Raw genomic sequence first — 110892 nt, 5'->3', positions numbered from 1 at the left:
AGGACCCTCTGCAGGCCCGTCGATTGGCGTGGATTGAAACGTTTCGGTGTCGCAGTCGCCTGGATCTCCTGTCTGGGTGGCACCGCTGCGGTGACCATGAGCAACGGTCTGTGCTGGCGGAAGCCTGGGGTGCAATCCACCGACCTGACTGGGCTGAGCGGGGGTTGCTGATCTGGCCCAGAGGTGGCGTGTGGCTGGAGATTGAGCAGGTGATTCGCTGGCCGTCGCACTGGCTTCGAAGTGAAGACAGCCAGGAACGGCTGGTGCTCAGTTGGTGGGCGGATGAGGTCCGGGTCTGGGTTGATGACGAGTTGGTCCACAGTGGTGATCTTTTCGAGACCCGCTGCCGCTGGGTGCTGCCAAAGCGATGGCGTAGTGGTTCAGGATTGCGGGTTCGGCTTGAGCTCCGCAGCCCATGCCATGACGATGGCGCTTTGATCAGCAGCACCTTGATCAAGGAGCCTCGCAACCCTCAGGTGGACCCTGACGGTTGCCTCCTGCCGGAAGCGCTGGATCTTCTGCAGCTCAGTCATCAGCAATTCCCTGAGTCATGGCTCGATTGCGAGCCCAGCTCAGACGAGGCGGCTCTACTCGTGCTCACCCATCTGGCCGACCAGCCCCCCGCGAACGGTGTCTTGCACTGGGTTGGCCATGCTCACCTTGATCTGGCCTGGCTCTGGCCTGTGGCCGACACCTGGCAGGCGGCCGAGCGGACGTTCCGCTCGGCCTTGGCGTTGATGGAGCGCTGGCCGGATCTGCATTTTGCCCATTCCACTCCGGCTCTCTATGCCTGGATGGCTCAGCATCGGCCTGCGCTGTTCGCCCGGATTCAAGAGGCCAGTCGCAAGGGGCGCTGGGAGCCCATCAATGGTCCCTGGGTCGAAACCGACTGTGTTCTGATCAGTACAGCCTCCCTGTGGAGACAGTTCGATTGCGGTCAGCAGTTCAGTCGCCAGCATTTCCCTGAATGGAGGCATGACCTGGCCTGGCTGCCTGACAGCTTCGGCTTTGGTGCAGGGCTTCCAGCGGTCGCCAACGCCACCGGCGTGCAGTGGTTCTGCACCCACAAACTGGCTTGGAACGCCACCAATCCATTCCCCCACAGGTTGTTCCGCTGGCGAGGCCGCGGCTCCGCCGAAGTGCTGGCCTTGATGCTTCCTGGGATTGGCACCGATGCCGACCCCGTGGCGATGGGGGCTGAGCAGCGCAAGTTTCAACAGAGCACTGGCATCGATCGGGCGTTGTGGCTTCCCGGTGTGGGAGACCACGGTGGTGGCCCAACGGCCGAGATGCTGGAGCAGCTGCAGCTCTGGCAAGACCATCCACAGTCTCCGGCCCGTGAAGGCGGCACCGTGCGTGGCTTTCTGCAGCACCTGGAGCCTCTGCGCACGGAGTTACCGGTCTGGCGTGATGAGCTTTATCTCGAGCTGCATCGGGGTTGTGCAACCTCGCGCCCCGATCAGAAACGCCACAACCGAACCCTGGAGCGACTGCTGCGGGAAGCCGATTTGGTGGCAGCACTGCTAGGCCAGGAGGGGCAGGACTGGGCCTGGTCGGTCCTGCTCTTTCATCAGTTCCACGACATTCTTCCCGGCACGGCCATCCCAGAGGTGTTTGATCAAGCCGAACCGCAGTGGCGCGCCGCCCGTCGCGCAGCTGCGGCTGCCCGTGATGCAGGCCTGAAGCATCTCCTTTCTGGCAACGGTCCAGGTCCTGGAGGTGAAAGCTTCGCTTCAGGCCGCTGGGCCTGGTGTGCGCTGCAGCCCTTGCCGCGCTGGTCGCCGCTGGTACGGCTTCCGCGAGGGCAATGGTCCAGTGCCGGTCGGCGTCTGCCGGTGCAGGCGGCAGCTGCCGGCGGCGTCTGGGTGCAGCTGCCCATGGTCGATGGCGTGAGTGCGCTGCCGCTCGAGCGCTCTGACCATCGTTCCGAGCCTTGCCAGAGCGACGAAACTGTGCGCGACCCCGTCCGGGTGACAGCCCTTGAAAGCGGAGGTTGGAGGCTGTCCAACGCACGACTCTCAATCGACGTTGGGCCCCAGGGGCTGATCGGTCTGCGGGATGCTGGGGGGGCCGACTGTCTGGCGGCCCCGCTGCGCCTGAACCGCTACCGCGATCACGGTGAATTCTGGGATGCCTGGGATCTTGCCGCTGAGTACCGGAAGCATCCGTTGCCCATGCCAGAGCGTTGGCAGGTGGAGCTGCAGGACTCTGGCCCCTTGATGGCCCGCGTGACACTTCGCGGCCAGTTCGGTGTCAGTGCACTTCGAATGGATGTGCTTCTCTGTGCTGACTCTCCACATGTGGAGCTGCGCCTCAGTGTTCAGTGGCGCCAGTCCCATGAGGTGTTGCGCCTTGAGTGTCCTTTGGAAAGGCCTGCGGTGCGCTGGGCTTCCGACACCAGCGGTGGTGTGATCGAGCGACCTGCTGTGCCGCGCACGCCCATGGAGAAAGCTCGATGGGAGGTGCCTGTGATCTCCTGGCTGGCTAGCGCCTCTGCCGCTCCAGGAGGTGGGCTGGCGATCTTGCTCGATGGACCTCAGGGCGTTGATGCAGGGCCAGATCACCTCGGGGTATCCCTGCTCAGAGGTCCCACCTGGCCGGACCCCTCCGCCGATGCCGGTTGGCATCGGCAGCGTGTCGCATTGATGCCGTTGGCGGAGGGATGGATGCGCAACGGTGTGCCTCAAGCGGCCATTCGATTCCGAGAACCGGGGTGGCTTGGTCCTGTGGACCTAGAGGCCGTCTGGGAGGGGCTTCCCGCTGTCCCCGATGGACTGATCCCCTTGGCCATCAAGCCCTTGATGGCAGCTGACGGAACGACGTGTTCAGCAGCCTCGGCGTTGATGATTCAGCTGCTGAACCCCGGGGCCCAGCGATTGCGTTGGCTCCTCGATGGTGGCTGGGCGATGCCAACGGGAGAGACCAGCATCCAAATGATGCCCGGTGAACTCAGGGAGGTTCGGTTGGTCCGTCAGTCCTCGTGATCGTCAAAGGGGTCGTCGAGGCGTTTCGAGGGCGGACCAAAGGCTGTATAGACCCCGAAACCAGTGAGACCAAGCAAGGCAGCCAGAACGGCAATCGCGACGGACAGGGCCGGCGAAGAACTTTCCATCACATCTCTCGACAGGATCGGCCTCTTCCGGGCCGGGACCCCTAGAGTATCGGGACTGAACTCCACCCGAGACCCAAGCGCCGTTATGGCTCAACGCACTCGTCTGGGCGATCTGCTCCGTCCCCTTAATTCTGAGTACGGCAAGGTTGTGCCTGGTTGGGGAACCACGCCTGTGATGGGAATTTTCATGGTGCTGTTCCTGGTCTTCCTTCTCGTCATCCTGCAGCTGTACAACCAGTCTCTGATCCTGGAAGGGATCAACGTCAACTGGAACGGGGCCGGCTGACTCTTGCCGGCTCACCCCACTCTCGGGCGAGGCTCATGAACGTGTTTGGAATCGGCCTTCCTGAGATGGCCGTCATTGGTGCCGTCGCATTGCTTGTCTTCGGTCCGAAGCGTCTTCCTGAGTTCGGCCGCACTTTGGGGAAGACTTTGAAGGGGTTTCAATCCGCTTCTAAGGAATTTGAGCGGGAAATCAACAAAGCCATGGCTGAGCCTGAAGTTCTTCCTGAGGTTTCAGAGCCAACGACGGACACCACTCCGTCGAAAGGCGCTAGCGCTGACTGATCGTGATCAACTCCGGCGACCTCCGATTGGTGGTAGGTCTTGGCAATCCGGGTGACCGTTATGCCTCGACCCGTCACAACGTGGGGTTCAGGGTTTTAGAGCAGCTTGCTGCTCAGGAACATGCTCGGTTCCGAGCCATGGCCAAGCTCCAAGGTGATCTTGCGAATATCGGCGCTGGACCCGATCGTTTGCGCTTGTTGATGCCCAAGACCTTCATGAATGAGAGCGGCCGATCGATCCGTGCCACCCTCGACTGGTTTGGTTTGAGCCTGGGACAAGTCATCGTTCTGGTCGATGACATGGATCTCCCCCTCGGACGCCTGCGCTTGCGAGCCCGGGGCAGTGCCGGCGGTCACAACGGATTAAAAAGCACGATTCAGCATCTCGGCACCCAGGATTTTGCACGTCTTCGCATCGGGATTGGTGCTCCGGGGCGTTCGCCTGAGGAACGAAGGGCTCGCACCGTGTCGCATGTGTTGGGGGCGTTCAGCCGTGAGGAGGAGCCTCTGCTGAACGAGGTGTTGAAAGAAGTTCTCTCCGGGCTGGAACGCATCCAACGTCAGGGATTGGAACGGGCTGGTAACCACATCAATGCTTTGAATCTCGCCCCTTCTCAGAGTGAGTCGGTTTGATGGCACGTCTGCCATCCACCACAGCTCATCTGAGGGTTCATCACCAGAGTTTTAGTGATCAGTGTCTTCAGGGTGAAGTTCAGGCCGGTGGATTTATCTGGGAGTTTCAGTGGTTCTTCAAGCGCGGTGAGCTCAGCGTTGAGCCTTCGCTCGGACGCGCCCTGATCCAGGATGCGTTGCAACGCTTTTTGGTGAGATCCGATTATCGGCTCGAGGCTGGAGGGGATTACAGCTTCACCGTGAGAGCCAAGTTCTGACGGGCTCCGGTGTAGGCCAGTTGAAACGGCAGTTGAGCGCAGTCTCGAGAATTACCAGAGCGGCAACAGCATCGAGATCACAGGGGGGGATGCGTAGTCCCTCAGGCAGCAGTCGCCGCCATCCTTTCGGAGGCCAGAGCTCCCAGTATCGACTCCTGGCCTGCAGGGTGGTGCCGCGTTCGTCGACAACGGTGAGCTGCAGATCCGCCGGTAGCTGGTCGCGCCAGTGCCTACTGGCTGTGCCGTTGCCCATCACCACGCGATCAAGAGGTTCCTTGGATCGCCATTGCTCCAGGGTCTCCAGGACAGAGCATCCCTCAAGGACATGTCCTTCGAGGACGATTCCCAAGTCTGTGTCAACGAGCAGGAGCCCGCACTTGCTTCGGCCCGGATCCAGGGCGGCGATGCGAGTCACGGTGTGTCATCCGCAGTGGTGGGTTTGAAGCTGCGTTGAAGTCGAAGCTGAATCGCAATGGGGTCGGCTGTCTCGCTGTTCCTGAGTGCCACCGCCTCAAGCTCAACCCGTCCGGTGCTGCGATCAATCAGCATCTTTCCGAGCTCGTTTAGTGCCTGGGAGTCGAATTGCAGTCCCTTGCTGATGGAGCCGCGGCGTTGAATTTCTGCCAGGGTTGATGCCAGAAGCAGGTTCAACCTGTTGCGGACATCCTCCGCGGATGTTTCTTCGCTGGCCAGGGCGGTCGTTGCAAGCACCTCTCCATCGCGGGTAATGGTGACGTTGGGCCTGACCTCCGGGAAGGCATACACAACCGTTTCACCCTGAAGCACGTTGGCGGCAGAGCGCAGCAGTACAACCCAGGTTCCTGGTTTGCGGATGGCTTGTTCCAGGCGGTTGATGTCTTGACGAGGCACCAACAGAATCTGTTTGTCGGGAGCCTGTCCTGGCAGGACTTGCTGGTAAGCCTGGAGGTTGGCCTCTCTCAGCACCTGATCGATCACCTGGCGCGCCTGGTCAGGGCGTTCAAGTCTGAGTGTGGCTGTTGCTAAGGGCTGACCACTGCTGATCGCGACGTTTCCGCGGCGCAGGGCTAGAAGATTCTCCTCTAGCAGTTTCAATTCGGCTTCGCCGGAGCGGATGCGATCTCGTACAGCGGCGAGCTCGCGGTCGGTTCTGCGGATTTCGTCGTCGCGTTTACCAACGTCCTGGCTCAGTCGTTGTCGTTCTGCTTCGAGTCGGCGGGTCTGATCCTGCAGGGGTTGAAGGGTTTCTCTCAGCTCATTGGCTTGTTTACGTGCTTCCTCAAGGCGTCTGCGCACCTCGATCTCATCCTTGCGAGCTTTGTCCAGTTCTTGTTTGGATTGCTTCTGAGCTGACCGGCTGGTCTTCAGATCCGCCCGGCTGCTGCGCAGCCTGGCCTGAAGGTCATTCAGTTCGAAGAGGCCGACGCGCAACTGCCGACTGACGAGCAGCATCAGGCCCAGGGAGAGGACGCTGATCAGGCTGCCGGTGAGCACTGTGATCACCACGGCTGTCTGACGGGGGCGCAGGCCGAAGAGGCTCAGACGAGCCTTGCCGACCCTGGAGCCGAGTCGATCACCCAAGGTCGAGAGCACGCCACCGAGGACAAGCAATGACAGCAGAAGCAACCAGCCAGTCACAGAGAACTCATTGCACGCAGTGCAGCTCGAACGCCGCCATCCTCACTCTTCTGTGCGTCAGCTGAACCGTTTGGCGAGGGCGATGGGATCGAGAACGGTAATTTTTTTGCGGTCAATCTCTACCAGACCCGAGTTGCGAAGGTCTCCGAGGAGGCGGGTGATGGTGACCCGGGTTGATCCAATGGCTTCGGCGATGGCTTGATGCGACAGCCGCAGATCGATCGTGATCCCCTGGTTCCCAGGGATGCCGAAGTCGCGGCAGAGCACCAGCAGAAAACTCACCAGGCGTGACGACATGTCGCGGTGGGTCAATGTTTCGATCATCGTCTCCGTCTGAAGAATTCGGCTTGAGAGTCCCTGCAGCAGCAGCAGCCCCACCGAGGTGTCAGCTTCGATGGCCTTACGCACCGAGGTGGCGGGAGCTGTGACCATTTCAACCCTGGTGAAGGCCACTGAGTGGTAGAAACGATCGGAACGATGGCCGGTGAGGAGGGAGAGCACACCGAAAAGACTGTTCTCTCGCAGCAGAGCCACGGTGATCTCCTCCCCTGACTCGTAGACGCGAGAGAGGCGCACGGCACCGCGCCTAATGAGATAGACGCGTTCGGCGGGATCACCCGGGAAGAAAATGGTTTTGCTGCGTTCGATCAGCTCCGTGTTGGCACCCTCGAGGTCCCGAATGACTTCAAGCAGAGTCTTGCTAGTTGGTGCGGGCGCGTTGGCCAGGCTCACTTCCGATGTGCGTCCTTGATGAGAGGCTGTGCGGCTAAAGCCGCGGATCACTTCGGGCATGGCCGGCACATCGGTTTTAGGAAGTTAAGGAGCGATTGACTCTCACCCTGTAGCAACGCACACGATTCCAAAGTGATCACTGCGTTCTCAGAGCCTCGTTCTGGGCGCGCATCAGCTGCTTGAGCCCAGGTTCCGCTCGATCGAGGAGCAGGTTCAGCTGCTGCCGGCTGAAGGTGGCTCCCTCTGCTGTTCCCTGGAGTTCAAGGAGTTCACCGCTGGCGTTCATCACCACATTCAGATCCACATCCGCCTGAGAGTCCTCGCTGTAATCCAGATCAAGTAGGGCTTCGCCCTGGAGTAGTCCCACCGATACGGCTGCCACCTGGGCTCTGACTGGATTGGCCGGGATGAGTCCCTGCGACACCAGTGATGCGCAGGCGTGATGGAGTGCCAGCCAGGCTCCAGTGATGGAGGCGGTGCGAGTGCCTGCATCGGCCTGAATCACATCGCAGTCCACAAGCAGAGTGTTCTCGCCTAACGCCTCCATGGAGAGCGCAGCGCGCAGACTGCGACCGATTAAACGCTGAATCTCCTGGGTGCGTCCGGAGAGCTTCAGCCATTCCCGTCGTTGACGTTCGGGGGTGGAACCAGGGAGCAGCCGGTATTCCGCGCTCAGCCAGCCGAGGCCCTGGTCACGGCGCCAGCGCGGCACGCCTTGCTCGTGGCAGACGCTGCAGAGCACAGCGGTTCGGCCGGTGCGAACGATCACGGAGCTGAGGGCGAAGCCCATGGGATCCCATTCGACGGCGAAGGGCCTCAGTTCGGACGCTTGACGTCCGTCCTTGCGGGAGATGGTGTTCATGCCTGGCGACGATGGCTTCATTGAGCCTGGCAGTTGGACTGAGACACCATGGGTGGTGTCCAAGGGCTTGTGGATCGGATCCGCAGCGCTAGATTCAAATTCTGCTGGGCCGTCTGGACACCAGCCCTGATGCCAGCGACCGAGATGACAACAAGCTTGAGTTCCAGCCATCGATCCCGAGACGTCCGCAGTGCGGATCACCGGACGCTTGAGCAAGCTGGTCTGAGGAGATTGCCGGTTTTTGAGCCGAGGCCACCGCTGCATCTGGTGGCTCAGGAGGGCCAGCTTCAGGTTCACACGGCCCCGTATCGAGGGAGTTTCGGGACGGTGATGAGCCAAGCACTGCGTGCTGCGGGTCTTGGCAGCAGGGTGCTGGTCGCTCAATTTCTTAAAGGTGGTGTGGTGCAGGGGCCTGATGCTGCGGTCACTCTCTGCGACCGTCTCAGCTGGATGCGTCCTGCTGTTCTCGAGTGTTTGTCCCAACCTGCGGCCAATGCTGAGCCGGAGGTGATTGATGCTGTGCAATCGGTCTGGAACGCCTGCGCAAAGCAATTAATCAGCGGGGACCTTGATCAGTTGGTGCTGGATGAGCTTGGCCTGGCAATTGCATTCGGCTACCTCGATGAGCGGGAGGTGTTGTGTCGCCTGGAGCAGCGTCCCGCGTCAATGGATGTGATCATCACGGGTCCATCCATCCCGGACTCGCTGATGGCTTTGGCTGATCAAGTCACGGAATTGCGTAGGGGCCTCTGATGCTGAAAAACGATCGCTGGATCACCGAGCAAGCTGCTGCAGGGATGCTCGATCCATTTCAAGCGGGTCTTGTGCGTCATCTCGAACCGGATCAGAAACTGCGCCCGGTGTTGAGTTTTGGTTGTTCGTCGTATGGCTATGACCTGCGCCTTTCACCGCAGGAGTTTCTGATTTTCAAACACGTGCCTGGCACGGTGATGAACCCCAAGCGATTTAATCCAGCCAACCTGGAGCCCACCGAGCTCCATCATGATGAAGATGGAGACTATTTTATCCTTCCAGCTCACTCCTATGGGCTTGGTGTTGCCCTTGAAAAAATGAAGGTGCCGCCCAATATCACGGTGATCTGCCTGGGCAAGAGCACCTATGCGCGCCTCGGCATCATCGTGAACACCACGCCCGCGGAAGCTAGCTGGGAAGGTCATCTCACTCTTGAATTCAGCAACAGCTCAGGTGCTGATTGCCGTATTTATGCCAATGAAGGCATCTGTCAGTTGTTGTTTTTTGAAGGTGACCCATGCGACACCACCTACAGCGATCGCCAGGGCAAATATCAGCACCAGCCTGAGCGGGTCACCCTCGCCAAGGTTTGAACGCTTGTGGGGGCCTGACCTCAGGGCGCCAGTCTTGCTTTATGAAGCCGGCTTTTTTCATACCAGGCTGCGAATTCAGGCGCCCAATCCTGGAGGTGTGGCCACATGAGGTCGCAGAGCTCGCGGATTTCCTTCTGTGCATCGAGCTTGGCGCGCAAATCCATGAAGTGCAGGAACGCCCGAAGACTGAAGCTCACCACGAAGTGCTGTCGGTAATCAAAGGGAAGAATCCCGCGGGCATGTTCCTCTGCGAAACCGGCTCGCAGTAGATCCCGATAGCGCTCTGAAGCTTGCTTGCAGAGCTGCAGATCCTGCGACCGCAGCGCCTGGCTGTAAGTGTATTTCTTGCCCTGACGATCGCTGTAATCTCCAACTGGTCTGAGGTAAAACACGTCCTCCAGATCCAGCTCACCGTCGGCAGCCCGGGCAATCCGCTCGCCTGTGTAACGCATCGACTGGACATCGAAGCTCACGCCCACTCGGTGGGTGCGAGCTTGCTGCATCACCGAGTGAGGGAACCAGCCCACATTCAGAACGATCTGGGCATGTTCAAGCGGGCCGTAGTGGCCTCGCTCGCCTGAGAGCAAGCGCTTCACACAGATTTCGCCGGCACGGGTTTCATCGGGCCAATCGTCGCGGTCGGCGGCTACGAAACCTTCGCTGTAGTCCTGATGCATGCCGGCATACACGCATTGCTGCGGGTTAGGGGTTGCAGCGATCAGGTCGACCCGAAAGCGGGAATCCATGGTCACGTCAGGTCGGAGAACAAGCGTTGTCAGATCATGACCGGTCTGTCTAGGAATGGCTGCGTGGACCGGCCGCAGTTTCCAGCATGGTCGGCTCTGGTAATGGACTTGCGCTGCCTACCCCGGTCAATGTGGGCAACGAGGTGTTGGTGACAAGCGCAGCAGCCAGCGCGTTCAGCTCGCTTTCACTGCGGCCGCCGAGAGACCGGCCACGCAGTTCTCCATCGGCAGCGAAGAGGTTGAGCTGGGGGATGCCAGTCACGTCATAGCGATCCGTGAGGTCCAGCCAGCGAGGATTGTCGATATTCACCAGCACCACGTCGAGCTCGTCCGAATGAGCTTCTTCCATCGTCATCATGGCGGGAGCCATTTCTTGGCAGACCTCACACCAGTCGGCGTAAAACTCCAGGATCGTGGGACGTCCATTGCTGAGTGCAATTTCCGGGGCCAGAGATCGTCGGGCCAGTTGGTCGAGGGGTGATTCCGCTATCCCGCCATTGCGCACCAAAAACAGACTGACGGCCAATGCAATGGCCGAGACGAGCAGAAGGCCTTTCTGCAGTGATGTAAGGCTTGTGCTGTCGGGTGTGCCGGTCATCCTTGAGAAGGATTCGACATCCATCCTGACAGGACAAACCACCTGCTGTTGCTAGCGTTTCAAGTGGAGTGGTTATCGCACCCGGTGTCTGTCATCCAGGGGAACCCACCACGTTGATGCCTCTTCTTCGCTTCCTGTTGTTGCCCTTGAGAGCACCCCTGCTTTTGGTGCTTTTCGGTGTCTCTCTGTTTCTTGGTCATCACTGGGCCATACAGGAAACCTGGCTTGCGAAGGCCCATCAGATGAGTGTCAATATGTTCTGGACGATTGAACTGATTCAGGCCCTAGTTGTTGTAGTGATCTGCACCATGCCGGATCTGTTGCTGCGTCAGTTGTCCTTGCTCATGGCTTCTAGCCGGGTACTCAGCCTGGTGGTCACCCTCGCGTTGGTGATCACTGTGGGCCTTTATATGTTGAGCCTTAGCCTGCTCTCCGATGTGTTGATCCTTGCATCAGCCACACTTTTGGCTCGGTTGGATCTCACCAGGATCAGAGTGGTACCAGCTCCCCAGATCACAGCTTTCTGGTTGGCAGTGATTGTGATCAGCGGGATTTGGATTGGTCATGACTTGCCCAGTCCGATCTGAGGTAGGCCCAGAGGTTGCCAAGCACTTTTTTTGTGTAAAGCCTGGTTTCCGGATAGGGAATCCGTTCAACCCAAAGTTCCGGATCTTGCGTGAGTTCTTGACTCAACCAAGATCCGGCGGCGCCAGGCCCCGCGTTATAGCTGGCGACGGTGAGCCAGGGGTTTTCCTGCCATTCCTCGAGTAGCCAGGCCAGGTAGCGCGCTCCCAGGGTTGCGTTGCGTGCGGGTTGCCTGAGTTCAGCATCACTGATGGGGGCTCCCTCCATCTCCGCTGCGGTGGCCGGCATCAGCTGCAACAGGCCCACGGCTCCCACTGGCGATTGCACGCCTGGGGAAAAGCGAGATTCCTGACGGGCGATCGCCAGGAGCAGTTCCAGGCGTACCGCTTCCTGCTGCGCTGCTGCGCTGAACTCAGGCAGAAGCGGGCGGGGATGCTGGCTCTGATGCAGCTGCAGCCGTGTGTCCTGATCGGGAGAGACAAGCCGAAGGTTGGCCCTCCACAACCGATTCAGGCCCGTCCAGTAATCCTGCACCCCCAGGCGCAGCCGACCTTCGATGAGTTGGCTCTGCGGGGATGGCTTGGCCGTGGCGTGGCTGCTGCGCCAGGTGTCCCAGGCTTCCTGACGCAATCCCAGCCGCCAGAGTTGATCCACCAGGCGATCACCGCTGTTCAGAGGGCTCCAGCCTTGGCGCTCCCAGGCGTCGTTGTTGGCATTGATGGTCTGGGTTGCCGTGGCGGCCGCATCCCCCTTCAGTGCGGGAAGTTCGCCGCCTCCAAGCCGGGCTTCGGCACGCCAGGTGTAGTACCCCGGCGGATAGGCCTTGATCAGGGCTTCCCAGACGCGCTGTGCCTGCTCTTGCTTCCCGAGCTTGGCCAAACTGAAGCCGATCCAGAACTGCTGCCTTGTGGCCAGGGGATCCGGCAGTTTGTTCCCGGGGATGGTCTTCAGAACGCTGAGGGCCTGGTCCCACTGGCCCCCCAGGAACGCGTCACGGGCCAGATCCCATTGCAGCTGCCAGATCGCGGGGTGATCCGGCCATCGTTTCAAGACTTCCAGTCCGTTTTGGTCTCCGTTCAGGCGTACGCGGGCTGCGGCCACATCCGCTGAACGCTCTTGCAGCGGTAGCGGCAAGGCATCCAACAGCGCCTGCTTCGGCTTCAGCGGCTCACTCAGTAGAGCCGCTGCCTTCAAGGCTTCCTCGGATTGAGGATGGGCGTTGGCCAGCTGCAAAAGCATCGCTTCCCCGCGACGTTTCTGGGCTGGGGTTCCGCGCAGGAGGGTGCGGCCGATGATCAGCGCCTGGGGCGGTTGAAGCGGGGTGCCCTGAAGGCAGAGCTCCGAGGCTGTGCCATCCCCGAGCTCTGCCAGGGCAGAGGCCAGGTTGAGCCGTTGCTCTTGAGACAGTCCCGTGCCGGTGATATCCCCACAGGTGCGGCGAATGAGCTTGGCGGCTCCAGGCCAGAGGGGGCCCCAGCGTGCCAGGTGCACGGCGCTGGCCTGAAGGGTGTCCTGGTTGGCATCATCGGGGAGTTCTGCCGCCGCCGCGAGAGTGGCGGGATGGCCAGGCTGTTGAGACAGCAACTGTTGTTTCAGTTGCGCGTTGTTGCCCTTGAGGTAGTAGCGGGCATCGGCGCTGGCGGCGCTGGTTGGGAAGCGCCCGAGCAGGCTTTGCCAGCGCTGCTCTGCTTCGAGGGGCCGGCCGACCCGCTGAGCTGCCAGGGCCTGCTGCTTGAGCGCCACGGCTGCCAAGGGCGCCGGTCCCCATCCCTGGCCAGCGAGCAAACGTCGCTGGCGCTCTGGTGAGTCCCGACTGCGACTGGCCAGGAGAAGGGCCGCTTCCCTGCGCTGCAGCGGGTCAATCGACCAGCGATAGCGCGCCCACACCTGCGGGCTCTCCATCCGAGCGGTCACAGGGACTTGACGCTGACGTAGCAGCCGCTGGCCTCCCACGATCGCCATCACCGTGAGAATCGACGTGCCTCCGAGGAGCAGAAGTCCGCGGGTCGGTCCAGCGCTCACACACGGTCTCTGAACTGCTGCCATTCTGTTCCCAGTAGCAGGCAATGGATGGGTGCGGATCAGCGCAAGCCCCGCCCCGGGCGGCGGCAGCGACTGCGTTGCGCGATTGTCTGCGGGGTGGCCCTTGTGTTGTGGGGGATGCGCTGGCTCTGGCCGTTGCAGTGGCTGCCTGGATGGATGGTGCTTCTGGTGGGCGCCTGGGCGTTGCTTGAACTGGCGGCCATCCTCTTGATCCCGCAGCGCTGGCGTTGAACGCTTGGCGTGCAGCTATTGGCCTGTCCTTGCGCTGAAGTTCTGATGCTGTCGGGCCTTTTAAGGTTCATTCCATCAATGAGACTCCATGGCCTCACCTGCATTCCATCCCCTGGATTGTCCTGATCCTGCCCAGGTGAGTTTCGGCACCGATGGCCTGCGTGGTCATGTCGGTACGGCGATCACCTCCACCCTTGCTCTGCAGGTGGGGTTCTGGTGTGGACGGGTGCTCCCCTCTGATGGGCCTGTGCTGATCGGGATGGATTCCCGCACGAGCGGATCCATGCTCGTGTCCGCGCTTGCGGCCGGCCTGACCGCAGCGGGGCGAGAGGTTTGGACCCTTGGGCTGTGCCCCACCCCGGCAGTTCCGGGCCTGATCCGCCGGTTTGGGGCGGCCGGTGGCTTGATGGTGTCCGCCAGCCATAACCCACCGGAGGACAACGGCATCAAGGTATTCGGTGCCGATGGCAGCAAGCTCGGCTCTGCGCTTCAGTCGCGAATTGAGGCCGGTTTGCGCGGTGAGGAGCCGACGTCACCGCAAGCGCCTGCGTTCGGGGTGTCACGCCAGCGTTCTGAACTTCTCGATCTCTACAAACAGGATCTTCTCAGCAGCGTGCACCATCAGCGGCTGGATGGTGTGCCGATTGTTCTGGATCTCTGCTGGGGCTCGGCCACAGCCTGCGGGGCCGTGGTGTTCTCCGAGCTCGGTGCCGATGTCACGGTGCTCCATGGCGAAGCCGATGGGGAGCGGATCAATGTGGGGTGCGGCTCCACCCATCTCGAGCCCCTGCGACGTGCCGTGTTGGATCGTGGAGCTGCCATGGGCTTCGCTTTTGACGGCGATGCCGACAGGATGTTGGCTGTCGATGGCAAGGGTCGCGTCGTCGATGGCGACCATGTGCTCTTCCTCTGGGGCTCAGCGTTGCAGGACAGCGGTGCGCTTCCTGATCAGAGACTTGTGGCCACAGTGATGTCCAACCTGGGATTTGAGCGAGCCTGGCAGGCCCGAGGTGGACTGCTTGATCGCACCCCCGTTGGTGATCAGCATGTGCATGCCGCCATGGTCCGCAGTGGTGCGGCTCTCGGTGGTGAGCAATCCGGTCACATCCTTTCTTCAGCTCACGGCCTCTCCGGTGATGGGGTGCTCACGGCTTTGCAACTGGCCACTCTCTGCCATGCCCAAGGGATGACGCTGGCCGATTGGCTTGATCACAGCTTTAAGGCCTATCCCCAGAAATTGGTGAATGTGCGGGTGCCTGATCGGGCTCGCCGCAAAGGTTGGGCGGATTGCCAACCTCTCTCTGACTTAGTGCAACAGGCCGAGCGCAGCATGGCGGACGACGGGCGGGTGCTGGTGCGGGCCAGTGGCACCGAGCCCCTTCTGCGTGTGATGGTGGAAGCGGCTGATTCCAGTGCCGTGGAGCATTGGACCCAGCGCCTGGCTGAGGCGGCTGACCTCTACCTCAATGCCGCTTGAGCTGCCAGCAATCGCGGGCCAAGGCCAGGGCTCCATCACAGGCATCCCCCTGGGGAATGATCCAGCAAGCACCTGGTAAGTGTTGCTGGATCGCCTGATTCACGGCGCTGTTGAATTTCGTCAGATTCTGGATTGCGCCTCCGTGGGCGCAGAGGTTCGGTTGATGCAGGCGCAGCTGCTTGGCTACTGCGCTGGCGGCTTCGGCGAGAGCGAATGCTGATTGATCAAGGATTTTCAGGGCTTGGCGATCCCCCTGGGCGGCGGCTTCATCCACCAGGGGTGCCAGACGTGCCAGATCTGCGGGCTGATGATCAGGCTGCACCACCAGGGTTTTGAGGTCGTAGGCGGTATCGCAGCCAAGGCTCTGCCAAAGCATTTGGCGCAGTGGCCCATCCGCGAGTCGCCCATCGGCCATGCGCAGGCTGACCTGTAGGGCCTGGTGTCCGAGATCGAACGCCGAGCCTGCGCCATCGAGTCGCCAACCCCAGCCACCGCAGCGATGTTCCTCACCCTTGGTGTTGCGCCCCACCACGATCATTCCCGTTCCACTGATCAGCACGATGCCGGGTTGATCGCCGAAGGCGCCTCGAAGGGCGGTGCGTTCATCGCCAGTCGCGTAGCAGCGTTCCAAGGGGAGATTCAACACCTCATGCAGCAATGAGGTCGCACGGGGCTGCAGGCTTGTTCCGGCTTCAACGCCACTGGCTCCCACGGCCGCCGCTCCGAGGGGAGCCTGGCAGCCATTGGGCCAAGCAGCCTGCAAGCTAGAGCGGATGGCTTCACGGAAGCGCTCCTCTCCGCCTGAGGCATCCAGGTGGCTGACACCGGTGCCCGTGCCCTCTCCCAAAACATGCCAGCCCTCCTGCGTCCAGCGACTGAGCCGGCAGCGGCAATGGGTCTGACCAGCATCGAATCCGGCCAGGACTTGTGATGTATTCGCGTAGGTTTCAGTCATGCCCTTGGACGGCATTGGCTCAGAGTGGCCAGGCAGAACCATCCACTGATCTGCACTTCAGGGCGGAAGAAGATCGTGTCGGCGGCTCCATGCACGAGCAGCCCGGTGATCGCTGCCAGGCAGCCGATGCAGGGAAGGGCCAGATCAGCATCGGACGCCAGCGCTTTCAAGCCTCTGCGCACGCTGGCAAACGCAAGCCCTATGCAGGCGATCAGGCCCGGAAGGCCTGTCTCCACAAGCAGTTCCAGAGGTACGGAGTAGGCGCTCAGGGCATTGAATTTCGGTTGCTGATACAAGGGATAGACGCTGTTGAACGCAGCGTTTCCTGGGCCGATTCCTAACCAGGGGCGGTCTTGGATCATGTCGATCGCAGCCAGCCACACATTGATCCTGAAGTTGTTGGAGCTGTCGCCGCGCCCGGCAAGCAGACTCATCACCCGCGTGCGGATCGGGTCCACCTGGGTGACGGCTAGCGCCAGCAGCACCCCCCCGGCTGCCAGCAGGGCCAGGGGCACCAATCGCTTCCAGAGTGGGGGCCAGTGGCGAATGGCGCGAAGCACCAGAAGCAGCACCAAGCTGCCGAGGGCTGCCACAAGAGCAAGCCACCCCCCCCGGCTGTAGCTGAAGAGCACCGACGCACATCCGAGGATGAAGGCACTTGCGGCAAACATCCGGCTCCCCCATCCGCGCCAGCGGACGCAGGCCACCAGTGCTAGCGGCAGGATCGGCACTAGGTAGCCCGCCAGCAGATTGGGGTTGCCCAGCGGCCCATAGATCCGGATCGTTCCTTCGGCGACTGAATTCGGATCGGCCCAGCGGGCCAGCTCTTCGGTGGGGGCATAGAGCTGGCGCAGGGCCAGCACATCGGTCAGAAGCGATCCTCCGAGGAGAGCCGCCATCAGACGATCCCACCATTCAGGTCGGACGGCGAGAAGCTGGCGCATCAAGGCGTAGACCCCCAGGTAGCTCAGCAGTTTCACCAGCCCCTTGAGGGCCGCGGCGGGGACTGGCGAGAAGCCTGTGGCCAGCACGGCGACACCCAGAAACAGCAGCAACCAGCCGCTGATTCCACCCAGTCGCTCGGGAGGCTTGGTGAGCGACCACAGCAGCCAGAGAGCACCACAGGCCAGCACGATCAATCCCAGCCCCGTGCGCGTGACCAGGGGAAGTCCTGCGAGCAGCAGGATCAGAAGGATGCCGGCCAGATCACCGAGGCGCTTCTGCTGCGCTGCCGAACCGGGGAGACATCCCTGCCAGCGGAGCAACCACGGCGACGGTTCTGAAGCCTCAGCCATCCGGGGAGAATGCATCGTTGGCGGGATTATCGACCCGTTGCCAAGCAATCTCTAGATCTTGACGATCTGGCAATGGCTGCCGATTGCGCCGGTAGAGAACCCGATAGGCCGGGAGACCCAGGTCCTGCACATAGCGTTCACGTTCCGTTGGCACCTGCAGAGGGTTGTCGGCTCTCCAGGGGCGGTCGTCCTCGGCGGGGCGATCGAAGCATCCGCTCAGCTCAACCAGCGCCACCATCGGTTCGATCACGGCCAGTACGTCACTCTGAACAAACAGCTCCCGACCCGGTTGCAATGTTGCTGCAATGGCCAGCAACAGGGACGGTTGCAGCACGCGCCTCTTACGGTGACGCCGCTTAAACCACGGATCCGGAAACTGAATGCTCACCAGCTGCAGGTGATCGTGTGGAAGGGCGGCCATCCATCCCTCCAGGCTCACATTGGCGTTGCAGAACAGATAGTGCAGGTTGAGGCGTTCAAGCCGGTCCCGGTCCCGTTGGGCGGAACGCACCAGGGGCCGTCTGATTTCCACACCCAGGTGATTGCGATCCGGCCTCAGGGCGGCCAGCTCCAGTAGGCACAGGCCCCGGGCGCAGCCGATGTCCAGATGAATGGGACGGCTGGGGTCATCAAACAAGCAATCCGGCGCAGGCAGCTCCAGGGGCAGTTGAAAGAACCGGCTGAGGGGATTGACGTGCTGACGCATCAGGACGGCGAGGAATCGAGCGGTGCATGGCGGAGAAGGCCCCAGCAAGCGGTGTAACCATGGAGGTGCGTCGCCCCGCCAAGAGGGCCGATCTCGCCGTTGCAGAAGCTTCCGGCAATGGGGAGACTCGGCATTACCTCACGGGCGATGGTCACGTCGCCATTAGCTGTTCCGAACAGGCCGCTGCCTCGGCCCAGGCAGGCGAACAGCAGTCCACAGAGCGGATCCTTTGCGGCTGAGGTTGTGCGGCTGGTTTGCAGCAGTTGGCGTGCTTCCTGGCGGGAGGCCTGAGCTTCTCGCAGCTGAAATTGAACGTTCTGCCCCGCACGAACCCTCTCAGCGACGGCGACGGCTCCGTTGCGGGGATCCACCCCGATCAGGTTGCGAACTAGAAAAGTTCGCTCCTTCTCGTTGTTGGGTTGTGGATCGGACTGTCCGCTGTCGGATGCGAAGCGTTGCAGCTTGGCCATTGCAGCTCCTGCAGACAGTTCCTGTCGCTCAACACCCAGAAACAGCGAGTGCTGCACCAATTCACGATCTTCAGCGCTCAGTCCTGCAAGCACCCGCTGCAGGCAAGCCACGGGGCTGTCGCGCCGGTCTCCATCACTGAGTTCCAAGAGCACGTTGCGCTGGGCCTGCTCGATCGCGAACACCGGACCGATCGGCCTGCACCCCTGCGCCACTACAGGATCGAGAGTCCAATCTCCACCAATACTGAGCCCTACGGCTCCGGCTACGACGCCATCGCCGCAGAGCAGGGAGCCATGAGCGGCGTTGTGGGGGATGGCGATTCCACCGATCTTGTCCACCGAGGGGTAGGCGTAATCCAGACCGCTGATCAGATCATTGATTCCGCTACACGTGGGATCGATCAAAAGCAGCAGAGATCGACTGGATCCCGGCTTCAGGCCCACCCACTCGTGCCAGTGCTGCGCAGCACCGTCAAGGTCTGGAAGGTCGTTGCCGTTGAGTTGTACGCTCTGCAGTTCGACTCCGGGGAGGTTGAGCAACATGACGCTCAACGCCGGGCTCTGCTCCACTTCATGGGCATCACCGGCCGCCGTCGTGCCCACGACACCTCCACCGAGACATCCCAACCAGTGGCTGGAGTGCAGACGCTGCTGAAGCAGGGGCAGCAAGCGAGGGAGATCACTGGCGAAGTGACTGGACACGAACACCAGGGCGATGTCAGCGCCGTTGGCCCCAAGGGTGGTGGACACATCCCGAACGGCCTCCTCCATGGATGGCTGATGGGAGAGGGCATGGCGGCAACGCGCTTGGGAACCCGAACTCCGGAACCAGTCGAGAGGATTAAACGGAACCATGAATTGGACCTTACCAATCCTGTGGTCTTGATGGATGGCACTGATAATGAAGCGCTGATGTGCCTGGCTGGTGCCTGATCTCACGACCCGAACCCTGGTGTGGCTGACCTACCGCCTCGGCGCCACGATTGCTCTCGGTCTGCCATTGATCCTGTTGATCTGGGCTGGAGTTCGCCGTGATCCTGCCCTCGTGCGCCTGCTGAGCATTTACTGGAAGGTTGCCAGCCTGCTTGCCATCAGCGTGTTGCTACTCACCGATCAACGGCCGATCGGCTACGTCACGGCCCTTCTGGCTCCCCTGCTCATGGCTGGATCGGTGTGGTTCTGGGTGGATCTCAATGAGGAACTGGCCGACAGTCCCCCGGGCCGGGCTCTGCCGATGACCGTTCGCATCTGGCGTTGGTCTCTGACGGTGTTTGCGGTTTTCGCCGTCGGGATGTCGGGGTCGGCACTGGGCTGTGCACGCGCTCTTGAGGCAGCCGAGTGCAAGGTCTGGCTGGAAGCTCCCCAGGGACTGCACCGGGTTGCGGAACGCTTATTTGATTTCGTGTTCGGCGGCCAGTGGACGGAAGCTGTTGCCGCCTTCATCGGCTACGTGGCGCTTGTGGCTTATGCCGTGGGCCTGTTGCAGTGGCTCTTGGTGCGCTTCCCGCGCCAGGGTCGGGTGGCTGGTGAATTTTGATGCCGGTGGATGCTGATTTGGTGCAAGCGTTTGAGGAACGCACCCGCCAACACCCCGACCGTGTTGTGCGATTGCGGGGACGGGTCGATGAAGAGCCCTTCGAATTGCTGATTTTTCGTGGCTTCAGCAGCAGCACCACCCATCCCACGTCGTTTGATCCGGATGCCTCCGTTCTGCCTAACGGCACGCTGTTGAGTCAGGTTGACCTGTTGAAAGGCCCCTTATCGCCAGCAGAGGAGATCGTGCTGGCAGGGCCAATGGAGCCCGTTGCTCTTCTGAATGAAGCGCACTGGGTCAAAGCCTCTCCAGCACGCTGACGCAACGCCCGCAGAGATGAGGATGGTCGGCATGTTGGCCCACATCACTTTCGTAATGCCAGCAGCGCTCGCATTTGGTGCCGCGGGCACGGGCAACCTCGATAAGCGCGACGCTGTCGTCATGGTTGGCGAGCAGTTCCGCCCAGGGTTCACCGCCAATTTGCAATTGCGACACCAGAAGCCAATCGCGTAGGCCATCCACCTCGGGCTGGCCGTTCTCGTTGAGCCAGTGCAGAGCAGATTGCAAGCTGGGACTGTGGGCCTCAAGGCGAACCGATGCCTCTAGAGAGGCGCCCAGCTCCTGACGGCTGCGGCAGTCCTCCAGCACTTTGTTCACGGATGCCCGCAGCTCGCGCAGTTGCTGCATCGGTTCCTGCACGGAAGCGTCGCGCCAACTGTCCGGAGCGGTTGGCCAACCGCGTTGGAAGACCGAGGTTTCCTCCACTGGGTAGGGAAGGTTTTGCCAGATGTCTTCGGCCATGTGGCAGAGCACAGGCGCAATCAAGCCGGCCAAGCGTTCGATGATCAAGGCCATTACGGTCTGACAGCTACGCCGGCGCTGGTCGGATGGGGCGCTCACGTAAAGACGGTCTTTGGCGATGTCGAGGTAGAAGTTCGAGAGGTCGGTGACGCAGAAGTTCTGCAGTAGTTGGAAGAAACGGAAAAATTCGTAGTTTTCGAAGGACTCTGTGATTTCATCCATTACTTCAGCCGTTCGCTGCAGCATCCAGCGGTCCAGCAGCGGCAGGTCCGCCACGGCAATGGCGTCTCTTTCCGGGGAGAAGTCGTGCAGGTTGCCGAGCAGGTATCGGCTGGTGTTGCGCACCTTTCGGTACACGTCCGCGATTTGACGCAGGATTCCAGCGCCGATGGGTACATCGGCTGAATAGTCCACTGAGCTCACCCAAAGCCGCAGCACATCAGCGCCGAAGGGAGGCTCCTGCTTCTGGTTCTTGCCCCCCTCGATGATCACCATCGGGTCGACCACATTGCCGAGGGATTTGCTCATTTTGCGGCCTTTCTCATCGAGCGCGAACCCATGGGTGAGCACCCGCTTGTAAGGCGCCTTGCCGTTCACGGCGACGGAGGTGAGCAGAGAACTCTGGAACCAGCCCCGATGCTGGTCGGATCCCTCGAGGTAGAGGTCTGCTGGATAGCTGAGTGCCTCACGCTGGCTTGAAACCGCCGCCCAACTGGACCCGGAGTCGAACCACACGTCCATCGTGTCGGTGCCTTTGCGCCATTGATCGGCCTGGTCGGCATAGGCCGGTGGCAGCAGATCAACCTCGGCCTTTTCCCACCAAACATCGCCGCCGTGGGCGGCGATCAGCGTTTCGATGTGGGCCAGGGTGTCGGCATTGAGCAACACCTCGCCGTTGCTGCGGTGGTAAAAAACGGGGATCGGCACTCCCCAGGTGCGCTGGCGGGAGATGCACCAATCCCCCCGCTCTTTCACCATCGCTTCGATCCGGTTGCGGCCCGAGGCGGGGGTCCATTGCACATGATCGATGGCTTCCAAAGCCTGCTGGCGAAAGCCCTCCACCGAGGCGAACCATTGTTCAGTGGCGCGGAAGATCGTGGGTTTCTTGGTGCGCCAGTCGTAGGGGTAGCGGTGGCCGTAGGCCTCCTGCTTGAGCAGTGCTCCGGCTTGCTCGAGGGCTTCGATGATCACTGGGTTGGCGTCCTTGAGGACGTTCAGACCCTTGAAGGGGCCTGCCTCTGCGGTGAGGGTGCCGGCTTCATCCACCGGACAGAGCACGGGCAGGCCGTACTTCTGGCCGGTGTGGAAGTCGTCGACGCCGTGGCCTGGGGCGGTGTGCACAAGGCCTGTGCCGGATTCGGTGGTGATGTACTCGCCGCCGATTACCACTGCGCTGGTGCGATCCAGCAGCGGATGCCGGTAGGTGAGTCCGGCAAGCTGAGCCCCTTTCACTGTGGCGCGACGCTTGAGGGGGCGCTCCAGGGTTTTGGAGAGCGACTCGATCAGATCGGCTGCCACCACAAGCATCCGGCCCTCGCCATCGTCGACCAGGGCGTAGTCGAGACGTTCATTCACCGATACCGCCAGGTTGGCCGGAAGCGTCCAAGGAGTGGTGGTCCAGATCGCCACCTGCAAGGCGTCGCCTAGGGGAGCAGCCTCAGTGGGAAGGTCAATCCCATCGCCCTTGAGGGTGTCCCGCAGGGCTTTGGGGAGCTCCTCCACTGGAAAAGCCACATACACGCTGGGGCTGGTGTGGCCGTCGGGATATTCCAGTTCGGCTTCGGCCAGGGCAGTGCGGGAACTGGGGCTCCAGTGCACCGGCTTCAAGCCCCTGTAGATGTGCCCCTTGAGCACCATCTCGCCGAAGACCTTGATCTGGGCGGCTTCGTACTCCTTTTGCAGCGTGAGATAAGGCTGTTCCCAGTCGGCCCAAATGCCCCAGCGTTGGAAGCCCTTCATCTGGCCATCCACCTGCTTGCGGGCGTAGGCAGCGGCTTTCTTGCGGAGCTTGATCGGCGTTAGCGCCTGGCGCTGTTCCGGGTCCATCGACTGCAGCACCTTGAGTTCGATCGGCAGGCCGTGGCAGTCCCATCCCGGCACATAGCGCACCCTGCGGCCTTGCAGCACTTGGTATTTGTTGATCACATCCTTGAGCACCTTGTTCAGGGCATGGCCCATGTGCAGGGCACCGTTGGCATAGGGCGGCCCGTCGTGGAGGGTGAATGGGGGGCCGCTGTTTTTGAGACCCAGCTGTCCATCGATGCCGTTCTCATTCCAGAAGGCCTGCAGTTCCGGTTCCCGCTTCACGGCATTGGCGCGCATGCCAAAGCCTGTTTGCAGCAGGTTGAGCGTGTCCTTGTAGGAGGGACGTCCCTCGGCGGCGTCGCGGGTCTCCTTGCTCACGTTGGGGCAGCTGCAACCGGAATTATCCGTCTTCGCTGGTTGGGGGTGTGGCTTTTGGATCAGGCTCTGTCGGTTCAGGTGCTTTGGCTTTGTCGGCTTCAGTCTCCGGTTCGGGTCTGACCCAGCGCTTGCCGGTGCGGCTGCTGCCTTCAGGGCGTTCAGCGGCAGGGGCTTTGGGCTTGAGGCTGCCCAGGGCCTGGCCGGCGTTGCTCAGCAATGTGCTGAATGTTGTACTGAGCTGCTGCAGGCTGGTGGACCAGCGCTCACTGGATTTCAATCGCTGCTGCTCCTCAGGGTTCAGCTGATTCCAGCGGGACTGAGCCACTTCGCTTCCAAGGCGACTGATCAGCAGCCCTGCGCAAGCCACCGCCAGCATCGGTGCTCCCCGGAGGCGGTCGCTGCTGGTCACCAGCACCAGTCCGAGCAGCAGAACCACGGCACCCCAGAGTCCATCGCGAGGACGGCTCAGTTCCGTCACCAGAAGCGGAAGCAGCAGAACCGCCAGCCCCACCACCAGACAGAGATCTCCTGCAAGGGTGGCCAGCATCGCGGGATCCACAGATGAACCCATTCTGGGTGGCTGCCTAAAATTGCAACCTTGCCCATCTGGCGGAATTGGTAGACGCGCTGGTTTTAGGTACCAGTGGCTTCGGTCGTGGGGGTTCAAGTCCCCCGGTGGGCATCCCTTTCCCTAATTTGGTGGCTCGTAGCAGTCGGCTGTCGCACCTTCGCTGAATGACCCAGGCTTTCGTCCAACCTGAAATGCCGGCCGCGGAGGTTCGTTTGCGTTCTGTTCCGAAACAGTTCGTTGATCCACCCGCAGCCTGGAATCCCACGGTGGGCTTGTTTTTGGGCGGTTATGCCCTGGCTGCTCTCACGATCTGGGGCTGGTTTTCAGCCGGTTGGCCGTTGCCTGTGATGTTGATCACGGGGTTTCTGGCGCTGCACCTTGAGGGAACCGTCGTACATGACGCTTGCCACAAATCGGCTCATCCCGTGCCGTGGGTGAACCAATTGATGGGCCATGGGTCGGCTCTCTTGCTGGGTTTCAGTTTTCCGGTTTTCACGCGGGTGCACCTCGAACACCACGCCCACGTCAACGATCCGAAGAACGATCCGGACCATATTGTGAGCACCTTCGGCCCGCTCTGGCTGATCGCCCCACGATTTTTTTATCACGAGGTCTTTTTCTTTCAGCGCAAACTCTGGAAGCGCTGGGAGCTGATGCAGTGGGGATTCGAGCGTGCCGTGTTCTTCACGATCGTTGCCGCTGCGGTCACCTTTGATTTTCTGCCGTTCATCTTCAACTGCTGGTTTGCACCGGCCCTGATGGTGGGCGTCACCCTCGGGCTCTTCTTTGACTACCTGCCCCATCGTCCATTCACGTCCAGGAATCGCTGGACGAATGCTCGGATCTACCCAGGCAGGCTGATGAACTGGCTGATCATGGGACAGAACTATCACCTTGTGCACCATCTCTGGCCATCGGTGCCTTGGTTTGAGTACAAGCCTGCCTATGAGGCCACCAAACCCCTTCTGGACGCCAAAGGTTCACCGCAACGTCTCGGGATTTTTGAGACCCGTGCTGATGGTGCCAATTTCCTCTACGACATTCTTGTGGGCGTGCGCAGTCACAATCACCGCAGAGGCAAAATGCGCAGAGCTGCCCGCTTTATTCCCGGCCGCGCTTTGCAGCGCAGCTGGCTGGGTTTTGTGGACCGCATCGCCATCAAAACCCAGCCACGCCGGCCGCACTCACACTGACTAATCGGCCAGGATCTTCGGGACTCGGAAGAAGTCCCCTTCCCGAAGTGGGGCTTGATCCAGCAGTGCTTCTCTCACTTCGGTCGCTTCGACGGTGTCTTCACGAGTGACGTTGACAACTTCCACGGCGCGGGTGGTTGCCGGCACTCCTTCCGTATCAACGGCCTGCAGCTGGTCGACGTAATCAAGGATTCTCTCCAGCTGACCGGTGTAGGTGGCGATGGTCTCCTCAGGGAGATCGAGACGGGCCAGATGGGCCACCTTGCGCACGTCGTCGGCCGTGATGTCGCTCATTCGGCAGTGAGGAAAGTACTGAGATCCTCGCGCAACGTCTCCGCGGCTGTATTCAGCAGCTCCTGGCCATGCTCAGGCTTGGCCAGATAGGGGTCGGATCCCATGCGGCCATCGGGGTGGCGGCGGCGGAAGTCCTGCGGACCATGAATGGCCCCGCAGGCTGCGGCTTCGGGCAGGGGGCGTTGCTTCTCCTGCAGGCAGCGGTGCAGATGCAAGGTGACGGCGATTTCGCTGGGGGTGGCGTGTTGCCCTTCACGCTCTCCGTAGAGCTCCCTGGCGCGGCGCATCACAGGCCCGGCCATGAACCAGTTGGAAAGCTTGCAGCGGAGCCTGGGGGCCACCTCGAGGCCACGGCTGGCAGCCGTGCCGTAGGCCTGGGCAAAGGCGGCCCTTGTGGTGGCGATGTTGCCTCCGTGCCCATTCACCACCAGGATCCGCTCGAATCCATGGGTGGCCAGAGAGAGCACCAGATCGTGGAGCACCGCCAGGAGCGTGGCGGGTTGAAGGCTCATGGTGCCGGCAAAGCCGAGGTGGTGCTCAGCCATGCCGAAGGCTTGAACCGGCGTGACCAACACACCGCTGCGTCGTCCCAGTTCGAGAGCCACTGCTTCAGCGGTGAGAGCATCGGTGCCGATGGCGCCGGTGGGCCCATGCTGCTCTGTGGAACCCAGGGGGATGATCACGCCCTTGCAGGTCTGTAGGTAGCGATCCACGTCCGGCCAGCTCTGCAGAGCCAGGCGAATGGCATCGGTACTGTCCGCCGGGCCGGGGAGCGATGGGTTCATGCCTTCCTAACGACTGAGGTTGATCTTGGCGCTCAGTGGGCGGTGCCGTTGCCGTCGTATTGATCGGTGTTGTAGTAGCCACCTCTCGTTCCGAAGAAGAGCGTGGCCAGCACGAACAAACCACTGCCAAAAAGCAGAACCGTGCCCAGGTTGAATCCGGAGAGGGCGGCGTCCATCTGATCACATTTATTTCTGTAAGCCTGCCAGGGATGAGCGAGGTGTCATGCCCTGCATGGTGGGATCGTGATCTCCGCCGATCTCACTGCCCGTGCGAGGCACGGCCAACCACTGGCGCAGCCAGCCGGTGAGCCAGATGAAAGGCATGGTGTCGATCAGTGCGGCCATGGCCTTAAAGAGGTACCCACTGGCGATGAACGACACCAGCTGCGGAGCCACGGGTTCACCGGGGCGAACGGGCAGAACGCCGGAGGCGTAGTGGCTGATCAGCACCACAGCGCTGGTATCCACCAGCTGACTCACCAGTGTTGAGCCGTTGTTGCGCAGCCAGAGCGCCCGTCCACCGCTGAACTGTTTCCAGAAGTGGAAGAGGCGCACGTCCACGAACTGTGCAGTGAGATATGCCGCCATGGAGGCGAACACCGAGCCAAAGGCCAGCCTCTGGATTTCAAAGAATGTGGAATCCGGGGCTCCTTCAACACCGGGGAGCAAGCCGCCCAGCCAGAGGATCAGCACGACCCAGCCGTTGAGAAGCAGACCAACCCACACCACCTGGCCGGCTCTCTTCTCACCCCACAACTCACTGATCAGATCCGTGCACAGAAATGTGATCGGATAGGGCAAGGCGCCAACGGCCACCACGATCGGCCACGACCCGATGTGTCCCAGTTCGAGGAAGCGAGTGAGCCCGAGGATGTTGAGCATCCCCAAGGTGCCGAGAAACAGCCCCGCCAGAACCAGAAAGACAAAGTCGCGGCGTGCCTGGATTGAGGCGTCCATCGCTGCGAGCATTGGGATTGATTGCAGCCTGGCGGCAGTTTGCTCTCCTGTCACCACTCCAGAAGACTGGAAACGATCCGATGGAGGGATGGTCATCGCCTTGTTTGACTTCTCTCCTCTGCCCCCATCCTTTTTCTCCCGCTCTGCCGAGGAGGTGGGCCCCCACCTGATTGGCTGCAGGTTGGTGAAACGCCAAGAGGACGGCAGCCTGCTTTGGGGCGTGATTGTGGAAACGGAGGCGTATTCCCAGGAGGAGCCTGCCTGTCATGGCTATCGGCGCAGGAGCCCTCAAAACGAAACGCTCTTTGGTGAGCCAGGTCGCTTCTATGTGTATGTGAGCTACGGCATTCACCACTGCGTGAATGTGGTTACCGATCGGGCGGACTGGGCCAATGGTGTGTTGCTCAGGGCCGTGGCGCTGCCTGGTGAGCCAGAGCGTGTGGCAGCGGGACCCGGGCTGCTGGCCCGTCGCTTCGGGATTGATCGGCAGATGGATGGTTGTGCAGCCTGCACTGGGAAGGATCTCTGGATCGCCCCGCGTCCTTCAAATCTGCGGGAGCCAGCGCTGTTCACGACCACCCGCATTGGAATTGCCAGAGGCCAGGAGCTGCCGTGGCGCTGGTATCTCCAGGCGAGTCGCAGCGTGAGCAAAAGGGCCAAGGGAGACCGAAAGCCGCAGCTGGAGGATGCCTACAAACCCAGTGCATCCTGTGCGAATGGATCACCTCCCTTTAAAGTTAAAGAGAGTGAGCGGACGCCCAGTTGAGCGCGTGGACCCACCGCCACATCCTCGATCTCTCCACCTTCTCCAGGGAGGATTACGCGGCTGTTCTGGAGCTGGCTCATCGGTTCAGCGCAATGCCGGTCACTGGCGCGCGGAGGCTGCCGGCGCTTCAGGGGCGGCTGGTGGCCACACTCTTCTTCGAACCAAGCACCCGCACCCGCAGCAGCTTTGAGCTGGCGGCTAAGCGGTTGTCTGCCGACGTCTCCAGCTTCTCGCCTTCCAGCAGCTCGCTCAGCAAGGGAGAGTCCCTGCTCGACACAGCACGCACGTATGTGGCCATGGGCGCGGATGTGCTGGTGGTGCGACACCGCTGCACAGGCGTGCCCAGGCAGTTGGCCGAAGCCCTCGAACGCACGGGTGAGCGCACCGTGGTGCTCAATGGCGGCGATGGCCTGCACAGCCATCCAAGCCAGGGGCTGCTCGATCTCTACACCCTGGCGCAGCATTTCAACCCCAGTCACCCGTTGCCGGAGGCTCTGCGCGGACGCCGCATTGTGATCGTGGGCGATGTTCTCCACTCCCGGGTGGCGCGCTCCAATCTCTGGGCCCTCACCGCCTGTGGCGCGGATGTGATTCTCTGCGGTCCGCCAAGCCTGGTGCCTGAGGCCTTTGCGCAGTTCGTGGCCCAGCCGCCGCCGGGACAAGCCACAGACCCCGTTGCCGATCGGGGCTCGTTGACCGTGGTGCGCAACCTTGATGATGCGCTGGCCGGAGCCGATGCGGTGATGACCTTGCGTTTGCAGAAGGAGCGCATGCGTCAGCACATGCTCACCAGTCTGGATCGCTATCACCGCGACTTCGGGCTCAGCCATGAGCGGCTACAGGCCTGCCAGGTTGCGATTCCCGTGCTTCACCCTGGCCCGGTGAACCGGGGTGTGGAGATGAGCGGTGCCCTTCTCGATGATCTGAGCGCCAATCGCGTGGAGGATCAGGTGCGCAACGGCATCCCGATCCGCATGGCGCTGCTTTATTTGATGGCGGCTGCTGAGTCTCCGCTTCCGCTCTGAGTGGGCAGCCCAGACACCTGATTGGAGTAGTAATCCATTGCGGCCCTTAGTGCAGCACCGGGTTCGGCGATCGAGGGGCCGGAGCCAGACTGCATTGGAAATGCAGCATCTGGGGCATCCAGTCCCATGTGCTGACTGGGCATCCCCGTGAGCAGCATCGATGCTCTCGACTGCGACACCACTGCAAAGATCCATTTGATCAGCAAGGTGTAGCGGTTTTCCCGATCGGGCATGAAGGCGAGGTGGGCGGCAGCCCAGAGCAGCCAACCGATGCCCCCTTTGAACTTGAAACCGCGCAGATCGGCGACAGCGTCCACCCGGTCGAGCACGGCCATGCTGCCGAAGTCAAACCAGCTGAACGTTGGACGTGATCGTCCACTCACCACGGCGGCAATGTCTTTGCCCACGAAGCCGCCGGCCTGGGTGGCGGGTCCCGCCATTCCAGGCAGAGGATTGCCGTCCCGGGTGTGCTTGTAGGAGCAGAGGTCCCCGACCACGCGGATTTCCGGGTGGCCTGGCACCGAGAAGTCCGGTGCCACGATCACGCGTCCGCTCCTGTCGGTTTCGCAGCCGATGGCGTCAGCCAGTTTCTTCCCGAGATGGGAAGGGCGGACACCGGCTGTCCAGATCACAGTGGCGGCCTGAAGGCGTCGGTCTCCATCGGGAGTGCCCACGGTCACCTCGCCGGGCTGCATTGTCTGCACCCGCCCCTTGAAGAGCATTTCCACGCCAAGGGCCTCAAGGGTTTCCTGGGCAGCTTGAGATAGCGACTCCGGCATGGCCCTCAAAACACGATCGCCCGGATCCACCAGAACGATGCGGGTATCTGATGGGTTGAGCTGGCGGAACTCACGGCGCATGGCATTGCGCATCAATTCAGAAGTGGCGCCCGCCATTTCGCAGCCTGTGGGTCCGCCGCCCACAATCACGACCGTTTGAAGGAATCGACGCGCTTCTGGGTCAGGGGTCTGCTCTGCTTGCTCCATCGCCATCAGCAGGCGGCGGCGGATCTCTTCAGCGTGTTCGAGGATCTTCATCGGTGGCGCAAAGGTGCGCCAGTTTTCATGCCCGAAGAATGTGCTGCCTGAACCGGTGGCAAGAACGAGATAGTCGTAGCCATAAGCCTTGCCGTTGAAAACGATCTGCTGGCCTTCAGGGTTGATCTGGGTTACTTCACCCAGCAGCACCTGCACATTGCGCTGGCGTCCAACCATTTGTCGCAGAGGCGTTGCTACATCGCCGCGGGAGACCAGACCAGTGGCCACCTGGTACAGAAGTGGCTGAAACAAGTTGAAATTTCGTTTGTCGATCAGGCTGATGCGAACGTCGGCATTGGCCAAGGCTTTGCAGGCTCTGACACCAGCGAATCCACCGCCAACGATCACCACGTGGGGGGCATGACGAAGGCGTTCCTCTGGGGGCTCAAGCTCGAGGTAGAAACGCTCACCAGCCATGGCCAGAACTTCAGCAGGTCTGTCCGTAGGGTATGAATCGACAGAAGTTTTGTCCGTGCTCTGCAGTGCAGTCAGGAGCGTCAGAGAAGCTTGAAACCCTCCAGCAGGAGCCCATACAACAGACCGATACGGATCATGTCCAGAAGCTGACGGCCCAGATGATTGTTGTGATCCCTGGCCCAGTGACGCCTCACGCGCACCATCACCTCTAGAACCCCAACGCTCAACATGGATGCCAGCGGATCCATCAGATTGAGGGAACCGGAAATGGCAGGAATACCGTTTCCGAGCATGAAGCTTCCCGTCAGGGCGATCAGGAGGAGGGAGGCACGACGCCAGGGATTCTTCGCCCAACGGTCGAGCCGAGTCGAGGCTTCTCCAAGGCTTTGTTGAAGCTGGGTTGACTGAAGACGGGCGGTCATGAGGGAAGCCGCTCAGAGAAGAGGCAGGGAGGTGCACTGGTGATCCCCATCACCCGACCCAGACCCTGCCGAACGATGTTTACACCATTCCTAGTGCTTTTGCCTTTATCAAGCGCTACATCTTGGACTGAAAATAAAAAACCCAGGCACGGCCTGGGTCGGATGATGGGGACTGGCGAAGGAAAGCTTGTTCCTCGCAATTTGGCAAGAGGGCCGTCGAAATCAGTCGGATTCAGCTTTGGCCTTGCGAGAGCTCTTGCCTTCGAGCAGTTCAAGCAGGGCTTCCATCTGCGCCATCACACCACGCACTTCGCCGGCTTCTGGTAGGAGGCCGTCTTCCATGACGCCTTGGTGCATTTCGCGCAATTCCTGACGGATATAACGCAGATGACTCACCACCTGTTCGCGTTTTGACTGAGACATTTACCGAGATCTTCTCAACGTCTCTTTTACCGCATGACCCCGCAGCACTGCATTCTTGGGGTGTCTTCAGCGGCGGGCCAGGCCGCCGGCCATGAGAATCAGCAGGTAAGTCAGCAGTGCGGACGGGCGCACCGGAATTGAAGCGAACACGGCACATCCCAGAACGGTCATGAGAAGCGGTCGAAAGCTTCGGCGTGTGACCATCCGAAGATTCATCACGAACGGCGGGCGAACTGGGATCTCGCCTCTCCGTAGAACGTGCTGTCGATCAGATCACGCTTCTGCTCAATTGCTATTGATTCGATCCTGCGACGGACCGCTGGACGAACAAAGAAGGGAACTTCGCGAAGCGCTTCTTCGGCGTCGGACGTCCAATTCATAACGTCCATTCTAGAATGACTCATGGAGGATAGGGGATTCGAACCCCTGACCTCTGCGGTGCGATCGCAGCGCTCTACCAGCTGAGCTAACCCCCCTTAACCGAAACCTAGCGTCTGTCTTTCGTTGAAGACGCCAGGCACAATGAAGGAAGCGTCCACGCTCTGCATGACGATCACGCCGGAGCGTCTGGCTTCCTTCGATGAAGCCTCGGTGGCCTCCCTGGCCCGTCGTCTTGAAGACGACGACTACCCAACCCCGTTTGAGGGCCTTAGCGACTGGCACCTGCTTCGTGCTCTGGCGATTCATCGCCCTGAGCTCACGCGTCCCTATGTGCACCTGATCGATCAGGAACCCTTCGACGAGGACTGACCGATGGACGGGCTGCTGCAGGGACGGCGAGTGGTTGTTGCGGCCTGCGGAAGCATCGCCGCTGTGAAGACACCACTGCTGGTGAGTGCTCTTGTTAAGGAGGGTGCGCAGGTCCGTTGCTTAGTGACCAGCAGTGGTGCCCAGCTTGTCAGTCCTGTCGCTCTGGCTTGTCTCAGTCGTCATTCCTGTCTTCAGGACGCTGATCAATGGGATCCGTCCCGCTCGCGACCTCTGCACATCGAGCTCGCGGAATGGGCCGATTTGGTGATCGTGGCACCGCTGAGCGCCAGTAGCCTCTCTCGATGGGTGCACGGTGAGGGCGAAGGACTGCTTGCCAGTCTTCTGTTGGCCTGTGAGTGCCCGGTTCTGGCTGCAGGAGCCATGAACACCGCCATGTGGCAACACCCGGCGGTTCAGCGCAACTGGCTCACGCTCCATGGAGATCCTCGGGTGCTGCCCCTGGCTCCGGAGGCCGGATTGCTGGCGTGTGACCGCGTCGGGACCGGACGGATGGCTGCTCCGGAGTGCGTCGTGCTGGCTGCCGCCAGCATGTTTTTGCAGGCTGACAAGCAGGGGAGGCTGCGTTGCGATTGGCGCGGCAAGCGTGTGCTGATCAGTGCTGGGCCCACGCAGGAACCGCTGGATTCTGTGCGCCTGATGAGTAACCGCAGCAGCGGCCGCATGGGCGTTCTGCTCGCGCAAGCGGCACGCTTCCGTGGTGCTTACGTTGATTTGGTGCATGGTCCGCTGAAGGTTCCAGAGGCCTGGCTGGAGGGTCTGAACTGTCTGCCGGCTTTCAGCAGCGCCGCAATGGAGCTCTGCCTGTTGGAGCATCAACCACGCGCCGATGCCGTGTTGATGTGCGCAGCCGTTGCGGATTTGCGGCGCAAGTGCTTGGAGGATTCATCCAAACTTCCCAAAGGCGAGCTCATGAAGACGATTGCTGAGGGCTGGGAGCAGGTGCCGGACCTGCTTCAGTTGCTGCGGTCAAGACGTCCTTCCCGGCAGCGCCTGCTGGGTTTTGCTGCATTAGCTGGAGACGATAAAACCTTGCTCCAGCGCGGTTATGAGAAGTATCAGGCCAAAGGGTGTGACCTGTTGATGGTCAATCCGATCGATCGCCCGAATCAGGGTCTTGACTGCGACCTGAACGGTGGCTGGCTCATCGGCCCCGGTGAACGCCAGGAGGAAATGCCTGCCATGCACAAGTTCGCTCTGGCACACGATCTGCTGGATCGGCTCAGCCAGCTTGGCGATTAGGCCGCCATATCAGCAGGTCCCTGATCGAGCAGTGCGATGAAGGTTTTGAGTTGCAGCCGAGGGATATAGGGCCAGCCACCGCTGCGCTCAAGGGTCTGAAGAAAGCTAAAGAGCTGCTGGCGATCTTCCGGAAGGCTGTTGCGAAACGCTCCCTCTTGAACGTCGCGGTGAAGGGCTTCAAGCTCTCTAAGGAAGAGGAGAAGTGCCTCAGGCTTATCGCGTTGGTCGTCGGCAAGCGCCCGAAGCTGCTCAAGCATTGGCTGAAGCTGAGCCTGGATCATGGATTCATCGTTGCGCTGCACGCCGATCGCTTCACGTTGTTGAGAGGTTGCGAACCTAGCGGGAGTGGCCGATCAGCTTCTGTAGGATCCGCCTCATCGGTGGACATTGTCACCACCCGGCCATTCGGCAACTCTCCCATGCGCTTCCGTCCTCTGCTGGCCCTGGTGCTGGCCTTCTGTCTCACGGTTGTCACCGCCTGCAGCGGCGGTGCACAGGCCGTTGAACGTTCCAATGTCACTTACGACGACATCCGCAATACGGGTAAGGCCAACGACTGCCCAACCCTTTCAGACTCGGCTCGCGGTTCCATTGCGCTGACCCCTGGTGCTGATTACGAGCTCAGAGGGATCTGCATGCACCCCACGCAAGTCTTCGTTAAGGGTGAGCCTGCCAACAAACGACAAGAAGCACAATTTGTCGAAGGCAAAATCCTCACGCGCTACACCTCCAGTCTCGATGAGGTTTACGGCACACTTGAAGTCGGAGAAGACAGCCTGACCTTCACGGAAGAAGGTGGCATTGATTTTCAGCCGATCACTGTGCTGATTCCCGGAGGTGAAGAGTTTCCCTTCACGTTCTCCAGTAAGAGTCTGAGTGCCTCGGCCAACGGTGCCGCGATTACAACCAGCACTGATTTCGACGGAACATATCGGACCCCCAGCTACCGCACGAGCAACTTCATTGATCCCAAGGGCCGCGCTCTCACAACTGGTGTGGACTACCCACAAGGACTGATTGGCCTGGGTGGCGACTACAAGGAGCTGGAGACCGAGAACGTCAAGCGTTACATCGATGGTCAAGGTGTCATGAGTATGTCCATCACCAAAGTTGATCCTGAAACCGGAGAATTCGCCGGAGTCTTCTCAGCCATTCAGCCTTCAGACTCCGATATGGGTGGCCGTGAAATCGTTGATGTGAAGATCAATGGTGAGCTCTACGGTCGACTCGAGGAAGCCTGAGCTTCGTCGCTTCTTCCTCGCCAACCCGACCGAAGGGGGAGCATGCGCTCCCCTTTTTTTGTGCAATCTGGGACAATTCTCGAGCTTCCCGTTTCGATGAAGGCCTGTCATGACTGCCAGCACCACCTCAACACAGTCCTCAGGCGTGATTGCCCCCTATGGAGGGACCCTGGTTGATCTGATGGTGCCTGAGTCCGATCGGGCTTCTGTGAAAGCTTCAGCAACCACAAGTGTCGAATGCTCCGACCGCAACGCCTGCGACGTGGAGCTCCTCATCGTCGGTGGCTTCTCTCCTGAGCGCGGATTCATGCATCAGGCGGACTATGCCGCTGTTGTGGAAGGTCATCGCACGACCTCAGGTCATCTGTTCGGCCTGCCAATCGTCATGGACACCGATCGAGACGATGTGACGGTCGGAGACAAGGTGCTGCTCACCTACAAGGGTCAGGATCTTGCCGTTCTCACGGTTGAGGACAAGTGGGAGCCCGACAAGGTTGTGGAGGCAAAAGGCTGCTATGGCACCACATCCCTCGAGCATCCCGCAGTTCGGATGATTGCTACGGAACGCCGCCGCTTCTATCTCGGAGGGGTGATTCAGGGGCTTGAGCTCCCGAAGCGGGTGTTTCCCTGCAAGACCCCTGCGGAAGTGCGTGCCGGGTTGCCTGCTGGTGAAGACGTGGTCGCCTTCCAGTGCCGCAATCCCATCCACCGTGCTCACTACGAACTGTTCACGCGAGCTTTGGATGCCAGCAATGTGAGTGAGAAGGCCGTGGTGCTGGTTCATCCCACATGCGGTCCCACCCAGCAGGACGACATCCCCGGTGCGGTTCGGTTCCAGACCTATGAACGTCTTGCTGCTGAGGTGGACAATCCGCGCATTCGTTGGGCCTATCTCCCCTATGCCATGCACATGGCAGGACCTCGTGAAGCCCTGCAGCACATGATTATCCGCCGCAACTACGGCTGCACTCACTTCATCATTGGGCGCGATATGGCTGGTTGCAAGTCATCACTGACCGGAGATGACTTCTATGGCGCGTATGACGCACAGAACTTCGCTAAGGAATGTGCGCCGGAACTCACGATGGAGACGGTTCCATCCCTCAACTTGGTCTACACAGAGGAAGAGGGTTACGTGACGGCCGAACACGCCGAAGCCCGTGGTCTGCACGTGAGGAAACTCAGCGGCACGCAGTTCCGCAAGATGCTTCGCAGTGGTGAGGAGATTCCGGAATGGTTCGCGTTCCGTAGCGTGGTCGAGGTTCTGCGAGCCTCCTGACCCCTCAGGATCCCATTAACATTCCTTCATCTCAGGCGAGAAAACCTTGAACAAGCGATGGCGCAACGTAGGGCTTTATGTCCTGTTAGTAGTCGTGGTGATCGTGGTCGGAACGGCTTTCCTTGACCGTCCAGATCCCGCGGCGACGGCTCAAAACCTCCGTTACAGCGATTTCGTTGAGCAGGTTCAGGAGGATCAGGTCAGTCGAGTTCTGCTCTCTCCCGATCGCGGAACAGCACAGGTTGTGGCAACTGATGGCCGTCGATCTGAAGTGAATCTGGCTCCAGACAAGGATCTGCTCAAGATGCTCACGGATCACAACGTGGACATCGCTGTTCAGCCGTCCAGGCAACCGGGAGCCTGGCAACAGGCTGCTTCGAGCTTGATCTTTCCGGTTCTTCTGCTTGGAGGTCTTTTCTTTCTCTTCCGCCGCGCTCAATCCGGTGGTGGCGGTGGGAACCCGGCCATGAATTTCGGCAAAAGCAAGGCCCGAGTTCAAATGGAACCCTCCACTCAGATCACGTTTGGAGATGTGGCTGGAATCGAGGGAGCCAAGCTTGAATTGACTGAGGTGGTGGATTTCCTCAAGAACCCTGATCGCTTTACTGCGGTTGGCGCCAAGATTCCGAAGGGTGTCCTGCTCGTTGGCCCTCCCGGAACTGGCAAAACGCTGCTCGCCAAGGCTGTGGCTGGTGAAGCTGGCGTTCCGTTCTTCTCCATCTCCGGTTCGGAGTTTGTGGAAATGTTTGTGGGTGTCGGTGCCAGCCGCGTTCGTGATCTGTTCGAGCAGGCCAAGAAAAATGCCCCTTGCATCGTCTTCATTGATGAAATCGATGCGGTTGGCCGCCAGCGTGGCGCTGGTCTCGGTGGAGGTAACGATGAGCGCGAACAGACGCTGAATCAGCTGCTCACCGAAATGGATGGTTTCGAGGGCAACACGGGGATCATCATCGTCGCTGCCACGAACCGTCCCGATGTGCTGGACGCAGCACTGATGCGTCCAGGCCGTTTCGACCGGCAGGTTGTCGTGGACCGTCCTGACTACGCCGGTCGTCTGCAGATTCTCAACGTGCATGCCCGAGGTAAGACCCTCTCGAAGGACGTCGATCTCGACAAAGTGGCGCGCCGCACCCCTGGCTACACCGGTGCTGATCTTTCCAATCTTCTGAATGAGGCTGCAATTCTTGCGGCCCGCCGCGATCTCAGTGAGGTGAGTAACGATGAAATCAGCGATGCCATTGAACGGGTGATGGCCGGTCCTGAGAAAAAAGACCGTGTAATGAGCGAACGTCGCAAGCGTCTGGTGGCTTACCACGAAGCTGGTCACGCCCTGGTTGGAGCGCTGATGCCCGATTACGACCCTGTTCAGAAGATTTCGATCATTCCCCGAGGCAATGCTGGTGGACTGACGTTCTTCACCCCCAGCGAGGAAAGGATGGAGTCAGGTCTGTATTCACGCACCTACCTCCAAAATCAGATGGCCGTGGCACTCGGTGGTCGGGTGGCCGAGGAAATCGTCTATGGGGAGGACGAGGTCACAACTGGAGCCTCCAACGACCTCCAGCAGGTGGCTCAGGTTGCCCGCCAAATGGTGACCCGTTTCGGCATGAGTGACAAACTCGGTCCGGTCGCTCTGGGCCGATCCCAGGGTGGGATGTTCCTGGGTCGGGACATCGCCGCTGAGCGTGATTTTTCTGAGGACACTGCTGCCACGATCGATGAAGAGGTGTCTGATCTGGTCGATGTCGCTTACAAGCGCGCGACCAAGGTGCTCGTCAGCAATCGGAGTGTTCTCGACGAGATCGCAGAGATGCTTGTGGAGCAGGAAACTGTTGATGCAGAAGAATTGCAAGAGCTTCTGATCCGCAGTGACGTCCGGGTTGCCGAATACGTCTGATCCTTCGGAGTGGCTGATCAGCTCATTAACCGATCAGCCCCTGCTAGTCGTTCTGCGACCAGGATCCAACGACTACCAAAACACCTTTGAGAGCACCCGCCTCTGCCATCAGTTGGATCAGCTGGTAGGGGCGGGTGTTTTGCATGTTGAGCTGGCCTGGGCGGTTCATCCCCGTTGGCCCACGCTCGTTGACGCGATCAGGGCGCGTTACCCAGAAGTCAGGCTGGGTGCGGCATCCGTGTCCACACTGCCGGCTCTGCAACAGGTCGCCAACCTGGGTCTTGGTTATGCCATGTCTCCACTTCTGGATCCCGAGTTGCAGTCCAAGGCGAGAGATTTGTGCTGTGTTCTGGTTCCTGGAGTCATGACGCCCTCTGAGATTCGATCAGCCCAAGCGCTTGGCTGCAGCTTGGTGAAGCTCTTCCCGGCTTCGGTACTCGGCGTCGACTATCGGCGTCAGATCTCGGCTCCCATGGGTGATCTCCCGTTCATGATTGCTGCCGGTGGACTGCGATGCACCGATCTGATTCCTTGGTTGGCTGCCGGCTACAACGCCGTCGCTCTGGGCCGGACCGTGTTCGTCGACGATGCCCTGGATCCTGGGATGAAGCCGTGGCTCGGTGGATGAGTTGAGACTCATCTGCTACAGATGAGAGAGATGTTTCTGTGCCGATGTCTCAGTTATCCATCAAGCTGAGCGACAAAGCCGATGCTCTCGTCGCTCAGCTTCAGAAAGAGATCTTCAACCGTCGCCGTAAGAAGGTCACGGCCGCAGGGGTTGTGGAAACGCTGGTTGAAAGCGGTGCCCGTTCGCAGTCCGACAAGCGATTCGCGACCTCTTGGGTGAATCTGATTAAAGACATCGAAAAAGCGGCCAAGCTTGCCAACGCCCATGGCAGCAAGCCTGCATCTTTGACGGACGAGGAGTGGGTGATGGTGCTGAGCCATCGCAACCGAGCTGCGTCGACAAGACCAGCCCGCAAGAAACCTGCGACTGCATCCAAGAAAGCCACGTCCGCTAGGCCTTTTAAAGCAGCGTCGAAATCAACGGCCAAACCCTCGTCAGCCAAGCCATCAGCTGTCAAAAAGCAGGCTGTTCCGAAGCCTGCTGCCAAAGCGTCTACAGGGACCGCTGCCAAACCCCGACCTGCCAAGAGGGCTCGCAAGCGCACTCAATCGTCGGCCGCTTCCGGCACTGTGGCGGGGCGGATGGCGAAAGCAGCAGCGCAGCTGGTCAGCGTCAATGGAATCGATTCGCCTGCCCGCAGCTAATCGCGGCTGGACTCCTTCACCACAAACTGCATTGGCCCTGCTGTCTCAGTAGATGATCGGCCAGAACGAGATTCACCATCGCTTCCACCATCGGAACGGCCCTCGGCAGGACGCAAGGGTCGTGCCTCCCTTTGGCGGCAAGGGTGGTGGCTTCGCCACGGTCGTTGATGGTCTGCTGTTCCTTGCGAATCGTTGCAGTTGGTTTGAAGGCCACGCGGATCACGATCGGCTCACCGTTGCTGATGCCTCCTTGGATTCCCCCGGAATTGTTGGAGGCCGTGCGCAGCCTTCCGTCGTCACTGGGAAGAAAAGCGTCATTGTGCTGGCTTCCTTTAAGCAGGGTGCCGGCGAAGCCTGAGCCGATTTCGAAGCCTTTGGTGGCGGGCAGGGACATCACGGCTTTGGCCAGATCCGCTTCCAGCTTGTCGAACACTGGCATTCCGAGGCCAACGGGCGGCCTTCTCACGACACATTCGATCAAGCCACCGCAGGAGTCACCTTCCTGTCCGATCGCTTCGATCCGTTCGATCATCCGTTCAGCCATCGTCGCGTCCGGGCAACGCACGATGTTGGCCTCCACGGCTTCACGCGTCACGGCACTGGCGTCCACCTCGGCCTCCAGATCGTGGATGCGTTTCACCCAGGCCACAACCTCTGTGCCATGGGATCGCTGCAGTATCTGCCGGGCAATGGCTCCAGCCGCCACTCGTCCGATGGTTTCCCGGGCCGAGGCTCTCCCTCCACCGCTGCGGGCCTGAATCCCATACTTCGCCTGATAAGTGGCGTCGGCATGGGAGGGGCGGAAGGCGACCTCCACTTCCTTGTAATCCTGCGGACGTTGATCTTTGTTGCGCACCACCATGGCGATCGGTGTGCCAAGGGTGATCCCATCCATCACACCGCTGAGGATCTCCACCTGGTCGGCTTCCTTTCGGGGTGTGGTGATCTTGCTTTGCCCAGGGCGTCTCCGATCGAGTTCAGCCTGAATGGCCACCAGGTCCAGTTCCAGTCTTGGCGGGCATCCTTCAAGGATCACCCCCACGCCGCCGCCATGGGACTCGCCGAAGGTGCTGATGCGGAACAGGGTGCCGAAACTGCTGCCCATGGAATGCCATCGATCGCCAAAGCGTAGATGTCAGAGCAGGTCAGGCAGCGCCCCCGGTGGATGCTGCTCAGCGGGTCGAGATCTCAGCATCTCGAAATCCTCGAACTGAAACCCTGGGCCGACGCAGCAGCTCACCAGGCTGTACTGCCCTTCCGTGCGGGCTGCCTGCCAGTGACCTGCCCGAACGGCGTGCAGAGGCTGGTGAAGTGACAGAACGTGTTGGAAAGCTTCGCTGCCATTCGGCTCCAGCGTCCAGAGGCTCAGAGGTGAGCCCTGCAGATGGATCCAGATTTCGTCGGCACCGTGCACGGCATGCCAGCAACTTTTGGATTCGGCATCCAGGAGAAAGAGGATGGCGGTGATGCTGCTGCGCTGCGCACCGTCGCTGCGGGTGACCTGTTCCGGGCTGCGGTGCATTTCCCTGTACCAGCCACCCTCGGGATGGGGATGCAGATTCCAGTCTTGGATGAGCTGCTCAACCACTTCGCGGGGGGTGTGGTCGGAAGATTGCGCTTGGTTGTCAGGTGTGTCCATCAGTGCAGTGGTTTGCGGAAGCGCATCAGGCCCCAACACAGTCGGCCGGCTTCACCTCCTTCCACCCAGTGGCCGAGGCCAGCATCCATGCGCTCGAGGTAGTCGGTACTGATGGTGCGGGTCAGCAGCTCACGGCGCTGCTTGAGCTCTTCACGCACGCGGCTGTAGTGCTTGACCAGCATGGGAGTTCGATCGTCCCAATGTGTTCGTTCAAGCCCAGCCACGTCAGCCCAGGTTCTGTAGCGCTCCGGGGAGCCGAGGTCTTGGAGGTGGATCCGCTCCAGGATCGCTGAGAGCGACTCGGCTGGAACGCCATCGGCGGCCATGGGGTCGGTCATTACCATCACACCGCCAGGCTTCAGTAGGCGCGACGCCTCATGCATCACTTTCTGACGGTCACCTGAGTGCAAGATTGCGTCTTGGCTCCAGATCACATCAGCACAGCCATCGTCCAGAGGAACCGACTCAAAGGAAGCGTTGTGAACGGTGATGGTCTGGTCGACACCGGCTTCGCGGTTGAGAAGCCGATGACGATCATTCTCAACGGCGGAAATATTGATGGCTTCGACCCGCACGTTGGGCCGTTGGCAGAGACGGCGAGCGGCACCCCCGTAGCCAGAGCCAAAATCCACCACAAGGCGCTCAGCTTGTCCATCGCCTAGCCCCTCACTGCCAATCAAGTCGATCAGGGTGTCGACTGTGCGCCGGCTGGCCGCGGCGATGGCTTCATCGGGTTCGGCATACAAGCCGATGTGAATGTCCTCGCCTCCCCAGATGTCGGCATAGAAGTGGTCGGCATCGGTGCTGTCGTAGTAGCTGGCAGCCGTGGCCGCGGCATCGGAGTAGGTGCTTTGCGTCATGGGGTTTAGATCGCGGTCACATCGGTGTCGAAGAGGTATTCCTTTTCGGCAACGTGCACGTAGAAATCAGGGTCGTCGTGGCCGCGTTGGTAGTCGCCGTAGGTGGTGATGCGCTGGAAGCCCACCTCGCGCATCAACCTCCTCACGTAGCCATGACGCAAGGGGAACATGTTGAGGTGGTAAGTGCTCCCATCGCTGAAGGCGTAGCGGAACCGCGCGAGTCCGTCGTCCACATGCTCAGGACCAACCTCCACATCCTTGCCGCAATAGACATTGCTTTTGCCGCTGGTTGAGGTTCCTTCGAGGAGTCTGTCGTAGTTGCGATGGTCGAGAATGAGGATGCCGTTGTGCTTAAGAACGGCGTAGTACTCCGCTAGGGCCTTGCGCCGATCCCGTTCCCGGAACAAATGGGTGAAGGAGTTGCCCAGGCAGATCACGGCGTCGTATTCGCCATGGATGTCGCGGTTCAGAAAACGCCAGTCGGCGTGAACCGTCCGCATCAGCAGGTCACGACTGCGAGCATTCTTGAAAGCCCGGGCCAGCATGTTCGGGCTCCCATCCACGCTCACCACTTCGAAGCCTTCGCGAAGTAGCCGCACGGAATGAAATCCGGTCCCCGTGGCCACATCCAGAATGGACTTGGCTCCGTGCTCTCGAAGCAGCTTCACGAAGAAATCCCCCTCCGCTTCTTCCCGTGCTTGCCAATCGATGAGACGATCCCACCGGTCAGCGAATTGCTCGATGTACTCCTGCTGGTAGTGGTCCGTTTCCCTCACGCTTTCGGGGGTCTCGCCGAACCGCTGAGCATCACCGGACTCCGCTGAAGGGTGGCTCTTGGTTGAGGTCATGCCGAATTCGCTCTTGACTGCACTGGAAATGGCAGCGATGCCGCAGACCCTTTGACTGCAGTGCACGCAACACCATTGATGTGAACGATGAACAAGATTCACGCTCCCTCTGCAAGCTAACCATGAACTGGATAGCTGTCAGCTTTCCGGTGAAATTAATCGCTTTAGATTTATACGCATATTCGCGAGAAGCCTTGTGCTGCAGTTGGTCTCATGAATTTAAATCTGTGCTCATTCAAGGTCTTTGGGTTGATATTCCTCATGCCTCTTCTTGTTTTTGCTATAAGCCTTAAAGGTTCTCGGAGGGCTCTGAAGTGCAGTCAGAGATCTCCATAAGGTCGGCGTGGAAAGTATTCGGTGGCTCTTCCTCTGAGGTGGTTCATCAATTGCGCAACGGCGCAGACCCCGATCAGCTCCATCAGCAACTGGGTGCTCGCGCTGCTGTGCAAGATGTCTGCCTCGATATCTGCGCTGGCGAGATCTTTGTTGTGATGGGCCTGTCCGGCTCGGGTAAGTCCACATTGCTGCGACTGCTCAACGGACTGATTCGACCCTCTGCTGGTGATGTCTTGGTGCAGGGGCGTTCGCTCGCTGCGTTGACGCCCTCCGAGCTGGCTGACTTGCGCCGGCATCAGATGGCGATGGTTTTTCAATCGTTTGCGCTGTTCCCTCATCGGAGCGTTCTAGACAACGCGGCCTTCGGCCTTGAGGTGGCTGGCGTTCCACGCAGAGTTCGGCAATCCCGAGCCATCGAGGCGTTGGAGCGGGTGGGACTGGGACAGGAGTTGCGCAAGCGACCCGCGCAACTCTCAGGAGGGATGCAACAGCGCGTGGGCCTGGCGCGAGCGCTGGCGCTCGATCCCCCGATCCTGCTCATGGATGAGGCCTTTTCAGCCCTCGACCCTCTGATTCGTGTCGATATGCAGGATCTGCTTCTCGATCTCCAGGCGGAGCAGCGCCGCACGGTTGTTTTCATCACCCATGACCTTGATGAAGCCATTCGGATCGGTGACCGGATCGCTCTGATGCAGGGAGGGCGACTGCTCCAGTGCGATACGGCCCAAACCCTCCTGCATCAACCCGCTAGCGAGGAGGTCCGGCGTTTCTTCAGGGATGTGGATGTGGCATCGGTGCTGACCGTCGACCGTGTGGCGATGCCTACCAACCGTGAGCTTGTGCTTCAGGACGGCGACCCCCGTCCTGAGCGATCTCAGGACACGCTTTATGTCATGGACTCACAGCGTCGGTTCTTGGGGATGGTCACCGCGCAAAGGGGTTGGCTTGACGCTTCAGAAACCACCGTCTTGCGGTCGGGAACTCGCGTCAAGGATGCAATCCAATCGGTGGCTCTGTGCTCTGATCCAGTGCCTGTGCTGGATTCTGGGCAGCAATTCATTGGTGTGATCAGCGCCCATCAACTGCTCAGATCGATGGAGGGATTGGGTTCATGACTCTCCTCGCAGCGGCACATCAGGCTGGATGGCTGGGTCAAGGTGTCGACGTCATCGTTGCCTGGCTGCTCGCCAATGCTCAGGGTGCTTTTGATGTGATCAAGGTCTCGGTTCTCGCCGTGGTTTCCTTCACCGAGATGCTTCTAGACAGTCCTCCGGCTTGGTTGCTCGCCTGGAGCGTGGCCGCGATCGGTCTCTGGAGAGTGAGTGGAGGCTTCGCGCTCTTCGTGCTTCTCGGCCTCAACCTTGTGCTTTCCCTCCAGCTCTGGAACGAGATGATCGCCACTCTGGCTCTGGTGATCACGGCCTCGCTATTGGCCCTCGTGATCGGCTTGCCCTTGGGAATCCTCTCGGCCCGATACCGCTCGGTTTGGCGTCTGGTGAGGCCCTGCCTCGACTTGATGCAGACCATGCCGGCCTTTGTTTATCTGATTCCTGCTGTGATGCTGTTCAGCACCGGTGCGGTGCCTTCGATCCTGGCCACCCTGATCTTTTCCATGCCTCCTGTCGTCCGATTGACGCAGCTCGGATTGTCACAGGTCCCTGCTGATCTGATCGAAGCAGGACGCTCCTTCGGATGCAGTGAACGCCAGCTTCTCTGGAAAGTTCAGATGCCGAGTGCACTACCCACGGTGATGACGGGCGTCAATCAGACGATCATGCTGGCTCTGTCCATGGTGGTGATCGCTTCCATGATTGGCGGAGGCGGTTTAGGCGATGTGGTGTTGCGTGGCATTCAGCAGCTCGACGTGGGTCTGGGTTTCGAGGGTGGAATTGCTGTAGTGATCCTTGCCGTGATCCTTGACCGTCTCAGTCAGAGCTTCACAGCCCGCGAAGTGCAACCCCTTCGTCAGCGCTGGCGCGCGTGGATGTCTCCCTGGAGGTCGTCATGAGTGATAACAACCGCATCCGTCGACGCGCGGTGTTGCTTGGAGGCCTGGGGCTTGCTGGGGCTTCGATGGCCAGCTTGGTCAATCTCAGTCAACCTTCTGCTCGGACGTCCCAGGTGGCAGGTCCGGAGACTGGACGTACACCGCAACCCACCTCGGCATTAACTGGATCTCCTCTACGACTGGGTTGGTCTCCCTGGGCTGATGCCGAGGTCATCAGCCTGATCGCTCAGAAGGTGATTCAGCAGGCCTACAACATCGAGGTGGAGAGAGTTCTCGCCGACATCGGCATTCAATACGCCTCAGTTGCTCGCGGCGATCTCGACATGATGCTGATGGCCTGGTTGCCACTGACCCATCGTGACTACTGGCAACGGGTGCGCGACCGCGTGCTCGATTTCGGGTCGATGTATTCCGGCCGTCTGGGTTGGGTGGTTCCCGACTACATCCCGAAGGCTGAGCTCTCGTCGATCCAGCAGTTGCGGGACCCTGCTCTGGCCGCTCGTTTTCAGAACCGCGTGCAGGGGATCGATCCCGGTTCAGGGTTGAATCAGGCGTCTGCAGAGGCGCTCAAGAGCTACCAACTCAATGACCTGGACTTGGTGGCGTCGAGCAGTGCGGCGATGACGGCGGTGCTTGACCAGGCCATTCGCCGAGAGCAATGGGTGATTGTCACCAGCTGGATGCCGCATTGGATGTTCGCCCGCTACAAGTTGCGCTTTCTCGAAGACCCGAAGCGTGTTTTTGGTGGCATTGAGCGGATTCACGCGCTGGGTCGGCCCAGTCTTGATTTGGATGCTCCCGATCTCGCCGACTTCTTGACCCGTTTCCATCTCCCGGATCAGGAGATGTCAGACCTGCTGCTTAAGGCCAATGACCGGTCAGCTGAGATCGCTGTCGACGAATACCTCGACACCCATCCCGCACGCGTTCGCTACTGGACCACAGGGCAGATCGCCACTGGGTGATATCCAGCCTCAGGGTTGTGTTGTCATGGGCTTGATGCTTCGTCTCCACGCAATGAAGGGAAGAATGGTGACTGTCATCAGAACGCCGTAAACAGCAGACGGAAGGCTGAAGCTGTTGAGCTGGCTTTGCATCAGGTCTGGCCCGAGCAACGATCCCACGACGATGCCCACGGTGCCGTTTTGAAATCCCGCTTCAATGGACAAGCTTGTGGTCTGTTCAGTCGACATCTGCAGCAGTTTGCCGAGGCTCAGTCCAATGGCCAGCATCAACAAATTCAGGGCCAAAAGAGTTGGGCCAATCGACTTCAGGTTGCTCGTAAACACGGACCATTGGCTGATCAGCGTGCCAGCCACGATCAGAACGAACAACAGATTGGCGAGCCGTTCCGCCTTTTGTCTATTGCGTTCGCAGAAGCCAGGTGCCTGCTGAGCGGTCCATACCCCGATCACCACCGGCACGGTGGAGATGGAAAACACCTTGAGACTGAGAGGAAGGATAGACAGCTCGAGTGTTTGGCTCGGAAGCAAAAACGGTGCTGTGAGACTGAGAACCACCGGCAAGGTGAACGCTGTCACCAGACTGGCCAGGGCTGTGTAAGAGATGGACAGTGCCACATCTCCGCGGGAGAGCCTCGTCATCACATTGGAGGTGATTCCTCCCGGACAGCAGCTCAGGATCATGATCCCCAGGGCAAGGTCGCCATCCAGTCCTGACAAGCTCAGTAGACCGAAGGCCACAAGAGGCAGAAGAATGAGCTGAGCTAATGCTCCTCCCATTAGGGCGCGCGGCTGGCCAAGAGCCCTGCTGAAATCCGCCGGTTGAAGGGATAGACCGAGGCTCAGCATGATGAAAGCCAGGCCGACCGAAAGAATGAGTTCGATCAAGGTCGATGGACGCGAAGTGTGAAAGGTGAAGCAGGTTAAGTGAATGGATTTCAGCCCAAAACAAAAAGCCCCCACCGTGAGGTGAGGGCTTTCCGATTCAACTGACGCTGAATCTTTGGGTTAAGAGACTTCAGCCTCAGCCGATGGCGGGAGCTTGCAGAGCCACAGGAGTGGACTCAGCAGCAGCCAGGTCGAGGGGGAAGTTGTGAGCGTTGCGCTCGTGCATCACTTCCATGCCGAGGTTGGCGCGGTTCAGCACATCAGCCCAGGTGTTCAGGACGCGGCCCTGACCATCAAGGATGGACTGGTTGAAGTTGAAACCGTTCAGGTTGAACGCCATGGTGCTGACGCCCAGGGCAGTGAACCAGATGCCGACCACAGGCCAGGCAGCCAGGAAGAAGTGAAGGCTGCGGCTGTTGTTGAAGGAGGCGTATTGGAAGATCAGGCGACCGAAGTAACCGTGGGCAGCCACGATGTTGTAGGTCTCTTCCTCTTGGCCGAACTTGTAGCCGTAGTTCTGGGACTCGCTCTCGGTGGTTTCACGCACCAGGGAGGAGGTCACCAGTGAACCGTGCATGGCGGAGAACAGGGAGCCACCGAACACACCTGCGACGCCCATCATGTGGAAGGGGTGCATCAGGATGTTGTGCTCTGCCTGGAACACCAGCATGAAGTTGAAGGTGCCGGAGATGCCGAGGGGCATGCCGTCAGAGAAGGAACCCTGACCGAAGGGGTACACCAGGAACACGGCGGAGGCAGCAGCCACAGGTGCGCTGTAAGCAACGCAGATCCAGGGGCGCATGCCGAGGCGGTAGGAAAGTTCCCACTCGCGACCCATGTAGCAGAAGATGCCGATCAGGAAGTGGAAGACAACCAGCTGGTAAGGACCGCCGTTGTACAGCCACTCATCGAGAGAAGCAGCTTCCCAGATGGGATAGAAGTGCAGGCCGATGGCGTTCGAGGAAGGAACAACAGCACCAGAGATGATGTTGTTTCCGTAGATCAGGGAGCCGGCGACGGGCTCACGGATGCCGTCGATGTCGACGGGGGGCGCTGCGATGAAGGCAACGATGAAGCAGGTGGTGGCAGCCAGCAGGGTGGGGATCATCAGCACACCGAACCAGCCCACATACAGGCGGTTGTTGGTGGAGGTGACCCACTCGCAGAAGGACTGCCAGCCATTGGCGCCGGAGCGCTGCTGAATGGTGGTGGTCATGAGTACGGAAAAGAAGGCTCCGAAGAGCGGTTACGGAAGGGCAGGAATGCCCTGCCAGCCCGGAGTGTAAAGCAACATTGCGAAAAATATCCATTGCTTTATGAAGTCGTTGTGAAGAAGCGTTGAGCTCCAGCCCGTCCCGCCATCTGGGGAGTGCTTGTTAGCGTCCGATCCATGGACGATTTCTCGCAGCCGTCACCGCTCTCAGCCTCGGGCCTCGCCGCGGGAGAGCGGGTGTTGTTGGTGCGACTTCCTTGCAACCCGATCTTCCCGATCGGTCCGATCTACCTGGCAGACCATCTCCATAAATGTTTTCCAGGATTGCCTCAACGCATTCTCGACCTGGCCGCCTTGCCGGTTTTGGACGTTCATCGTGTTCTTCGGATCACGATTGATCAGTTTCAGCCCACTCTTCTGGTGTTCTCCTGGCGAGACATTCAGATCTACGCGCCGGTGGATGGCCGAGGGGGAAATCCCCTTCAGAACTCCTTCGAGGTGTTCTATTCGCGGAATCCCGTGAAACGCCTCCATGGTGCTCTTGGTGGTCTGCGTTTGATGACCAGTCACTACGGCGAGCTGCGTCGCAATCAGTTGCTTGTGAAACAGGGGCTGCATCGTGCGCGTCGTTATCAGCCTCAAGCCAGAGCCGTCCTTGGCGGTGGAGCCGTGAGTGTGTTTTATGAGCAACTTGGTCGCTCCCTGCCAAAGGGAACCATCGTCTCCATTGGAGAGGGTGAACCCCTGCTTGAGAAACTTCTGAAGGGCCAGAGTCTCGAAGGCGAACGCTGCTTCGTTGTGGGAGCTCCGCCGCGTGCCGGTCTGATTCACGAACAACCGGAAAGCCGCCCGAAAACAGCCTGCGATTACGACTACATCGCCTCGATCTGGCCACAGCTCGACTGGTACCTCGAAGGCGGTGACTTCTACGTCGGGGTTCAAACCAAGCGCGGCTGTCCCCACAACTGCTGCTACTGCGTTTACACGGTGGTGGAGGGCAAGCAGGTGCGCCTCAATCCGGTGGACGAAGTGGTGAAGGAAATGCGCCAGCTTTACGACCGCGGAGTGCGAGGTTTTTGGTTTACCGACGCTCAATTCATTCCGGCACGGCGTTACATCGAAGATGCCAAGGAACTGCTGCGGGCGATCAAGGCCGAAGGTCTCACTGGCATTCGCTGGGCTGCTTACATCCGTGCCGACAACCTTGACCCCGAGTTGGCTCAGCTGATGGTGGACACGGGCATGAGCTATTTCGAAATCGGCATCACATCAGGCTCCCAGGAGCTCGTGCGCAAAATGCGCATGGGCTACAACCTCCGCACTGTTCTCGATAGTTGCAGGATGCTCGCGAAAGCGGGATTCAAGGATCACGTGTCCGTGAACTACTCGTTCAACGTGATCGATGAGCGTCCCGAGACGATCCGTCAGACCGTGGCTTACCACCGTGAGCTCGAGGCCATCTTCGGCCCTGATCGAGTCGAGCCTGCGATCTTCTTCATCGGCTTGCAACCCCACACCCACCTCGAGCAGTACGGATTTGATCAAGGACTGATCAAGCCTGGTTACAACCCGATGAGCATGATGCCCTGGACGGCCAGAAAGCTTCTCTGGAACCCAGAGCCCATGGGCAGCACCTTTGGACGGGTGTGTTTGGAAGCCTTCGACTTAAATCCATCGGATTTCGGACGAACCGTGATGGATCTTCTTGAGCGCGATTACGGCACTTCAAGCCTCAATGAAGCCCTGCGGGCTCCGGTTCAGGGGCGCGGCGCTCTTGCTAAGGCCGTCAGCTGACGACTGAGCAGCACGGTGAGAGCTGCGATTCCCACCAGCCCTCCAATGGGATTGGGATGGGCGCCTCCAGGTCCGATGAGCCACTGCGGTGCGCTTGGTGAGATCTGCAGCAAGCCTCCCTGCAGAGCGAACCATCCGCCAACGAGTCCGCCGTGTAAGCCGATGCATCCCCAGAGAGAGCCTTTATTCAGTCGTCTCTGAATGGCTAGGACCAGGCCGAGCAACGTCAGTCCAATCAGCAGACCGAGCATGGGAAGAACACCCAGATTGAACCGGGTGTGCACCAAACTGAAGATCAGTGCCTGTGACACGACGGCGGTGCGAGGCCCTGTGAATTGAGAGAGTTCACCCAAAAGCCATCCGCGAAATAGCAGTTCTTCTGCGAGTCCGACGCCGAAACACAGTGCCAGGGCATTGAGTGCATCTGCAGCGTTGAGTTCGCCCAGCCAGCGTCCCCAGGATCCGAGCACCAGCGACAGGCTGATCAAGGTGAGAAGTGCAAGCGACTGCAGCAGGCCTGCGATCAGGCATCGACCGGACGAGGGGGCATGCCTGTGACTGCGAAGACCAAGGGTTAGCCAGGGATGAGGCTGTTTCCAGCGATTCCTCACCCAGCTCGGCAGCACCAGCACAAACAGCAACAGACTTGCGAGAGTGCCAATCAGGGACAGTCGCGACGATGTGGGGTCATCAGCGAGCAGAAGACCCAAAGGCTGCACAGCAACCCATCCAAGCCCATAGAGAGCTGGGATTAAAACCATCGTGGCAACCCAACGTGGTCGTGCCCTAAGCAGGGCGTTCCATAGCGCGACGATGGATTTGAAGATCAGGTGTCTGGTTCAAGGGTACTGGTGAGCCCCTTGCCTTTCAGGGTTTCGCAATAGAACTCTGCCGGCTCGAGATCACACACGATTACAAGACCCACGCCGGTGTTGTGCGCTTCGAGCATCACCGCCATCGCGTCCTGCTCACTGAGCTGCGGTACTACCTGCCTGAGCGTGGACACCACGTATTCCATGGAGTTCACAGGATCATTGTGGAGCAGCACTTTGTAGCGAGGCGACTGCTTGCGCACGCGCTCAGGGGCTTTGTCTAGGACTGCTGCTCCTCCGGGGGTGAGGCTGGGGGTCTCCACGGCCATGACCTTCGAGCTCGGCTGTCTCAAATCTAAAGCGAATCCGAACATGCCTGGTCAGAGTGCCTGGATTCTGGCCATAGCAGTGTCGACGTTGTCCCGGCTGTTGAACGCAGAGAGTCGGAAGTAGCCCTCGCCCGCGGCACCGAAGCCACTGCCGGGTGTGCCCACCACATTGGCTTTGTGGAGCAAGTGGTCGAAGAAGCCCCATGAGTCCATGCCATCTGGAGTCTTGATCCACACGTAGGGCGCGTGCTCACCCCCATAAATCGTGAGGCCCGCCGCACTGAGCTCGCGGCGGATGATGGCGGCGTTCTCCATGTAGAAGCTCACGAGAGCCTTCACCTCGGCCTGGCCGGCTTCGGAATACACCGCTTCGGCACCGCGTTGAATGATGTAACTCACGCCGTTGAACTTGGTGCTTTGACGGCGGTTCCACAGGTTCCAGAGCTCCACGGCATCACCGTTGGCTGCCTTGCCCTTCAGCCCCTTTGGCACGACGGTGAAGGCGCAGCGGGTGCCGGTGAATCCGGCATTCTTGGAAAAGGAGCGGAATTCGATCGCGCAATCACGGGCTCCCTCGATTTCAAAGATCGAATGGGGCAGGCTTGGATCCTGAATGAAGGCCTCATAGGCCGCATCGAACAGGATCAGAGCCTCGTTGGCGCGGGCGTAATCCACCCAGGCCTTCAATTGTTCTTTGGTGGCAACGGCCCCGGTGGGATTGTTGGGAAAGCATAAATAGATCAGATCCACTGGATTCGTGGGGATCTGAGCAGCGAAACCGTTGTCGGCGCTGATTGGTAAATAGGTCAGTCCGGCGTAGCGGCCTTCATCGCCGGCTTCACCGGTGCGGCCGGCCATGACGTTGCTGTCGACATACACCGGATACACGGGATCCGTGACGGCTACACGGTTGCCTTCGCCCAGGATGTCGAGGATGTTGCTGCTGTCGCATTTGGAACCGTCAGAAATGAAGATCTCTTCAGCGCTGATGTCGCAGCCGCGGGCCTTGAAATCGTGGGTCGCGATCGCCTCACGCAGCCAGCCGTAGCCCTGTTCAGGTCCATAGCCATGGAAGCCTTCGGTCGTTCCCATCGCATCGATGGCGGTTTTCATCGCTTCTCGGCAGGCCTGGGGCAGGGGTTCTGTCACATCACCAATACCGAGGCGGATCAGGGCGGCATCGGGATGGGCTGCACTGAAGGCCTTCACACGGCGGCCAATTTCTGGGAAAAGATATCCAGCTTTGAGTTTGAGGTAATTGCCGTTGACCTGAACCACAGGGAAACCGATTTCTGGGGGCATCCTGCTACATACGATGCAGTGAGCCGGGTCGGGACGTCTTGACCGTCTCCCTGAATACAACGCTCCAGACGGTCCCGTTCGATGAGCTCGTGGATGCGGGCATCAACCGGCCCGCCCGCTACATCGGCCATGAACTGGGTGTTGTCCCCCGAGACTGGGCTGGAGCGCGGGTCCGCTGGGCACTCACCTACCCCGAGGTCTATGAGGTCGGAGCCAGCAATCTCGGCCACATCATTCTCTATTCGATTCTCAATGCCGTTCCAGGCCAGGTCTGTGACCGGGCCTATTTGCCGGCATCCGATTTGGCGCAACGTTTAAGAGAGAAGGAGCAAGCGTTGTTCGGGGTGGAGAGCCGCTGGCCTCTGAATGCCTTCGACATCCTGGGATTCAGTCTCAGCTACGAGCTCGGTGCCACCAACATCCTGGAGATGCTGGCCTTGTGTCGCGTGCCGATCCGTGCGGGCGACCGCGGGGATCTTCCCCTGGATGCCCCAGGAGCTCCGCCGCTGATTTTCGCGGGAGGCCCAACAGCCACCAGCAATCCTGAGCCCTATGCCCCTTTCTTTGATTTCATCGCCCTTGGTGATGGTGAGGAGTTGCTCCCCGAGATCGGACTGGTGGTGGCTGAGGCGAAGGCCGATGGCCTGACCCGCTCACAGCTGCTTCGGGATCTGGCTCAGGTGCCTGGGATCTATGTGCCGTCCCTGTACGAGGCGGGAGAGGACGGCGTCACCCTGCAGCCGGTTGATCCCGAGCTGCCCCCACGTGTCCTGCGTCGGGTGGCCACACCGATGCCCCATTACGCCATGGGGCTAGTTCCCCACGTGGAGACGGTCCATGACCGCCTCACCGTGGAAATTCGGCGCGGCTGCACCCGCGGCTGCCGTTTCTGTCAACCGGGGATGCTCACGCGCCCTGCCCGGGATGTTGAGCCGGAGGCTGTGATTGAGGCCGTTGAAACCGGCATGGAACGCACCGGATACAGCGATTTTTCGCTGCTGTCTCTCAGCTGCAGCGATTACCTCGCTCTACCGGCGGTGGGGGTGGAGCTGCGCAACCGCTTGGCCGACCGCAACGTCACACTCCAGCTACCCAGCCAGCGGGTGGACCGCTTCGACGAGGACATCGCTCATATCCTCGGCGGTGCAAGGCAGGCCGGTCTCACCTTCGCTCCTGAGGCCGGGACCCAGCGGCTGCGGGACATCGTGAACAAGGGGCTTACGGATGAAGACCTGCTGCAGGGCATCCGCACGGCTATGCAGAACGGTTATCGCAAAGTGAAGCTCTATTTCATGATCGGGCTGCCAGGCGAGACCGATGCGGATGTGCTCGGTATCGCCGAAACCTGTCGGATGCTTCAGGAGCGTTGCCGAGATCTTGGACGCCTCAGTCTCAACATCACGATCAGCAACTTCACGCCCAAACCGCACACGCCATTCCAGTGGCACAGCGTCTCCACGGAGGAGTTCCTGCGTCGTCAGCAGTTGCTTCGGGAGGCAGGGAGAAGGCTGCGCGGGGTGCGTTTCAATTTCACGGATGTCCGCCTTTCGGCCATGGAGGATTTCGTTGGCCGTGGAGACCGTCGCTTGGCACCGGTGATCGAATCGGCCTGGCGTGCAGGGGCAGGGATGGATGCCTGGTTTGAGGCTCTTGATCGCACCTATGAGGCCTGGACCGGGGCCATCGCTGCAGCCGGCCTGGAGGGGCGCTATCGAGCCATGGAACTTGGGAGCTGGAGTGCTGTGGCTGCGCTTGAGCGGCGCGATCTGCAGGCGTTCTGCCGTCAGCCACTCCCCTGGGATCACATCGACAGCGGCATCGAGAAGCAGTGGCTTGCTGATGATCTCCAGCATGCGCTTGCCGCCACAGTCGTTCCTGACTGCTCCTTTGATGGTTGCAGCAGCTGCGGTGTCTGTGGCCCTGACCTGGGTCACAACGTTGTGGTGCGGCCTCCAGCGGTCCCAGAGACCCGGCCTCAACGGTCTCCGGCCAGTGAGCGTGTCTGCAGGCTCCGCTTCCGCTTCAGTAAAACCGGAGCCATGGCACTGCTGAGTCATCTCGACCTTGTGCGTCTGTTTGAGAGAGCACTGCGGCGATCGGGCCTGCCGGTGAGCTTCACAGGAGGATTCCATCCTCTTCCCCGCCTGCAGCTGGCACTGGCGCTTCCTCTCGGTGTCGAGGCCGAGGGCGAGTGGATGGATCTGGAATTCACTGAACCTGTTGATCCACAAGTCGCTCAAGAGTCCTGGCAGGCTTGCTTGCCTCCTGGGTTGAGCCTTCTGTCCGCAGAAGAGGTTCCTGTGTCCTCTCCGAGCCTCTCCCAAAGGATTGTGTTTAGTCGCTGGCGTTTCACCCTGAGTGCTCACTCCGCCAAAGAGCATTCTTCCAAAGCTGATTGGGAGGGCGCGATTGCGGAGATGCTCCGCGAAGATGAACTGATCTGGGAGGACACCGACAAGAAGGGGCGGCCTCGTCGGCGTGATGTCAGGGTCCTGCTGAAGACGCTGCGCTTGGTCTCCATTGATGCTGCTGATTCATCGTCATCAGCTCAATTGGAGTTGATAGCAGCTGTGGATGAACAGGGGCGCAGTCTCAAACCTGCCCAGCTCTGCCACTGGCTGTCTGAGCGACTGGATGATGAGCTGACGCTCTCCCAGGTACGGCGCATGGAGTTGGGACTCCTGCAGTGCTAGGTTTCGTTCAGGACATCACATCAAGGGCTTACGCCACAGATCTGTCCCGGTCTTCTTGTCCAGATTCGTTGGAAAGAAAGGCCCATCGCGTCTTCATCGATCTTCGTTTTTACGTTGATTGTTTTGAAAGGAGTAATTCACTCCAAATCATTTCTGCCTTCGGGCATCTCGATCAATTTCCTTCCGTTCGATGAGCTGTTAAGCCCATCAACCGGCTTCTGTCCTGACGGGCGTCGTCAGTTCTGTTTATGCCCCAGCAAATTGTCATCGCTGAACAGCTGCGCATCGCAGCGGTTCTGACCGATGACCGTGTTGATGAGCTGATTGTGGCCCAAGGCCGCTATCAGATTGGTGATGTTTATCTCGGCACAGTTGAAAATGTGCTTCCGGGAATTGATGCAGCATTCGTCAATATCGGCGAAAGCGAGAAGAACGGGTTTATCCACGTAACTGATCTCGGTCCTCTGCGCCTCAAGAAAGGTTCCGCAGGGATCACCGAATTGCTTGAACCTCGCCAGAAGGTGCTGGTGCAGGTCATGAAAGAGCCAACCGGCACCAAAGGGCCAAGGCTCACAGGAAATCTGGCTCTCCCAGGGCGCTACCTCGTGCTTCAACCCAGTGGCCAGGGGGTGAATATTTCCAAGAGAATCAGCTCCGAAGGTGAGCGCAACCGCCTCCGGGCCCTGGGGGTTCTTGTGAAACCACCGGGCGCGGGTTTGCTGATTCGTACCGAAGCAGACGAGGTGAGCGAAGAACTCCTGATCGATGATCTGGAGTCACTGATGCGGCAGTGGGAAGCGATCCAGAAGGCTGCTGAGACCGCGTCACCGCCGGTGCTTCTCAACCGTGATGAGGATTTCATTCACCGCATCCTCCGAGATCACATCGCTCCAGAGCTCAGTCGTGTGGTTGTCGATGATCCGGCAGCTGTTGAGAGAGTGACCGGATTTCTCGGTGAAGAGGCGACCCATTTCAGTGTGGAAGCTCACGGCGAGCCTGACGAGCTTCTGGAGCATTTCAAGGTCAATGCGGCGATCCGCGATGCCCTGAAGCCCAGAGTGGATCTACCTTCTGGCGGGTACGTGATCATCGAACCCACCGAGGCGCTCACGGTCATCGATGTGAACTCGGGGTCCTTCACCCGCTCCGCGAATGCCAGGGAAACGGTGCTCTGGACTAACTGTGAGGCGGCAGTTGAGATCGCAAGGCAACTGAAACTGCGCAATATCGGCGGCGTGATCATCATCGATTTCATCGACATGGATTCGCGTCGCGATCAGCTTCAGCTTCTGGAGCATTTCACGACGGCGATTCGTGACGATTCGGCTCGTCCTCAGATTGCTCAGCTCACCGAGCTAGGCCTGGTGGAGCTGACTCGTAAGCGTCAAGGTCAGAACATCTATGAATTGTTTGGTCGAGCTTGTGCCAGCTGTGGCGGTCTCGGCCATGTTGCTGTTCTGCCCGGTAAGGATCTTCTCCAGCCGTTAGCCACTGCCACGGGGCTCGTCCGTTCGGCCTCATCGGCTCGAGCGGAGGTGTCTTTGTCCTCAGAGTCCACCAACGGCAGGCGGCGACGCAGTGGTCGTGGGCGCTCTCAGACCACGACGGATGCTTCAGTCCTGGATGACAGTTTGGCGCCCGCCGCATCAGGTGAGTCTTCGAGTGAAGCCACAGAGCCCGCACCGGCGACACGGCGTCAAGATCCTGAACTGGTGGCTGTTCCCATGGACGAAGAACAGGAAAGGGTCTACGGCTGGCTTGGGCTGAATCCTGTGTTGCTTCTTGATCCTCCGCCCGACCAGGAGAATCTCCTCGTGCGTGTGGTTCGTCCGGGGCAGGACGCTGAAGCTGTTTTGGACGAAGCCCGCGAGCAGCTGGCCGCTTCATCTGGTCGTCGCCGTCGCCGTGGTGTCCGTGGGGGGAGAGGCGGTGGCAGGAGCACGGGTGGATCCACAATGGCCCCTCAGACGTCTGAGCAGCAGGTGCAGGACTCGTTGACGCCGGAACCTGAACCTCCGCTCCTAGTGGAGATCACTCCCCTTGAGATGGCTCCAGTGCCAGAAGCGGCTGTTTCCATCTCCCTTCCCAATGTTGAGACCTCGGAGGATGAAGCACCACAGGACACCAACAGCAATGGGGAGGAGACCCGGCTTGGTCGCCGTCGTCGACGCTCCTCCGCAACCGACGGGTGATCGTCGGTGTCGATGAGGTCGGCCGCGGTTGTCTGTTCGGGCCTGTTTTTGCTGCTGCGGTGAGTCTTACTGAATCGGCCGCTGCGGAGCTCACGGCGCTGGGGCTTACTGATAGCAAGGCTCTGTCCGCCAGACGGCGGGTAGACCTGGTTCCCCAGATCCAAGCCAAGGCTTCGGCCTGGGCTCTTGGTCAGGGATCAGCAAGGGAAATCGATGCGCATGGCATCAGGGTGGCCACGGAATTGGCCATGCTCAGGGCCCTGCAGAAGCTTCCGAAACACCCTGAGCTTGTGCTTGTCGATGGCGTGCTTCCCTTGCGCCTCTGGGCCGGTGATCAGCGCTCAATAGTGCGCGGTGACAGCAAAGAGGCCTCGATTGCTGCAGCCAGTGTTCTGGCGAAAGTGACTCGTGATGGGTTGATGCAACGGCTTGCAGAACGGTTCCCTGGTTATGGCCTGGAACGCCATGCCGGCTATGGCACGGTTCTGCACCGGCAGTCCTTGCTCGCTGCAGGTCCGACGTCCATGCATCGGCGTTCATTTTTAACCCGGTTGTTTCCCAGTGATGGAGCCCAAAGCTGACGGAGTGTTTTGGGCTCCATCACTGGAACGCACGCACCAGTCTTGAAAATCGTTGACCAGCTGGCGGCCGACCCTGCCTTTGATCGTGATCAGGATGCCGTTGAGGATGGATTCTCCGGTGCTTTCCAGAACACGCTTCGGAATCAATCGAAGCAGCGGGGGTTGGCTGACGTTGACAGCGAGGTTTGCTTCACCTTGCAGGCCACGATCTGTGGCTTCCAACAGGGCCTCGAGGCTGAGTTGGAAATCATCAACGAGGCCCAGTCCGTCGAGGGTCGCCTCCGTCGCCTGGATGCAGAGGACACCTTCACTGAGGCTGACGGCCAGGGAAACGACGGGTCGCACCTGCAGTTGAAACACCTGGAGTGTGGTGACTGTGTAGGTGTAAGTTCCTTCGCCTGTTTTGGAGAGCTGACGGGGATCGAGTAGGGCTTTGATGACGCGATCCTTTTCCTGCAGGTAAGCCTCTAGGAGCGTGCTTTGGGCCACGACCGGCAGATCGAGCTTTTGACTGGCGTGGAAGGCCAGAGCCATGGACCTTCTGCTGACGCGGCATGATCCTATCGATGCAAGGGACGGTCATTCATGCCGATGCGGTTGGCCTTTCTAGGGCCCAAGGGAACCTACGGAGAACGGGCAGCGAGGGAGATGCTCACGCTTGAAGGCATCCCCGACGGAGAGTTGGTGGCGTGCTCCGGATTGCGCGCGGTTGTGGACCATGTGGCGGATGGCCGCTGCGATGGTGCCGTGGTTCCCGTGGAGAATTCTGTGGAGGGCGGGGTTACCGCAAGCCTGGATGCCCTCTGGTCCCATCGGGATCTCTGCGTTCGGAGAGCCGTGGTGCTCCCGATTCGCCATGCCCTGCTCAGCAGCGGATCAATGGCAGACATCACGGAGGTTCTGTCGCATCCCCAGGCCTTGGCGCAATGCAGCGGATGGCTCTCCACCAATCTTCCCGGGGCCTTGCAGCTTCCCACCAGCTCGACGGCAGAAGCCGCTCGCATGGTGCGAGGCAGTCGCTTCCGTGCGGCGATTGCTGATCGTTCCGTTGGGGAACGCATGGAGTTGCAACAGCTTGCCTTTCCTGTGAATGACGTGGCAGGGAACTGCACCCGTTTTCTTTTCTTGAAACGGGGTGAACGGCTGCGGGAGGGAGATGTTGCCAGCCTGGCCTTTTCCTTGAATCGCAATGCACCTGGGGCGCTGATTGAGGCGCTCCAGGCCATCGCTGGGCTGGGACTGAACATGAGTCGGATCGAATCCCGTCCCTCTAAACGGGAGCTCGGCGAATACGTGTTCTTTGTGGATGTGGAGCTCCCGAGCGCGAACGTTGAAGGCGTTCTCGATGCATTGGAGGACCAGCTTCACCCCCTCTGTGAACATCTGGCTCAGTTCGGGGCTTATCCGAGTTCAGATCTCTCCTGATCTCCATTCAGGCGAAACACACCAAACTGCATCATTCCCCGGGCGAAGGCCCAGCGCATCAACAGCAGTGTCGGTGTTTCGCGCAAACCCTGAACGATGGCTGAGGGGCCAAGTCGCAGAACGGCTGAGGGCCGTCTTAATCCTTCAAGGATCGAATCGTTCCAGGAGGGCAATGTCTGCTGATTCCAATTGGCCACTGCAATCGGACCTTTCGAATAAACGCTGGTTTCCAGGTTGTGCTGCAGCCCACGGATGCTGGCGAATTCAGGGTGCGCCCACTGGGTGAGCAGCTGATGCATGACCCAGCGCTCTTGGCGATTTAAAGGTCCATCCAGCGGGTCGCGACGATTCCAATCCGCGATGGCCAGCATTCCACCAGGACGGATCATGCGCAACAATTCATCGGCATAACGCTGCTTGTCCGGCATGTGCGGACCGGCTTCCACACTCCAAACCGCATCAAACTCTCCATCGTTCAGCTCTAGATCGAGGGCATCCATAACGGCGAACCTGCAGGTCATCCCCTCCGGGGTGAGCTCGGTGGCCCGGCGGATCTGGGCTGGGCTGATGCTGACTCCAAGAACGTCAAACCCATAATCCCTGGCCAGAATCCTGGCGCTGCCGCCGATGCCGCAACCCACATCCAGCACTTTCGCTCCAGGTGGCAGCTGGTCTAGGCCACTCCAGCGAACCAATTCATGGACGAAATCGGCTTTGGCACGACGGAAATCCTTGTTGCGGGGGGGAGCTCCGTAGTGACCGAGATGAACATGATCGCCCCAGAGAGTTTCTAGAAGCCTGTCCTCCGTCCAAGCGTCGTATGCCGAAGCAACACTCTCGCTGGAGAGGTAAGCGCGATTGCGCCGAGACCAAAGCACATAGGCACCCGCGGCAGCCGCCACACCGATCGCCGCTGGTCCGAGAAAAGCAGGCAGTGGCATCAGCCGTTGTCCGTATTGGAGGACGACAGGGTGTCACGCAGCACGGTGCGAGCTGCCAGTTGACGGCGGGTCTCGTCGAGCATGCTGAACTCTTGTTCCAGTCTGCTGCGGGTGCTAGTGAGCTCTAGAAGTTCCTGTTGCTGATCGGCAACGGGGCCTCCCAGGTGAGCACCGATCCAGAAGGAGAGTTCTCTGGGGAGATCAGGCAAATCTTCGGGGAGCGCAGTCGGTGAGTCGGTGAGTTTGCCGGTGAGTTCGACAACGTCTTTTAAAGCCGATGCAACAGACTCGGTCAGGGAGTGGAGCGAATTCATGTCCTCAACTGGATCGTCTTCGATCCAACTGACCATGGCTGTGCGGAAGGGCGTCTCACGGGTCACGTTCAGAACCCGGAAGCGTTGCTGCCCAAGCGTGACGATATTGCTTCGACCATCTTCACCGGTTTGATGCTGGATCACTTCGGCACAGCAGCCGATCGAGGCCATGCTCTGGGTGTGTGGGTCCCACCGGACGACGCCGAAACGCCTGTCGGTCTCTAAGACGCTCTGCAGCATCATCCGATAGCGGGACTCGAAGATGTGTAAGGGGAGAACATCGCTCGGGAAGAGCACGATGTCCGGCAGAGGGAAAAGAGGAAGTTCTCTGACGGACAGGTCAGCCACGCATGCATCAATCGGGTTTTTGATCCTAGGAAGCTGACCGGTTCAACGAGCTGTCTTCAGAGCTTCACTTCAATATCAACGCCACTGGGAAGATCCAGCTTCATCAACGCGTCAATGGTCTTTGCCGAAGGGCTATAAATATCGATGATGCGTCGATGCGTGCGGGTCTCGAAGTGTTCACGGGAATCCTTGTCCACGTGAGGGGAACGCAGCACGCAGTAAATCTTGCGTTTGGTGGGCAGGGGGATTGGGCCGATGGCAGTCGCTGCCGTGTTGTCGGCCGTTTCAATAATTTTGTCGCAAGAGAGATCCAACATGCGGCGATCAAACGCCTTGAGACGGATGCGGATCTTCTGCTGAGCAATGGCAGTTGACATGAAGCAGTTTGGAATCTCCTAAGGAGATCACGAAAGGTGGATTGTCGAGGTGCGGTTCAGCTGATTAGGAACACAGCTGACTCCTTTTAAAAGATTAGGGGATGACCCGACCTCAGTCGGTTCATCCCCTAACGAGGAGGGGATTAGATCACTCGATGATCTTGGAGACCACGCCTGCACCAATGGTGCGGCCGCCTTCACGGATGGCGAAACGCATTCCCTGCTCGATGGCCACCGGGCAGATCAGCTCGCCGGTCATCTTGATGCGGTCACCAGGCATCACCATTTCCACATCGCTACCGTCATCGGCAGTGAAGGCGGTGATCTGGCCGGTCACATCCGTCGTGCGGATGTAGAACTGCGGGCGATAGCCAGCGAAGAAAGGAGTGTGGCGACCGCCCTCTTCTTTCTTCAGCACGTACACCTCACCCTCAAACTTGGTGTGGGGGGTGATGGAGCCTGGCTTCACAAGCACCATGCCGCGCTCGATGTCCTCCTTCTGGATGCCGCGCAGCAGCAGGCCGACGTTGTCTCCGGCCATGCCCTCATCGAGCAGCTTGCGGAACATCTCAACACCGGTAACGGTGGTTTTGCGGGTGTCTCTAATGCCGACGATCTCGATTTCTTCGCCGACTTTGACGATGCCACGCTCGATACGGCCGGTGGCCACAGTGCCACGACCCGTGATCGAGAAGACATCCTCAATCGCCATCAGGAAGGGCTTGTCAACTTCCCGCTCTGGCTCGGGGATGTTGGCATCCACAGCTGCCATCAGCTCGTCGATCTTGGCTTCCCACTCGGCTTCGCCTTCGATGGCCTTCAGGCCAGAGACCTGAACCACGGGGATGTCGTCGCCGGGGAAGTCATAGCTGGAGAGCAGTTCGCGGATCTCCATCTCCACCAGTTCGATGATCTCTTCGTCATCGACCATGTCGCACTTGTTCAGAGCAACCACCAGAGCCGGAACGCCCACCTGCTTGGCCAGGAGGATGTGCTCCTTGGTCTGGGCCATGGGGCCGTCGGTGGCGGCACACACCAGGATCGCACCGTCCATCTGGGCGGCACCGGTGATCATGTTCTTCACATAGTCCGCGTGACCGGGGCAGTCGACGTGGGCGTAGTGACGGCTGTCAGTTTCGTATTCGACGTGTGCAGTATTGATCGTGATGCCACGCTCCCTTTCCTCAGGGGCGCCATCGATGTCAGCGTAATTCTGAATCTGGGCCTGGCCTTTCTTGGCCAGCACGTTGGTGATCGCGGCGGTGAGTGTGGTTTTGCCGTGGTCAACGTGGCCGATGGTGCCGATGTTGACGTGAGGCTTGTTCCTTTCAAACTTCTCGCGTGCCATTTTTGTAAAGAATCGAGGGAGTGGATTAGGGGAGTTTAGAGATCAGGAATTGCCCTGATTCTTGGAGATGATGGCCTCTGCCACGTTGCGAGGAACATCCTCATAGTGGCTGAATTCCATCGAGAAAATACCCCGACCCTGGGTCATGGATCGGAGCTCGGTGGCGTAGCCGAACATCTCGGCCAGGGGCACCTTGGCCGAGACTTTCGACGTTCCATCGTCAATTGCCTGACCTTCAACCTGTCCTCGACGGGAGGACAGGTCGCCGATGATCGAGCCAAGGAAATCCTCGGGAACCTCGACCTCGACCTTCATCATCGGTTCAAGAAGTACAGGGTTGCACTTCTTGACTGCATCTTTGAAGGCCATGGATCCTGCGATCTTGAAGGCCATTTCGGACGAGTCCACATCGTGATATGAACCGTCGACCATCGTGACTTTCACGTCGATCAGCGGATACCCGGCAATCACGCCTGATTCGCAGGTCTCTTTCATGCCCATTTCGGAGGGCTTGATGTATTCCTTGGGAACAACACCACCGACGATCTTGTTGACGAATTCGAATCCGGATTCCGGCTCACCGGGTTCCATCTCGATCACCACATGACCGTACTGACCTTTACCTCCAGTCTGCCTGGAGAACTTGCCTTCGCCTCGTGAGGACGCGCGGATGGTTTCCCGGTAGGACACCTGAGGTGCACCGATGTTCGCTTCGACCTTGAATTCACGGAGCATCCGGTCCACCAAGATCTCTAGGTGAAGCTCTCCCATGCCGGCAATCACGGTCTGACCGGTTTCTTGGTCAGTGTTTACGCGGAAGGTGGGGTCTTCCTCGGCTAGAGAAACCAGTGCCTTGGAGAGTTTCTCCATGTCGCCCTTGGTCTTGGGCTCCACGGCCACGGAAATCACCGGTTCAGGAACGAACAGGGTCTCAAGGACAATCGGATCTTCAGCAGAGCAAAGGGTGTCTCCAGTGGTGGTGGCCTTGAGGCCAAGCACAGCACCAAGGTCGCCGGCGCGCAGCTCGTCGACCTCTTCACGGTCGTCTGCTTTCAACACCACCAGACGGGAAATTCGCTCCTTGGAATCTTTCGTGGAGTTCATGACGTAGCTGCCCTTTTGCAGCACACCGGAATACATCCGAACGAAGGTGAGCTTGCCGTAAGGGTCAGCCATCACCTTGAAGGCAAGTGCACTAAAGGGTGCCTTGTCATCGGAAGGACGAACCGCTTCTTCTCCGTTGGGAAGTACACCCTGAATCGGCGGTACATCAATCGGAGCCGGAAGGTAGTCGACAACAGCATCGAGCACCAACTGCACACCCTTGTTCTTAAAGGCTGAGCCACACAGAACCGGCACCAAGCCATGCTTGAGCACGCCCTTACGGATGCCAGCTTTGAGTTCCTCGACGCTGAGTTCGCCTGTTTCGAGGAACTTCTCGATCAGCGCTTCGTCGGTCTCGGCGACGGCCTCCATCAGATAGTTGCGCCACTCGGCGACCTGATCCTTCATGTCGTCGGGAACATCCGTGATCTCGATGTTCTGACCCAGATCGTCCTTGTAGATGTGGGCCTTGTTCTCGACTAGGTCGATAATTCCGCTCAGATCACCCTCAGCACCAATAGGGAGTTGGATTGGGGCTGCATTGGCTTTAAGTCGATCCTTGATCTGAGCATGAACCTTGAGGAAGTCCGCACCAGTGCGGTCCATCTTGTTCACGAACACCATCCTGGGAACGGAATAGCGATCGGCTTGGCGCCATACGGTTTCCGATTGAGGCTGGACGCCTCCTACAGCACAGAACACTGCAATCACACCATCCAGCACGCGCATGGAGCGCTCCACTTCAATGGTGAAGTCGACGTGCCCAGGGGTGTCGATGATATTGATGCGGTGATCGTTCCAGCTCGTGGAAATCGCAGCTGCAGTGATCGTGATACCACGTTCCCGTTCTTGGGCCATCCAGTCGGTTACTGCGGCGCCATCGTGCACCTCACCGATCTTGTGGACCACACCTGAATAAAACAGGATCCGTTCGGTGGTAGTGGTTTTGCCAGCATCAATGTGAGCGGCAATACCGATATTTCTGACGCGTTCCAGGGGAAAGGCGCGAGCCACAGGAAACTCCGGGGTGGGGCGTTAAAAGGCGGGTGAGACTCTACAGGTCAGCCCCCGGCCAATGAGGCCGTCAGGGCGACTGCTGATCAGTAGCGGTAGTGGGCGAAGGCCTTGTTGGCTTCGGCCATTTTGTGAGTCTCTTCGCGCTTGCGCACGGCGCTGCCTGCCTCATTGGCCGCATCCATCAATTCACCAGCCAGCTTCTGGGCCATGCTGCGACCGTTGCGCGCACGGGAAAAACTCACCAGCCAGCGAAGGGCCATGGCTGTCCCCCGTTCTTGACGCACCTCCATCGGTACCTGGTACGTGGCACCGCCCACGCGTCGTGCTCTCACCTCCACAAGGGGGGTGGCGTTTTTGACGGCTGTTTCGAACAGTTCAATGGGATCACCACCAGTGCGCTCTCCGATCAGGCCGAAGGCATCGGAAAGAATGCGTTGCGCCGTGGACTTCTTGCCGTGCTTCATGAGCCTGGCCACGAGCATTGTTGCCAGGCGGTTGTTGAACTGGGGATCCGGCAGAACCGGACGCTTGACGGCGGCATTACGGCGTGACATGGACTGTCAGTGGGAGGGAACGATGAAGGGTGGTGGGATGGGGACGTGTGCTGGCGATCCGATGAGTGGATCGCTTGGCATCACTCCTTAGGCGTCTTGGCGCCGTATTTGGACCTGGACTGACGGCGATCCTTCACGCCGGCAGTGTCGAGCGTTCCACGGATGATGTGGTAGCGAACTCCTGGCAGGTCTTTGACGCGGCCTCCGCGGATCAACACAACCGAGTGCTCCTGAAGGTTGTGACCGATGCCTCCGATGTAGGCCGTTACTTCAAAGCCAGATGTGAGGCGAACACGCGCCACTTTGCGAAGTGCAGAATTCGGCTTCTTTGGGGTGGAGGTATACACACGGGTGCAGACTCCGCGACGCTCAGGACAGGATTTGAGCGCGGGTGATTTGGTCTTCGCTTTAGAGCTTTGGCGCTCGGTGCGGATCAGTTGCTGGATGGTTGGCATCGACGGTCGGTATGCGGCCGGGGATCCGACCTGGTTCGACAATCCACCACATTACCGGGTCGACTTCCCGATTAGTCAACTGCGACTGAAAGCGCTTCCACAGGCGCAACACCGCACCTGATCAGTGCTGAGAATCAGGAATCCACCGCCGCTGATGTCACTTCGGTAGTCGAGGGTCAGTCCTTCAAGCAGCTCGATCTGGGGTTCAGGCGCATGGACGGTGACTCCGTCAGCCCTGGCGATCGGTGTTCCTGAGAGGTTCCCCGGTCGCAACCGGATGACGTGCCGTTCGCAATGTCCACTCTGAAGATCGAGGTGCATCAGTCCTGGCGTCCCCGCCACCGCAGCCTGGCGACCGAGTTCGGCAGCGGCAGCTGCGGTGATCTGAAGGATTGCGCCCACCGTCGTGTGTTTAAAAGTGAATTCAGTGTCGCAGCTTCTCAAGTCAGGGTTTGATCCACCCCAAACCGTTCTGAATCCTCGGCGGTACTCCTCGTCCTGTCATCACGGTTCTGTTGGCGATCAGCATGGTGGTGGAGCTTCCACCATCGAGATTGAGAGCGTCGCTCAGGCCCAGTTGCTGCAGGGCCAGCGTGGTTTCGAGCAAGGTTGGATCGCTGCCGCTTAGTCCTTCGAGAGTCAGCATCCAGCGATGCTTGGGGTCTTGCCCCACCACGGTCCGTGGCGCGGCTTGCCCGAGAAACCCGGAGCTGAATCCTTCCTGTCGACCTCTTAACACCACCTGTCCTTCCTTCAGCAGCAGAGGGCCGCCAGCCATGACCTGACGGCGTTCTCCCACTGGGCTCGACACCTTTAGACGAATTGCAACCTCGTCTCCGGGCTTGGCCGGCAGGGGCGCTCTGGCACGGGCCACGACGAGGGATGCACCCTCTGGAAGTGGGACTCCGCGAGCGAGTTCAGTCTTAGAAAACTGATCAGTGACCCGCCCGTCGCGGATCAGGATCGCTAGTTCCTCTCCACTCAAAGAGCGATAGATAGGGCCCCAAGCCCGGGTGTACCGGCTTAAGCCCCGCTGCACGTAGCCGCTGTTCAGAAATCCAAGTCCCCAGCGACGTCCACCGTTCACGCGCATCTCTTGATCGAGGCGAAGCCGGTCAAACAGAAGCGGGCCTGGTCCATCCCAGCCCACGGCTCCACGGTTGAGAATCGGACCTGAAAGCCAGACCCCATCGAGGCGTACAGCTCCTAAAGGCAGTTGACGCACTCTGTTGAAGAAGCCGCCGTTGATGGCGGCGAGTGAGTTCACTGGCTGGGCGAGTTGGTTGAGGAATCGAAGCCCGGTCTGAGCCTTGAGTGGGGCCAGTGGACGCAGCAGGAGGCTTTCGTTGCCCAGAGGCAATCCTGCGCGATAGATCCGCAGGGGCTTGACCCCGACCTGCACGACCCGCATGTCCAGGATCAGACCCTTGCGGATTGCGGTCTGGATCTCGGGGGTGAAACGCGCTGCCACAAAAGGCGAGGCGCGCGTTCCCCCCTTGGAAACCGATCGGCGCTGGGTCCCGTCCATGACGATGCGCCAGGGGGCTTTGAGCGTGAAAAAGTCGAGATCTCCATCCCGGTGCTTCAGTCGTAGGGCCTCTTGAAACCTCTGCGGGGACAGGCCCAGCTGGCGTAAAAGATTGGTTTGGGATCGGTTGCTCTTCACACTCACAACCAGTCCCTGCTCATCGCGCTGGATCAGTGCCGGAGCTGAAAGGTCAAGTACCACGCGGCCAGCTGTACTTCCACGGCCTTGACGGATCGCCATGATCCTCGGTGATTCCAGAGAGAGGTCGAGGGTGGTGTCCCGTCGTTGCACTGAGACGCCGATGGCGCGGAACCAGGGCCAAGCATCCACCGCCACCTCGTCCTCGAGGGTGCGGGTCTCGAGATCATTCAGGAGTTGATCACGTCCGAACCATTCGAGTTGCTCGCCTGAAGCCGTTGTTGTTCTGCGGAATCCAAGGCGGCCGGTCAGGACGTCTAAGGGCAGCCAGAGTTGTTTGGGAGACATTCCGTCTCTCCCAATCCACAACCAGGCGCTTTTCTGGGAAATCTCTCCAATCTTGATTCTGCTGCCGATGCTCTGATCCACTTGTCGCACTTCGGCGACAGGAGGTGGCGGAGGAAACGGTATGGGCATGAACCGGACGCTAGCCGGGGTGATCAATCCTTAGGATCTGAGATTATCCCGCCTTGGATGCCGATTCCACGGGGGTGATTGTCCGAATTCAAGAAGGTCATGTCTCATCCCACCGGATCCCTCTGGCCCTACAGCGACAGTGCTGCGCCTGAGGCGGTGGCCGGTGAGAAGGATGCCTGCGGCGTTGGTTTCCTGGCGCAGCTGTCAGGTGAGACCAGCCACTGGGTACTGCAGCAGGCCCTGCGCGGTCTCGGTTGTATGGAGCACCGCGGTGGCTGTGGGGGAGACGGTGATTCAGGCGATGGTGCCGGCGTGCTCTGCCAGATCCCGTGGACGTATCTGAAAGCGGTTTGGCCCGAGGCGACGTCGGCCCGTGGGCTCGGAATGATGTTCATGCCCCAGGACCCCGAGAGGCGGGAACTGGCGCGCCGGTTCTGCAATGAGGAAGCCGAGGCCCTCGGACTGATATCCGCCGGCTGGCGGGCTGTACCGGTAGATCCATCCGTGCTGGGCCCCATGGCAAGGGACACCGCCCCGGTGATCGAGCAGTGGAGCCTCGCGGGCGGTCCCGACGGTGATGCTTTTGAGGCGTTGTTATTGCGACTGCGTCGTCGGATCGGCGCCCGCTCCCGCAAGGCCTGGGGGTTTGAGGGATCCCGTGACTTGTATGTGGCGTCCCTGAGCAGCCGCACCGTTGTGTACAAGGGGATGGTGCGTTCCGAAGTGCTGGCGCAGTACTACGCCGATCTGCGCGATCCCCGCTTTGAAGTGAGCTTTGCGGTGTATCACCGCCGCTTCAGCACCAACACCCTGCCCCGCTGGCCCCTGGCTCAGCCGATGAGGCTGCTGGGCCACAACGGTGAAATCAATACGCTGTTGGGGAATCTCAACTGGGCGAAGGCCTCAGAGGCCAGCCTTGCAGACGTATGGGGTGAAGCCGCGGATGATCTGAATCCCGTGGTTAACCCTGCGTTCAGTGATTCGGCCAACCTCGACGCCACCCTGGAACTCATGGTGCGCAGTGGTCGCTCGATCACCGACAGCTTGATCACTCTGGTGCCCGAGGCTTTCCGCAACCAGCCGGATCTGGAGGATCGTCCGGAGGTGACGGCTATGTACGAATTCAATGCCGGCATCCAGGAGCCCTGGGACGGTCCAGCCCTGCTGGTGTTCGCGGATGGTAAACGGGTGGGAGCCACGCTTGATCGCAACGGGTTGCGACCAGCGCGCTGGTGCACCACCGCCGACGGTTTCGTGATCATGGGATCGGAGACCGGTGTGGTGGATCTCAGAGGTAAGACGGTTGTTCAGAAAGGCCGTCTCGGCCCCGGCCAGATGGTGGCTGTGGATCTGGAGAACGGCCAGCTGCTCGACAACTGGACCGTGAAGGAAGACGCGGCTGGACGCTTCCCCTATGGCGACTGGCTGCAGCAGCATCGACGCAGTGTGGCGGCCCAACCCTGGACCCAGGAGCGTCAGATCGGCGAGCTTGATCTGCTGCGGCTTCAGACCGCCATGGGTTTCACCGCCGAAGACTTCGATTTGGTAATCGAGGACATGGCGGGACTTGGAAAGGAGCCCACCTATTGCATGGGAGACGACATTCCCCTGGCGGTGTTGTCGGACAAACCCCACCTCCTCTACGACTACTTCAAACAGCGCTTCGCCCAGGTCACCAACCCGCCGATTGATCCCCTGCGGGAAAAGCTGGTGATGAGCTTGGAAATGCATCTGGGTGAGCGGCGGCCGGCGCTGAAGCCCCAGGCAGAGGCCGCCGCCGTGATCCACCTGGACACTCCGGTTCTCAATGAAGCCGAGCTTGCGGCGATCGGCGAGCAGGGACTGCCTGTTGCAACCCTGTCGACCCAGGTGACCGTCGAGGCCTGCGCCGGTGGTTTGTCATCGGCCCTTCAAGGGCTGTGTCAGGCGGCTGAGGAGGCTGTGCGCGGCGGTGCCCAGGTGTTGGTGCTCTCCGATCGTGTTGATGGCTCCGGTGCAGCTGCCCAGCTGACCGCCACCAGCGTGGCGATGCCGGCCCTCCTGGCCGTGGGGGCGGTGCATCACCACCTGCTGCGGCAGAAGCTGCGTCTGCGCTGCTCCTTGGTGATCGATACCGCCCAGTGCTGGAGCACCCACCACATGGCCTGCCTGATCGGTTACGGCGCCAGTGCGGTCTGCCCTTGGCTCACCTGGGAGACCACCCGCCATTGGCTTGCCCACCCCAAAACGCAGAAGCGGATCGAGCAGGGCAAGCTGCCCGCCCTCGATGCCAACAAGGTGCAGGAGAATGTGCGGCTGTCGTTGGAAAACGGCCTGCGCAAGATCCTCTCCAAGATCGGCATTTCGCTCCTGGCCAGTTATCACGGCGCCCAGATTTTTGAAGCGATCGGCCTCGGGGCCGATGTGATCGACACTGCGTTCACCGGCACGACCAGCCGTGTGGCGGGAATGACTCTGGCGGAGCTGGCCAATGAAACGCTGTCACTCCATGCCAAGGCCTTCCCGGAGCTCAATCGCAGCAAGCTCGAGTTCATGGGCTTTGTGCAGTACCGCACCGGCGGTGAATACCACCTCAACAGTCCCGACATGGCCAAGGCCCTGCATGCGGCGGTCAAGACCGGGCCTGGTTACGACCATTTTTCCACCTACAAAACCCTTCTTGAGAACCGGCCGGTCACGGCGCTTCGGGATCTTCTGGAATTCAAGTTGGCTCCAGCGCCGCTGCCTCTGGATCAGGTGGAAAGCGCAGAAAGCCTCTGCAAGCGTTTTTGCACCGGTGGCATGAGCCTCGGCGCGTTGTCGCGGGAAGCCCACGAGGTGCTGGCGGTGGCGATGAACCGCATCGGCGGCAAGAGCAACAGCGGCGAGGGTGGTGAGGATCCGGCCCGTTTCCAGATTCTTCACGATGTGGACGCCGATGGACGTTCGCAAGCCTTCCCCAGCATCGGCGGCCTCCGGAACGGCGACACCGCCTGTTCGGCGATCAAGCAGATCGCCTCCGGACGGTTCGGTGTGACGGCCGAGTATCTGCGCAGCGGCAAGCAACTGGAGATCAAAGTGGCCCAGGGGGCCAAGCCCGGTGAGGGCGGTCAGCTGCCCGGCCCGAAGGTGGATCAGTACATCGCCTGGCTGCGCAACAGCAAACCCGGTGTGGCGTTGATCTCACCGCCGCCGCACCACGACATCTATTCCATCGAGGATCTCGCGCAGTTGATCCACGATCTGCACCAAGTGCACCCGAAAGCGCCTGTGAGCGTGAAGCTGGTGGCCGAGATCGGCATCGGCACGATCGCCGCCGGGGTGGCCAAGGCCAATGCCGATGTGATTCAGATTTCTGGACACGACGGTGGTACCGGGGCCTCGCCGCTGAGTTCGATCAAGCATGCCGGCAGCCCATGGGAACTGGGCCTCACCGAGGTGCACCGAAGCCTGCTCGAGAACGGCCTGCGGGATCGGGTGCTGCTGCGTGCGGATGGCGGCCTCAAGACCGGCTGGGATGTGGTGATCGCAGCCCTGCTTGGCGCTGAAGAGTATGGGTTCGGCTCAGTGGCGATGATCGCCGAGGGCTGCATCATGGCCCGCGTCTGCCACACCAACAATTGCCCGGTGGGTGTGGCCACTCAGAAAGAGGCTCTGCGCAAGCGTTTCACCGGTGTGCCCGAGCACGTGGTGAATTTCTTCTGGTATGTGGCGGAAGAAGTGCGTCAGCTGCTGAGCATCCTCGGTGTGGCCAAAATCGAAGATTTGATCGGCCGCAGCGATCTGCTTCAACCCCGTGCGGTGGATCTGGCCAAAACTCGGGGTGTGGATCTCTCCAGCCTGTTGGCACCGATCCAGGGTTCAGAAGACCGCTCTTGGCTCCGCCACAGCGCTGAAGCCCATGGCAATGGGCCGATCCTTGAAGATGAGCTGCTGGCTGATGCCGAGCTAATGGAGGCGGTGGAACGCCACGAGTCTCTGAGCCGCACAATCACGATCATCAACACCGACCGCAGTGTCGGGGCACGTCTGGCCGGTGAGATCGCCCAGCGCCACGGCAACCGTGGCTTCGATGGCCAGCTCAACCTCACCTTCCAAGGCGCTGCCGGCCAGAGCTTCGGTGCCTTCCTGGTGAAAGGCATGAACGTGCGCCTGGAAGGGGAAGCCAACGACTATGTGGGCAAGGGTATGAACAGCGGTCGCATCAGCCTGGTGCCGTCCGACGGCTGCTCCAATCCTGGCGATCAGGTGATTCTCGGCAACACCTGCCTCTATGGCGCCACAGGCGGTGAGCTGTTTGCTCTTGGTCGCGCTGGTGAGCGCTTTGGGGTGCGTAACAGCGGGGCACGCACCGTGGTTGAGGGAGCTGGCGACCATTGCTGTGAGTACATGACCGGTGGTGTGGTGGTGGTGCTGGGCGGCACCGGCCGCAACGTTGGGGCTGGTATGACCGGTGGAGTCACCTTCCTGCTGGATGAGGGCGACCGCGTCCTTCCTCGGGTCAATCCTGAGATTGTTGAGGTGTGCAGTCTCACCACGGCGCAGCAGGAATCCACGCTCAAAGAGCTGCTGGAAGCCCACGTGGCTGCTACCGGCAGCGCCAAGGCTTCGGCGTTGTTGGCCGACTGGGCTGCTGCGAAAACACGCTTCAAGGTGTTGATCCCGCCGAGTGAACGGGCCGTGATGGGGCTTGTCGATCAGCAAGCAGTGGCAGCCTGAACGGGGCGTTTTCCATGCCCTGGTTCGTCAAACACGAAACCTTCACGCCTGAAACGGCCGCCCTGTCTGTTGAGCAGAGGCGGTCTCACCTGGAGGCTCACCGGGCCTGGGTTGAGGAGCGGCTGGAGTCTGGGACTGTCATCACCACGGGGTTTCTGGTGGACGGGAAGGGCCTACCTGGTGGGGGTGGTCTCTTAATGGTCGAGGCCGAAAGTTATGCGCAGGCTCTTGCGTTGTTGCGGGGTGATCCGATGATTGCCCGTGGCCTTGTGGATTGGACCCTTCAGCAGTGGATGCCTGTTGCCGGGTCACCGTTGATGGCGATCTTGTCTGCAGCTTCGGACCGGCCCGGCTGAGACCCAATTGCTGAATTCGTGCCGATAGGCTTCTACAAGCGGCTTAAAATTGACCTGCATTAGATTCAATTATTCCGATTTTAGTGGTTCTGTTATTCACCCAACATTCTAGAAAGGAATTTACTTAACCACCGCCGCCTTAAGGTTGCCGATTGCGGCGGTTTGAGAGCTTCGGGCGAGACTAAATGATCTTTATTATATGGAGAAGACGTTTTATTATCGCCATTCAGCAGTAGCCTTGGTGCATAATTTGGTTTAATCGTTATAACGCGTCTCGCTGAAAAGGGCTTTTGATTAACGAAATAGAATTAAGTGGCCCTTTTCGTGTCTTCGCGAAATTTTGACTTGTGAGCGGTCAATATAGTGCACAAAATTATGGCAATGGAATAGCATCATTAATTGTAAAACTATCTAGCCATTGATAGCATTTTTCGTATTCGTGATTGTATTTTCCCTCTAGGACTTCAGAAAGTATGTTTTCAATTTGATTGGCAGTACTTGCAATCGGAATATTAGCATTGGCCGACAAGAGAAGTCCTTCTATTTTATGACTATTACTTTTGATTGGAACAAAAGGGGTTTTTGCCAGTAGACAAGCGCAGATAGCATGATGCCTACCGGTAATGACTGCTTTTGAGGCAGCAAAGGATTTAATCAATTCGAACCATTGATAATTATTCAATATGTGCATTTTATATCGTTGCTTGAATCGTCCTTGCAGTTGCACCCAACATTTGAATTCATGACTATAGAGGTCAGTAATAGCGACATTTTTATGTAAACTTGATTTCTTGGCGATAGAGATTTCTTTTTTCTCAAAATCATTGAGAGCAAAGCATGCAATATCTGGGGCTACTGTTGAATAGATATTGTGACTTTGCTCTAAGTCTTTGCAAGACATTACCTCTCTTGTAACGATCTTCGAAATATATTTCAGTTTATCGCCAACATTGGAAGCAGAATTGTCCTGCCAAACGGTATTAATTAAAGATATATTTTTTCCCAGTGATGCCACAGTCTCAATCATATTTAGTTTGATTCTGCAATCTCTGCTGTTATGATGCATCGAGCCTTCGCCATTAATTATGACCATGTCGGCTTCATCTAAGCTGTCTACGATAAAATATTTATTTTTTACTAAATAATCCTTCAAAGTTTGCCATACAGCTTTAGATCCGCAGTGGCAATTAGAGTGGTTACCAAATAGAAAAATTTTTCTCATAACACATAAATCTGTGTTGCAATACTTTTGTTGAACAGGCTCTTTAGCATTGATGATTTGGATCATTATACTCTATCTTAGATTGGCTACCGGTAAAGTTAAAATTTTATAGGAAGCGCTTTAAATAAATAACTTAGTGCTTTGGGCCGAATCAGATCGGCTATTTGCTTCCTTGCGCGCTAATTGAGTGATCGCTTGCTAAGATTATTGTTTCATTTAACTCACGGGGTGAATTCCAAAAATCTAGCCGACTTGATAAAAGGTGAATTAGAACAAAAAAAATTTTCTTTGCCGTTATTTAAAGAAATTCTGCGTCTTACACGCTTGAGAGGACAGCGTCGTACATCATTGTTTTACTGTGAACAGTATATTGCATGTAATCCATTAGATATATTTGGCTATGAAAATGCAATTAGGGAAATGCTTGTGTTAAAGATGTTTGATGAAGCTCTAGATATACTGAATCAAATACCAGACGCTATAGCAAGTACACCTGCTTCTGCAGAGCTACACGAAATGCTAGGCGATGAGAGAAGTGCTAATAGGATATACCGTGATCACCTCTCAAATAATAACTTAGACGGCCTGAAAAAACAACTAATCTTACATAAAATAGCCAAAAACTATGTTTTATTGGGTGACATGGAGTCTGCCAATCAAACAATCAGCCAAATTAATTTACCTTCGAATTGCCGAAATATCAAAGTTCTGAATGACGTCCATTTGCTTAGGGAATATTCTTTTGCAATGTCGGAATCTCTTTCGGTAATTGAAAATGCGGACTCTTTATTGCCTAAGATTTTGAAACCCGATAAATTAATGAAGCAATTTTTCAGTAAGTGTCAACAATACACGGATATTGTTTTGATAGCCAACAATCCATCTTTGCGCTTAAGCTCAGCTGATATAACTAAGATCCAGCATTTTGCTAATCCCTTATTTGTCTTCATGAATAAGGGTAATCCTTGGATCAAGAGCACACTGCAAAAACTCTGGTCCCAAAACTTTTGTGAAGCATTAATATGTCGTCAACAATTTTTGGTTGCCCCTAAAACAGGTGAGTATTATTATTCTCCTATTTCTTCTTTGGGACTTCAATGGCTACTCTTTTCAGGGGGTAGTGAACGCTCGAAAGTCTCTAAGTTGTCATACAAATTTTGCGAAAAAAATAATGTCTATTGGTTCCCTAAGGTTATATCTCGTGCCACTAAATTAAATTATTCTCGAAGCACTTACTTTAATAAGGACAACAAAGAGGTCTTAAAATATCCATCACAAGGCTGGCAAAGTTCAACATTATTTATGCTTTTGCAACAAGACTATCCTGAGATTCATTTACATCTTGCTGGGTTTGATTTGACTGATCATTATATACTAAATATTGGAATCGCTAATCATGACTTTTTGTATGAAAGGAAAGCGCTTTCAACTTTATATGATCAAGGCTATTTTTCAAGATTAGGCTATTCAGGCGAGGAATCTAAAAGATTTAAAATCCCTGTCTGGGAACGCATGTAGTGCTTAATATGATCTATGTTGTGCAACAAATCACTATTGATGGCATGAATTTATAGATTGTCGATATTCTCGGGTTTTTGCTATGACAACGTCAAAATTGCTCGTGTAGCTTATTAGGTGTTTGCTGTTATAGCTTGCTTGTTAGTAGTTAGCATAAGGAAGGGAAAATCAGCATGGACCTTTAATTAATTACCTTGAAGAAAAATTATATAATGAAAAATTATGAACTTAAAAATAATTTCCCCCTTTAAGTAATTGAGAGCGCTTGGCAATCCATGAGGTTGTTGAATGCTCCCGATAAAATTTGCTGCTTTAATTGCTTGTCTAATAAAAAGTTATGATTGGCTTCTAAATAACTCAACAATTGATGATCTATATCCCGAGAGGGAGGCAGTTCGTATTCAGCAAAGCTTTTCAAGTATGGCTCTCTACCAATTGCCTCTGCAACGCTTGAATTGTACTCAGAACGACTTCTGATTACAGACGCTGTACAATCGTCTACTTGAAAAGGACTACTCCATTCAGGGGCAATGGTTGATATGGATGAGAGCTGATTGTAATCAAGTAATTCGTTGCCTTGATAATTATGCAGTAATTTTAAAAATAAAAGGTCTCCTCCAATGGAGGGATTGACTCGAAGAGAAGGTAATTTGATGTTTAAATCAGCAGCTTTTAAAAAATCAACCACAACATCGTTGTTCTCAAGTGATTGATGGTCAAACCATTTTAGTTTTATGTCTCCATGATTTTTCCAGTTATCAATGAGATTTTTTTGGCTTTCAAATTTGCCAGAAAGGTAAGCTCTGAATGGTTGATATATCGTCTGAGCGTGAATAAACTGTCTGTACGCTGCAATGGCGTAATCAAGGTGCTCGCGGAAATAGCAGATGATTGTAATATTTTCAGGGCCGAGTGCCTTTAGAAATTCCTTGACATTTACGAGATCGCAAATGTTTTGAAATGCTTCGCTTGAAATGATTATAGTGTGTTCTTCTTTCTGTCTTTCGACTAGAATTTTTTCGGCAATTTGTGTTGGATTTATTTGTAGTTGTTGTAATTTGGGGTTGAGTGCTTTTGCAATATCATGATGAGCCACCCTGCCGCCGCGACCATGCTTTGGATATAAAATTCCTGCCGCTGAGAGTAAATCAACATTTCTGTTCAGGCAATGTTGTATAGAACTTGTTCCTGATTTATGTCGACCAATATGTAGAATAACACGCTTTGGATTCACTTTTGATGCCATATTTAAGCCTATGTTACCATGCCAGAAGAGGCTCGGTGAAACATAAAATAATTTTAGCTGGCTTTGATTGGCTCTTCTGCGCTATTGGTTTAAAACGGATTATAGGCTTGCATAAATGTTAGAAAAATTCGACGCAACTGCAGTGAAGATCGGAGCCTTTTACAGTGTTCAATCGATTGTTGGTTGTGAATCAAATGATTGTTCTTATGAATGCGGTTGAAGCTTTAGTTGGCCTTTGCTTAGGCTTCGGTATGTGATGTTGCCGCGTTTGTATTAAGGAAGTGACGCATCGATTCCGCCAGTCTTTCTCGGCCGACTTTCCATACCTGCTTATCATTTTTATTGCATTCGTGAAGCAGTTGATTTAAAGAAGGGCTGAATTCTATTTCGAAATTATTCGATCGATTTGTGTGGGTCAAGTGAACCTTGAAGTCTGAGAATTGATCTTGCAACATTGATTCCATTAGTGTTAAGGACTTTTCGAATTCTTCGACAATTCCAACCATTGAGAAACTATCAAGTGCTGCGATAGCACGCTCTTTTTGATGAGCTCGAGCGAGCGTCATTGTTGCTAAGCGTTCACTCTGAAAGTTGCGGCATTGCGTATCGCCATCTTTTAAAAGACGTGTGACAACGTAATCTTCAAAATTGACCTTCTTTGCTAGGTTGGCGCCCCAATTATCAACCTTTTGATTACGTTCAAATTTATATGCAGAGATGATTCTACGGATCGGATTCCTGAGCATAATAATCGAAATAATGTTGGTGTTTAAGATTTTTGGTATTGGTCCAGTCATCGTGTGTGATGAGAATGCTATGGCTTCAGGATTGTCCAGAATCCAAGCTTTAACATCATCCGAGTTGTCTTTGGCAGACTTAAATTCTTTTGTGATCCATTGCTGTTTGAAATTGCTTTTTAAAATTTCATCAATGGAGGTTCCCGCATTTTTGAACAAATGGTAGTGTAAAATGATTGTACGCATTGTGCTAAGGCAAAGAAGAGTAGATGTCAATTGATTCCAGTATTCTCCTCATCTTTTCCCTGCCTGTTTTGAATGAGTAATTATCAATGACGAATTTTTGTGCTTTTTCTGATATTTTAAGCCATAATTCCTCATCATTTAATAAATGATGAATCGCCTCTTCCCATTCATCTACTGTCTCAGCAACAAGGCACTCTTCGCCATTGCGCAGACCAGTGCCTTCGGCCGCAACTGGTGAAAGAATCGTTGGGATGCCATGTGCTGCTGCGCTCAAGACTTTTCCTTTAATCCCAGCTCCACTGAGTAATGGTGCAATGAAAATTTTGTGGTGATCAAAAGCATTATGGATATCTTCAACAAAGCCGACTGGATAAACATGGTCAGCGGTTAAATCTTCCTTGTCTGTTGCTGACATGCCGCTTCCATATACGTGAAGATTGATATTTGTACTAAGGTGACAAAATACGGTGTTGATAAACCACTCAATTCCCTCCTTGTTGGGTGGATGGTTGAAGCTTCCAAGGAAAGAAAGTCCTTGCCTTTTGATGCTTGGATCAATGATTCGCTTTGGTGCTTCTACCACCCAAGGGCATGCTAATGGTTGAATATTTCCCTCGGAATGGCTGAAAATAACGCTATGCTCTATTTCGTTATAGCTTATAACGATGTCAGCCTGCATCATCATCAACATTTCATTGACCTGTGTTTCCTTTGCTTGATTGATGAGCTCTATGTTTCTTGTTCTTGCTGCAGCCCTGAGTTCACGTAAAAAATGCAAATCTGCATTGCATAGTATGATTTTTGCGCTGCCACAATGACGCTTAATTGATTCGACGCAAGAGGACAAAATTGTATATCTTGTTACGTATATGACGTCAAATTCTGAGCCTCTTTCTTCGAGGAACGAATCAGTCGATAAATAAAATGGAGCTGTGATGACCTCGACGCCATCATTTTGAAGCGCACTTTTGTATCCACCAAGATCTTGAAGGCTTTCAGGGATGAACGTTGCTTTGAAGCCAAGCGATTGAAAGAGTTTAATCTCTTGAAGTGCCGCATAGGACCCTGCATCGCGATCTCCCCGTGGCATTTGATGATCGATGAACAGCACTCGGCCTACGATATTTCTGTCTTTCTCAAGATCTGGTTGATTGCCGATAGGGCTATGTGTTGAAAAGGTTTGCGACCAGCGTTTTTTGAATTTCGGGCGATTGACTTCTTGATAACGCTTGTAACCTTGACTTGTGTCTGTTCCGCTCGTTAGGCCCTCGAAGTGATAGATCGTTGATTCAGGAATATAATATGTTTTATAGCCTGCTTCTCGAATCTTGAAAGAAAAATCTGTGTCTTCAAAGTACATTGGTTTCAAGTAATCAGAGAACCCTCCAACTTCATCCCAGATTTTTTTAGTGGTCATCATTGCTGCGCCAGATAGGTAATCAACTTGGCGTGCGTAACTAAATCTTGGATCCCAAGGATTCTGTCCATGTCCATAATTCCAGGGATCACCAGACTTCCAGACAATTCCTCCAGCATCTTGGAGGGTTCCATCCGGATAGAGAAGTCTTGACCCCACTAAGCCAACCTGATCGAAGCGCTCGAACCCATCGATGAGAGCGTCAAGCCAGCCAGATGTCACTTCTGTGTCATTGTTCAGAAGCACAACATAATCAGACTTGGCAATTGAAACACCTGCATTGCAGCACTCTATAAATCGTAGAGGTTTTTTGTTGTGAAGAACAGTGATTCCTTTGATGATTTTTTCCAGCTCACACGTCTCGTCGCTGGAGCCATCGTCAATAACAATGATCTCAAAGTCGTGTTTGTTGACGGATAACAAGAGAGAGCAGAGGCAGTAGTAAGTGACTTCTACTTTGTTGTGCGCGGGGATGATGATCGATGCTTCTGGCTGATCTGCGCGCTCTGGAAAAGTGATTGGTTCAAGTGTTAGTGTCTTGTGATTGAGGTCAAGAGTTTTAATTGCTGTTACCAGCGAATTTGAATCTTTTTTCGAGCCATAAATTAAGTTGTTTTTGATCGATTCTTGTCGATAAGAATTCCTTAGGCTGAAATCCATGGGAAAGATTTTTCTGCCTTCTTCAATTAAAAAATCTTCTTCCACCATCAAGCGTGGCGGGCTGATTGCTATTTGATCGTAAATTTGAGCCCCACACGCATCTGTTAAGCTTGCAATGGCTGGTTCGCCTTTCAAAAACTTCGGCGGAAGAGAAAGTCGCATTTCCGGGCCTGAAAACTTGAATATTTTGGCAAGCTTCTCGTTGACGTATAAGCACATTAAAGAGTCTTCCTTCTCAGCGGTGATTGTGACGGTATGATTAAAATTAGCCTGGAAAGTGGCTGATTCCTTGACAGGGGAAAAAGCCTTCTCTCTTTCTCCGTCTGACCATTCAAGATATAGAGAGTCGTCTGATTGGTGCGTGAATTTAGGGACTTTTATTTTGTATAAATGAGCATTTGTGCTGTCGGGAGGGTGGCCATTGGTCCTTGGTTTGCAGGTCTGTTGATCCTGTTCCTGGGGTCTTATTGATAGCCCACCTATAAAATAAAAGCAGTCCTTGGTGTTCTTCTCGGTCTCGCGCTGGTGTTTGAGGTAGCCATTGATTGTTATCTTGCCTTGATCGGCTTTGATCGGAATTGAAAAATGTGAATAACCCCTGACTTCTTGGCCGCCCTTTTTCCTGGCGTCGAAGTTAATAAGCTCTTCTTTTTTTCTCCCTTCCTGTTCGTATGCGATTGTCAGCGATCCTTGGCCGCGGTGGCAGGCAAGATAGCCTTCCAGGATGAGCGTTTTAGGGACGTTGACTTCGATTGAAAAAGATTTGATTATATGGATTATTCTGGGTTTTGTAATGTTGCTTATTTGTAAGGCGGCGGTTGCTGTTCCTGCGATCGACCAGTCCTTTAATTCATTGACTGAAATTCTGCAATCGTCTTCGGGTGTGGATGTCAGTGCTTGGACTAAGTCATAGTCATCTGTGAGTTCTTTGTTTGCTGTTGAGAGTTTTGTGAGAAGTTTTCTTCTGTCTTCTTCTGTGCCGGTTAAAGGCTGAAACAGTGATGAATTGTTTTCCCCTTTGGTGACACCAATGAGTTCGGGGGATTTGCTGCCTTCAGGCCTGAAAACGTAAAGAGTATTTTCTTCCAGGCTGCTGAAAGAACGCATTTCTCTTGTTGCTGCATTTGTAAGCAAATTATCTCATGAGCTCATTGTTTGCTCATGTTCGTTTTTTGTAAATCAGAGATTCTCAGCGAGCGTGTTGTTGCATGAGCCGCTGCACCTCGCCGGCGTGATAGCTGCTGCGGGTCAGGGGGGTGCTCACCACCTGCAGAAAGCCCAGTTCCTCTTCGCCGATGCGGCGGTAGGTGTCGAACTGCTCAGGGGTCACGAAACGTTCCACAGCCAGGTGCTTGGGGCCTGGGGAGAGGTATTGGCCGATGGTGACGATGTCCACCCGATGGTCGCGCAGATCCCGCAGGGTGCTGATCACTTCCTCGTCGCTCTCCCCCAGGCCCACCATCAGTCCTGATTTGCTGTAAGCCCTGGGCCAGTCGTCGCGGACCCGCTTCAGCAGCTCCAGGGAGCGCTCGTAGATGCCCTGGGGGCGAGCCAGGCGGTACATCCGTGGCACGGTTTCGATGTTGTGGTTGAGCACATGGGGTGCTGCCGCCATCACTGTGGCCAGGGCCTCCCAGTTGCCGCAGAAGTCGGGAATCAGCAGCTCGATCGTGGTGAGCGGAGAGCGTTGCTTCACTTGTTCGATGCAGGCCACGAACTGGGAGGCTCCCCCATCCGGCAGGTCGTCGCGGTTCACCGAGGTGATCACCACATGCTTCAGACCCAAACGCGCCACCGCTACCCCGAGCCGCTCCGGCTCGGTGGGGTCGAGCGCACGGACACTCTTGTCGAAGTCGATGTCGCAGTAAGGGCAGGCGCGGGTGCAGCCTGGCCCCATGATCAGAAAGGTGGCGGTGCCGCCGGCGAAGCACTCGCCGATGTTGGGGCAGCTGGCCTCCTGGCAGACCGTGTTCAGCTTCAGGTCGAGCAGAAGATCGGCAACAGCACCGATGCGCTCCCGCTGCGGCGCTTTCACGCGCAACCACTCGGGTTTCAAGGCGGATGTCATCTTCTACAGTCGATTCATCGGGATGTAGCGCAGCTTGGTAGCGCACTTCGTTCGGGACGAAGGGGCCGCAGGTTCGAATCCTGTCATCCCGACTGCACGCGATCCCATCATCTGAGTTCGGCTCCCGGGTACCCCCTTGGTGTCACCATTCGCCCGCCTTCCATGGTGCTGCTGCTGTTGCCGATCACCAGCACCGTGAGCATGTCCACGCTGTTGACGGGCAGAGCGTTGAGGCAATGGAGGGTCACCTGTTCTTCCGCGCGGCCCAGTTGACGCGCCATCACCACCGGGGTGTGATCGGGACGATGGCCCAGAAGAATCTCCTGGGCCCGTTGCAGCTGCCAGTCGCGGCCTTTCGATCGTGGGTTATACAGAGCCACCACGAAGTCGCCGGTGGCTGCGGCGTGCAACCGTTGTTCAATCACAGGCCACGGTGTGAGGCGATCGCTGAGGCTGATGGTGCAGAAGTCATGCATCAGCGGAGCCCCCGCCCGGGCCGCCGCGAGTTGAAGGGCGGAGAGCCCGGGATGCACCTCGAATAAGGGACGAGAGCAATCAGCCAGCTCCATCCAGAGCTCGAGGGCTAGCCCGGCCATGCCATAAATGCCACTGTCGCCAGATGACACCAGCGCCACTTTGGCTCCCTGCTGAGCAAGGGACAGAGCTTGCTGGCAACGGTCCCGTTCGCGGGTGAGTTGACCGTCTAGGCGGACCTGATCCTGGCGGCGAAGCGGTTCGAGAAGATCTAGGTAAAGCCCGTAGCCCACCCAGACCGCGCAGCGGCTCAGCGTGCGGCGGGCATCGGGGGTGAGCAGGCTGAGATCCCCAGGGCCGCTGCCGATGAGATGCAGTTCTCCCCGTTGCGGTGCAAAGGGCTGCGCTGCTTCGGCGATCGCCACGGTGACAGCGCCCTGTTCCTCAGGCCCTGCATGGAGGATGCGTTTGGTCTGCAAGAGCTGGGCATCCTCGCCAGCGGCCAGCAGAGCCGCGGCTTCCGCTACGGATGCTGTGCCCATCTCGGCTTCAACCACGGCCGAAGGTGTAGGCACCGGCACTTCCGCGAGGGCTGATGCGCTGAACAGCCGAAATCTCCAGTCGAATTCCTGCGCCAGGGTGAGTAACGCCGGCTCATCGCTTTTGGCGTCAATGCTGCCGAAGCCAGCGACAGCTTCGGCGGCCAGCCCTGCGTTCTCCAGTGCTTGATGAACGGCTCGTTCGATCAGGCAATGGCTCGTGTTGCGTTCGCAGCCGATGCCCAGCCACAAGGTGGCCGGATGCCAGCGACAGGGTGCGGCTTCAATCCAAGGACCAATCGCCAGCTCGGACGTGCCATCCGCCCCTGAGGTGAACGCCAAGGTGCTGGCTGAGGCACAAGCACGCCAGTGTTCACTGCCGCTTTGCTGCCTCACCGCAATCGGACGTCCCTTGGCCTGGTGGATCATCAACCGGCGCCAGGCATCGGCATCGCCACTGCGCCGAAACCCCCAGATCTCTCCGAAGGAGTCCAGCGCAAGCCGCCCTTGAGTGGCTGCATCACCGGTGATCACAGCGGTGCCTCCAAGCGCTGCTGCGAGATCCCTGGCCAGTTGTTCCCCTCCGGCTCGATGTCCTCCCAACAGAGGGACCACCTGCAGACCCTGGGCATCGAGTACCAGAACGGCCGGATCACTCTCCTTGTCTTTGAGAAGAGGGGCTATCAGTCGGGTGACGGCTCCCAGAGCTCCGACCACAATCAGCCGTCTGCCCTCGATCCAGTTGGTCTGCAAAAGGTCACTGGCTGTCGCCACCAGAACTGAATCTGGGCAGTGTGGGAGTGATGCTGCGGCACCGGGGGACAGCGCGACGCGATCGCTCAGGCCCTGGTGTGAAAGGCGCTGAAGCAGCGGCCATGCGCTCCGTGAGAGTCCGATGGCCAGCGATGCAGCACCAGAGCTTGATCGGAAAGACGTGTCGTTCAGAATTGCAGCCTCGGATGGTCAGCGCTGGGTGCCATCAGCGTTCAACAGCTCCCTTGCTGATCCTCCCAGGCTGCTGGATGGTGCTACCTGCGGTGTTTCCTGTTGCGGCGGTGGTTCAGGGGCGCTTTGGGCGATGGGGGGTACGTCCTCGGGGGCGGCTTTTTCGGGGTATGCCTCTTCTGAACTTGGATTTTCTGCAGAGGTGGCTTCCGGGACGGTCGCTTCCTTGATGCGCTCGACCATGGGCTCGAGCGCGACTGGTTCCTGAGCAACCTGCGGTTCTGTTGCGGGTTCCGGCTCCGGCTCATCAGAGAGCACCGCTTGTGCTGCCTGCTCAGGGGTGGGCGATTCTTCCTTCATGACAATGTCTCCCAGCAGGCGGGAGACCTGCTCGTCGCTGAGCCGGGATTGCATCCAGATGGGACTGGATCCGGAGCTGTGGGGAATCGCCCGGAGTTGGTTGTTGAACACAGGGCTCATTGGCTCACCCAGGCCATTCAGCAGTTCCATCTGAACGAGTCCGTGACCGCTGCCGCTGCCCTTGATCCAGAGGGCATCCTGTCGGTCGACCAGGAAACTGTCTCCGTTGACGGAGATCCGGAGCCTCCATCGACCGTCTCCTTCGCGCAGGTTCTGCAGCGGCGCGTTCCAAATCAGCCAGTCCAGAAGAAGCGGTTCCCCGCTGCCAAGGTCTGCCGGGCTGACCATGGCAAGCCAGGGGGAATCCGGAGCTGGCTGAGTGTCTGCAAGCCCCTGAAGCTGATCAAACCGCCATTGCAGGCTGGCTCCCGGGGCTTTCACTGCTTCCCCCCAGGGCGTGGCTGCATAGGCAGTGAAACGATGGCTGCCCGGTGTGAGCGCTGGAAATTGAATGTGTAGGCGTCCGTTTCCAGCTTCGCTGAATCGAAGCGGGGGCTGATCATCGATCTGCAGCGCCACATGGGCTCCCAGGCCGAGCTCAGGATCTTTCGCTAATGGCCAGTCGCTCACCTGCAGCTCCAGGGTTTGTTGGCCGGGCTGGAGCACCGTGCCATCGGCCGGGCTGATCAGTTTTAACTGAGGGTGACGGTCAGAGAGTGCTGCTTGTAGCTGCTGTACCCCGCCTGGAGGAGCCACTTCCTGTAGGCGCCCGGCTGGGGCAGTGGGATTCACGGGATCCCTCGCGGACCCTGCGTCCATGGCCCCTATCCGTCCCCATCCCCAGGCCGAAGCAGGCTTTGCATTGGTGACCAGCACCAGGATGCAAATGAGGGCAGTGATCCAGCGGAGACGGAATTGAAATCGGCCCGAAGCCGTCATGGGGGCATATCCGAGTTCAGATCATTCTGAATGCTCATGCCGGGACCAGGGAGATTTGGTGTCGTCTGTGTTATTTAGTGGGATTTATTTGCCCTTGCGTGAATAATTTTTAGTGTGAATTGTACCTTTCTGTTGATAGCGAGCTGCGTGAAGATGTCAGGCCCAGACAGGCGCACAGCCGGATTGAACCTTTGTAACTCAATGGGGTCTTCTGTGCATCTGCGCTCCTATGCTTCCGCCAGCGGTCCCCTCTTTGGGGCCCAGCGCTCCAGTGGTCGTCAGGGGTTTGCGCCCCTGGCGCCATTGGCGCCCGGACGTGGTGACGCTCTGCGGAGCTGCGTTCGTGGCCCCGGTGAACATTTGTTCATCGGAGGGGTGGCCCACCACCTCGATCCCGTCCCTCGAGGAACGACTCGATGACCATCAGCCCACCAGAGCGTGGGAGCACCGCGAAGACTCAGGTCGAAAAGGTTGACAATCCAGCAACCTTTGAGCTGTTCGGCAAGCCCGGACACTTCGACCGTGCTCTCGCGAAAGGTCCCAAAACCACCACCTGGGTTTGGAACCTCCACGCCAATGCTCACGATTTCGACAGCCACACGAGTGACCTTGAGGAGGTCTCTCGGAAGATCTTCAGTGCTCACTTCGGCCATCTGGCCGTCATCTTCATCTGGCTGAGCGGCGCTTTCTTCCATGGAGCCCGCTTCTCCAACTTCTCCGGTTGGCTTGCCGACCCCACCCACGTGAAGCCCAGCGCTCAGGTGGTGTGGCCGGTGTTCGGCCAGGAGATCCTCAACGGCGATATGGGTGCCGGTTTCCAGGGCATCCAGATCACCTCAGGTCTCTTCCATGTTTGGCGTGCCTGGGGCATCACCAACGAAACGCAGCTGATGTCTCTTGCCATCGGCGCTCTGGTGATGGCTGGCCTGATGCTCAATGCAGGCGTTTTCCACTATCACAAAGCAGCTCCAAAGCTGGAGTGGTTCCAGAACGTTGAGTCGATGCTCAACCACCACCTCGCTGGACTGCTCGGCCTCGGGTCACTGTCCTGGACAGGTCACCTTCTCCATGTGTCCCTGCCCACCACCAAGCTGATGGATGCCATCGACGCCGGCCAGCCGCTGGTGCTTAATGGCAAGACCATCGCTTCTGTGGCGGACATTCCCCTGCCGCATGAATTCTTCAATCAGGATCTGCTGGCGCAGCTGTATCCAGGATTTGGTGCCGGTATCGGTGCTTTCTTCTCGGGTAACTGGGCTGCCTACAGCGATTTTCTCACCTTCAAGGGTGGTCTGAACCCAGTCACCGGCAGCATGTGGATGAGCGATATCGCTCATCACCATCTTGCGATCGCGGTGCTGTTCATCGTCGCCGGTCACATGTACCGCACGAACTGGGGCATCGGTCACTCCATCAAGGAGATTCTCGAAGGACAGAAGGGTGATCCCCTGCTGTTCCCTGCCACGAAGGGCCATGACGGTCTGTTCGAGTTCATGACCACGAGCTGGCACGCCCAGCTGGCTGTGAACCTCGCCATGCTCGGCTCCCTGAGCATCATCGTGGCTCAGCACATGTATGCGATGCCTCCCTACGCCTACATGTCAATCGACTATCCGACTCAGATCGGTTTGTTCACCCATCACATGTGGATTGGTGGCTTCCTGATCGTCGGTGCTGCAGCTCACGCCGCTATCGCGATGATCCGCGATTACGACCCTGCCAAGCATGTCGACAACGTGCTGGACAGGGTTTTGAAAGCTCGCGATGCCTTGATCAGCCACCTCAACTGGGTGTGCATCTGGCTTGGCTTCCATAGCTTCGGCCTCTACATCCACAACGACACCATGCGTGCTCTGGGGCGTCCCCAGGACATGTTCAGTGATTCAGCAATTCAGCTGAAGCCTGTGTTCGCACAATGGATTCAGGGTCTGCATGCCGCTGCTGCCGGCACCACCGCTCCCAACGCCCTTGCGGGTGTGAGCGAGGTGTTCAATGGATCTGTCGTTGCCGTTGGCGGCAAGGTCGCCGCAGCGCCGATCCCCCTGGGCACCGCCGATTTCATGGTGCACCACATCCACGCCTTCACGATTCACGTGACGGTGTTGATCCTGCTTAAGGGTGTGCTCTACGCCCGTAACTCCCGCCTCATCCCTGACAAGGCCAACCTCGGCTTCCGTTTCCCCTGTGACGGCCCCGGCCGTGGTGGCACCTGCCAGGTGTCCGCATGGGACCACGTGTTCCTGGGTCTGTTCTGGATGTACAACTCCCTGTCCATCGTGATCTTCCACTTCTCTTGGAAGATGCAGAGCGATGTCTGGGGAACGGTGAATGCTGACGGTTCCGTGCAGCACATCACCAACGGCAATTTCGCCAACAGCGCCATCACCATCAATGGCTGGCTGCGTGACTTCCTGTGGGCTCAGGCCGCTCAGGTGATCAACAGCTACGGCTCCAACACCAGCGCCTATGGCCTGATGTTCCTTGGTGCTCACTTCGTCTGGGCCTTCAGCCTCATGTTCCTGTTCAGCGGCCGCGGCTACTGGCAGGAGCTGATCGAGTCCATCGTCTGGGCTCACAACAAGCTGAAGGTGGCCCCGGCCATCCAGCCCCGTGCGCTGTCCATCACCCAGGGCCGTGCCGTGGGTGTCGCTCATTACCTCTTGGGCGGCATTGCGACCACATGGGCCTTCTTCCACGCCCACATCCTTGTGGTCGGCTGACCTCTCCTGACCTTTCCCTCTAATGGCAACGAAATTTCCTTCGTTCAGCCAGGGTCTGGCACAGGACCCGACAACCCGCCGCATCTGGTACGGGATCGCCACGGCTCACGACTTCGAGAGCCATGACGGAATGACGGAGGAGAAGCTTTACCAAAAGCTCTTCTCCACCCATTTCGGCCATCTCGCGATCATCGGCCTGTGGGTTTCGGGCAACCTGTTCCACATCGCCTGGCAGGGCAACTTCGAGCAGTGGGTCGCCGACCCTCTGCACGTGCGCCCCATCGCTCACGCAATCTGGGACCCCCACTTCGGTCAAGGTGCCATTGACGCCTTCACCCAAGCGGGTGCTTCCTCCCCGGTGAACATCGCCTACTCGGGCTTGTATCACTGGTTCTACACAATCGGCATGACCACCAATGCCGAGCTGTATCAGGGCTCCATCTTCATGATGATCCTGTCAGCTTGGGCCCTGTTCGCCGGTTGGCTTCACCTCCAGCCCAAGTTCCGCCCCTCTCTGGCTTGGTTCAAAAACGCGGAATCCCGCCTGAACCACCACCTGGCTGTTCTCTTCGGCTTCAGCTCCATCGCCTGGACCGGTCACCTGGTTCACGTGGCGATTCCTGAGTCCCGCGGTCAGCACGTTGGTTGGGACAACTTCCTCAACGTGATGCCCCACCCCGCCGGTCTGGGACCCTTCTTCACCGGCAACTGGGGTGTGTATGCCCAGAATCCCGACACCATGGGCCAGGTGTTCGGAACCTCAGAAGGATCCGGCACCGCGATCCTCACCTTCCTGGGTGGTTTCCACCCTCAGACCGAGGCTCTCTGGCTCACCGACATCGCCCATCACCATCTGGCCATCGGCGTGATCTTCGTGATCGCTGGCCACATGTATCGGACGAATTTCGGCATCGGTCACTCCATCCGCGAGATCCTCGAAGCCCACAACCCCCCTCAGGGAACCCCTGGAGATCTGGGCGCAGGCCATAAGGGTCTTTACGACACCATCAACAACAGCCTGCACTTCCAGCTCGGTCTGGCCCTCGCATCCCTTGGCGTTGTCACCTCTCTGGTGGCTCAGCACATGTATGCGATGCCGTCGTATGCCTTCATCGCGAAGGACTACACAACCCAAGCCGCGCTGTACACCCATCACCAGTACATCGCCATCTTCTTGATGTGCGGTGCCTTTGCTCACGGTGCGATCTTCTTCATCCGTGACTATGACCCCGAAGCCAACAAGGACAACGTCCTGGCTCGGATGCTCGAGCACAAGGAAGCGATCATCAGCCACCTGAGCTGGGTCTCTCTCTTCCTCGGTTTCCACACCCTCGGCCTGTACGTTCACAACGATGTGGTCGTGGCTTTCGGTACCCCCGAGAAGCAGATCCTGGTGGAGCCCGTCTTCGCTCAGTTCGTTCAAGCCGCGTCCGGTAAGGCGATCTATGGCTTCGACGTTCTGCTCGCCAATTCCGGTGGTGTTGCAGCCAATGCCAATGCTGCCTACATGGGTGGCTGGATGGACGCCATTAACGGTGTGCGCGGCAGCAATGATCTGTTCCTGCCCATCGGCCCTGGTGACTTCCTTGTTCACCACGCCATCGCTCTAGGACTGCACACCACCACCCTGATCCTTGTGAAGGGTGCACTGGATGCACGTGGGTCCAAGCTGATGCCCGATAAGAAGGACTTCGGCTATTCCTTCCCCTGCGACGGCCCCGGTCGTGGAGGCACCTGCGACATCTCAGCCTGGGACGCCTTCTATCTGGCTGTCTTCTGGGCATTGAACACCGTGGGTTGGGTCACCTTCTACTGGCACTGGAAGCACCTCGCCATCTGGCAGGGCAACGTGGCTCAGTTCAACGAATCCAGCACCTACCTGATGGGCTGGTTCCGCGATTACCTCTGGCTCAATTCCTCCCAGCTGATCAACGGTTACAACCCATTCGGCAGCAACAACCTTGCCGTCTGGGCCTGGATGTTCCTGTTCGGTCACCTGGTGTGGGCCACCGGTTTCATGTTCCTGATCTCCTGGCGTGGTTATTGGCAGGAGCTGATCGAGACCATCGTCTGGGCTCACCAGCGCACGCCTCTGGCCAACCTTGTTGGCTGGCGTGACAAGCCTGTTGCGCTCTCCATCGTTCAGGCCCGTGTTGTGGGTCTCGCCCACTTCACGATCGGCTACATCCTCACGTATGCCGCATTCCTGATCGCCTCGACCTCTGGCAAGTTCGGTTGATCCAAAAGAGCTGCTTCTGAAGTCAGCAGTCGTTCCTCATGTTCGTTCCCGTCCGGTTCTCCGGACGGGATTTTTTTATGGCAATCAGCCGCTGAAACGGATGTCGAGCGTGCGCAGATAGGTATGCAGTCCAGCATCCTGGATCGGCAGCACGTATGCGTCCGCACCGGATTCGTTGTGATGGGAATGCCAGTAGCCCGGTGGAGTGACGAAGGCTGCACCTGGGACCCAGTCCTCCCGATGCGGGTTGATGATCCGTCCCTGTTCATCGAGCTTTGTCCCAATCAGGGTGTAGCAGCCGGGTTCACAAGCCACTGCGAAGTCCAAGGCGATGGACTGATGCCGGTGGGGCATCTGCTCCTGGTTCGCCGGAAGAATGCCGAGCATGGCCCAGAGGGTGTGGCTCACCGTGCGTGACTGGGGAAATGAGCTGTTCCCGAGAAGCACACTCACTCGGTTGGCCCTCGCACCACTAGGGCTGCCAGCGATCTCAGCGAGCTTCTGCTGACTGTCCTGATGGCTGTAGAAGGTTGGTTCGAAGCGAGCTTGGCTCGGTGCGACCCCCAGATGTCTCAGCAGGGGGGCATCGTGCACCCAGTACATCGCAGCCCGATCACAGCTGGTGTGAATGGCGTCACCACCGGCAGGCAGCACAAGCATGTCGCCTTTGCTCCAAGCGAAGCGTTGACCGCATGCTGTGGTTTCACCACGGCCATCTGCCACGAAGAACAGCTGGCTGGTGGCCACTGCGGCGGTTCGTAATTCACCTTGATCCAGGCGAATGAAATTGGCGCAGAGGGAGGGGCCAGTTGCTGGGCCCGAGCAGCCCAGTGCGTCACTCAGATCCAGTGGCAGTACCGCGCTGCCAGGTTCCTGGAAGAAGTCAGGCGAGAAGCACCGATAGGGCACCAGCTCTGTCAGGCCGCTGCGAATCGGATCGGCCGCTTCTCCGTATGAGAAAAATTGCGCTTGCTCCGATGAGGCGCCTCGTTTGGTCGCACTGCTCACCATGCGCTCATCACTCAAGTATTAAGAGAAATTCCACATTACGGACCGGTCGATCTGGCTTTGGTATGCACCGCGTCATGTTTTCGTTGAGGCTTAGTCACCTTTATTCGGGTTTCCGGCGCTGAACTGATACATCCCTTCCGTTCCCCAGGGCCGAGACCATGCCAACACTCCCCCCCCGTCTTGAACTTGTGCTTCTGCTCTCAGCTGCAGCGACCGGTTACAACGTCATGATGCAGATCGTGCCAAGCCAGCGCATTGATCTGGCGCAGCTGGAGATTCAGGAGCGCGTTCAGTCTTCGGAGGCTTCTCGCTCGACTCACTCTGCGTCGGCCTTGCGTGCCTCTATGAGCAGGACACCAGCACCAGTTGTCGTGATGGACGTGGCCGTTGCAAATGGGAGGGGGACCTGTGCCGTCCCGCCGACGGGTGGTCCGGCCCTGAATGATCAGTTTGAACCCTGCTAACCATCCAGTTCCGGCATGGATGGCCCCACGCCACGCCAGCGTTTGAGCTGTAAATAGATCGCAGGAATCACGAACAGAGACAGCAGCGTGGAGACCAGCAGCCCACTGAAGACCACTGTTCCAATGCTGATCCGGCTGGCTGATCCGCTTCCGCTGGCCAGAAGCAGGGGCAGGAAGCCTGCCAGCGAGGTGACTGCGGTGAGGAGAATTGGCCGCATCCGATTGATGGCGGCTTCTTCGATCGCCTCCAGTAGGGCGATGCCTTGCTCGAGGCGTTGATTGGCGAACTCCACGATCAGAATTCCGTTCTTGGCCGCCAGGCTCACCAGAACGAGCAGTCCCATCTGGGCATAGACATCCAGAGTGAGGCCCCGCAGCTTCAAGCCGATCAAGGCCCCGAGCAAGGCCATGGGCACAGTGAGCAGGATGATCAGAGGGTCGAGGAAACTTTCGTACAGCCCGGCCAACAGGAGGTAAACCACCGAGAGGCCTAGGGCAAACAGCACCCAGGTCACGGTTTCTGCCCGTGTCTCTTCTTTGGCCAGTCCCGTGAAGGTGAGGGCCAGATTGGTTCCGCCTGTGCGATCGCTCAGGGCTTGGAGTAAGTCGATCGCCTGTCCACTGCTCACAGCATCGATCGGCACGGCGGTGATGCTGATCGAGCGGTTCTGGTTGTAATGGGTGATGCTGTTGGCGCCGGAATCCCGTTTCAACGTCACAACGTTGGCCACCGATACCAGTTCGCCGCTGCGATTGCGCACCATCAGGCTGGTCAGGTCACCAGGTGTGCTTCGGTCGGATCCCTCCAGCTGAACGTAGATATTGCGGATCTGCCCGCCTTCGAACGTGTCATCGATATAGCGGCCGCCGATGGCCGTTCCGATGTCGCGAAGGGTCGGCCCCACCGGCAGGTCGAGAGCTGCCATCTGGCTTCTGTCAATCTCGAGGCGCCATCGCGGTGAACTGGCATCAAACCGGGTGCTCACCCGCTGGAAGCGGCCAGACTCCCGTGCTGATCGAATGAACCGTTGGGCCTGGGCTTCGAAGTCCTGAAGACTGAGCTGGCCACCACTGCGGTCTAGAAGTTCCAACTGCAGACCTGATTCGCTACTGAATCCCCGCACCGTGGGGGGTGTGGTGACAATCACCCTCGCATCCGTGATTTGTTGCCTGAGGGCCTTGTTCAGGCGTTTCTTCACGGCTTCGCTGCTGTTCTCGCGTCCCGGTCGTTCCTTCAGGGGGGCCAGGCGCAGATAAAACGCACCCCGGTCTTCTCCGCTCTGGCCGAACGAACGGCCGGCATAGAAGTTGCCGCTGCGGATCAATGGATCCTCTGCGATCACCTGACGGATGCGTTCCATCACCGCTTCGGTGCGCTCAAGGCTGGCGCCTTCAGGCAGGGTGAAATAACCCCGCACTTGACCCTGATCTTCATTAGGGATGAAGGATGTGGGAATCGTTGCCAGTCCGATACCCGTCAACATCAAGCCCGTCAGGATCAGGCCCAGAACGATGCGTCCTCGAGGGAGCCAGAGAGCCAGGGCTTTGCCATACCAGCTCTGCAGGCGATGCATCCCATGGCGAAGCATCTGGCTGATGCGTTTTATCGGCGCGGGTAAGCGGCCGCTCCCTGAACCAAGCGCCCGCGCACAGGCCATGGGGGTGAAGGTGAGGGCGTTGAATGTGGAGAACAAGATGGCCCCGCTGATGGCCAGAGCAATCGGTTGATAGAGGCGACCGATGGATCCTGGTATCAGCAACACCGGGAGGAACACAGCGGCCAGGACGAGGGATGTGGCGACCACTGCCCCTGCCAGTTCGGCCATGGCATCCTCTGCTGCACCCTGCGGTTCAGCCCCCTCTTCGATCCGCCCTGCGATGTCCTCGCTAACCACGATGGCGTCATCAACCACGATGCCAGTGGCGAGCACCAGTCCGAACAGGATCAGGCTGTTGAGATTCGATCCGCTCAGTCGTACCACGATCAGACTGCCAATTAGGGCAACGGGAACCGCGATGCCAGGGATCAGCGCCAGTCGCCAGCGTCCAAGGAACAGCACAAGCACCACAAGCACCAGCACCACCGCATCGCGAAGTGTGGCGGTGGTGCGATCCAGGTTGGCTTGTACGGTTTCGGCCACATCCACAATCACCTGCATGGTTAGGCCTGGAGGAAAACTTCTCTCCAGGCGCGTCAGCTCATCCATCACAGCCCGGCTCACCTGCAAGGCGTTTGCACCGTCTCTCTGGAAAATGCCCACCGCAACAGAGCTGTTCCCCTCAAGGTTCAGGGTGCTGCTGCCGTAAGCGCGCTGGCCCAGTTCGACTCGTCCGACATCCTTCAGGCGCACAAGGCCTCCCGCCTCAGTGCGCTTGACCACCATGGCTTCAAAGTCCGCTTGATTGCGGAGCCGTCCTTCGGCGTCGATGGGAAGGCTGAACAGCTGTCCGGCCGGCGCTGGAGCCGCGCCCAGACTCCCTACCGCGGCCAGCACGTTCTGCTCTGCCAGTGCTGCGGTGATGTCGTTGGTGGAGAGGTTGAACAACTCCAGACGGTTGGGATCAAGCCAGAGTCGGAAGGCCAATTCGCTGCTGCCGAACACGCGGATGTCGCCGACACCAGGTGTTGCTTTCAGTGCCTCCTGCAGGTTTTGATCGAGCCAGCCGCCGATGAAGATCGGTTCGTAGAGGCCTGGAGGAGCACTGAATCCGAGAATCAGGAGGAGGTCATCAGTCGAACGGTTCACGTTCAGGCCTTGGCGTGTCACAGCCTGAGGAAGTCGCCTGCTTGCCAGGTTCACCTCGTTCTGAACCTTGATCGCGTTCAGCTCGGGATCGCCCGATTCGAAGCGCAGGCTGAGGCTGGCACCGCCTTGACGGCTGCTGGACGTCATGCTCTCAAGCCCTTCCAGACCATTGAGCTGTTTTTCGAGAACGGCCGTGACGCTCTGCTCCACCACTTCCGGACTTGCCGCTGGGAACGAGGCGCTCACACTCACTCGAGTTGGTGCTAGCTGTGGAAGGTCTTCAAGGCCGAGGCCCACCAGTGCAACGGAGCCTGCCAGCAGCACAAGCAAGCTGCAGACGACGGTGAACACAGGCCGCCGCAGGAACGGCTGGGAGATGGACCGCAAGGCGGCAGTGGTTCAGAAGCGTCAAGATCTTGACAGCAGAATGCCCCGAATGCGCCATTGAGGAGCATTCGGGGCATTGCAGTTTGAAGTGAGGTCAGGCTTAACCGCCTTAGTTCACGCTCCAGACACCGCCGGCGATGTTCACCAGAGGAGCGACAAGCGCAGTGCCGGTGAGGAACCAGGCAAAAGCTGCGCCACCACAGCCTCCGAGCCAGAAGCCACTGGCGAACTCGGCCCATCCGGCCTTGGTGAACAGGTCGGCAGGAGGGTTGTCGATTGTGGCGTCAGCCGGCTGAACATTGGGGCCGTTGCCTGCGGTTCCGTAGATGGAGAGGCACACGGTCAGGATGGACACCAAACCAATGGTGGCCAGCAATCCAGCGGTGGTGGAGTACTCGGTGAGTCGCAGGGGGCCACAGATTGTGAAGGGGCCATACAGGAAAAAGCCGTGGGCCATGCCAACTTCCAAACCGCGACGGTTGGGAGAAAGCGCAGGTCTGTATGCAGGAAGTGCGTTGAGAAAGGCCTTGGCGAAATAGCTGCTGTTCACCGGGGTGGCCAGGTTGCCAACTGTGGGGTCGGCTACGGGGGTCACGGTCATGGGATAAATGAATTGAGGTGCGGAGCTCTGAAGCGGTCTGAAGGGCGCGCGGCCGATCAATCAGTGGCTTCGATCACGTTGAACAGCAAAGCCATGGCCACAGCTGGGCCCATGATCCCTACGAGGGGAACGAATACTGAGGGCATCCAGGCAGCAACAAATTCTCCGGTCATGGCAGCGGCCAAAAGGTCCGCCAGTACTGTAGTGAGCGCCTTTCTGTCGGTCTCGCACCGACCGCAACGGCGACATAAAAGTTCAATCCCTGCGGCGTCCGTCGCTCAAGCTCCATGAATCAGCTTCTTGCCGGTGGTGCAGCAGTCGTGCTGGTGGCTGTGCTCTGGCTGCTTGGCCGTCGTCCAAGCAAGACTCTGCTGCGCAGTACGGATGCGGGCTCGGTTGCAGCGATCAATCGGGCCCAACTCGGCCTCGTGCTGAGTGAGGCCTCAGCGCCGCTCGAGCCCTCAGCCACCTCCGAAATATCGGAGTCTTCGGTAGACCAGGTCTTTGAGCCCCCTGTGGGAACCGCGGCTCGGCTGGCTCTGACGAAGGAGCTTCGCCAGGCCATGGATCAAGGCGGACCCGAGCAGCGTCTTGTAGCCGTCAAGCGGGCGGGGCTTTGGGGACATTCCTCGGTGCTGCCTGTGCTCCGCCGGGGCCTTCGTGATTCGGACCGTCGTGTTGTGTTGGCCGCCGCCGCCGGTATCGATCGGCAGCGCGGCGCAACCCGTCCCAGTCCCTCTCAGCAGGCTCGTCCACCTCGCAACGTCGCCCGGATGCGGTAAATCGGACGTCCCTGGCTTTCGTGATAAGTGCGGATCAGCAGTTCCCCTAGGAGCCCGAAGCAGAACAGCTGAATGCCGGCCAGGCCAAGCACCACCGCCAGAATCAATAGCGGCCGGGTGCCGATGTCGTCGCCCATCAGCTTGATCACCAGCAGATAAGAGCTTGCAATCAGGCTCATCAGGATCGCAATCAGACCTCCAAAGCCGAACACGTACATCGGGCGCGTCAGAAACCGCTTCATGAACCACACCGTGAGCAGATCCATGAGCACCCGGAAGGTGCGGTCGATGCCGTACTTGCTTGTGCCGTACTGGCGGGCTCGGTGATTCACCTTCACTTCTGTGATGCGTGCCCCCTCGATGAAGGCCAGCGCCGGCAGAAACCTGTGCAGCTCTCCGTAGAGACGCATGTCGGCAAGCACATCGCGGTCGTAGGCCTTCAGCGAACAGCCGTAGTCATGCAACCGCACACCCGTGACGCGCCCGATGATCCGATTGGCGATCCTGGAAGGAAGCTTGCGTTGCAGTTCGGCGTCCTGACGATCGTGGCGCCAGCCACTCACCAAGTCATAGCCCTCGCGAAGCTTTGCAAGCAGTAGGGGGATATCGGCGGGATCGTTCTGAAGGTCGCCATCCAAGCTCACGATGACCTTGCCTTGCGCAACATCGAAGCCTGCGGCCATTGCAGCTGTCTGGCCGTAGTTCTTGCGCAGGAGCACGCCTACGAGCTCAGGTACCTCCGCGCTGATTCTCTCCAACACGGCAGCCGTTGCATCGGTGGACCCATCGTTGACCAGCACCAGCTCGAAGCATTCTCCGATCGGACGCAGCGCTGTGAGGAGCTGCTCGACCAGTTCTGGCAGACTCTCTTCCTCGTTGTAGAGGGGCACTACGACCGAAAGGTCAAGCCCTGCCATGGGGATCAATCTCGTATGGCAGCAACTTAATCGGCGCTTGGATTCGTTTTGATCAGGCCAGGGTGGTGCCGTCGTGACATCGCATGATCCGACCAGCCCCCCGCAGTTCGGCTCTGTAATGACTGGCCACAGGGTGTCGGTCGCTGGGATGGAGGCTGTCGATGCCGATGCCATTGCGTCCATGCTCCCGTCCTGAGCTGTGCATGTAGCGGCCGCGTTCGAGGTGAATCGCTACATGCGTACAGCGTTGCGGTCGCCCGAAAAAAATCAGATCACCTGGTCGCAGAAGTTGGTCATTGCCTGGCCGAACCGCGACGGGTTCGCAAAAGCGTTCCTGCTGATAAGCGTCTCTGGGCAGCCAGATGTCGGCACTGGCGAAGGCACATTGCACCAGTCCTGAGCAGTCGAGATCAGGGCCCAGCGTTCCGCCCCAGAGGTATTCATTCGGGCGAGCGGCGGCAACCTTGAGCCATTCGAGAACCGCAGGAATCCGTGCCGCGATCGCGTCACTCGTCAACAGTCGAGGCCGGGGAGGAGCCGTTGTGCGTGCCTGCCCGGCGAGATCGGCCACATTCAGCCAGCAGGGATAGCCATCCTCAATCAGTTTCACCCGAATGCGGTTGCCGCCGAGCGTGTCCAAAGGGGTGATCACGCGAAAACTCCGGCCCGCAGCTGCCTGGGTTGCAAGACTTTCACCACGGGCACGGGAATAACCGTTGAGGTCCTTCAGGAGCTGCCAGCAGCTTCCTGGAGTGATGAGATCTGGAGCCAATGGAGTGCCTAGGGTCGGCATTGACTGAAGCCAGTGCCATGGCGTTCTACCGCCCCGAGCCAACGATGCAGGAGCATCTGGCTGCTCTGATCGATCGACTCGCTGCCGAAGGCCGCCCCGGTCTGCATGATCGGATCGCCGTGACCTGGGTGCGATACGACCAATCAATGCCAGTGACTGGCAGTGGTTGCGGGGCCTCTTGGGCGGATCAGAAACTCATGTATCCAGCCAGCGTTGTCAAGCTGATTTATGCAGTGGCAGCGGAGCACTGGCTGGAGAGAGATGTCCTTCCTGATAGTGAGGAATTGCGCCGAGCTTTGCTCGACATGCTGGCTGACTCCAGTAACGATGCCACCGGCTTGATTGTGGACTTTCTTACCGGGACCACAAGTGGTCCCGCCTTGCGCTCACCGGCCTGGGAGCAGTGGCAGCAACAGCGTCTGGTTGTGAACCGGTGGCTCAAGGATTTCGGATGGCCCGAACTGGACCAGGTGAACTGCTGCCAGAAAACCTGGAGTGACGGACCTTATGGCCGCGAAAAGGCTTTCTACGGGGAGGGCAATTCCAATCGAAATGCACTCTCCACGGCCGCAGTGGCACGCATGTTGGAGGCTGTGATGACAGATGGAGTCCTGTCTCCACCGGCCTGCCAGCGCCTGCGGAATCGATTGCTGCGATCTCTGGATCCAGAGGCGAGAGCGTCTGATCCAGAGAATCAGGTTGACGGCTTTCTCGGCGAAGGGCTGTCCCCAGTCAGCACGCTTTGGAGCAAGGCCGGTTGGATGAGCCAGGCGCGACACGATGCTGCCTGGTGGTGTTTGAACAATGAACCTCCCAGTCTGCTTGTGGTGTTCACCGAAGGTGCAGAGCTGGCGAATGACGAAGCTCTGCTCCCAGCTATCGCCCACAATCTGGCGCTCTTCGCACCCAGCGATTGATCACGTTTAATTCAACGGAGAGGGAGGGATTCGAACCCTCGACAGAAGTTGCCTCCTGTAACTCCTTAGCAGGGAGCCGCTTTCAACCACTCAGCCACCTCTCCAGCGGCTTGCCCACCTTATCAAGAGGTCGTGCCTTCAGACCACCAAGCGGGGTAAGCGATGTTTGAAGCTGCACAGCACTTCCCAAGGAATCGTATGGGACAGTTCGGCCCACTCCAGCGGATGAATCACTTCCTCGCCATCAGATCCAAGCAGGGTCACCACATCACCCACATCCAGAGCTGGGTGGTCGGTGGCGTCTACCAACAGCTGATCCATGGTGATCGCACCCACCTGCGGTAGGCGTTGGCCAGCGTGGAGCACTGAGATCTGGCCGGATAGAGAACGGCTCACTCCATCGGCGTAGCCGATGCCCACCACGGCCAGTCGGCTGGGACGGCTGGTGATGAAACGATGTCCGTAGCTCACGCCCACTCCTGCAGGCACAACGCGGATCAGGCTCACCCGTGCCTTCACTCCCATCGCTGGTTCCAGATGCACGCTTTGGTTCAGATGCTGACTGGGTGAATGGCCATAGAGAGCCAAGCCGACGCGCACCTGGTCATGGTGAAGGGATGGGTCGCGAAGCGTGCCGGCTGAATTGGCGAGATGGAGTTGGAGGGCTTCGCTGCGAAGGGACCGCGTCACGGCGTCAAAGCGCTCCTGCTGCAGTCGAGTGATGCGCTCAGCATCACCCTCGGGACCTCCATCGGCCATAGCGAGGTGGCTGTACACGCCACGGAGCATCAGATGGTCGAGTTGCTGGATGGCCGCCGTGAGACGACTGCCGTCCTGCCAGTCGCAGCCGAGTCGGGTCATTCCTGTGTCCAGCTTGAGCTGAACGGAGAAGCGACGGCCGCTGCCGCTGGCAAGGTTCTGGCAGAGCAGCGCTTCACGCATGCTGCTCAAGGTGGGCATCAGCTGCCAATGCAGGCAGGCCCGCAAGTCTTCAGCCTGAATCAGGTTGCCGAGCACAAGAACAGGGAGTTCGAGCCCGGCCCGTCGCAGTTCAATCCCCTCCTGCAGGGTGGCCACGCCAAGGCTGGCGGCTCCTCCACAAATGGCTGCTCTGGCGACCGTCTCAGCTCCATGTCCGTAGCCGTCGGCCTTGACAACGGCCATCAGGGCACAGCCAGGTTTCAGAATCCCTTTCAGTGCTCGTGCATTCTTTTCCACAGCCTGTGCGGAGACTTCCATCCAGGCCCGTTGACGGGGGTCGGCCCCGGTCTGGTGCACGAGTCCTGCAGATCGTTGGTTGTCGACGAACAGGTCGGACATGGGGGCTTGGTAGTGGGGGGCACAAGGCGTCATTTGTGACCCCGTTAGCATGCCGTTTAATCTGGGAGCTGGCATGGGCCAGGTTCTCGTTCTCAATGCGTCCTACGAACCTCTGAACATCACCACTTGGCGTCGAGCTTTGGTGATGATGCTCAAGGGAAAGGCTGAGAGCCTCGAACATGATCCTCATCGGCTCGTACGCCGAGATGTTCATGTCCCAACGGTGATCAGGTTGCGGCAGTTTGTTCGTGTTCCATTCAGGCAGGTCCCACTGACCCGTCGCAACGTGTTTCAGAGAGACAACCACACCTGTCAGTACTGTGGCGTCAAGGAGAATCTCTCGATCGACCACGTGATGCCTCGCAGTCGCGGCGGTGGCGACAGCTGGGACAACGTGACCACAGCCTGTATGCGCTGCAACGTCCGAAAGGGGAATCGCACGCCCCAGGAAGCGGCCATGCCTCTGCGGAAAATGCCAAGACGACCGCTCAGCAGTTTGAGTTTCGATGCCGTCCGTCAGATCAATTCTGGTCGGCACAGTGAGTGGGCCAAATATGTGATCGGCGCGTGATTCAGTCGTCCGATTGCTGACTGAGCGCTGCCAGCTTGCTGCGCTGTTCCTCAGCGATACAAGCACCGATAACATCCTCCATTTGTCCCTGGAGTACTGGATCAAGGCTGAAGTTCCGGCCCAGCCGATGATCTGTGACCCTGTTGTCTTTGGCGTTGTAGGTGCGGATCTTCTCACTGCGATCGCCTGTGCCCACCTGGGCGCGTCGCGCGGAGCTTTCCCGGGCATTGGCTTCCGCCAGTTGGCGCTCGTAGAGCTTGGCCCGCAGAATCTCCATGGCCCTCTCCCTGTTCTGAAGCTGGGATCGTTCCTGGGTGCAAAACACACGGATTCCGCTGGGGCGATGCATTAGATCCACGGCGGTTTCGACTTTGTTGACGTTCTGCCCTCCAGCTCCACCGGATCGGGCTGTACTGATCTCCAAATCGGCGGGTTCGATCTGCACTTCGACGGGGTCTGCTTCTGGCATGACGGCCACGGTGGCAGTGGATGTGTGAACGCGTCCTTGCGATTCTGTGGCTGGGACACGTTGCACGCGGTGAACTCCAGCTTCAAATTTCAGCTCACTGAACACTGAATCTCCTTTCACCGAGAGGATCAGCTCCTTGAAGCCCCCAAGGTCGGCTTCACTGGCACTCACTGGTTGAACCGTCCAGCCGCGCCTGCTGCTGAAGCGTTCATACATCCGTGCCAGATCGCCTGCCCAGAGGCAGGCTTCATCGCCGCCGGCACCAGCACGGATCTCAAGCATCACACTGCGTTCATCCCGGGGATCCTTCGGCAGCAGTGCCAGTGTGAGCCGTTGAATCAGGACTTCATGGCGCTTGTCCAGCTCCTCCAACTCAAGTTGCGCAAGGTTGGCCATCTCCTCATCACCACGGCTATCACGCAGGAGTTCTCTGGCCTGTTCCCGCTCCGCTTGCACCGATTGCAGGCTGGTGTAGTCGTTCACCAGGGGTTCGAGTCTGGATCGTTCCCGAGCGATTGACTGCAGACGCGTGGGATCTGAGGCCACATCTGGATCCGCCAATTGGCGCTCCAGGTTGTGGAAACTGTCGCGTGCCGCTTCGAGGCGACTGATCAACGTCGATGGATCCATTCCCTCAGAGATGGTGCCGATGCCTGGTCTGCAACGAAGGACGGTGGGTCAACAAAAACCCCCGATGGCAGTGGTGTTACTGCCTTCGGGGGAACATTCATGGCAAAACACCAATCAGGCGTCTGCTTTCTCGCCACTTTTTTTGTCATCTGCAGCCTTGTCTGCTCCGCCCATGCCGTATTTGCGCATGAAACGATCCACACGCCCCTCCGTGTCGAGGATTTTCTGAGTGCCTGTGAAGAAGGGATGGTTGCCGCTCCACACATCAACGTGGATTTCGGGCTGCGTGGAGCCAGTGGTCATTACCACTTCTCCGTTGCAGATCACCTTGGCATCGGGATACCAGGTGGGATGGATTTCGGGCTTGGGCATGACAGAAATCAGCGCTTGGAGAACTGGGGAGCTTTACGGGCTTTCTTGAGGCCGTACTTGCGACGTTCCTTTGCCCGTGGATCTCGGCTGAGATGGCCTTCGGTCTTCAGGGGCTTGCGGTTGTCGGCTGAAAGCTCACACAAGGCGCGAGCGGCGCCCTGCTTGATGGCATCAGCTTGGCCGGTCAGTCCACCACCACGGACGTTCACGAGAACGTCGTACTCCGTGAGGAGACCCAACGTCTGCAGTGGGGCACGTACTGCAGACAGGTAGGCGGGGTTGTAATTGAGATAGTTATCGCCGGGGCGACCGTTAATCGTGATGGTGCCGTTTCCTGGCACTAAGCGCACACGGGCCACAGAGGTTTTGCGGCGGCCGGTACCCCAGTAGACGACAGAATTGGAGGTGCTCATTGGGCGGTGGCGGCGGGATCGAGCTGCAGGGGCTTGGGCTGTTGGGCAGCGTGAGGGTGCTCGGCACCCTTGTAAACCTTCAATTTGCGGAACATCTGCCGACCCAGGGCGTTGTGGGGAAGCATGCCTTTGATGGCCTTCTCCACGATGCGTTCTGGCAGGCGCTCCTGCAGGTGAGCGAAGGTTTCCACCTTCATGCCTCCGGGGCGACCGGAGTGACGGCGGTAAAGCTTCTGCTGAGGCTTGTTACCGCTTACCCGAATCTTGTCGGCATTCACAACGACAACGAAATCGCCGGTGTCGAGGTGAGGGGTGAAACTGGCTTTGTTCTTGCCGCGCAGCACGGAAGCCACCTCGGTTGCCAGTCGGCCGAGGGTTTGATTCTCAGCGTCCACCAGATACCACTGGCGGTCGATCGAATCGATGGAGGGGACAGAGGTCTTGTTCATCGCGCCGGCATGCCGGTTCTGATATGCCCCGTCGCGAGCGACGAAGCTGGGCAGGGAGCATTGGTTACGCCGTGGCGTTCCAACCAGAGCTCAAAGATCGACTTTACCTTGTCGCCTGACCCCAACCTCAAAGTTCGGTTGGCGTCGGTGCGGTTCAGGTGCTGAATCACCATCCTGGAGGATCCGGAGGTGGATCTTCTGTGGCTAGACAAAAAGTCGGTTGACAATCGTACCAGCCGCCCTTGCTGAAGATGGTGTCCTCGTAGCCTGCCCTGAGCAAGCACAAGCCCTGGGGTGGTGCACCGTCTTTGACCTCCTCACGCCGTCGTTCCCGCCAGCGGCGCTCGAACTGTTCTGGGGTGAGTCGATGTTCACCAACGGCCACCAGTTGCCCCATCAATAGGCGCACCATTCCATAGAGAAAGCCGGTGGCCTGAATCTCCAGGTCAATCAGATCGCCTCGCCGTTGAACGGAGACGTCCTGAATCGTGGTTCTTGAATGAGCTCTGCGACTTCCAGCGCGCTGGAAAGCTGCGAAGTCATGACTGCCAAGCATTCCCCCCAAGGCATCAGCCATCGCATGCTCATCAAGACGCGCTTGATAGCGATGCCAGCTCCAGGGCGCGAGAAAGAGATTGGGTCGCCGGCCGTTGTAAAGGGTGTAGCGATAGCGCCGGTAGGTGGCCGAGTAGCAGGCATGCCACGAAAGAGGCCGTTCCACGGCTTCACGGACCCTGATGCTGGCGGGTAGCCGGCCATTCAGTGCTGGAGCCCAGCGATTGGCGGGAATTGGACCACTGCTGTCGAAATGCACCACTTGTCCGGCTGCATGCACACCGGCGTCAGTGCGGCCCGCGGCCACGGCATGGACGGGACGATGGGGGTCGAGATCCGCGATGGCCTGTTCGAGTACACCTTGCACGCTTGTGCCCTGTCGTTGCCGCTGCCAGCCACAAAAAAACGACCCCGCGTACTGGAGGCTGATAGCAATCCGCTGGGGGGGATTGGTTTCAGGTCCGGGTCGGGGGTCGTGAATCGTGCTCTGATCCGAAGGGTTCAGACCAACTCAATGATGGCCATCTCGGCATTGTCGCCACGGCGGCGAACTGTGCGGGTGATCCGGGTGTAACCACCTTTGCGATCGCTGTAGCGGTCGGGCGCTTTCTCGAAGAGAGCATGCACAAGCTGCTTGTCGTACACGTAACCGAGCACCCGTCGCCGTGACGCCAGGCTGCCTTCCTTGGCCAACGTGATCATGCGCTCGGCTTCATCCCTCAGGGCCTTGGCGCGGGCTTTGGTTGTCGTGACCCGGCCTTCGCGGATCAGCTGCGTGGTCAGGCCACGAAGCATGGCTTTGCGCTGGTCAGCTGGGCGGCCCAGCTGAGGAACTCGACATTGGTGACGCATGGTTCGGGTGAGGACTTGGAATGGAGTGAGGAACGATCAGGCGCTGGTGCGACTTTGGGGAATCTGGATGCCGATGCGCTCGAGGGCCTCGATCACTTCGTCAGCCGACTTGGATCCGAAGTTCTTGATCTCCAGCAGATCCTCGTAGCTGAAACCCATGAGATCGGAAACCGAGTTCACCTGAGCTCGCTTCAAGCAGTTGTAGGCACGAACCGAGAGGTTGAGTTCCTCGAGAGGAATCTGAGCCTCTGCAGTGGGCTCGGGTTCTGCGCTGACCTCTTCGACCATGGTGACCGTGGCCAGAGGCTGAAACAGCTCGATGAGCTGATTGGCAGCCTGGGCAATGGCATCGTCTGGGGTGATGGATCCATCGGTCACCACCTCCATACGCAGACGCTCTCGGGCTGATCCACCTTCGGCAACGGCCGTTTCGTCGATGGTGAAGTTCACCCGATGCACTGGCATGAACACAGCATCGATCTGCAGCAGGTCGATGGCGCTGGTGTCTTCGTTGTGGCGATCCACCGGCCTGTAGCCGATGCCTCGCTCCACATGCACCTCGAGCTCGAGGCTGTAACTCTCGCCCACCGTCGCGATCACACGCTCCCCGTCAATCACCTGCACCTGAGATGAAAACTGCAGGTCACGGGCCTTAACGGTTGCCGGTCCGGCCACCACCAGACGTCCGATCTCCAGCTCGCTGGTGCGGCTGTTCACGGTGATTTGCTTGCAATTCAAGAGAATGTCAAGAACATCCTCGCGAACACCTGGGATGGTGGCGTATTCATGATTGACACCAGCAATCCTCACGGCGGTGACCGCTGTGCCCTCGAGATTGCCCATCAGCACACGACGCAGCGAGTTGCCGAGAGTCGTGGCCTGACCACGCTCTAAGGGGCCGATGAGAAACACACCGGTTTGTGAGCGATCGTCAGCGATCTGATGCTCGATACGGTCGATCTGGTATTGCAACACTGTCTGAGGCGGGGGGAGAGAGGGACCTGAACGGAAACGCGTGGATCAGACGCGACGACGCTTGGGACGGCGGCAGCCGTTGTGGGGCAACGGCGTGACATCACGGATCAGGGTGATCTCCAAGCCGGCGACCTGCAGAGCACGGATGGCGGTTTCTCGTCCAGAACCGGGGCCGCGAACCAGCACTTCGATTTGACGCATCCCTTGATCAAGTGCGCGACGAGCAGCGGCCTCGGCTGCGGTCTGTGCTGCGAAGGGCGTGCCCTTACGAGCACCTTTGAAGCCGCTGGCACCGGCCGATGACCAGGAGATGACCTCTCCGGTGGTGTCGGTAATCGAGACGATCGTGTTGTTGAACGTGCTCTGAATATGCGCAACGCCGTTGGGGACGTTGCGTTTGGCCTTCTTCGGGCCGGATTTCTTGACGGTCTTGGCCATGGGCCTGGGGGTGATGGGGGCTGGAGGAACGGAGCAATCCGAACGACTGCAAGAGGCTTACTTTTTCTTGCCGGCCACGGTCTTGCGGGCGCCGCGACGGGTGCGTGCGTTGGTGCGGGTTCGCTGGCCGCGAACAGGAAGGCTCATGCGATGGCGGCGGCCACGCAAGCAGCCGATGTCCTGCAGGCGCTTGAGGGCCATGCCCTCCTGCCGGCGCAGATCACCCTCGATCGTGAAGGCTTCGGTGGCGCCACGCAGTTTCTGCACATCACCATCCTCTAGATCCTTGACGCGTATGTCTGGGTTGACACCTGTCTTGGAGAGAATGGTTTTGGCCCGGGTGAGGCCGATTCCGTAGATGTAGGTGAGGGCGACTTCGATCCGCTTGTCACGGGGAATGTCGACACCAGCAATCCGTGCCACTGAGCTAATAATCGAGGGGGACAGTTGCCGCCTTGGGCGGCGAGTAAGCGATCAGAATTTCAGACGTAGGACGTTCAGCCCTGACGTTGCTTGTGCTTCGGGTTCTCGCAGATCACCATGACGCGGCCATGGCGACGAATCACCCGGCACTTGTCGCACATTTTCTTGACCGAGGCGCGCACCTTCATTGGGTGTGGCTCTCCAAAATTCCAAACAGCTAACCTATCACAGAGGGTCAAGCCAGATTTGCTTCAAGTCTTGTGGTGATGTCTTCCACGCTGCCCTGGGCGTCGATGGAGATCAACAGTCCCTTGGCTCGGTAGTAGTCGATCAGCGGGGCGGTCTGCTTGCGATACACCTCGAGACGATTGCGAATGACCGATTCGTTGTCGTCCGCTCGACCCCTGGCAAGCAGTCGCTCGACAAGGACCTCGTCGTCGAGTTCCAGAAGAACGACCGTCTCGATGCTTTGTTGCAGTTCTCCGAGCAGGGGCTCCAGTGCTTCGGCTTGCGCAACATTGCGAGGAAAGCCATCGAGAAGCCAGCCCTGGCCCTTCAGCGCTGTGAGCTGAGAACGGACGATGGCGAGAACCAGGTCATCGCTGACGAGCTCGCCGCGGTTCATGACCGCTTCGGCTTCCTTGCCCAGGGCGCTGCCTGCTGAAACCTCAGAGCGCAGCAGGTCGCCTGTGGAGAGATGGCGAAGTCCGTGGGTGTCGCAGAGGCGTGAAGCCTGGGTTCCCTTGCCTGCCCCTGGGGGGCCGATGAACAGCAGACGTTGCTTCATGGTGTCGATGGGATGGGTCAGGGGATAAAGCGATGGGGCGGTACGGTGGCGTACCAAATTCGTGCTTTAGGCGTAACGCTTTGGTGCTCTCTATTGGCGCACCATGCCCTCGTAGCGCTGTGAGATCACGTACGTTTGAACCTGCTTGGCGGTGTCGATAGCGACGCCGACCAGAATCAGGAGGGACGTTGCGCCGAGTCCTTGGAATGTGGTGACGCTGGTGGCGCGCTCGACGGCGGAGGGGATGATGGCGACAGCCCCCAGAAATAAGCCTCCGAGCAGAGTGAGTCGATTTTTGACGCCTTCGAGATAGTTGGCTGTGGCGCTCCCAGGGCGGACCCCTGGGATGGCCACGCCACCGCGTTTGAGATTGGTGGCGACTTCTGTTGGATTAAAAGTGAGCGAGGCGTAGAAGTAGGAGAAGCCCAGGATCAAGGAGAAAAACAGCAGTGCGTACGGCCATGGGTTTGATGCACTTGGGTTCAACGCGCTCGCTGCGGTAATCAACAGTGGGTTCTGACTGAAATTGGCGATTGTGATCGGTAGGAAAATCAGCGCAGAAGCGAAAATGATCGGCATTACGCCACCAGCGTTCAGCTTCAGAGGCAAATAACTCTGACGGTTGGGGAGGAGAGCGGATCCACCCACCTGGCGTTTGGCACTCACGATCGGCAGCCGTCGAGCCCCCTCCTGCACGAAAATGATTCCAACGATGGTGACCAAGAACACCAGGACCAGCACGATGATCCCAAACACGTCGCTTCGGTCACCCGTCTGGGCTTTCTCAATGGTGGACCCGAGGGCCTGAGGCAGGGTGGCCACGATGTTGAGGAAGATCACCAGGGAGGCTCCCTGGCCAATTCCTCGCTCAGTGATCACTTCGCTGATCCACATCACGATCATCGAGCCGGTGACCAGAGCCAGAGCTGTCTGCGTAATGAATACGCCGTCTGACAAACCCTCAAGTGCGTAAGGCCGAAGAATCACAGCAAAGATCACGCTCTGAATCAGTCCCCAACCCAACGCCACGTAGCGGGTGATTTGGGCAATTTTGCGTCGACCGGCTTCTCCCTCGTTTTTCTGTAGGTCTTCGAGCTGGGGCAGAGACGCAGTCAGCAGCTGCAGGATGATCGAAGCGTTGATGAAGGGCAGGATCCCGAGGGCAAAGATTCCAAGGGTGGAGATGCCTCCACCGGTGAAGATGTCGAGGAATCCAATCAGCTGCCCTCCCTGCTGGATGAACTGCTGGAAGGCAACACGGTCGATGCCGGGCATGGGGATGTAGATGCCAAGGCGCACCAACATCAGCAAACCCAGAGTGGTCAGAACCCGGTTGCGTAGCTCCGGATTCCGTACCAGTTGGGTGATGACTTCAGCGGCACTGGGGTTGCGTCCCCGACTGACGAGCATGAAACAGAGAGCGTGGGTGTGGGCTGGATGCAGGAAAGCCGTCCGCGGATCGAAATCCTGCGGACGGCTCAGACCTTAGAGCTGGGCGTTACGGCCTTGAAAGGTCTCACTCCGGAAGTTCGCAGGTTCCACCAGCGGCTTCGATTTTGGTGCGAGCTGATGCCGTGAAGGCGGCAGCTTGAACTGTGAGTTTGGTCTTTAGTTCTCCATTCCCCAGAATTTTCAGGGGATGTTTAGGGCTTGTGACGATGCCGCCCTTCACCAGAGAGTCGAGATTGACCGTGCTGCCGTCCTTGAGGTCGTTCAAAGCCGACACATTCACCACAGTGAACTGCTTGGGGTTCACTAAAGGGAAATGCTTCAGTTTCGGGACCCTGCGGTACAAGGGCATTTGGCCACCCTCGAAGCCGGGGCGCGTTGGCCGGCCCGAGCGGGACTTCTGACCCCGCATCCCGAAGCCGCAGCTCGCACCCTGGCCAGCGGCGATGCCACGACCTTTGCGCAGTTTGCGGCGACGGGCGCCTTTGTTGGATTTAAGGGATTCGAGTCGGAGAGTCATGGGAGTCAGGAGTAGATCTGCTCGAGGGAGATCCCCCGTTCCTTGGCGGTCTCTTTGTGGGTGCGGAGACTGTCCAGAGCCACCATGGCGGCTCGCGCGTTGTTGAGGGGAGTCTTACTGCCCAGGCGCTTGGCCAGCACGTTCTTGATGCCGGCGAGCTCGAGGACGGTGCGGATTGATCCACCGGCGATCACGCCCGTGCCTGGAGCCGCGGGGCGGATCAGAACACTGGCTGCGCCGTCACGCCCGTTGGAGAGGGTGGGAATTGAATTGTGACGGGTGAGCGGCACCTTCACGAGATGCTTTTTGCCATCGGCGACGCCCTTGCGGACGGCTCCGATCACATCACCGGCCTTGCCGACGCCGACACCCACCTGTCCACGCTCGTTCCCGACGACGACGATCGCTCGGAAACTCATTTTCTTACCACCTTTGACGGTCTTGGAGACCCGGCGGATCTGCACCACGCGCTCCTGCCATTCGGAGTCGCGCTCCTGGTTGCGACGGTCGCCGCGACGGCCACCGCGACGGTCGCCGCGGTCACCACGTCCGCCGCCACCGCGGCGTTGCTCCTGCTGTCCTTCGGCCGCTGCCGGGACATCAGCCGCCGATGGGATGTCGTTGGGATTGGTTTGAGGGTTGGAATCGGTCATGTTGAGAGCAGGATCAGAACTGAAGGCCCGCTTCCCGGGCGGCGTCGGCAAGGGCTTTCACCCGGCCGTGATACAGGTTGCCGCCACGATCGAAGACCACCTGTTGGATGCCCTTGGCCAGGGCACGCTTGGCGACGAGTTCGCCGACGGCAACGGAAGCATCGCAGGTGCTTCCTGTGTCCTTGATGCTCGTGCGCAGGTCCTTGTCAAGCGTCGAGGCCGAGCAGAGCGTGCTCTGTGCGGCATCGTCGATGACCTGGGCGTAGATGTGGCTGTTGGAGCGAAACACAGCCAACCGGGGACGGTCGGCGGTGCCGCTGAGATGGCGACGCAGGCGCCGGTGGCGCTTCTGGGTCTGTTGTTTGCGAGAGAGGGTCGACATGGTGGGTTATGCGGAGGAGTGTCTGGCGGGGAATTACTTCTTGCCTGACTTGCCTGCCTTGCGCAGGATGCGCTCGCCCGCGTACTTGATGCCTTTGCCCTTGTAGGGCTCAGGCGGACGGATGGCGCGGATCTTGGCCGCCTCATTGCCCACCAGCTCCTTGTCGGTGCCGGAGACAGTGACGTTGGTGTTGTTTTCAACGGCGAAGGTGATGCCTTCAGGGGCCTGTACCTCCACCGGGTGGCTGTAGCCGGCACTCACCACAAGGGTCTTGCCTTTCACTTGAGCCCTGGAGCCGACGCCCACGATTTCAAGTTTCTTGGAATACCCGTTGCTGACGCCTTCGATCATGTTGGCGACCAGGGTGCGGCACAGTCCGTGACGCTCTCTAGAGAGGCGCTTCTCGCTGGTGGGAGCCACCACAATGGTGTTCTCCACTTGATTCACGCTCACACCGTCGGGGAGCGTGCGCTTCAGTTCGCCTTTTGGTCCCTTCACGGTGACAGCGAGTCCGTCAAGACTCACACTCACCTTGTCGGGAATGGGAATGGGGGATTTACCGATACGTGACATGGTTCTGGCTCCGGATCAATAGACGTAACAGAGCACTTCACCGCCGACGCCCTGCTTGCGGGCATCGCGATCGCTCATCACACCCTTGGAGGTGGAGATGATGGCCACCCCCAGTCCACCGAGGACTTTGGGAAGTCCGCGGGTGTTCTTGTAGATGCGCAGACCGGGCTTGCTCACCCGTTGCATGGAGCGGATGGTGGGCAGTCGGTGCTTGCCGCTGTACTTCAGTTCCAGCACCAAATTGGTGTGAACTCCTTCGCCTTCTTCGCTGATCTCAGCGATGAAACCCTCCTGCTGCAGCACCTTGGCGATGCTGCGGGACATGCGGGATGCGGGGACTTTGGTGTTCTGGTGACGTTTCTCACTCGCATTACGAATGCGGGTGAGCATGTCGGAAATAGGGTCGTGGTTGGCCATGGTGGTTTCCGAGGAGGGCTCAGTTGCTGCGGAATGGCATTCCCATCTCGCGGAGGAGGGCCCGGCCCTCTTCATCCGTGCGGGCAGTGGTCACGATGGTGATGTCCATGCCCCTGATGGCATCGATTTTGTCGAAGGAGATTTCAGGGAAGATGATCTGTTCTCTCACCCCCAGGGTGTAGTTGCCGCGGCCGTCGAAGCTTTTGGGGCTGACGCCTCTGAAGTCGCGGATTCGGGGGAGCGCCAGGTTGATGAGTCGCTCAAGGAACGCATACATGCGTTCGCCACGAAGGGTGACGGCACAACCGATCGGCATGCCTTGGCGGATTTTGAAACCGGCAATGGCTTTCTTGGCGCGGGTTACCACCACTTTTTGGCCGGTGATTTGAGCCAGCTCGTTCACCGAAGCCTCGAGGGACTTCGCGTTCTGGGCGGCTTCGCCAAGTCCTCGGTTGACGGTGACTTTCACCACCTTGGGGACTTCGTGGATGTTGGAGAGACTCAGATCCTTCAGCAGTTTGGGCTGAATGGTCTCCCGATAGCGCTGTTTCAGTGACATGGCTGGGGGATGGGACTTCTGGGCTTGGTCAGAAGGAGGAT

At 58.6% G+C, this 110892-nt stretch carries 115 protein-coding genes and 4 tRNA genes (1 of these 119 cut by a window edge); 42 read left to right on the top strand and 77 right to left on the bottom strand.

Annotated features, from left to right (window positions below):
- Nucleotides 1-2984, top strand: the 3' portion of a protein-coding gene (locus WH7805_RS07040; protein ID WP_038005194.1) for an alpha-mannosidase. It extends 4 nt beyond the left edge of the window; only the last 2984 of its 2988 coding nucleotides appear in the window; the start codon falls outside the window, past its left edge; the stop codon is at nt 2982-2984.
- Here the strand turns inward: WH7805_RS07040 and psbN are convergent.
- The gene (gene psbN, locus WH7805_RS07035) at nt 2972-3112 is read right to left on the bottom strand and encodes a photosystem II reaction center protein PsbN (protein ID WP_011932239.1); all 141 of its coding nucleotides are present in this window, start codon (nt 3110-3112) and stop codon (nt 2972-2974) included. The two genes, WH7805_RS07040 and psbN, sit on opposite strands and share 13 nt — an antisense overlap.
- An 85-nt stretch (nt 3113-3197) precedes the next feature.
- Between psbN and psbH the strand changes: the two genes are divergently transcribed.
- Genes psbH through WH7805_RS07015 form a run of 4 tightly spaced genes read left to right on the top strand, consistent with a single transcriptional unit; the run spans nt 3198 to nt 4568 of the window.
- On the top strand, nt 3198-3398 hold the full coding sequence (gene psbH, locus WH7805_RS07030; protein WP_006042330.1) for a photosystem II reaction center phosphoprotein PsbH: 201 nt from the start codon (nt 3198-3200) through the stop codon (nt 3396-3398).
- A 35-nt stretch (nt 3399-3433) separates the two neighbouring features.
- Nucleotides 3434-3679 (top strand): TatA/E family twin arginine-targeting protein translocase, encoded by a 246-nt coding sequence (locus tag WH7805_RS07025; RefSeq protein WP_006042329.1) that lies wholly within the window; start codon nt 3434-3436, stop codon nt 3677-3679.
- A gap of 5 nt (nt 3680-3684) precedes the next feature.
- Nucleotides 3685-4311, top strand: coding sequence for an aminoacyl-tRNA hydrolase (gene pth / locus WH7805_RS07020; RefSeq protein ID WP_038005188.1), 627 nt, complete (start codon nt 3685-3687; stop codon nt 4309-4311).
- Nucleotides 4311-4568, top strand: a complete 258-nt coding sequence (locus WH7805_RS07015; RefSeq protein ID WP_006042327.1) for a DUF3146 family protein — start codon at nt 4311-4313, stop codon at nt 4566-4568. The genes pth and WH7805_RS07015 overlap by 1 nt, the downstream gene beginning before the upstream one ends.
- Here WH7805_RS07015 and WH7805_RS07010 read toward each other — a convergent pair.
- The 4 genes from WH7805_RS07010 to rph form a co-directional block, all read right to left on the bottom strand.
- Complete coding sequence (locus tag WH7805_RS07010) at nt 4546-4983, bottom strand: hypothetical protein (RefSeq protein WP_006042326.1); 438 nt, start codon at nt 4981-4983, stop codon at nt 4546-4548. The genes WH7805_RS07015 and WH7805_RS07010 overlap by 23 nt on opposite strands.
- Nucleotides 4980-6185 carry a DUF3084 domain-containing protein gene (locus WH7805_RS07005; protein ID WP_006042324.1) on the bottom strand — a complete coding sequence of 402 codons (1206 nt, stop codon included), beginning with the start codon at nt 6183-6185 and terminating at the stop codon, nt 4980-4982. Before WH7805_RS07005 ends, WH7805_RS07010 begins: the two co-directional genes overlap by 4 nt.
- 57 nt (nt 6186-6242) lie before the next feature.
- A complete protein-coding gene (gene ntcA / locus WH7805_RS07000; protein WP_006042323.1) occupies nt 6243-6977 on the bottom strand; it encodes a global nitrogen regulator NtcA in 735 nt (244 codons plus the stop codon).
- 76 nt (nt 6978-7053) lie between these two features.
- On the bottom strand, nt 7054-7779 hold the full coding sequence (gene rph / locus WH7805_RS06995) for a ribonuclease PH (RefSeq protein ID WP_038004514.1): 726 nt from the start codon (nt 7777-7779) through the stop codon (nt 7054-7056).
- Between the two features lie 144 nt (nt 7780-7923).
- On the opposite strand from rph, the gene WH7805_RS06990 reads away from it, so the two are divergent.
- Both WH7805_RS06990 and dcd read left to right on the top strand, forming a co-directional pair.
- A complete protein-coding gene (locus WH7805_RS06990; protein WP_038005186.1) occupies nt 7924-8532 on the top strand; it encodes a cob(I)yrinic acid a,c-diamide adenosyltransferase in 609 nt (202 codons plus the stop codon).
- Complete coding sequence (gene dcd / locus WH7805_RS06985) at nt 8532-9125, top strand: dCTP deaminase (protein WP_006042320.1); 594 nt, start codon at nt 8532-8534, stop codon at nt 9123-9125. The genes WH7805_RS06990 and dcd overlap by 1 nt, the downstream gene beginning before the upstream one ends.
- A gap of 20 nt (nt 9126-9145) precedes the next feature.
- On the opposite strand, the gene thyX is transcribed toward dcd, so the two are convergent.
- Nucleotides 9146-9871 (bottom strand): FAD-dependent thymidylate synthase, encoded by a 726-nt coding sequence (gene thyX / locus WH7805_RS06980; protein WP_006042319.1) that lies wholly within the window; start codon nt 9869-9871, stop codon nt 9146-9148.
- A 49-nt stretch (nt 9872-9920) separates the two neighbouring features.
- Entirely contained in the window at nt 9921-10469 is a 549-nt protein-coding gene (locus WH7805_RS06975) for a thioredoxin domain-containing protein (RefSeq protein WP_038005183.1), read from the bottom strand.
- Between the two features lie 116 nt (nt 10470-10585).
- Here WH7805_RS06975 and WH7805_RS06970 point away from each other — a divergent pair, with 116 nt between their 5' ends.
- Entirely contained in the window at nt 10586-11056 is a 471-nt protein-coding gene (locus tag WH7805_RS06970; protein ID WP_006042317.1) for a hypothetical protein, read from the top strand.
- Here WH7805_RS06970 and WH7805_RS06965 read toward each other — a convergent pair.
- Nucleotides 11013-13100: a lytic transglycosylase domain-containing protein gene (locus WH7805_RS06965; RefSeq protein WP_006042316.1), complete on the bottom strand. Its 2088-nt coding sequence runs from the start codon at nt 13098-13100 to the stop codon at nt 11013-11015. The genes WH7805_RS06970 and WH7805_RS06965 overlap by 44 nt on opposite strands.
- A 24-nt stretch (nt 13101-13124) precedes the next feature.
- On the opposite strand from WH7805_RS06965, the gene WH7805_RS06960 reads away from it, so the two are divergent.
- Both WH7805_RS06960 and glmM read left to right on the top strand, forming a co-directional pair.
- Nucleotides 13125-13328 carry a hypothetical protein gene (locus tag WH7805_RS06960; protein WP_006042315.1) on the top strand — a complete coding sequence of 68 codons (204 nt, stop codon included), beginning with the start codon at nt 13125-13127 and terminating at the stop codon, nt 13326-13328.
- Between the two features lie 88 nt (nt 13329-13416).
- Nucleotides 13417-14805 (top strand): phosphoglucosamine mutase, encoded by a 1389-nt coding sequence (gene glmM, locus WH7805_RS06955; RefSeq protein WP_006042314.1) that lies wholly within the window; start codon nt 13417-13419, stop codon nt 14803-14805.
- Here the strand turns inward: glmM and WH7805_RS06950 are convergent.
- Genes WH7805_RS06950 through WH7805_RS06935 form a run of 4 tightly spaced genes read right to left on the bottom strand, consistent with a single transcriptional unit; the run spans nt 14792 to nt 19086 of the window.
- Nucleotides 14792-15775 carry a BadF/BadG/BcrA/BcrD ATPase family protein gene (locus WH7805_RS06950; protein ID WP_006042313.1) on the bottom strand — a complete coding sequence of 328 codons (984 nt, stop codon included), beginning with the start codon at nt 15773-15775 and terminating at the stop codon, nt 14792-14794. The genes glmM and WH7805_RS06950 overlap by 14 nt on opposite strands.
- Entirely contained in the window at nt 15757-17055 is a 1299-nt protein-coding gene (locus tag WH7805_RS06945; RefSeq protein ID WP_006042312.1) for an IctB family putative bicarbonate transporter, read from the bottom strand. The genes WH7805_RS06950 and WH7805_RS06945 overlap by 19 nt, the downstream gene beginning before the upstream one ends.
- Complete coding sequence (gene trmB / locus WH7805_RS06940; RefSeq protein ID WP_006042311.1) at nt 17048-17761, bottom strand: tRNA (guanosine(46)-N7)-methyltransferase TrmB; 714 nt, start codon at nt 17759-17761, stop codon at nt 17048-17050. Before trmB ends, WH7805_RS06945 begins: the two co-directional genes overlap by 8 nt.
- A complete protein-coding gene (locus WH7805_RS06935; RefSeq protein WP_038005177.1) occupies nt 17761-19086 on the bottom strand; it encodes an FIST N-terminal domain-containing protein in 1326 nt (441 codons plus the stop codon). Before WH7805_RS06935 ends, trmB begins: the two co-directional genes overlap by 1 nt.
- 70 nt (nt 19087-19156) lie before the next feature.
- Between WH7805_RS06935 and WH7805_RS06930 the strand changes: the two genes are divergently transcribed.
- Nucleotides 19157-19768, top strand: a complete 612-nt coding sequence (locus WH7805_RS06930; RefSeq protein WP_006042308.1) for a DUF3177 family protein — start codon at nt 19157-19159, stop codon at nt 19766-19768.
- Nucleotides 19768-20085, top strand: a complete 318-nt coding sequence (locus WH7805_RS06925; protein ID WP_006042307.1) for a hypothetical protein — start codon at nt 19768-19770, stop codon at nt 20083-20085. The genes WH7805_RS06930 and WH7805_RS06925 overlap by 1 nt, the downstream gene beginning before the upstream one ends.
- Here WH7805_RS06925 and ileS read toward each other — a convergent pair.
- Both ileS and WH7805_RS06915 read right to left on the bottom strand, forming a co-directional pair.
- Complete coding sequence (gene ileS / locus WH7805_RS06920) at nt 20063-22969, bottom strand: isoleucine--tRNA ligase (protein ID WP_006042306.1); 2907 nt, start codon at nt 22967-22969, stop codon at nt 20063-20065. The two genes, WH7805_RS06925 and ileS, sit on opposite strands and share 23 nt — an antisense overlap.
- Nucleotides 22970-22991: 22 nt before the next feature.
- A complete protein-coding gene (locus WH7805_RS06915) occupies nt 22992-23516 on the bottom strand; it encodes a Ycf66 family protein (RefSeq protein ID WP_006042305.1) in 525 nt (174 codons plus the stop codon).
- A gap of 53 nt (nt 23517-23569) precedes the next feature.
- Here WH7805_RS06915 and WH7805_RS06910 point away from each other — a divergent pair.
- Together WH7805_RS06910 and crtR are read left to right on the top strand one after the other, a co-directional pair.
- Nucleotides 23570-23651: transfer RNA gene (locus tag WH7805_RS06910), tRNA-Leu, on the top strand.
- Between the two features lie 53 nt (nt 23652-23704).
- Entirely contained in the window at nt 23705-24733 is a 1029-nt protein-coding gene (gene crtR / locus WH7805_RS06905) for a beta-carotene hydroxylase (RefSeq protein WP_006042304.1), read from the top strand.
- Here crtR and gatC read toward each other — a convergent pair whose 3' ends face one another.
- Genes gatC through WH7805_RS06890 form a run of 4 tightly spaced genes read right to left on the bottom strand, consistent with a single transcriptional unit; the run spans nt 24734 to nt 26769 of the window.
- Entirely contained in the window at nt 24734-25027 is a 294-nt protein-coding gene (gene gatC / locus WH7805_RS06900) for an Asp-tRNA(Asn)/Glu-tRNA(Gln) amidotransferase subunit GatC (protein ID WP_006042303.1), read from the bottom strand.
- A complete protein-coding gene (locus WH7805_RS06895) occupies nt 25024-25812 on the bottom strand; it encodes a creatininase family protein (protein ID WP_006042302.1) in 789 nt (262 codons plus the stop codon). The genes gatC and WH7805_RS06895 overlap by 4 nt, the downstream gene beginning before the upstream one ends.
- 32 nt (nt 25813-25844) lie before the next feature.
- Nucleotides 25845-25988: a hypothetical protein gene (locus WH7805_RS14720; protein ID WP_006042301.1), complete on the bottom strand. Its 144-nt coding sequence runs from the start codon at nt 25986-25988 to the stop codon at nt 25845-25847.
- Nucleotides 25989-25998: 10 nt separating this feature from the next.
- Entirely contained in the window at nt 25999-26769 is a 771-nt protein-coding gene (locus tag WH7805_RS06890; RefSeq protein ID WP_232198974.1) for a queuosine precursor transporter, read from the bottom strand.
- Nucleotides 26770-26857: 88 nt separating this feature from the next.
- On the opposite strand from WH7805_RS06890, the gene WH7805_RS06885 reads away from it, so the two are divergent.
- Entirely contained in the window at nt 26858-27535 is a 678-nt protein-coding gene (locus WH7805_RS06885) for a DNA-3-methyladenine glycosylase (RefSeq protein WP_006042299.1), read from the top strand.
- The gene (locus WH7805_RS06880; RefSeq protein WP_038004509.1) at nt 27532-28560 is read left to right on the top strand and encodes an aspartate carbamoyltransferase catalytic subunit; all 1029 of its coding nucleotides are present in this window, start codon (nt 27532-27534) and stop codon (nt 28558-28560) included. Before WH7805_RS06885 ends, WH7805_RS06880 begins: the two co-directional genes overlap by 4 nt.
- Here the strand turns inward: WH7805_RS06880 and WH7805_RS06875 are convergent.
- The 6 genes from WH7805_RS06875 to WH7805_RS06855 all read right to left on the bottom strand — a co-directional run bounded on the left by WH7805_RS06875 (nt 28521) and on the right by WH7805_RS06855 (nt 31335).
- The gene (locus WH7805_RS06875) at nt 28521-30014 is read right to left on the bottom strand and encodes an NAD(P)/FAD-dependent oxidoreductase (protein WP_006042297.1); all 1494 of its coding nucleotides are present in this window, start codon (nt 30012-30014) and stop codon (nt 28521-28523) included. The genes WH7805_RS06880 and WH7805_RS06875 overlap by 40 nt on opposite strands.
- Nucleotides 30015-30094: 80 nt before the next feature.
- Nucleotides 30095-30436, bottom strand: coding sequence for a DUF565 domain-containing protein (locus WH7805_RS06870; RefSeq protein WP_006042296.1), 342 nt, complete (start codon nt 30434-30436; stop codon nt 30095-30097).
- 222 nt (nt 30437-30658) lie between these two features.
- Complete coding sequence (locus WH7805_RS06865; RefSeq protein WP_006042295.1) at nt 30659-30859, bottom strand: hypothetical protein; 201 nt, start codon at nt 30857-30859, stop codon at nt 30659-30661.
- 66 nt (nt 30860-30925) lie between these two features.
- The gene (locus WH7805_RS14715; RefSeq protein ID WP_198005783.1) at nt 30926-31063 is read right to left on the bottom strand and encodes a hypothetical protein; all 138 of its coding nucleotides are present in this window, start codon (nt 31061-31063) and stop codon (nt 30926-30928) included.
- An 11-nt stretch (nt 31064-31074) separates the two neighbouring features.
- Complete coding sequence (locus WH7805_RS06860) at nt 31075-31239, bottom strand: PCP reductase family protein (RefSeq protein WP_006042293.1); 165 nt, start codon at nt 31237-31239, stop codon at nt 31075-31077.
- 23 nt (nt 31240-31262) lie between these two features.
- A tRNA-Ala gene (locus tag WH7805_RS06855) sits at nt 31263-31335 on the bottom strand.
- A gap of 70 nt (nt 31336-31405) precedes the next feature.
- On the opposite strand from WH7805_RS06855, the gene WH7805_RS06850 reads away from it, so the two are divergent.
- Entirely contained in the window at nt 31406-31609 is a 204-nt protein-coding gene (locus WH7805_RS06850; RefSeq protein WP_198005737.1) for a DUF2555 domain-containing protein, read from the top strand.
- Between the two features lie 3 nt (nt 31610-31612).
- Nucleotides 31613-32869 carry a bifunctional phosphopantothenoylcysteine decarboxylase/phosphopantothenate--cysteine ligase CoaBC gene (gene coaBC, locus WH7805_RS06845; protein ID WP_006042291.1) on the top strand — a complete coding sequence of 419 codons (1257 nt, stop codon included), beginning with the start codon at nt 31613-31615 and terminating at the stop codon, nt 32867-32869.
- Here coaBC and WH7805_RS06840 read toward each other — a convergent pair.
- Complete coding sequence (locus WH7805_RS06840; RefSeq protein ID WP_050752019.1) at nt 32866-33150, bottom strand: hypothetical protein; 285 nt, start codon at nt 33148-33150, stop codon at nt 32866-32868. The two genes, coaBC and WH7805_RS06840, sit on opposite strands and share 4 nt — an antisense overlap.
- 138 nt (nt 33151-33288) lie before the next feature.
- Here WH7805_RS06840 and psbO point away from each other — a divergent pair, with 138 nt between their 5' ends.
- From psbO to WH7805_RS06815, 5 genes are all read left to right on the top strand, one after another.
- Complete coding sequence (psbO, locus tag WH7805_RS06835) at nt 33289-34110, top strand: photosystem II manganese-stabilizing polypeptide (protein WP_006042289.1); 822 nt, start codon at nt 33289-33291, stop codon at nt 34108-34110.
- 109 nt (nt 34111-34219) lie between these two features.
- The gene (sat, locus tag WH7805_RS06830) at nt 34220-35389 is read left to right on the top strand and encodes a sulfate adenylyltransferase (RefSeq protein WP_006042288.1); all 1170 of its coding nucleotides are present in this window, start codon (nt 34220-34222) and stop codon (nt 35387-35389) included.
- A 46-nt stretch (nt 35390-35435) separates the two neighbouring features.
- Complete coding sequence (ftsH3, locus tag WH7805_RS06825; protein ID WP_006042287.1) at nt 35436-37286, top strand: ATP-dependent zinc metalloprotease FtsH3; 1851 nt, start codon at nt 35436-35438, stop codon at nt 37284-37286.
- Entirely contained in the window at nt 37270-37914 is a 645-nt protein-coding gene (locus WH7805_RS06820; protein WP_006042286.1) for a bifunctional 4-hydroxy-2-oxoglutarate aldolase/2-dehydro-3-deoxy-phosphogluconate aldolase, read from the top strand. The genes ftsH3 and WH7805_RS06820 overlap by 17 nt, the downstream gene beginning before the upstream one ends.
- A gap of 44 nt (nt 37915-37958) precedes the next feature.
- Nucleotides 37959-38558 carry a hypothetical protein gene (locus WH7805_RS06815; protein ID WP_006042285.1) on the top strand — a complete coding sequence of 200 codons (600 nt, stop codon included), beginning with the start codon at nt 37959-37961 and terminating at the stop codon, nt 38556-38558.
- A 16-nt stretch (nt 38559-38574) separates the two neighbouring features.
- Here the strand turns inward: WH7805_RS06815 and aroC are convergent, their stop codons facing one another.
- From aroC to WH7805_RS06795, 4 genes are read right to left on the bottom strand one after another with little or no spacing between them, the layout of a single operon-like run.
- A complete protein-coding gene (aroC, locus tag WH7805_RS06810; protein WP_006042284.1) occupies nt 38575-39663 on the bottom strand; it encodes a chorismate synthase in 1089 nt (362 codons plus the stop codon).
- A gap of 30 nt (nt 39664-39693) precedes the next feature.
- A complete protein-coding gene (locus tag WH7805_RS06805; RefSeq protein ID WP_006042283.1) occupies nt 39694-40197 on the bottom strand; it encodes a cupin domain-containing protein in 504 nt (167 codons plus the stop codon).
- Nucleotides 40197-41057 (bottom strand): cyclopropane-fatty-acyl-phospholipid synthase family protein, encoded by an 861-nt coding sequence (locus WH7805_RS06800; RefSeq protein ID WP_006042282.1) that lies wholly within the window; start codon nt 41055-41057, stop codon nt 40197-40199. Before WH7805_RS06800 ends, WH7805_RS06805 begins: the two co-directional genes overlap by 1 nt.
- Before the next feature lie 5 nt (nt 41058-41062).
- On the bottom strand, nt 41063-41905 hold the full coding sequence (locus tag WH7805_RS06795) for a class I SAM-dependent methyltransferase (RefSeq protein WP_038005172.1): 843 nt from the start codon (nt 41903-41905) through the stop codon (nt 41063-41065).
- A 374-nt stretch (nt 41906-42279) separates the two neighbouring features.
- Here WH7805_RS06795 and WH7805_RS06790 point away from each other — a divergent pair, with 374 nt between their 5' ends.
- From WH7805_RS06790 to WH7805_RS06780, 3 genes are read left to right on the top strand one after another with little or no spacing between them, the layout of a single operon-like run.
- On the top strand, nt 42280-43356 hold the full coding sequence (locus WH7805_RS06790) for a glycine betaine/L-proline ABC transporter ATP-binding protein (RefSeq protein ID WP_255344559.1): 1077 nt from the start codon (nt 42280-42282) through the stop codon (nt 43354-43356).
- On the top strand, nt 43353-44249 hold the full coding sequence (locus WH7805_RS06785; protein ID WP_006042279.1) for a proline/glycine betaine ABC transporter permease: 897 nt from the start codon (nt 43353-43355) through the stop codon (nt 44247-44249). The genes WH7805_RS06790 and WH7805_RS06785 overlap by 4 nt, the downstream gene beginning before the upstream one ends.
- Nucleotides 44246-45214: a glycine betaine ABC transporter substrate-binding protein gene (locus WH7805_RS06780; RefSeq protein WP_006042278.1), complete on the top strand. Its 969-nt coding sequence runs from the start codon at nt 44246-44248 to the stop codon at nt 45212-45214. Before WH7805_RS06785 ends, WH7805_RS06780 begins: the two co-directional genes overlap by 4 nt.
- 9 nt (nt 45215-45223) lie before the next feature.
- Here WH7805_RS06780 and WH7805_RS06775 read toward each other — a convergent pair whose 3' ends face one another.
- Both WH7805_RS06775 and psbA read right to left on the bottom strand, forming a co-directional pair.
- Nucleotides 45224-46099, bottom strand: coding sequence for a bile acid:sodium symporter family protein (locus WH7805_RS06775; RefSeq protein ID WP_038005170.1), 876 nt, complete (start codon nt 46097-46099; stop codon nt 45224-45226).
- Nucleotides 46100-46235: 136 nt separating this feature from the next.
- Nucleotides 46236-47315 carry a photosystem II q(b) protein gene (psbA, locus tag WH7805_RS06770; RefSeq protein WP_006040880.1) on the bottom strand — a complete coding sequence of 360 codons (1080 nt, stop codon included), beginning with the start codon at nt 47313-47315 and terminating at the stop codon, nt 46236-46238.
- A gap of 174 nt (nt 47316-47489) precedes the next feature.
- Here psbA and WH7805_RS06765 point away from each other — a divergent pair, with 174 nt between their 5' ends.
- Nucleotides 47490-49106 (top strand): photosystem II high light acclimation radical SAM protein, encoded by a 1617-nt coding sequence (locus tag WH7805_RS06765; protein WP_006042276.1) that lies wholly within the window; start codon nt 47490-47492, stop codon nt 49104-49106.
- Here WH7805_RS06765 and WH7805_RS06760 read toward each other — a convergent pair.
- The 3 genes from WH7805_RS06760 to WH7805_RS06750 all read right to left on the bottom strand — a co-directional run bounded on the left by WH7805_RS06760 (nt 49070) and on the right by WH7805_RS06750 (nt 51525).
- Nucleotides 49070-49867 carry a CPBP family intramembrane glutamic endopeptidase gene (locus tag WH7805_RS06760; RefSeq protein WP_006042275.1) on the bottom strand — a complete coding sequence of 266 codons (798 nt, stop codon included), beginning with the start codon at nt 49865-49867 and terminating at the stop codon, nt 49070-49072. The two genes, WH7805_RS06765 and WH7805_RS06760, sit on opposite strands and share 37 nt — an antisense overlap.
- Nucleotides 49868-49932: 65 nt before the next feature.
- The gene (gene clpS / locus WH7805_RS06755; protein ID WP_006042274.1) at nt 49933-50247 is read right to left on the bottom strand and encodes an ATP-dependent Clp protease adapter ClpS; all 315 of its coding nucleotides are present in this window, start codon (nt 50245-50247) and stop codon (nt 49933-49935) included.
- A gap of 51 nt (nt 50248-50298) precedes the next feature.
- Nucleotides 50299-51525, bottom strand: a complete 1227-nt coding sequence (locus tag WH7805_RS06750; RefSeq protein WP_006042273.1) for an LL-diaminopimelate aminotransferase — start codon at nt 51523-51525, stop codon at nt 50299-50301.
- A gap of 62 nt (nt 51526-51587) precedes the next feature.
- Between WH7805_RS06750 and WH7805_RS06745 the strand changes: the two genes are divergently transcribed.
- The 3 genes from WH7805_RS06745 to WH7805_RS06735 all read left to right on the top strand — a co-directional run bounded on the left by WH7805_RS06745 (nt 51588) and on the right by WH7805_RS06735 (nt 57015).
- On the top strand, nt 51588-54242 hold the full coding sequence (locus tag WH7805_RS06745; protein WP_006042272.1) for a TIGR03960 family B12-binding radical SAM protein: 2655 nt from the start codon (nt 51588-51590) through the stop codon (nt 54240-54242).
- A gap of 248 nt (nt 54243-54490) precedes the next feature.
- Nucleotides 54491-56434, top strand: coding sequence for an Rne/Rng family ribonuclease (locus WH7805_RS06740; protein ID WP_006042271.1), 1944 nt, complete (start codon nt 54491-54493; stop codon nt 56432-56434).
- Nucleotides 56431-57015, top strand: a complete 585-nt coding sequence (locus WH7805_RS06735; protein WP_006042270.1) for a ribonuclease HII — start codon at nt 56431-56433, stop codon at nt 57013-57015. The genes WH7805_RS06740 and WH7805_RS06735 overlap by 4 nt, the downstream gene beginning before the upstream one ends.
- Here WH7805_RS06735 and WH7805_RS06730 read toward each other — a convergent pair.
- Nucleotides 56977-57549: a DUF1997 domain-containing protein gene (locus WH7805_RS06730; RefSeq protein WP_006042269.1), complete on the bottom strand. Its 573-nt coding sequence runs from the start codon at nt 57547-57549 to the stop codon at nt 56977-56979. The two genes, WH7805_RS06735 and WH7805_RS06730, sit on opposite strands and share 39 nt — an antisense overlap.
- A gap of 51 nt (nt 57550-57600) precedes the next feature.
- Here WH7805_RS06730 and pheA point away from each other — a divergent pair, with 51 nt between their 5' ends.
- A complete protein-coding gene (gene pheA, locus WH7805_RS06725; RefSeq protein WP_006042268.1) occupies nt 57601-58440 on the top strand; it encodes a prephenate dehydratase in 840 nt (279 codons plus the stop codon).
- Here pheA and WH7805_RS06720 read toward each other — a convergent pair.
- The 9 genes from WH7805_RS06720 to WH7805_RS06680 form a co-directional block, all read right to left on the bottom strand.
- A complete protein-coding gene (locus WH7805_RS06720; protein ID WP_006042267.1) occupies nt 58416-59381 on the bottom strand; it encodes a methyltransferase domain-containing protein in 966 nt (321 codons plus the stop codon). The genes pheA and WH7805_RS06720 overlap by 25 nt on opposite strands.
- The gene (locus tag WH7805_RS06715) at nt 59381-60043 is read right to left on the bottom strand and encodes an LON peptidase substrate-binding domain-containing protein (RefSeq protein WP_006042266.1); all 663 of its coding nucleotides are present in this window, start codon (nt 60041-60043) and stop codon (nt 59381-59383) included. Before WH7805_RS06715 ends, WH7805_RS06720 begins: the two co-directional genes overlap by 1 nt.
- 56 nt (nt 60044-60099) lie before the next feature.
- Nucleotides 60100-60420: a 30S ribosomal protein S10 gene (rpsJ, locus tag WH7805_RS06710; protein ID WP_006042265.1), complete on the bottom strand. Its 321-nt coding sequence runs from the start codon at nt 60418-60420 to the stop codon at nt 60100-60102.
- Nucleotides 60421-60568: 148 nt separating this feature from the next.
- Nucleotides 60569-61768 (bottom strand): elongation factor Tu, encoded by a 1200-nt coding sequence (gene tuf / locus WH7805_RS06705; protein WP_006042264.1) that lies wholly within the window; start codon nt 61766-61768, stop codon nt 60569-60571.
- A gap of 42 nt (nt 61769-61810) precedes the next feature.
- Nucleotides 61811-63886, bottom strand: coding sequence for an elongation factor G (gene fusA / locus WH7805_RS06700; RefSeq protein ID WP_006042263.1), 2076 nt, complete (start codon nt 63884-63886; stop codon nt 61811-61813).
- Nucleotides 63887-63972: 86 nt separating this feature from the next.
- On the bottom strand, nt 63973-64443 hold the full coding sequence (gene rpsG / locus WH7805_RS06695; RefSeq protein ID WP_006042262.1) for a 30S ribosomal protein S7: 471 nt from the start codon (nt 64441-64443) through the stop codon (nt 63973-63975).
- Between the two features lie 80 nt (nt 64444-64523).
- Nucleotides 64524-64898 (bottom strand): 30S ribosomal protein S12, encoded by a 375-nt coding sequence (rpsL, locus tag WH7805_RS06690; RefSeq protein WP_006042261.1) that lies wholly within the window; start codon nt 64896-64898, stop codon nt 64524-64526.
- Nucleotides 64899-64973: 75 nt separating this feature from the next.
- Nucleotides 64974-65300 (bottom strand): hypothetical protein, encoded by a 327-nt coding sequence (locus WH7805_RS06685; RefSeq protein WP_006042260.1) that lies wholly within the window; start codon nt 65298-65300, stop codon nt 64974-64976.
- A 43-nt stretch (nt 65301-65343) separates the two neighbouring features.
- The gene (locus WH7805_RS06680) at nt 65344-67041 is read right to left on the bottom strand and encodes a phosphodiester glycosidase family protein (RefSeq protein WP_038004503.1); all 1698 of its coding nucleotides are present in this window, start codon (nt 67039-67041) and stop codon (nt 65344-65346) included.
- A 99-nt stretch (nt 67042-67140) separates the two neighbouring features.
- On the opposite strand from WH7805_RS06680, the gene gltB reads away from it, so the two are divergent.
- Together gltB and WH7805_RS06670 are read left to right on the top strand one after the other, a co-directional pair.
- A complete protein-coding gene (gene gltB, locus WH7805_RS06675; RefSeq protein ID WP_006042258.1) occupies nt 67141-71739 on the top strand; it encodes a glutamate synthase large subunit in 4599 nt (1532 codons plus the stop codon).
- 14 nt (nt 71740-71753) lie between these two features.
- Nucleotides 71754-72095, top strand: a complete 342-nt coding sequence (locus WH7805_RS06670; RefSeq protein ID WP_006042257.1) for a YciI family protein — start codon at nt 71754-71756, stop codon at nt 72093-72095.
- A gap of 373 nt (nt 72096-72468) precedes the next feature.
- Here WH7805_RS06670 and WH7805_RS06665 read toward each other — a convergent pair whose 3' ends face one another.
- Nucleotides 72469-73383, bottom strand: coding sequence for a polysaccharide pyruvyl transferase family protein (locus WH7805_RS06665; protein WP_083773568.1), 915 nt, complete (start codon nt 73381-73383; stop codon nt 72469-72471).
- A 162-nt stretch (nt 73384-73545) separates the two neighbouring features.
- On the opposite strand from WH7805_RS06665, the gene WH7805_RS14390 reads away from it, so the two are divergent.
- A complete protein-coding gene (locus WH7805_RS14390; RefSeq protein WP_156783636.1) occupies nt 73546-74835 on the top strand; it encodes a hypothetical protein in 1290 nt (429 codons plus the stop codon).
- A 247-nt stretch (nt 74836-75082) separates the two neighbouring features.
- On the opposite strand, the gene WH7805_RS06660 is transcribed toward WH7805_RS14390, so the two are convergent.
- The 4 genes from WH7805_RS06660 to lipA all read right to left on the bottom strand — a co-directional run bounded on the left by WH7805_RS06660 (nt 75083) and on the right by lipA (nt 81209).
- Nucleotides 75083-76069, bottom strand: a complete 987-nt coding sequence (locus tag WH7805_RS06660) for a hypothetical protein (protein ID WP_232198973.1) — start codon at nt 76067-76069, stop codon at nt 75083-75085.
- Between the two features lie 251 nt (nt 76070-76320).
- The gene (locus tag WH7805_RS06655) at nt 76321-77064 is read right to left on the bottom strand and encodes a sulfotransferase family 2 domain-containing protein (protein WP_006042253.1); all 744 of its coding nucleotides are present in this window, start codon (nt 77062-77064) and stop codon (nt 76321-76323) included.
- Nucleotides 77065-77068: 4 nt separating this feature from the next.
- Nucleotides 77069-80248 carry a glycosyltransferase gene (locus WH7805_RS13525; RefSeq protein WP_006042252.1) on the bottom strand — a complete coding sequence of 1060 codons (3180 nt, stop codon included), beginning with the start codon at nt 80246-80248 and terminating at the stop codon, nt 77069-77071.
- A gap of 82 nt (nt 80249-80330) precedes the next feature.
- Nucleotides 80331-81209, bottom strand: coding sequence for a lipoyl synthase (gene lipA, locus WH7805_RS06645; RefSeq protein ID WP_006042251.1), 879 nt, complete (start codon nt 81207-81209; stop codon nt 80331-80333).
- An 18-nt stretch (nt 81210-81227) separates the two neighbouring features.
- On the opposite strand from lipA, the gene WH7805_RS06640 reads away from it, so the two are divergent.
- Nucleotides 81228-81301, top strand: a tRNA-Pro gene (locus tag WH7805_RS06640).
- 15 nt (nt 81302-81316) lie between these two features.
- Here WH7805_RS06640 and cobJ read toward each other — a convergent pair.
- Nucleotides 81317-82996: a precorrin-3B C(17)-methyltransferase gene (cobJ, locus tag WH7805_RS06635; protein ID WP_006042250.1), complete on the bottom strand. Its 1680-nt coding sequence runs from the start codon at nt 82994-82996 to the stop codon at nt 81317-81319.
- A gap of 189 nt (nt 82997-83185) precedes the next feature.
- Nucleotides 83186-84466, bottom strand: a complete 1281-nt coding sequence (locus tag WH7805_RS06630; RefSeq protein ID WP_006042249.1) for a hypothetical protein — start codon at nt 84464-84466, stop codon at nt 83186-83188.
- A 201-nt stretch (nt 84467-84667) separates the two neighbouring features.
- Here WH7805_RS06630 and WH7805_RS06625 point away from each other — a divergent pair, with 201 nt between their 5' ends.
- Genes WH7805_RS06625 through psaB form a run of 3 tightly spaced genes read left to right on the top strand, consistent with a single transcriptional unit; the run spans nt 84668 to nt 89425 of the window.
- The gene (locus tag WH7805_RS06625; RefSeq protein ID WP_006042248.1) at nt 84668-84886 is read left to right on the top strand and encodes a hypothetical protein; all 219 of its coding nucleotides are present in this window, start codon (nt 84668-84670) and stop codon (nt 84884-84886) included.
- A complete protein-coding gene (gene psaA / locus WH7805_RS06620) occupies nt 84883-87186 on the top strand; it encodes a photosystem I core protein PsaA (RefSeq protein ID WP_006042247.1) in 2304 nt (767 codons plus the stop codon). The genes WH7805_RS06625 and psaA overlap by 4 nt, the downstream gene beginning before the upstream one ends.
- 22 nt (nt 87187-87208) lie before the next feature.
- The gene (gene psaB, locus WH7805_RS06615; RefSeq protein ID WP_006042246.1) at nt 87209-89425 is read left to right on the top strand and encodes a photosystem I core protein PsaB; all 2217 of its coding nucleotides are present in this window, start codon (nt 87209-87211) and stop codon (nt 89423-89425) included.
- 84 nt (nt 89426-89509) lie between these two features.
- Here psaB and WH7805_RS06610 read toward each other — a convergent pair whose 3' ends face one another.
- Complete coding sequence (locus WH7805_RS06610) at nt 89510-90436, bottom strand: hypothetical protein (protein ID WP_006042245.1); 927 nt, start codon at nt 90434-90436, stop codon at nt 89510-89512.
- Nucleotides 90437-90594: 158 nt separating this feature from the next.
- Here WH7805_RS06610 and WH7805_RS06605 point away from each other — a divergent pair, with 158 nt between their 5' ends.
- Nucleotides 90595-90900, top strand: a complete 306-nt coding sequence (locus tag WH7805_RS06605) for a hypothetical protein (protein ID WP_006042244.1) — start codon at nt 90595-90597, stop codon at nt 90898-90900.
- Here WH7805_RS06605 and WH7805_RS06600 read toward each other — a convergent pair.
- From WH7805_RS06600 to WH7805_RS06590, 3 genes are all read right to left on the bottom strand, one after another.
- On the bottom strand, nt 90897-94034 hold the full coding sequence (locus tag WH7805_RS06600) for an efflux RND transporter permease subunit (protein WP_006042243.1): 3138 nt from the start codon (nt 94032-94034) through the stop codon (nt 90897-90899). The genes WH7805_RS06605 and WH7805_RS06600 overlap by 4 nt on opposite strands.
- 109 nt (nt 94035-94143) lie before the next feature.
- Nucleotides 94144-94635 (bottom strand): photosystem I reaction center subunit XI, encoded by a 492-nt coding sequence (locus WH7805_RS06595; protein ID WP_038005163.1) that lies wholly within the window; start codon nt 94633-94635, stop codon nt 94144-94146.
- Nucleotides 94636-94691: 56 nt separating this feature from the next.
- Nucleotides 94692-94808, bottom strand: coding sequence for a photosystem I reaction center subunit VIII (locus WH7805_RS06590; protein WP_006854791.1), 117 nt, complete (start codon nt 94806-94808; stop codon nt 94692-94694).
- Nucleotides 94809-94922: 114 nt separating this feature from the next.
- Here WH7805_RS06590 and WH7805_RS06585 point away from each other — a divergent pair, with 114 nt between their 5' ends.
- Entirely contained in the window at nt 94923-95417 is a 495-nt protein-coding gene (locus tag WH7805_RS06585) for a hypothetical protein (protein ID WP_006042240.1), read from the top strand.
- Here the strand turns inward: WH7805_RS06585 and WH7805_RS06580 are convergent.
- A complete protein-coding gene (locus tag WH7805_RS06580; RefSeq protein ID WP_006042239.1) occupies nt 95375-96334 on the bottom strand; it encodes a glycosyltransferase family 2 protein in 960 nt (319 codons plus the stop codon). The genes WH7805_RS06585 and WH7805_RS06580 overlap by 43 nt on opposite strands.
- Nucleotides 96335-96386: 52 nt before the next feature.
- Complete coding sequence (locus WH7805_RS06575) at nt 96387-97127, bottom strand: C40 family peptidase (RefSeq protein ID WP_006042238.1); 741 nt, start codon at nt 97125-97127, stop codon at nt 96387-96389.
- Between the two features lie 17 nt (nt 97128-97144).
- On the opposite strand from WH7805_RS06575, the gene WH7805_RS06570 reads away from it, so the two are divergent.
- Nucleotides 97145-98044: a serine hydrolase gene (locus WH7805_RS06570; protein ID WP_038005160.1), complete on the top strand. Its 900-nt coding sequence runs from the start codon at nt 97145-97147 to the stop codon at nt 98042-98044.
- 15 nt (nt 98045-98059) lie between these two features.
- Here the strand turns inward: WH7805_RS06570 and WH7805_RS06565 are convergent.
- Nucleotides 98060-98148 (bottom strand) — tRNA-Ser (locus tag WH7805_RS06565).
- Nucleotides 98149-98182: 34 nt separating this feature from the next.
- A complete protein-coding gene (alr, locus tag WH7805_RS06560) occupies nt 98183-99364 on the bottom strand; it encodes an alanine racemase (RefSeq protein ID WP_006042236.1) in 1182 nt (393 codons plus the stop codon).
- Between the two features lie 73 nt (nt 99365-99437).
- On the opposite strand from alr, the gene WH7805_RS06555 reads away from it, so the two are divergent.
- Entirely contained in the window at nt 99438-99935 is a 498-nt protein-coding gene (locus WH7805_RS06555) for an HNH endonuclease (protein WP_006042235.1), read from the top strand.
- Nucleotide 99936: 1 nt separating this feature from the next.
- Here the strand turns inward: WH7805_RS06555 and prfA are convergent, their stop codons facing one another.
- The 18 genes from prfA to rplE all read right to left on the bottom strand — a co-directional run bounded on the left by prfA (nt 99937) and on the right by rplE (nt 110851).
- Entirely contained in the window at nt 99937-101034 is a 1098-nt protein-coding gene (gene prfA / locus WH7805_RS06550; protein ID WP_006042234.1) for a peptide chain release factor 1, read from the bottom strand.
- A gap of 114 nt (nt 101035-101148) precedes the next feature.
- Entirely contained in the window at nt 101149-101406 is a 258-nt protein-coding gene (gene rpmE, locus WH7805_RS06545) for a 50S ribosomal protein L31 (RefSeq protein WP_006042233.1), read from the bottom strand.
- An 8-nt stretch (nt 101407-101414) separates the two neighbouring features.
- The gene (rpsI, locus tag WH7805_RS06540; RefSeq protein ID WP_006042232.1) at nt 101415-101819 is read right to left on the bottom strand and encodes a 30S ribosomal protein S9; all 405 of its coding nucleotides are present in this window, start codon (nt 101817-101819) and stop codon (nt 101415-101417) included.
- On the bottom strand, nt 101816-102268 hold the full coding sequence (gene rplM, locus WH7805_RS06535; protein WP_006042231.1) for a 50S ribosomal protein L13: 453 nt from the start codon (nt 102266-102268) through the stop codon (nt 101816-101818). The genes rpsI and rplM overlap by 4 nt, the downstream gene beginning before the upstream one ends.
- A 166-nt stretch (nt 102269-102434) precedes the next feature.
- Entirely contained in the window at nt 102435-103304 is an 870-nt protein-coding gene (gene truA / locus WH7805_RS06530) for a tRNA pseudouridine(38-40) synthase TruA (protein WP_038004498.1), read from the bottom strand.
- Nucleotides 103305-103324: 20 nt separating this feature from the next.
- Nucleotides 103325-103675: a 50S ribosomal protein L17 gene (gene rplQ / locus WH7805_RS06525; RefSeq protein WP_006042229.1), complete on the bottom strand. Its 351-nt coding sequence runs from the start codon at nt 103673-103675 to the stop codon at nt 103325-103327.
- A gap of 36 nt (nt 103676-103711) precedes the next feature.
- Complete coding sequence (locus WH7805_RS06520; RefSeq protein ID WP_006042228.1) at nt 103712-104650, bottom strand: DNA-directed RNA polymerase subunit alpha; 939 nt, start codon at nt 104648-104650, stop codon at nt 103712-103714.
- A 45-nt stretch (nt 104651-104695) separates the two neighbouring features.
- Nucleotides 104696-105088, bottom strand: coding sequence for a 30S ribosomal protein S11 (gene rpsK / locus WH7805_RS06515; protein WP_006042227.1), 393 nt, complete (start codon nt 105086-105088; stop codon nt 104696-104698).
- A gap of 57 nt (nt 105089-105145) precedes the next feature.
- Nucleotides 105146-105511, bottom strand: a complete 366-nt coding sequence (gene rpsM / locus WH7805_RS06510) for a 30S ribosomal protein S13 (RefSeq protein WP_006042226.1) — start codon at nt 105509-105511, stop codon at nt 105146-105148.
- Nucleotides 105512-105585: 74 nt separating this feature from the next.
- The gene (gene rpmJ / locus WH7805_RS13845) at nt 105586-105699 is read right to left on the bottom strand and encodes a 50S ribosomal protein L36 (RefSeq protein WP_006042225.1); all 114 of its coding nucleotides are present in this window, start codon (nt 105697-105699) and stop codon (nt 105586-105588) included.
- 47 nt (nt 105700-105746) lie between these two features.
- Nucleotides 105747-106298, bottom strand: coding sequence for an adenylate kinase (locus WH7805_RS06505; RefSeq protein ID WP_006042224.1), 552 nt, complete (start codon nt 106296-106298; stop codon nt 105747-105749).
- Between the two features lie 90 nt (nt 106299-106388).
- Complete coding sequence (secY, locus tag WH7805_RS06500; protein WP_006042223.1) at nt 106389-107708, bottom strand: preprotein translocase subunit SecY; 1320 nt, start codon at nt 107706-107708, stop codon at nt 106389-106391.
- Nucleotides 107709-107814: 106 nt separating this feature from the next.
- The gene (rplO, locus tag WH7805_RS06495; RefSeq protein ID WP_006042221.1) at nt 107815-108267 is read right to left on the bottom strand and encodes a 50S ribosomal protein L15; all 453 of its coding nucleotides are present in this window, start codon (nt 108265-108267) and stop codon (nt 107815-107817) included.
- 5 nt (nt 108268-108272) lie between these two features.
- Nucleotides 108273-108920, bottom strand: a complete 648-nt coding sequence (gene rpsE / locus WH7805_RS06490) for a 30S ribosomal protein S5 (RefSeq protein ID WP_006042220.1) — start codon at nt 108918-108920, stop codon at nt 108273-108275.
- Between the two features lie 13 nt (nt 108921-108933).
- Nucleotides 108934-109302, bottom strand: a complete 369-nt coding sequence (gene rplR, locus WH7805_RS06485) for a 50S ribosomal protein L18 (RefSeq protein WP_006042219.1) — start codon at nt 109300-109302, stop codon at nt 108934-108936.
- A gap of 33 nt (nt 109303-109335) precedes the next feature.
- On the bottom strand, nt 109336-109875 hold the full coding sequence (gene rplF / locus WH7805_RS06480; protein WP_006042218.1) for a 50S ribosomal protein L6: 540 nt from the start codon (nt 109873-109875) through the stop codon (nt 109336-109338).
- A 15-nt stretch (nt 109876-109890) separates the two neighbouring features.
- Nucleotides 109891-110292, bottom strand: coding sequence for a 30S ribosomal protein S8 (gene rpsH, locus WH7805_RS06475; protein ID WP_006042217.1), 402 nt, complete (start codon nt 110290-110292; stop codon nt 109891-109893).
- Nucleotides 110293-110311: 19 nt separating this feature from the next.
- The gene (gene rplE / locus WH7805_RS06470) at nt 110312-110851 is read right to left on the bottom strand and encodes a 50S ribosomal protein L5 (protein WP_006042216.1); all 540 of its coding nucleotides are present in this window, start codon (nt 110849-110851) and stop codon (nt 110312-110314) included.
- Nucleotides 110852-110892 lie beyond the last annotated feature (41 nt).

The organism is Synechococcus sp. WH 7805, from assembly GCF_000153285.1.
Taxonomy (GTDB): Bacteria; Cyanobacteriota; Cyanobacteriia; order PCC-6307; family Cyanobiaceae; genus Synechococcus_C.
The sequence above is the reverse complement of the archived record's forward strand: the minus strand, read 5'-3'. Positions and strand labels throughout refer to the sequence as shown.

What these genes read in the sequence shown, in the direction of transcription:
- psbN (WP_011932239.1), bottom strand. Translation starts at nt 3,112, where the DNA reads ATGGAAAGTTCTTCGCCGGCCCTGTCCGTCGCGATTGCCGTTCTGGCT.
- psbH (WP_006042330.1), top strand. Translation starts at nt 3,198, where the DNA reads ATGGCTCAACGCACTCGTCTGGGCGATCTGCTCCGTCCCCTTAATTCT.
- WH7805_RS07025 (WP_006042329.1), top strand. Translation starts at nt 3,434, where the DNA reads ATGAACGTGTTTGGAATCGGCCTTCCTGAGATGGCCGTCATTGGTGCC.
- WH7805_RS07015 (WP_006042327.1), top strand. Translation starts at nt 4,311, where the DNA reads ATGGCACGTCTGCCATCCACCACAGCTCATCTGAGGGTTCATCACCAG.
- ntcA (WP_006042323.1), bottom strand. Translation starts at nt 6,977, where the DNA reads ATGCCCGAAGTGATCCGCGGCTTTAGCCGCACAGCCTCTCATCAAGGA.
- rph (WP_038004514.1), bottom strand. Translation starts at nt 7,779, where the DNA reads ATGAACACCATCTCCCGCAAGGACGGACGTCAAGCGTCCGAACTGAGG.
- WH7805_RS06990 (WP_038005186.1), top strand. Translation starts at nt 7,924, where the DNA reads ATGACAACAAGCTTGAGTTCCAGCCATCGATCCCGAGACGTCCGCAGT.
- dcd (WP_006042320.1), top strand. Translation starts at nt 8,532, where the DNA reads ATGCTGAAAAACGATCGCTGGATCACCGAGCAAGCTGCTGCAGGGATG.
- thyX (WP_006042319.1), bottom strand. Translation starts at nt 9,871, where the DNA reads ATGGATTCCCGCTTTCGGGTCGACCTGATCGCTGCAACCCCTAACCCG.
- WH7805_RS06975 (WP_038005183.1), bottom strand. Translation starts at nt 10,469, where the DNA reads ATGACCGGCACACCCGACAGCACAAGCCTTACATCACTGCAGAAAGGC.
- WH7805_RS06970 (WP_006042317.1), top strand. Translation starts at nt 10,586, where the DNA reads ATGCCTCTTCTTCGCTTCCTGTTGTTGCCCTTGAGAGCACCCCTGCTT.
- WH7805_RS06965 (WP_006042316.1), bottom strand. Translation starts at nt 13,100, where the DNA reads ATGGCAGCAGTTCAGAGACCGTGTGTGAGCGCTGGACCGACCCGCGGA.
- WH7805_RS06960 (WP_006042315.1), top strand. Translation starts at nt 13,125, where the DNA reads ATGGGTGCGGATCAGCGCAAGCCCCGCCCCGGGCGGCGGCAGCGACTG.
- glmM (WP_006042314.1), top strand. Translation starts at nt 13,417, where the DNA reads ATGGCCTCACCTGCATTCCATCCCCTGGATTGTCCTGATCCTGCCCAG.
- WH7805_RS06950 (WP_006042313.1), bottom strand. Translation starts at nt 15,775, where the DNA reads ATGCCGTCCAAGGGCATGACTGAAACCTACGCGAATACATCACAAGTC.
- WH7805_RS06945 (WP_006042312.1), bottom strand. Translation starts at nt 17,055, where the DNA reads ATGGCTGAGGCTTCAGAACCGTCGCCGTGGTTGCTCCGCTGGCAGGGA.
- trmB (WP_006042311.1), bottom strand. Translation starts at nt 17,761, where the DNA reads ATGCGTCAGCACGTCAATCCCCTCAGCCGGTTCTTTCAACTGCCCCTG.
- WH7805_RS06935 (WP_038005177.1), bottom strand. Translation starts at nt 19,086, where the DNA reads ATGGTTCCGTTTAATCCTCTCGACTGGTTCCGGAGTTCGGGTTCCCAA.
- WH7805_RS06925 (WP_006042307.1), top strand. Translation starts at nt 19,768, where the DNA reads ATGCCGGTGGATGCTGATTTGGTGCAAGCGTTTGAGGAACGCACCCGC.
- WH7805_RS06915 (WP_006042305.1), bottom strand. Translation starts at nt 23,516, where the DNA reads ATGCTGGCCACCCTTGCAGGAGATCTCTGTCTGGTGGTGGGGCTGGCG.
- crtR (WP_006042304.1), top strand. Translation starts at nt 23,705, where the DNA reads ATGACCCAGGCTTTCGTCCAACCTGAAATGCCGGCCGCGGAGGTTCGT.
- gatC (WP_006042303.1), bottom strand. Translation starts at nt 25,027, where the DNA reads ATGAGCGACATCACGGCCGACGACGTGCGCAAGGTGGCCCATCTGGCC.
- WH7805_RS06895 (WP_006042302.1), bottom strand. Translation starts at nt 25,812, where the DNA reads ATGAACCCATCGCTCCCCGGCCCGGCGGACAGTACCGATGCCATTCGC.
- WH7805_RS14720 (WP_006042301.1), bottom strand. Translation starts at nt 25,988, where the DNA reads ATGGACGCCGCCCTCTCCGGATTCAACCTGGGCACGGTTCTGCTTTTT.
- WH7805_RS06890 (WP_232198974.1), bottom strand. Translation starts at nt 26,769, where the DNA reads ATGGACGCCTCAATCCAGGCACGCCGCGACTTTGTCTTTCTGGTTCTG.
- WH7805_RS06885 (WP_006042299.1), top strand. Translation starts at nt 26,858, where the DNA reads ATGGTCATCGCCTTGTTTGACTTCTCTCCTCTGCCCCCATCCTTTTTC.
- WH7805_RS06875 (WP_006042297.1), bottom strand. Translation starts at nt 30,014, where the DNA reads ATGGCTGGTGAGCGTTTCTACCTCGAGCTTGAGCCCCCAGAGGAACGC.
- WH7805_RS06870 (WP_006042296.1), bottom strand. Translation starts at nt 30,436, where the DNA reads ATGACCGCCCGTCTTCAGTCAACCCAGCTTCAACAAAGCCTTGGAGAA.
- WH7805_RS06865 (WP_006042295.1), bottom strand. Translation starts at nt 30,859, where the DNA reads ATGTCTCAGTCAAAACGCGAACAGGTGGTGAGTCATCTGCGTTATATC.
- WH7805_RS14715 (WP_198005783.1), bottom strand. Translation starts at nt 31,063, where the DNA reads ATGGTCACACGCCGAAGCTTTCGACCGCTTCTCATGACCGTTCTGGGA.
- WH7805_RS06860 (WP_006042293.1), bottom strand. Translation starts at nt 31,239, where the DNA reads ATGAATTGGACGTCCGACGCCGAAGAAGCGCTTCGCGAAGTTCCCTTC.
- WH7805_RS06850 (WP_198005737.1), top strand. Translation starts at nt 31,406, where the DNA reads ATGACGATCACGCCGGAGCGTCTGGCTTCCTTCGATGAAGCCTCGGTG.
- coaBC (WP_006042291.1), top strand. Translation starts at nt 31,613, where the DNA reads ATGGACGGGCTGCTGCAGGGACGGCGAGTGGTTGTTGCGGCCTGCGGA.
- WH7805_RS06840 (WP_050752019.1), bottom strand. Translation starts at nt 33,150, where the DNA reads ATGATCCAGGCTCAGCTTCAGCCAATGCTTGAGCAGCTTCGGGCGCTT.
- psbO (WP_006042289.1), top strand. Translation starts at nt 33,289, where the DNA reads ATGCGCTTCCGTCCTCTGCTGGCCCTGGTGCTGGCCTTCTGTCTCACG.
- sat (WP_006042288.1), top strand. Translation starts at nt 34,220, where the DNA reads ATGACTGCCAGCACCACCTCAACACAGTCCTCAGGCGTGATTGCCCCC.
- WH7805_RS06815 (WP_006042285.1), top strand. Translation starts at nt 37,959, where the DNA reads ATGTCTCAGTTATCCATCAAGCTGAGCGACAAAGCCGATGCTCTCGTC.
- aroC (WP_006042284.1), bottom strand. Translation starts at nt 39,663, where the DNA reads ATGGGCAGCAGTTTCGGCACCCTGTTCCGCATCAGCACCTTCGGCGAG.
- WH7805_RS06805 (WP_006042283.1), bottom strand. Translation starts at nt 40,197, where the DNA reads ATGGACACACCTGACAACCAAGCGCAATCTTCCGACCACACCCCCCGC.
- WH7805_RS06800 (WP_006042282.1), bottom strand. Translation starts at nt 41,057, where the DNA reads ATGACGCAAAGCACCTACTCCGATGCCGCGGCCACGGCTGCCAGCTAC.
- WH7805_RS06795 (WP_038005172.1), bottom strand. Translation starts at nt 41,905, where the DNA reads ATGACCTCAACCAAGAGCCACCCTTCAGCGGAGTCCGGTGATGCTCAG.
- WH7805_RS06785 (WP_006042279.1), top strand. Translation starts at nt 43,353, where the DNA reads ATGACTCTCCTCGCAGCGGCACATCAGGCTGGATGGCTGGGTCAAGGT.
- WH7805_RS06780 (WP_006042278.1), top strand. Translation starts at nt 44,246, where the DNA reads ATGAGTGATAACAACCGCATCCGTCGACGCGCGGTGTTGCTTGGAGGC.
- psbA (WP_006040880.1), bottom strand. Translation starts at nt 47,315, where the DNA reads ATGACCACCACCATTCAGCAGCGCTCCGGCGCCAATGGCTGGCAGTCC.
- WH7805_RS06765 (WP_006042276.1), top strand. Translation starts at nt 47,490, where the DNA reads ATGGACGATTTCTCGCAGCCGTCACCGCTCTCAGCCTCGGGCCTCGCC.
- WH7805_RS06760 (WP_006042275.1), bottom strand. Translation starts at nt 49,867, where the DNA reads ATGGTTTTAATCCCAGCTCTCTATGGGCTTGGATGGGTTGCTGTGCAG.
- clpS (WP_006042274.1), bottom strand. Translation starts at nt 50,247, where the DNA reads ATGGCCGTGGAGACCCCCAGCCTCACCCCCGGAGGAGCAGCAGTCCTA.
- WH7805_RS06740 (WP_006042271.1), top strand. Translation starts at nt 54,491, where the DNA reads ATGCCCCAGCAAATTGTCATCGCTGAACAGCTGCGCATCGCAGCGGTT.
- WH7805_RS06730 (WP_006042269.1), bottom strand. Translation starts at nt 57,549, where the DNA reads ATGGCTCTGGCCTTCCACGCCAGTCAAAAGCTCGATCTGCCGGTCGTG.
- pheA (WP_006042268.1), top strand. Translation starts at nt 57,601, where the DNA reads ATGCCGATGCGGTTGGCCTTTCTAGGGCCCAAGGGAACCTACGGAGAA.
- WH7805_RS06720 (WP_006042267.1), bottom strand. Translation starts at nt 59,381, where the DNA reads ATGCCACTGCCTGCTTTTCTCGGACCAGCGGCGATCGGTGTGGCGGCT.
- rpsJ (WP_006042265.1), bottom strand. Translation starts at nt 60,420, where the DNA reads ATGTCAACTGCCATTGCTCAGCAGAAGATCCGCATCCGTCTCAAGGCG.
- tuf (WP_006042264.1), bottom strand. Translation starts at nt 61,768, where the DNA reads ATGGCACGCGAGAAGTTTGAAAGGAACAAGCCTCACGTCAACATCGGC.
- rpsG (WP_006042262.1), bottom strand. Translation starts at nt 64,443, where the DNA reads ATGTCACGCCGTAATGCCGCCGTCAAGCGTCCGGTTCTGCCGGATCCC.
- rpsL (WP_006042261.1), bottom strand. Translation starts at nt 64,898, where the DNA reads ATGCCAACCATCCAGCAACTGATCCGCACCGAGCGCCAAAGCTCTAAA.
- WH7805_RS06680 (WP_038004503.1), bottom strand. Translation starts at nt 67,041, where the DNA reads ATGCCCATACCGTTTCCTCCGCCACCTCCTGTCGCCGAAGTGCGACAA.
- gltB (WP_006042258.1), top strand. Translation starts at nt 67,141, where the DNA reads ATGTCTCATCCCACCGGATCCCTCTGGCCCTACAGCGACAGTGCTGCG.
- WH7805_RS06670 (WP_006042257.1), top strand. Translation starts at nt 71,754, where the DNA reads ATGCCCTGGTTCGTCAAACACGAAACCTTCACGCCTGAAACGGCCGCC.
- WH7805_RS06665 (WP_083773568.1), bottom strand. Translation starts at nt 73,383, where the DNA reads ATGATCCAAATCATCAATGCTAAAGAGCCTGTTCAACAAAAGTATTGC.
- WH7805_RS06655 (WP_006042253.1), bottom strand. Translation starts at nt 77,064, where the DNA reads ATGCGTACAATCATTTTACACTACCATTTGTTCAAAAATGCGGGAACC.
- WH7805_RS13525 (WP_006042252.1), bottom strand. Translation starts at nt 80,248, where the DNA reads ATGCGTTCTTTCAGCAGCCTGGAAGAAAATACTCTTTACGTTTTCAGG.
- lipA (WP_006042251.1), bottom strand. Translation starts at nt 81,209, where the DNA reads ATGACATCCGCCTTGAAACCCGAGTGGTTGCGCGTGAAAGCGCCGCAG.
- WH7805_RS06630 (WP_006042249.1), bottom strand. Translation starts at nt 84,466, where the DNA reads ATGACGGCTTCGGGCCGATTTCAATTCCGTCTCCGCTGGATCACTGCC.
- WH7805_RS06625 (WP_006042248.1), top strand. Translation starts at nt 84,668, where the DNA reads ATGGGGTCTTCTGTGCATCTGCGCTCCTATGCTTCCGCCAGCGGTCCC.
- psaA (WP_006042247.1), top strand. Translation starts at nt 84,883, where the DNA reads ATGACCATCAGCCCACCAGAGCGTGGGAGCACCGCGAAGACTCAGGTC.
- psaB (WP_006042246.1), top strand. Translation starts at nt 87,209, where the DNA reads ATGGCAACGAAATTTCCTTCGTTCAGCCAGGGTCTGGCACAGGACCCG.
- WH7805_RS06610 (WP_006042245.1), bottom strand. Translation starts at nt 90,436, where the DNA reads ATGGTGAGCAGTGCGACCAAACGAGGCGCCTCATCGGAGCAAGCGCAA.
- WH7805_RS06605 (WP_006042244.1), top strand. Translation starts at nt 90,595, where the DNA reads ATGCCAACACTCCCCCCCCGTCTTGAACTTGTGCTTCTGCTCTCAGCT.
- WH7805_RS06595 (WP_038005163.1), bottom strand. Translation starts at nt 94,635, where the DNA reads ATGACCGTGACCCCCGTAGCCGACCCCACAGTTGGCAACCTGGCCACC.
- WH7805_RS06590 (WP_006854791.1), bottom strand. Translation starts at nt 94,808, where the DNA reads ATGACCGGAGAATTTGTTGCTGCCTGGATGCCCTCAGTATTCGTTCCC.
- WH7805_RS06585 (WP_006042240.1), top strand. Translation starts at nt 94,923, where the DNA reads ATGAATCAGCTTCTTGCCGGTGGTGCAGCAGTCGTGCTGGTGGCTGTG.
- WH7805_RS06580 (WP_006042239.1), bottom strand. Translation starts at nt 96,334, where the DNA reads ATGGCAGGGCTTGACCTTTCGGTCGTAGTGCCCCTCTACAACGAGGAA.
- WH7805_RS06575 (WP_006042238.1), bottom strand. Translation starts at nt 97,127, where the DNA reads ATGCCGACCCTAGGCACTCCATTGGCTCCAGATCTCATCACTCCAGGA.
- WH7805_RS06570 (WP_038005160.1), top strand. Translation starts at nt 97,145, where the DNA reads ATGGCGTTCTACCGCCCCGAGCCAACGATGCAGGAGCATCTGGCTGCT.
- alr (WP_006042236.1), bottom strand. Translation starts at nt 99,364, where the DNA reads ATGTCCGACCTGTTCGTCGACAACCAACGATCTGCAGGACTCGTGCAC.
- WH7805_RS06555 (WP_006042235.1), top strand. Translation starts at nt 99,438, where the DNA reads ATGGGCCAGGTTCTCGTTCTCAATGCGTCCTACGAACCTCTGAACATC.
- prfA (WP_006042234.1), bottom strand. Translation starts at nt 101,034, where the DNA reads ATGGATCCATCGACGTTGATCAGTCGCCTCGAAGCGGCACGCGACAGT.
- rpmE (WP_006042233.1), bottom strand. Translation starts at nt 101,406, where the DNA reads ATGCCCAAGCCCGAAATCCATCCCACCTGGTATCCCGATGCCAAGGTG.
- rpsI (WP_006042232.1), bottom strand. Translation starts at nt 101,819, where the DNA reads ATGAGCACCTCCAATTCTGTCGTCTACTGGGGTACCGGCCGCCGCAAA.
- rplM (WP_006042231.1), bottom strand. Translation starts at nt 102,268, where the DNA reads ATGAACAAGACCTCTGTCCCCTCCATCGATTCGATCGACCGCCAGTGG.
- rplQ (WP_006042229.1), bottom strand. Translation starts at nt 103,675, where the DNA reads ATGCGTCACCAATGTCGAGTTCCTCAGCTGGGCCGCCCAGCTGACCAG.
- rpsK (WP_006042227.1), bottom strand. Translation starts at nt 105,088, where the DNA reads ATGGCCAAGACCGTCAAGAAATCCGGCCCGAAGAAGGCCAAACGCAAC.
- rpmJ (WP_006042225.1), bottom strand. Translation starts at nt 105,699, where the DNA reads ATGAAGGTGCGCGCCTCGGTCAAGAAAATGTGCGACAAGTGCCGGGTG.
- WH7805_RS06505 (WP_006042224.1), bottom strand. Translation starts at nt 106,298, where the DNA reads ATGAAGCAACGTCTGCTGTTCATCGGCCCCCCAGGGGCAGGCAAGGGA.
- secY (WP_006042223.1), bottom strand. Translation starts at nt 107,708, where the DNA reads ATGCTCGTCAGTCGGGGACGCAACCCCAGTGCCGCTGAAGTCATCACC.
- rplO (WP_006042221.1), bottom strand. Translation starts at nt 108,267, where the DNA reads ATGACTCTCCGACTCGAATCCCTTAAATCCAACAAAGGCGCCCGTCGC.
- rpsE (WP_006042220.1), bottom strand. Translation starts at nt 108,920, where the DNA reads ATGACCGATTCCAACCCTCAAACCAATCCCAACGACATCCCATCGGCG.
- rplR (WP_006042219.1), bottom strand. Translation starts at nt 109,302, where the DNA reads ATGTCGACCCTCTCTCGCAAACAACAGACCCAGAAGCGCCACCGGCGC.
- rplF (WP_006042218.1), bottom strand. Translation starts at nt 109,875, where the DNA reads ATGTCACGTATCGGTAAATCCCCCATTCCCATTCCCGACAAGGTGAGT.
- rpsH (WP_006042217.1), bottom strand. Translation starts at nt 110,292, where the DNA reads ATGGCCAACCACGACCCTATTTCCGACATGCTCACCCGCATTCGTAAT.
- rplE (WP_006042216.1), bottom strand. Translation starts at nt 110,851, where the DNA reads ATGTCACTGAAACAGCGCTATCGGGAGACCATTCAGCCCAAACTGCTG.